At 71.3% G+C, this 112,766-nt stretch carries 107 protein-coding genes and 1 riboswitch (1 of these 108 running past the window's edge); of the genes, 72 read left to right on the forward strand and 35 right to left on the reverse strand.

What is annotated here, in order from left to right:
- Positions 1–56 precede the first annotated feature (56 nt).
- A complete protein-coding gene (locus tag G5B56_RS09950; protein ID WP_164963093.1) occupies positions 57–527 on the reverse strand; it encodes a tRNA (cytidine(34)-2'-O)-methyltransferase in 471 nt (156 codons plus the stop codon).
- 14 nt (positions 528–541) lie between these two features.
- Complete coding sequence (locus G5B56_RS09955) at positions 542–1,228, reverse strand: ComF family protein (protein ID WP_164963094.1); 687 nt, start codon at positions 1,226–1,228, stop codon at positions 542–544.
- Positions 1,229–1,248: 20 nt separating this feature from the next.
- On the opposite strand from G5B56_RS09955, the gene G5B56_RS09960 reads away from it, so the two are divergent.
- Together G5B56_RS09960 and G5B56_RS09965 are read left to right on the forward strand one after the other, a co-directional pair.
- Positions 1,249–2,160, forward strand: coding sequence for a trans-aconitate 2-methyltransferase (locus tag G5B56_RS09960; protein WP_164963095.1), 912 nt, complete (start codon positions 1,249–1,251; stop codon positions 2,158–2,160).
- An 83-nt stretch (positions 2,161–2,243) separates the two neighbouring features.
- The gene (locus G5B56_RS09965) at positions 2,244–2,855 is read left to right on the forward strand and encodes an SCO family protein (protein ID WP_009855262.1); all 612 of its coding nucleotides are present in this window, start codon (positions 2,244–2,246) and stop codon (positions 2,853–2,855) included.
- Positions 2,856–2,912: 57 nt separating this feature from the next.
- On the opposite strand, the gene rpoH is transcribed toward G5B56_RS09965, so the two are convergent.
- The 6 genes from rpoH to G5B56_RS09995 form a co-directional block, all read right to left on the reverse strand.
- Positions 2,913–3,833, reverse strand: a complete 921-nt coding sequence (rpoH, locus tag G5B56_RS09970; RefSeq protein WP_164963096.1) for an RNA polymerase sigma factor RpoH — start codon at positions 3,831–3,833, stop codon at positions 2,913–2,915.
- 109 nt (positions 3,834–3,942) lie between these two features.
- Entirely contained in the window at positions 3,943–4,614 is a 672-nt protein-coding gene (locus tag G5B56_RS09975) for a YiiX/YebB-like N1pC/P60 family cysteine hydrolase (protein WP_164963097.1), read from the reverse strand.
- A complete protein-coding gene (locus G5B56_RS09980; protein ID WP_009855259.1) occupies positions 4,583–4,957 on the reverse strand; it encodes a DUF4878 domain-containing protein in 375 nt (124 codons plus the stop codon). Before G5B56_RS09980 ends, G5B56_RS09975 begins: the two co-directional genes overlap by 32 nt.
- Before the next feature lie 86 nt (positions 4,958–5,043).
- Positions 5,044–8,232 (reverse strand): CHASE domain-containing protein, encoded by a 3,189-nt coding sequence (locus G5B56_RS09985; protein ID WP_164963098.1) that lies wholly within the window; start codon positions 8,230–8,232, stop codon positions 5,044–5,046.
- Positions 8,233–8,293: 61 nt separating this feature from the next.
- On the reverse strand, positions 8,294–9,388 hold the full coding sequence (ychF, locus tag G5B56_RS09990) for a redox-regulated ATPase YchF (protein ID WP_009855257.1): 1,095 nt from the start codon (positions 9,386–9,388) through the stop codon (positions 8,294–8,296).
- A 96-nt stretch (positions 9,389–9,484) separates the two neighbouring features.
- Positions 9,485–10,336 (reverse strand): MOSC domain-containing protein, encoded by an 852-nt coding sequence (locus G5B56_RS09995; protein WP_164963099.1) that lies wholly within the window; start codon positions 10,334–10,336, stop codon positions 9,485–9,487.
- An 81-nt stretch (positions 10,337–10,417) separates the two neighbouring features.
- A riboswitch (TPP riboswitch) is annotated at positions 10,418–10,530 on the forward strand.
- 67 nt (positions 10,531–10,597) lie between these two features.
- Here G5B56_RS09995 and thiM point away from each other — a divergent pair.
- The 9 genes from thiM to G5B56_RS10040 all read left to right on the forward strand — a co-directional run bounded on the left by thiM (position 10,598) and on the right by G5B56_RS10040 (position 19,061).
- Positions 10,598–11,428, forward strand: coding sequence for a hydroxyethylthiazole kinase (gene thiM / locus G5B56_RS10000; protein WP_009855255.1), 831 nt, complete (start codon positions 10,598–10,600; stop codon positions 11,426–11,428).
- Positions 11,421–12,086 (forward strand): thiamine phosphate synthase, encoded by a 666-nt coding sequence (gene thiE, locus G5B56_RS10005; protein ID WP_164963100.1) that lies wholly within the window; start codon positions 11,421–11,423, stop codon positions 12,084–12,086. The genes thiM and thiE overlap by 8 nt, the downstream gene beginning before the upstream one ends.
- The gene (gene thiD / locus G5B56_RS10010; protein ID WP_164963101.1) at positions 12,083–12,925 is read left to right on the forward strand and encodes a bifunctional hydroxymethylpyrimidine kinase/phosphomethylpyrimidine kinase; all 843 of its coding nucleotides are present in this window, start codon (positions 12,083–12,085) and stop codon (positions 12,923–12,925) included. Before thiE ends, thiD begins: the two co-directional genes overlap by 4 nt.
- 63 nt (positions 12,926–12,988) lie before the next feature.
- Positions 12,989–14,131: an FAD-dependent monooxygenase gene (locus G5B56_RS10015; RefSeq protein WP_164963102.1), complete on the forward strand. Its 1,143-nt coding sequence runs from the start codon at positions 12,989–12,991 to the stop codon at positions 14,129–14,131.
- Positions 14,128–14,859 carry a DsbC family protein gene (locus G5B56_RS10020; RefSeq protein ID WP_009855251.1) on the forward strand — a complete coding sequence of 244 codons (732 nt, stop codon included), beginning with the start codon at positions 14,128–14,130 and terminating at the stop codon, positions 14,857–14,859. Before G5B56_RS10015 ends, G5B56_RS10020 begins: the two co-directional genes overlap by 4 nt.
- An 89-nt stretch (positions 14,860–14,948) precedes the next feature.
- On the forward strand, positions 14,949–15,383 hold the full coding sequence (locus G5B56_RS10025) for a DUF3429 domain-containing protein (RefSeq protein ID WP_009855250.1): 435 nt from the start codon (positions 14,949–14,951) through the stop codon (positions 15,381–15,383).
- 1 nt (position 15,384) lies between these two features.
- The gene (locus tag G5B56_RS10030) at positions 15,385–17,100 is read left to right on the forward strand and encodes a M61 family metallopeptidase (RefSeq protein WP_164963103.1); all 1,716 of its coding nucleotides are present in this window, start codon (positions 15,385–15,387) and stop codon (positions 17,098–17,100) included.
- The gene (locus G5B56_RS10035; RefSeq protein WP_164963104.1) at positions 17,100–18,200 is read left to right on the forward strand and encodes a DUF3108 domain-containing protein; all 1,101 of its coding nucleotides are present in this window, start codon (positions 17,100–17,102) and stop codon (positions 18,198–18,200) included. Before G5B56_RS10030 ends, G5B56_RS10035 begins: the two co-directional genes overlap by 1 nt.
- A 66-nt stretch (positions 18,201–18,266) precedes the next feature.
- Positions 18,267–19,061, forward strand: a complete 795-nt coding sequence (locus tag G5B56_RS10040) for an enoyl-CoA hydratase (protein ID WP_009856568.1) — start codon at positions 18,267–18,269, stop codon at positions 19,059–19,061.
- A gap of 160 nt (positions 19,062–19,221) precedes the next feature.
- Here the strand turns inward: G5B56_RS10040 and G5B56_RS10045 are convergent, their stop codons facing one another.
- Both G5B56_RS10045 and lysS read right to left on the reverse strand, forming a co-directional pair.
- Entirely contained in the window at positions 19,222–19,767 is a 546-nt protein-coding gene (locus tag G5B56_RS10045) for a pyridoxamine 5'-phosphate oxidase family protein (RefSeq protein ID WP_009856567.1), read from the reverse strand.
- A gap of 41 nt (positions 19,768–19,808) precedes the next feature.
- The gene (gene lysS / locus G5B56_RS10050; protein WP_009856566.1) at positions 19,809–21,287 is read right to left on the reverse strand and encodes a lysine--tRNA ligase; all 1,479 of its coding nucleotides are present in this window, start codon (positions 21,285–21,287) and stop codon (positions 19,809–19,811) included.
- 54 nt (positions 21,288–21,341) lie between these two features.
- On the opposite strand from lysS, the gene G5B56_RS10055 reads away from it, so the two are divergent.
- The 25 genes from G5B56_RS10055 (at position 21,342) to G5B56_RS10175 (ending at position 47,865) form a co-directional block, all read left to right on the forward strand.
- Entirely contained in the window at positions 21,342–22,406 is a 1,065-nt protein-coding gene (locus G5B56_RS10055) for a Gfo/Idh/MocA family protein (RefSeq protein ID WP_164963105.1), read from the forward strand.
- Between the two features lie 65 nt (positions 22,407–22,471).
- Positions 22,472–23,047 (forward strand): acyltransferase, encoded by a 576-nt coding sequence (locus G5B56_RS10060; RefSeq protein WP_164963106.1) that lies wholly within the window; start codon positions 22,472–22,474, stop codon positions 23,045–23,047.
- A complete protein-coding gene (locus tag G5B56_RS10065; RefSeq protein ID WP_164963107.1) occupies positions 23,029–24,114 on the forward strand; it encodes a DegT/DnrJ/EryC1/StrS aminotransferase family protein in 1,086 nt (361 codons plus the stop codon). Before G5B56_RS10060 ends, G5B56_RS10065 begins: the two co-directional genes overlap by 19 nt.
- A gap of 16 nt (positions 24,115–24,130) precedes the next feature.
- A complete protein-coding gene (locus G5B56_RS10070; RefSeq protein WP_164963108.1) occupies positions 24,131–25,417 on the forward strand; it encodes a polysaccharide biosynthesis C-terminal domain-containing protein in 1,287 nt (428 codons plus the stop codon).
- The gene (locus G5B56_RS10075) at positions 25,414–25,995 is read left to right on the forward strand and encodes an acyltransferase (protein ID WP_164963109.1); all 582 of its coding nucleotides are present in this window, start codon (positions 25,414–25,416) and stop codon (positions 25,993–25,995) included. The genes G5B56_RS10070 and G5B56_RS10075 overlap by 4 nt, the downstream gene beginning before the upstream one ends.
- Positions 25,996–26,039: 44 nt before the next feature.
- On the forward strand, positions 26,040–27,104 hold the full coding sequence (locus tag G5B56_RS10080) for a glycosyltransferase (protein ID WP_164963110.1): 1,065 nt from the start codon (positions 26,040–26,042) through the stop codon (positions 27,102–27,104).
- Positions 27,101–28,327 (forward strand): glycosyltransferase family 4 protein, encoded by a 1,227-nt coding sequence (locus tag G5B56_RS10085; protein WP_164963111.1) that lies wholly within the window; start codon positions 27,101–27,103, stop codon positions 28,325–28,327. Before G5B56_RS10080 ends, G5B56_RS10085 begins: the two co-directional genes overlap by 4 nt.
- Positions 28,328–28,627: 300 nt before the next feature.
- A complete protein-coding gene (locus tag G5B56_RS10090) occupies positions 28,628–29,788 on the forward strand; it encodes a DegT/DnrJ/EryC1/StrS aminotransferase family protein (RefSeq protein WP_164963112.1) in 1,161 nt (386 codons plus the stop codon).
- A 24-nt stretch (positions 29,789–29,812) separates the two neighbouring features.
- A complete protein-coding gene (locus G5B56_RS10095) occupies positions 29,813–30,382 on the forward strand; it encodes a Uma2 family endonuclease (RefSeq protein WP_164963113.1) in 570 nt (189 codons plus the stop codon).
- Positions 30,383–30,386: 4 nt separating this feature from the next.
- Positions 30,387–30,980, forward strand: a complete 594-nt coding sequence (locus tag G5B56_RS10100) for a sugar transferase (RefSeq protein ID WP_164963114.1) — start codon at positions 30,387–30,389, stop codon at positions 30,978–30,980.
- A 75-nt stretch (positions 30,981–31,055) separates the two neighbouring features.
- Positions 31,056–32,942, forward strand: coding sequence for a nucleoside-diphosphate sugar epimerase/dehydratase (locus G5B56_RS10105; protein ID WP_164963115.1), 1,887 nt, complete (start codon positions 31,056–31,058; stop codon positions 32,940–32,942).
- 34 nt (positions 32,943–32,976) lie between these two features.
- Positions 32,977–34,041, forward strand: coding sequence for a dTDP-glucose 4,6-dehydratase (rfbB, locus tag G5B56_RS10110; RefSeq protein WP_164963116.1), 1,065 nt, complete (start codon positions 32,977–32,979; stop codon positions 34,039–34,041).
- Positions 34,038–34,937 (forward strand): dTDP-4-dehydrorhamnose reductase, encoded by a 900-nt coding sequence (gene rfbD / locus G5B56_RS10115; RefSeq protein ID WP_164963117.1) that lies wholly within the window; start codon positions 34,038–34,040, stop codon positions 34,935–34,937. The genes rfbB and rfbD overlap by 4 nt, the downstream gene beginning before the upstream one ends.
- Entirely contained in the window at positions 34,938–35,819 is an 882-nt protein-coding gene (gene rfbA / locus G5B56_RS10120) for a glucose-1-phosphate thymidylyltransferase RfbA (protein WP_164963118.1), read from the forward strand.
- A gap of 2 nt (positions 35,820–35,821) precedes the next feature.
- A complete protein-coding gene (gene rfbC, locus G5B56_RS10125) occupies positions 35,822–36,397 on the forward strand; it encodes a dTDP-4-dehydrorhamnose 3,5-epimerase (RefSeq protein ID WP_009856551.1) in 576 nt (191 codons plus the stop codon).
- Positions 36,390–37,499, forward strand: coding sequence for a glycosyltransferase family 1 protein (locus G5B56_RS10130; protein WP_164963119.1), 1,110 nt, complete (start codon positions 36,390–36,392; stop codon positions 37,497–37,499). The genes rfbC and G5B56_RS10130 overlap by 8 nt, the downstream gene beginning before the upstream one ends.
- A 76-nt stretch (positions 37,500–37,575) precedes the next feature.
- Positions 37,576–38,970 (forward strand): mannose-1-phosphate guanylyltransferase/mannose-6-phosphate isomerase, encoded by a 1,395-nt coding sequence (locus G5B56_RS10135; protein WP_310733805.1) that lies wholly within the window; start codon positions 37,576–37,578, stop codon positions 38,968–38,970.
- Positions 38,971–38,980: 10 nt separating this feature from the next.
- A complete protein-coding gene (locus G5B56_RS10140) occupies positions 38,981–40,114 on the forward strand; it encodes a glycosyltransferase (protein ID WP_164963121.1) in 1,134 nt (377 codons plus the stop codon).
- Positions 40,111–41,226 carry an LPS biosynthesis protein gene (locus G5B56_RS10145; RefSeq protein WP_009856547.1) on the forward strand — a complete coding sequence of 372 codons (1,116 nt, stop codon included), beginning with the start codon at positions 40,111–40,113 and terminating at the stop codon, positions 41,224–41,226. The genes G5B56_RS10140 and G5B56_RS10145 overlap by 4 nt, the downstream gene beginning before the upstream one ends.
- On the forward strand, positions 41,210–42,043 hold the full coding sequence (locus G5B56_RS10150) for an ABC transporter permease (protein WP_375136162.1): 834 nt from the start codon (positions 41,210–41,212) through the stop codon (positions 42,041–42,043). The genes G5B56_RS10145 and G5B56_RS10150 overlap by 17 nt, the downstream gene beginning before the upstream one ends.
- The gene (locus G5B56_RS10155) at positions 42,040–42,717 is read left to right on the forward strand and encodes an ABC transporter ATP-binding protein (protein ID WP_029718521.1); all 678 of its coding nucleotides are present in this window, start codon (positions 42,040–42,042) and stop codon (positions 42,715–42,717) included. Before G5B56_RS10150 ends, G5B56_RS10155 begins: the two co-directional genes overlap by 4 nt.
- Positions 42,718–42,733: 16 nt before the next feature.
- Positions 42,734–44,218, forward strand: coding sequence for a glycosyltransferase family 1 protein (locus tag G5B56_RS10160; RefSeq protein ID WP_164963122.1), 1,485 nt, complete (start codon positions 42,734–42,736; stop codon positions 44,216–44,218).
- On the forward strand, positions 44,215–45,171 hold the full coding sequence (locus tag G5B56_RS10165; RefSeq protein WP_164963123.1) for a bifunctional 2-polyprenyl-6-hydroxyphenol methylase/3-demethylubiquinol 3-O-methyltransferase UbiG: 957 nt from the start codon (positions 44,215–44,217) through the stop codon (positions 45,169–45,171). The genes G5B56_RS10160 and G5B56_RS10165 overlap by 4 nt, the downstream gene beginning before the upstream one ends.
- Before the next feature lie 13 nt (positions 45,172–45,184).
- On the forward strand, positions 45,185–46,909 hold the full coding sequence (locus tag G5B56_RS10170; protein ID WP_164963124.1) for an FkbM family methyltransferase: 1,725 nt from the start codon (positions 45,185–45,187) through the stop codon (positions 46,907–46,909).
- A gap of 200 nt (positions 46,910–47,109) precedes the next feature.
- Complete coding sequence (locus tag G5B56_RS10175; protein ID WP_164963125.1) at positions 47,110–47,865, forward strand: FkbM family methyltransferase; 756 nt, start codon at positions 47,110–47,112, stop codon at positions 47,863–47,865.
- A gap of 321 nt (positions 47,866–48,186) precedes the next feature.
- On the opposite strand, the gene G5B56_RS20020 is transcribed toward G5B56_RS10175, so the two are convergent.
- Genes G5B56_RS20020 through G5B56_RS10190 form a run of 4 tightly spaced genes read right to left on the reverse strand, consistent with a single transcriptional unit; the run spans position 48,187 to position 51,424 of the window.
- Positions 48,187–48,312, reverse strand: coding sequence for a hypothetical protein (locus tag G5B56_RS20020; RefSeq protein WP_009856539.1), 126 nt, complete (start codon positions 48,310–48,312; stop codon positions 48,187–48,189).
- A gap of 25 nt (positions 48,313–48,337) precedes the next feature.
- Entirely contained in the window at positions 48,338–49,135 is a 798-nt protein-coding gene (locus tag G5B56_RS10180; protein WP_009856538.1) for an FkbM family methyltransferase, read from the reverse strand.
- A 31-nt stretch (positions 49,136–49,166) separates the two neighbouring features.
- Positions 49,167–50,744 carry a right-handed parallel beta-helix repeat-containing protein gene (locus tag G5B56_RS10185; protein WP_009856537.1) on the reverse strand — a complete coding sequence of 526 codons (1,578 nt, stop codon included), beginning with the start codon at positions 50,742–50,744 and terminating at the stop codon, positions 49,167–49,169.
- Positions 50,741–51,424, reverse strand: a complete 684-nt coding sequence (locus G5B56_RS10190; RefSeq protein ID WP_164963126.1) for a cytidylyltransferase domain-containing protein — start codon at positions 51,422–51,424, stop codon at positions 50,741–50,743. Before G5B56_RS10190 ends, G5B56_RS10185 begins: the two co-directional genes overlap by 4 nt.
- A 519-nt stretch (positions 51,425–51,943) precedes the next feature.
- On the opposite strand from G5B56_RS10190, the gene G5B56_RS10195 reads away from it, so the two are divergent.
- A complete protein-coding gene (locus G5B56_RS10195) occupies positions 51,944–52,906 on the forward strand; it encodes an IS5 family transposase (RefSeq protein ID WP_164963127.1) in 963 nt (320 codons plus the stop codon).
- 373 nt (positions 52,907–53,279) lie between these two features.
- The gene (locus G5B56_RS10200; protein WP_164963128.1) at positions 53,280–54,419 is read left to right on the forward strand and encodes a bifunctional 2-polyprenyl-6-hydroxyphenol methylase/3-demethylubiquinol 3-O-methyltransferase UbiG; all 1,140 of its coding nucleotides are present in this window, start codon (positions 53,280–53,282) and stop codon (positions 54,417–54,419) included.
- Positions 54,420–54,539: 120 nt separating this feature from the next.
- On the opposite strand, the gene G5B56_RS10205 is transcribed toward G5B56_RS10200, so the two are convergent.
- From G5B56_RS10205 to G5B56_RS10275, 15 genes are all read right to left on the reverse strand, one after another.
- Positions 54,540–55,505, reverse strand: a complete 966-nt coding sequence (locus tag G5B56_RS10205) for a phosphoglycerate dehydrogenase (RefSeq protein ID WP_164963129.1) — start codon at positions 55,503–55,505, stop codon at positions 54,540–54,542.
- A 32-nt stretch (positions 55,506–55,537) separates the two neighbouring features.
- Positions 55,538–56,335: a hypothetical protein gene (locus G5B56_RS10210; RefSeq protein ID WP_009856533.1), complete on the reverse strand. Its 798-nt coding sequence runs from the start codon at positions 56,333–56,335 to the stop codon at positions 55,538–55,540.
- Positions 56,332–61,377, reverse strand: coding sequence for a glycosyltransferase (locus tag G5B56_RS10215; protein ID WP_164963130.1), 5,046 nt, complete (start codon positions 61,375–61,377; stop codon positions 56,332–56,334). Before G5B56_RS10215 ends, G5B56_RS10210 begins: the two co-directional genes overlap by 4 nt.
- Before the next feature lie 39 nt (positions 61,378–61,416).
- Complete coding sequence (locus tag G5B56_RS10220) at positions 61,417–64,005, reverse strand: glycosyltransferase family 4 protein (protein ID WP_164963131.1); 2,589 nt, start codon at positions 64,003–64,005, stop codon at positions 61,417–61,419.
- An 80-nt stretch (positions 64,006–64,085) separates the two neighbouring features.
- Entirely contained in the window at positions 64,086–64,655 is a 570-nt protein-coding gene (locus tag G5B56_RS10225; RefSeq protein ID WP_164963132.1) for an SIS domain-containing protein, read from the reverse strand.
- A gap of 16 nt (positions 64,656–64,671) precedes the next feature.
- Positions 64,672–65,715: a Gfo/Idh/MocA family protein gene (locus G5B56_RS10230; RefSeq protein WP_164963133.1), complete on the reverse strand. Its 1,044-nt coding sequence runs from the start codon at positions 65,713–65,715 to the stop codon at positions 64,672–64,674.
- Between the two features lie 7 nt (positions 65,716–65,722).
- A complete protein-coding gene (locus G5B56_RS10235) occupies positions 65,723–66,484 on the reverse strand; it encodes an inositol monophosphatase (protein ID WP_164963134.1) in 762 nt (253 codons plus the stop codon).
- Between the two features lie 135 nt (positions 66,485–66,619).
- On the reverse strand, positions 66,620–67,414 hold the full coding sequence (locus tag G5B56_RS10240; RefSeq protein WP_029718513.1) for a class I SAM-dependent methyltransferase: 795 nt from the start codon (positions 67,412–67,414) through the stop codon (positions 66,620–66,622).
- 19 nt (positions 67,415–67,433) lie between these two features.
- Entirely contained in the window at positions 67,434–68,327 is an 894-nt protein-coding gene (locus G5B56_RS10245) for an NAD-dependent epimerase/dehydratase family protein (RefSeq protein WP_009856525.1), read from the reverse strand.
- Positions 68,328–68,346: 19 nt separating this feature from the next.
- Positions 68,347–69,381 (reverse strand): GDP-mannose 4,6-dehydratase, encoded by a 1,035-nt coding sequence (gmd, locus tag G5B56_RS10250; protein ID WP_009856524.1) that lies wholly within the window; start codon positions 69,379–69,381, stop codon positions 68,347–68,349.
- A 172-nt stretch (positions 69,382–69,553) separates the two neighbouring features.
- The gene (locus tag G5B56_RS10255) at positions 69,554–70,150 is read right to left on the reverse strand and encodes a DUF4214 domain-containing protein (RefSeq protein ID WP_009856523.1); all 597 of its coding nucleotides are present in this window, start codon (positions 70,148–70,150) and stop codon (positions 69,554–69,556) included.
- Between the two features lie 6 nt (positions 70,151–70,156).
- Entirely contained in the window at positions 70,157–71,923 is a 1,767-nt protein-coding gene (locus G5B56_RS10260; protein WP_237704861.1) for a glycosyltransferase family 1 protein, read from the reverse strand.
- Entirely contained in the window at positions 71,920–73,107 is a 1,188-nt protein-coding gene (locus G5B56_RS10265) for a glycosyltransferase (RefSeq protein WP_009856521.1), read from the reverse strand. Before G5B56_RS10265 ends, G5B56_RS10260 begins: the two co-directional genes overlap by 4 nt.
- Positions 73,108–73,132: 25 nt before the next feature.
- Complete coding sequence (locus G5B56_RS10270; RefSeq protein WP_157998575.1) at positions 73,133–73,948, reverse strand: DUF4214 domain-containing protein; 816 nt, start codon at positions 73,946–73,948, stop codon at positions 73,133–73,135.
- Between the two features lie 162 nt (positions 73,949–74,110).
- Positions 74,111–75,268, reverse strand: a complete 1,158-nt coding sequence (locus G5B56_RS10275) for a polysaccharide biosynthesis/export family protein (protein ID WP_009856519.1) — start codon at positions 75,266–75,268, stop codon at positions 74,111–74,113.
- 109 nt (positions 75,269–75,377) lie between these two features.
- Here G5B56_RS10275 and G5B56_RS10280 point away from each other — a divergent pair, with 109 nt between their 5' ends.
- From G5B56_RS10280 to G5B56_RS10290, 3 genes are read left to right on the forward strand one after another with little or no spacing between them, the layout of a single operon-like run.
- On the forward strand, positions 75,378–76,514 hold the full coding sequence (locus tag G5B56_RS10280) for a glycosyltransferase (protein WP_009856518.1): 1,137 nt from the start codon (positions 75,378–75,380) through the stop codon (positions 76,512–76,514).
- Positions 76,511–77,962: a DEAD/DEAH box helicase gene (locus G5B56_RS10285; protein WP_164963135.1), complete on the forward strand. Its 1,452-nt coding sequence runs from the start codon at positions 76,511–76,513 to the stop codon at positions 77,960–77,962. The genes G5B56_RS10280 and G5B56_RS10285 overlap by 4 nt, the downstream gene beginning before the upstream one ends.
- A 28-nt stretch (positions 77,963–77,990) precedes the next feature.
- On the forward strand, positions 77,991–78,920 hold the full coding sequence (locus G5B56_RS10290) for a carbohydrate kinase (RefSeq protein WP_164963136.1): 930 nt from the start codon (positions 77,991–77,993) through the stop codon (positions 78,918–78,920).
- Here the strand turns inward: G5B56_RS10290 and G5B56_RS10295 are convergent.
- Complete coding sequence (locus tag G5B56_RS10295; protein ID WP_009856515.1) at positions 78,917–79,705, reverse strand: SAM-dependent methyltransferase; 789 nt, start codon at positions 79,703–79,705, stop codon at positions 78,917–78,919. The two genes, G5B56_RS10290 and G5B56_RS10295, sit on opposite strands and share 4 nt — an antisense overlap.
- Entirely contained in the window at positions 79,702–80,364 is a 663-nt protein-coding gene (locus G5B56_RS10300) for a Maf family nucleotide pyrophosphatase (protein WP_164963137.1), read from the reverse strand. The genes G5B56_RS10295 and G5B56_RS10300 overlap by 4 nt, the downstream gene beginning before the upstream one ends.
- 106 nt (positions 80,365–80,470) lie before the next feature.
- Here G5B56_RS10300 and G5B56_RS10305 point away from each other — a divergent pair, with 106 nt between their 5' ends.
- The 22 genes from G5B56_RS10305 to nagZ all read left to right on the forward strand — a co-directional run bounded on the left by G5B56_RS10305 (position 80,471) and on the right by nagZ (position 99,494).
- On the forward strand, positions 80,471–81,022 hold the full coding sequence (locus G5B56_RS10305; RefSeq protein WP_009856513.1) for a DUF177 domain-containing protein: 552 nt from the start codon (positions 80,471–80,473) through the stop codon (positions 81,020–81,022).
- Between the two features lie 160 nt (positions 81,023–81,182).
- A complete protein-coding gene (gene rpmF, locus G5B56_RS10310; RefSeq protein WP_009856512.1) occupies positions 81,183–81,365 on the forward strand; it encodes a 50S ribosomal protein L32 in 183 nt (60 codons plus the stop codon).
- A 112-nt stretch (positions 81,366–81,477) separates the two neighbouring features.
- Positions 81,478–82,530: a phosphate acyltransferase PlsX gene (gene plsX / locus G5B56_RS10315; RefSeq protein ID WP_029718510.1), complete on the forward strand. Its 1,053-nt coding sequence runs from the start codon at positions 81,478–81,480 to the stop codon at positions 82,528–82,530.
- A gap of 4 nt (positions 82,531–82,534) precedes the next feature.
- A complete protein-coding gene (locus tag G5B56_RS10320) occupies positions 82,535–83,518 on the forward strand; it encodes a beta-ketoacyl-ACP synthase III (protein WP_009856510.1) in 984 nt (327 codons plus the stop codon).
- A 36-nt stretch (positions 83,519–83,554) separates the two neighbouring features.
- On the forward strand, positions 83,555–84,493 hold the full coding sequence (gene fabD / locus G5B56_RS10325) for an ACP S-malonyltransferase (RefSeq protein ID WP_164963138.1): 939 nt from the start codon (positions 83,555–83,557) through the stop codon (positions 84,491–84,493).
- A complete protein-coding gene (fabG, locus tag G5B56_RS10330; RefSeq protein WP_009856508.1) occupies positions 84,490–85,221 on the forward strand; it encodes a 3-oxoacyl-ACP reductase FabG in 732 nt (243 codons plus the stop codon). The genes fabD and fabG overlap by 4 nt, the downstream gene beginning before the upstream one ends.
- A gap of 87 nt (positions 85,222–85,308) precedes the next feature.
- Positions 85,309–85,548 carry an acyl carrier protein gene (gene acpP / locus G5B56_RS10335; RefSeq protein ID WP_009856507.1) on the forward strand — a complete coding sequence of 80 codons (240 nt, stop codon included), beginning with the start codon at positions 85,309–85,311 and terminating at the stop codon, positions 85,546–85,548.
- Between the two features lie 7 nt (positions 85,549–85,555).
- On the forward strand, positions 85,556–86,800 hold the full coding sequence (fabF, locus tag G5B56_RS10340) for a beta-ketoacyl-ACP synthase II (RefSeq protein ID WP_164963139.1): 1,245 nt from the start codon (positions 85,556–85,558) through the stop codon (positions 86,798–86,800).
- 7 nt (positions 86,801–86,807) lie between these two features.
- On the forward strand, positions 86,808–87,260 hold the full coding sequence (locus G5B56_RS10345; RefSeq protein ID WP_164963140.1) for a hypothetical protein: 453 nt from the start codon (positions 86,808–86,810) through the stop codon (positions 87,258–87,260).
- A complete protein-coding gene (rpoE, locus tag G5B56_RS10350; protein WP_164963141.1) occupies positions 87,257–87,865 on the forward strand; it encodes an RNA polymerase sigma factor RpoE in 609 nt (202 codons plus the stop codon). Before G5B56_RS10345 ends, rpoE begins: the two co-directional genes overlap by 4 nt.
- 38 nt (positions 87,866–87,903) lie before the next feature.
- Entirely contained in the window at positions 87,904–88,551 is a 648-nt protein-coding gene (locus tag G5B56_RS10355) for a sigma-E factor negative regulatory protein (RefSeq protein WP_009856503.1), read from the forward strand.
- Between the two features lie 8 nt (positions 88,552–88,559).
- Positions 88,560–89,546, forward strand: a complete 987-nt coding sequence (locus G5B56_RS10360; protein WP_009856502.1) for a MucB/RseB C-terminal domain-containing protein — start codon at positions 88,560–88,562, stop codon at positions 89,544–89,546.
- 50 nt (positions 89,547–89,596) lie between these two features.
- Positions 89,597–91,081: a DegQ family serine endoprotease gene (locus G5B56_RS10365; protein WP_164963142.1), complete on the forward strand. Its 1,485-nt coding sequence runs from the start codon at positions 89,597–89,599 to the stop codon at positions 91,079–91,081.
- Positions 91,082–91,550: 469 nt separating this feature from the next.
- Positions 91,551–93,359, forward strand: a complete 1,809-nt coding sequence (gene lepA, locus G5B56_RS10370) for a translation elongation factor 4 (protein WP_164963143.1) — start codon at positions 91,551–91,553, stop codon at positions 93,357–93,359.
- 8 nt (positions 93,360–93,367) lie between these two features.
- On the forward strand, positions 93,368–94,336 hold the full coding sequence (gene lepB, locus G5B56_RS10375; RefSeq protein WP_164963144.1) for a signal peptidase I: 969 nt from the start codon (positions 93,368–93,370) through the stop codon (positions 94,334–94,336).
- Positions 94,337–94,376: 40 nt separating this feature from the next.
- On the forward strand, positions 94,377–94,754 hold the full coding sequence (locus G5B56_RS10380) for a DUF4845 domain-containing protein (RefSeq protein WP_009856436.1): 378 nt from the start codon (positions 94,377–94,379) through the stop codon (positions 94,752–94,754).
- Positions 94,754–95,458, forward strand: a complete 705-nt coding sequence (rnc, locus tag G5B56_RS10385) for a ribonuclease III (RefSeq protein WP_029718508.1) — start codon at positions 94,754–94,756, stop codon at positions 95,456–95,458. The genes G5B56_RS10380 and rnc overlap by 1 nt, the downstream gene beginning before the upstream one ends.
- A 16-nt stretch (positions 95,459–95,474) precedes the next feature.
- On the forward strand, positions 95,475–96,464 hold the full coding sequence (era, locus tag G5B56_RS10390; protein ID WP_164963145.1) for a GTPase Era: 990 nt from the start codon (positions 95,475–95,477) through the stop codon (positions 96,462–96,464).
- Positions 96,465–96,485: 21 nt separating this feature from the next.
- A complete protein-coding gene (recO, locus tag G5B56_RS10395) occupies positions 96,486–97,241 on the forward strand; it encodes a DNA repair protein RecO (protein WP_009856433.1) in 756 nt (251 codons plus the stop codon).
- Positions 97,238–98,029: a pyridoxine 5'-phosphate synthase gene (locus G5B56_RS10400; RefSeq protein WP_164963146.1), complete on the forward strand. Its 792-nt coding sequence runs from the start codon at positions 97,238–97,240 to the stop codon at positions 98,027–98,029. Before recO ends, G5B56_RS10400 begins: the two co-directional genes overlap by 4 nt.
- A complete protein-coding gene (acpS, locus tag G5B56_RS10405; protein ID WP_009856431.1) occupies positions 98,026–98,448 on the forward strand; it encodes a holo-ACP synthase in 423 nt (140 codons plus the stop codon). Before G5B56_RS10400 ends, acpS begins: the two co-directional genes overlap by 4 nt.
- Entirely contained in the window at positions 98,445–99,494 is a 1,050-nt protein-coding gene (gene nagZ, locus G5B56_RS10410; protein ID WP_164963147.1) for a beta-N-acetylhexosaminidase, read from the forward strand. Before acpS ends, nagZ begins: the two co-directional genes overlap by 4 nt.
- 227 nt (positions 99,495–99,721) lie before the next feature.
- On the opposite strand, the gene G5B56_RS10415 is transcribed toward nagZ, so the two are convergent.
- The gene (locus tag G5B56_RS10415; protein WP_009856429.1) at positions 99,722–100,087 is read right to left on the reverse strand and encodes a hypothetical protein; all 366 of its coding nucleotides are present in this window, start codon (positions 100,085–100,087) and stop codon (positions 99,722–99,724) included.
- Between the two features lie 122 nt (positions 100,088–100,209).
- Complete coding sequence (locus G5B56_RS10420) at positions 100,210–103,104, reverse strand: Rne/Rng family ribonuclease (RefSeq protein WP_164963148.1); 2,895 nt, start codon at positions 103,102–103,104, stop codon at positions 100,210–100,212.
- Positions 103,105–103,753: 649 nt separating this feature from the next.
- Here G5B56_RS10420 and G5B56_RS10425 point away from each other — a divergent pair.
- The 9 genes from G5B56_RS10425 (at position 103,754) to G5B56_RS10465 (ending at position 112,518) form a co-directional block, all read left to right on the forward strand.
- Complete coding sequence (locus G5B56_RS10425; RefSeq protein ID WP_164963149.1) at positions 103,754–104,671, forward strand: RluA family pseudouridine synthase; 918 nt, start codon at positions 103,754–103,756, stop codon at positions 104,669–104,671.
- Entirely contained in the window at positions 104,668–105,327 is a 660-nt protein-coding gene (locus tag G5B56_RS10430; protein WP_009856812.1) for an HAD family hydrolase, read from the forward strand. The genes G5B56_RS10425 and G5B56_RS10430 overlap by 4 nt, the downstream gene beginning before the upstream one ends.
- Positions 105,324–105,719 carry a Rieske 2Fe-2S domain-containing protein gene (locus tag G5B56_RS10435; RefSeq protein ID WP_164963150.1) on the forward strand — a complete coding sequence of 132 codons (396 nt, stop codon included), beginning with the start codon at positions 105,324–105,326 and terminating at the stop codon, positions 105,717–105,719. Before G5B56_RS10430 ends, G5B56_RS10435 begins: the two co-directional genes overlap by 4 nt.
- On the forward strand, positions 105,716–106,711 hold the full coding sequence (locus G5B56_RS10440; protein ID WP_164963151.1) for a S49 family peptidase: 996 nt from the start codon (positions 105,716–105,718) through the stop codon (positions 106,709–106,711). The genes G5B56_RS10435 and G5B56_RS10440 overlap by 4 nt, the downstream gene beginning before the upstream one ends.
- Before the next feature lie 45 nt (positions 106,712–106,756).
- A complete protein-coding gene (gene asd / locus G5B56_RS10445; protein ID WP_164963152.1) occupies positions 106,757–107,608 on the forward strand; it encodes an archaetidylserine decarboxylase in 852 nt (283 codons plus the stop codon).
- 129 nt (positions 107,609–107,737) lie between these two features.
- Positions 107,738–108,229: a MarR family winged helix-turn-helix transcriptional regulator gene (locus G5B56_RS10450; protein ID WP_009856808.1), complete on the forward strand. Its 492-nt coding sequence runs from the start codon at positions 107,738–107,740 to the stop codon at positions 108,227–108,229.
- Positions 108,226–109,659, forward strand: a complete 1,434-nt coding sequence (locus tag G5B56_RS10455) for an efflux transporter outer membrane subunit (RefSeq protein WP_164963153.1) — start codon at positions 108,226–108,228, stop codon at positions 109,657–109,659. Before G5B56_RS10450 ends, G5B56_RS10455 begins: the two co-directional genes overlap by 4 nt.
- A 20-nt stretch (positions 109,660–109,679) precedes the next feature.
- Positions 109,680–110,897: an HlyD family efflux transporter periplasmic adaptor subunit gene (locus tag G5B56_RS10460; protein ID WP_009856806.1), complete on the forward strand. Its 1,218-nt coding sequence runs from the start codon at positions 109,680–109,682 to the stop codon at positions 110,895–110,897.
- Between the two features lies 1 nt (position 110,898).
- Positions 110,899–112,518 (forward strand): DHA2 family efflux MFS transporter permease subunit, encoded by a 1,620-nt coding sequence (locus G5B56_RS10465; protein ID WP_164963154.1) that lies wholly within the window; start codon positions 110,899–110,901, stop codon positions 112,516–112,518.
- Positions 112,519–112,531: 13 nt separating this feature from the next.
- Here G5B56_RS10465 and G5B56_RS10470 read toward each other — a convergent pair whose 3' ends face one another.
- Both G5B56_RS10470 and G5B56_RS10475 read right to left on the reverse strand, forming a co-directional pair.
- Positions 112,532–112,741, reverse strand: a complete 210-nt coding sequence (locus tag G5B56_RS10470; RefSeq protein WP_009856804.1) for a cysteine-rich CWC family protein — start codon at positions 112,739–112,741, stop codon at positions 112,532–112,534.
- Positions 112,738–112,766, reverse strand: partial view of a magnesium and cobalt transport protein CorA gene (locus tag G5B56_RS10475; RefSeq protein ID WP_009856803.1) — the end only. It continues 940 nt past the right edge of the window; the window shows 29 of its 969 coding nt (coding positions 941–969); its start codon lies beyond the right edge, outside the window — the gene reads right to left on this strand; its stop codon occupies positions 112,738–112,740. Before G5B56_RS10475 ends, G5B56_RS10470 begins: the two co-directional genes overlap by 4 nt.

The following is a 112,766-nucleotide window of genomic DNA, read 5'->3' on the forward strand; positions in this document are numbered from 1 at the left end:
TGTGTCCCCGGTCCATACAGGAGGGGGCTCGGGGGAGCCGTGCGTAAAGCCGCCTTCTAGGCGGCGCCGGCGTAGCCGGCCTGCCGCCAGGCGTCGAAGACTGCGACCGCCACCGCGTTGCTGAGGTTCAGGCTGCGCTGGCCGGCGCGCATCGGCAGGCGCACACGCTGCGCGTCGGGGAACCGTGCCAGCAGCTCGGCCGGCAGGCCGGCGCTCTCGGCGCCGAAGACCAGCCAGTCGCCTGGCGCCCAGCGCTGCTCGGCCAGCGGGTGCGAGCCGCGGGTCGTGAACGCGAACATGCGCGCCGGATCGGGGCGTTCGGTCTCCAGCAGCGCGTCCCAGGACGCGTGGCGGCGCACCGGCGCGTACTCGTGGTAGTCCAGCCCGGCGCGGCGCAGCTGCTTGTCGTCCATCGAATAACCCAGCGGTTCGACGAGGTGCAGCCGGCAGCCGGTGTTGGCCGCCAGGCGGATGACGTTGCCGGTGTTCGGCGGGATTTCGGGGTGGACGAGCACGATGTCGAACATCGGCCGACCATAACTCAGTCCGGCGTGCGCGCCAGGATCCAGGCGTCGACCGCCGCGGCGCCGGCCTGGCGCAAGGCGGCCGCGGCTTCGCGCAGCGTCGTGCCGGTGGTCGCGACGTCGTCGACCAGTGCGATGCGGCGCCCGGCGAGCACGGCGCGCGCCGCCGGCGGCACGTGGAAGGCGGCGCGCAGATTGGCCAGGCGTTCGGCGCGCCCCAGCTCGGCCTGCGGCGGCGTGTCGATCAGCCGTTCCAGCAAGTCGGTGCGCGCCGGCACGCCGCGTTGCCGGGCGGCGCGGCGCGCGATCTCCCAGGCCTGGTTGTAGCCGCGCTCGGCCAGCCGCCGGGCCGACAGCGGCACCGGCACGACGACCTCCGGCACCGGCAGCGCCGCGGCGGCGTCGGCCACGAGCGGCGCCAGCGCGGCGGCGAGTTCGACGCGGCCGTGGAACTTCAGCGCCGCGACCAGGCCGTCCCAGGGGAAACCGTAGTCGGCGGCACAGGCGGTGTGTTCGAACGGCGGCGGGTGCTGGCGGCATTCGCCGCACAGATCGCCGGCGGCCAGCGGCAGCGCGCAGCGGCGGCAGCGTGGCCGCGGTGCGGCGAAACGTGCGACGCAGTCGGCGCACAGCGCCGCGCGGGTGGCGCTGCGGCAGACCTCGCACTGTCCGGGCAAGCGGGCGAGCCAGGCGGCCGAAGGCATGGTCTCAATATACTGGCCGCATGCCCGAGACCGACGCCGCCGAGCGCAGCACGCGCCGCCCGCTCGACGAGGCGGCGCTGGCCCGCGTGCTGCGCCGCCTGCGCGCCGCCGACGCGCCGCCCTGGCTGCACGGCGAGGTCGCGCGCCGCATGGCCGACCGCTTGGCCGTGATCCGCAAACAGCCGGCGAAAGTGCTCGACTGGTGGGCTGCCACCGGCGCCAGCCGCGGCGTGCTGGCTGCGGCCTATCCGGCCGCCGAGATCGTCGCCGTCGAGTCCGAGGCCGCGCCGGCGCCGGCCGCAGCGCCGTGGTGGTCGCCGCGGCGCTGGGGCGGCGCCCGCCCGCTGCAGGTGCTGGCCGAGGCCGACGTGCCGCCGGGCGGCGCCGAGCTGGTCTGGGCGAACATGATGCTGCACGGTGTCGCCGACCCGCGGGCCGCGATGGCGCGCTGGCACCGGGCGCTGGCCGTCGACGGGTTCCTGATGTTCTCGACACTCGGCCCGGGCACGCTGGAGCGGCTGCGTTCGCTCTACGCCGCGCAGGGCTGGCCGGCGCCGTTCGCGCCCTTCGTCGACATGCACGACCTCGGCGACATGCTGGTCGAGGCCGGTTTCGCCGACCCGGTGATGGACCAGGAGATCGTCACGCTGACCTGGCCCGACGCGGCGGCGGCGATCGCCGAGCTGCGCACCCTGGGCGGCAACGTCGCGGTGTCGCGCCACGCCGGCCTGCGCACGCCGCGCTGGCGTCGGCGGCTCGAGGCGGCGCTCGCCGCCGACGCCGCCGCCGATGGCCGCCCGGCGCTCGCTTTCGAGATCGTCTTCGGCCACGCCTTCCGGCCGCCGCCGCGGCCGCGTGTCGCGGCGCAGACCGCGGTGCCGCTCGACGACTTGCGCAGCATGGTGCGCGCCGGGCGTCCCGGCCGCGGCTGATGCCCCCGCGCCCCGGCGCCGTCAGGGGCAGCCTCGCAACGCTGCTAGGCTTGCCGCTTCCGTCCGTTCGCGCTCCTCAGGCCATGACTGTCCGTTCCCGCCGTCTGATCCTCGCCGCCGCCGCGGCGCTCGCGCTCGCCGCCTGTGACAGTGGCAACAGCCCGCCGCGTGCCGGCTTCGACGGCGTCGACATCACCGGCGCCGACTACGCGAAAGAGCTGAACCTGCCCGACGCCGACGGCCGCCGGCGCAGCCTGCAGGACTTCCGCGGCAAGGTCACGGTGGTCTTCTTCGGCTACACCCAGTGCCCCGACGTCTGCCCGACGACGATGGTCGAGCTCGCCGAGGTCAAGCGCCAGCTGGGGCCCGACGGCGAGCGCATCCAGGGCGTGTTCGTCAGCGTCGACCCCGAGCGCGACACGCCGGAGATGCTGAAGGCCTACGTCGCCAACTTCGACCCCGGCTTCGTCGCGTTGCGCGGCACGCCCGAAGAGACCAAGGCCGCGGCCAAGCAGTTCAAGGTCTTCTACAACAAGGTCGCCGGCCAGACGCCGACCAGCTACACGATCGACCACACCGCCGGCTCCTACGTCTTCGACACCCAGGGCCGGGTGCGCGTGTTCACGCGCTACGGCGCCGGCATCGACAAGCTCCGGCACGACCTGAAGATCCTGCTCGACGAGAAGGCCGCCTGAAAACGACGCGGGCCGCCCGAAGGCGGCCCGGCGGTGGGGCAGGGCGGCGGCGGCGCGTCAGGCGGCGGCCTCGAGCGCCTTGCGCATCTTCTTCATCGCCGCGACCTCGATCTGGCGGATGCGCTCGGCGCTGACGCCGTATTCGGCCGCCAGTTCGTGCAGCGTCATGCCGCCGCTGGAGTCGTCGTTGACCTTCAGCCAGCGCTCCTCGACGATGCGGCGGCTGCGTGCGTCCAGCACCGACAGCGCCTGGGCGATGCCGTCGCCGGACAGCCAGTCGCGGCGCCGGGCCTCGAGCAGGCGCGTCGGCTCGCTGGCCTCGTCGGCCAAGTAGGCGATCGGCGCGAAGCTCTCCTCGCTGTCGTCGGTCTGCGGCTCCAGCGCGACGTCGCCGCCGGCGAGCCGGGTCTCCATCTCGACGACTTCGTCGGGCTTGACGTTCAGCTCGCGCGCGACGGTCTCGACCTCGGCCGGCGTCAGCGTGCTGCGGTGCAGGTCGGCCTCGGCGGCGTCGGCCTTCAGGCCCTGCTTCATCGAGCGCAGGTTGAAGAACAGCTTGCGCTGGGCCTTGGTCGTCGCGACCTTGACCATGCGCCAGTTCTTCAGGATGTATTCGTGGATCTCGGCCTTGATCCAGTGCAGCGCGTAGCTGACCAGGCGCACGCCCTGGTCGGGGTCGAAGCGCTTGACGGCTTTCATCAGGCCGACGTTGCCTTCCTGGATCAGGTCGCCGTGCGGCAGGCCGTAGCCCAGGTACTGGCGCGAGACCGAGACGACGAGGCGCAGGTGCGACAGCACCAGGCGGCCGGCGGCTTCGAGGTCGCCGTGCTCGCGCAGGCGCTTGCCGAGCGCCACTTCTTCTTGTGCGCTGAGCATCGGCAGGCGGTTGACGGCCGTGATGTAGGCGTCGAGATGGCCGATCGAGGGCACCAGGGCCCACGGATCGCGGACGGTCAGGGCGGTGGTGGCAGGGTTCATGGTGGCTTGGGAGTCCTGGAGGAGGTCTCGAGTTCCACAAAATATTAGCACTCGGTCGGGATGAGTGCTAAGGACCGGCGGCGTCGCCGTTGTGAGCGTGTGCCCACATTCATGGCTGGTCTCGAATCTCCGAGAGCAGCGCGTCGCGGCGCAGACCATCCGGCGAATAGGCCGGCTCGCGCAGTGTCGGCGCGCTGACCGTGGCCAGGCGCGGCGCCAGGTCGACGCCGCCGGCGCGCAGGGCTTTCAACACCAGCTCGGTGCAGTACATCGTGGTGTCGTCCGAGTACACGAATCCGAGGTCGAAAGGCTTGCCGACCTGGGCTTCGAGATAACGCCGCAGCGCCGCACCGGCCGCCGGGTCCAGGTTCGGCGGCCGGAAGACGGCGACCTCGGCGGCGAGCTCCGCGGCCGCGAAGGCCTGCAACGACTCGCGCAGCACGCCCGACGGGCCCTGGCCCTCGCCCGGCGTCGCATGCACGACCATCGGCCGGCCGTCGTCGATCAGCAGCATGCCGACGTGGGAGAAACGCGCCCGGTCGTCCTGCGCGAGGACGATGCCGGCCATCAGGTCACGTCCGCGCCGGAAGACGAGATCGCCGTCGCGCAAGACCTGCACGGCCGGCAGCGGTGTCACGGGCCCGGCTTCGACCGGCGGTGGGCGATCGGCGCGCAGCGTCGCCGAGACGGCCGCCGCCGCGGCCAGCGCGACCCCCAGGCCCAGCGCCGTCAGCGGCGCCGCCGGCCGGCTACTTCGCCGCGCCGATCTTCCACTTGCCATCTTCCTGGATGAGCTTGACCGCCTCGGTCTTCGCGGGGCACTGGCCCTTGTAGCTGACGGTGGCGCTGCCCTGGCGGACCTCGCCCTCGCCCGACAGCTTGACCTCGACCGACTTGATGCCGCCGCACTCGCCGACGCGGGTCGACTCCTTGGCCAGCGCCGCGCTGATCTTCTGCGGCCCGAGCAGGGCCACGATCTGCTGCGACAGATAACTCTGGGCCTCGGTGATCTGCCCCTTGCCGACGGCGGTGTAGAAACTCTCGACCGTCGACTCCGGCGACTTGGCGCAACCGGCCACCAGCAGCAGCGGCGCGGCAAGCGCCGCGATCTTGAACGCTCTCATGAACCCTCCCTGGGCATCGGATCTTGTCGCGTCGAGTGTAGCGACGGCCCGCCGAGGCAGCGGCCACGTTCGAGGTGCTCCGCCCGTCACAAGCCCCAGCGTGTCTCGTGCGACGCCAGCGCCTCGTCGACGGTGCGCAGGAAGCGGCGCACGTCCAGCGGCTTGGTGACGTACTGGGCGGCGCCCAGCGTCAGCGCCTCCTGCATGCGCGCCGTCGTCGCGTCGGCGCTGACGACGATCACCGGGATGTCGGCGACGTCGCGGTCCTGCTTCAGGTGGCGCAGCAGCTCCAGGCCGCTGATGTCGGGCAGGTGCATGTCCAGCAGGATCAGGTGCGGCCGGTGCTGGCGCACCGCGGCCAGCCCGTCCAGACCCATCGTCGAGACCTCCAGCACGATCTGCGGCCGCTGCGCGAGCACGCCGCGCATGACCTCGACGTTGGTCTCGTTGTCCTCGATGTAGTGCACGCGCCGCCGGGTGTAGGGCTCCAGCGGCGCGCTGATCGTCGACGGCGGCGCGCCGGCCACCAGCTCGGCGCGCGGCAGCGTCAGCGTGAACACCGAGCCGCTGCCGGCGGTGCTGTCGCCGTCGAGCGTGCCGCCCATCAGCTCGGCCAGCCGGCGGCTGATGACGAGGCCGATGCCGGTGCCCTCGATCGTGCTCTGCTCGCGGCCCAGCCGGTTGTAGGGCTGGAACAGGCCGGCCACCTGCTCCGGCGTCATGCCCAGGCCGGTGTCGCGCACGCGCAGCTGCACGTGTTCGTCGTCGGGCGCCAGCGACTCGACGACGACGGTGCCGCCCGGCCGGTTGTACTTGACCGCGTTGGACAGCAGGTTGGTCAGCACCTGCTTGAGCCGCGTGTCATCGGCCAGCACCGCCAGCGCTTCCGGCGCGAGTTCGGCATCCACCGTGACGCCCATGCGCTCGGCGGCGGTGGCGATCATCTCGATGCTGGCGCCGACGGCCGAACGCAGGTCCAGCGGGCGCAGGTCCAGCTGCACCGCACCGGTCTCCAGCCGCGCCAGGTCCAGCGTGTCGTTGATCATCGCCAGCAGGTGCCAGCCGGCGCGCAGCATCTGCGTCGACCACTCGCGCTGGTGCGGCGCCAGCGGCGGGTCGCGGTCCAGGCCCAGCAGCTGGGCGAAGCCGATCATCGCGTTCAGCGGCGTGCGCAGCTCGTGGCTCATGCGCGACAGGAACTCGGTCTTGGCGCGGTTGGCGGCCTCGGCGCGGTGCAGCGCCCGCTCCGACTCCTCGAGCCGCCGGTGTTCGGTGATGTCCTCGGCGACACCGGCCAGGCGCCAGGGCTGGCCCGAGGCGTCGTGCAGCAGCGTGAACAGCGTGCGCGCGTGCAGCGCCGCGCCGTCGGCACGCAGCAGCCGCGTCTGGCGGCGCACCGTGCTCGCGCCGCCGGCACGCAGCGTGCGCAGCGCCTGGCGGTCGGCCTCGCGTTCGTCGGGGTGGGAGATGTCGTCGAGCGAGCAGCGCACCAGCTCTTCGGCGCTGCGGCCGAGCATCGTGCACAGGCAGGGGTTGGTGTCGAGCAGGCGGCCGTCGAGGTCGGCGAACATCACGCCGATCGGCACGTTGTCGAGGATGCCGCGCAGCCGGTCCTGCACCTCGCGCATCTCCTCCTCGGCGCGACGGCGCTCGCCGATCTCGCGGCGCAGCTCGGCGGTGCGCTCGTCGACGGCCAGGCCGATGCGGTGGGCGCGCCCGGTCACGGTCAGCAGCAGCGCACCGAGCACGGCGGCGGCGGCCAGCCCGGCCACCGAGAACACCCAGGCGTTGGTCTGCTGGCGTTCACGTTCCCAGGCCGGCGTCGAAGTCACGCGCAGTTCCAGCGTGCGTGCGGCCAGTGCGATGCGGTGCTCGGCGCGCAGGCCCTCGGGGCGTTCGTTCTCGCAGCCGGTGGGGCCGGCCAGGCGGACACGTTCGATGCCGGGCTCGGTGTCGACCAGACACCAGTGCAGGCCGGCGGCGTCGTTGCCCGGCAGGCTGGAGAGCAGGCGTTCGGCGCGCACGGTGACGAACAGCACGCCGGTGAAGCGCTCGGCGCGTGTCGCGGCGTCCGCCGGCCGGCCGCCGGCGTAGAGCGGGTAGTACAGGACGAAGCCGTTCTCGTCGTCCTTCGGGTCCGACTGCGACAGCCGGAATGCCGCGGTGGCCGTCGGCTCGCCGCTCTGGCGTGCCAGCTCCAGCGCGGCGCGGGCCGCCGGGACCGTCATGATGTCGACGCCCAGCGCCCGTTCGTTGGACTCGCGCGGCGCGATGAGGTCGATCACCAGCGCATCCGGCGAGCTGGCCGGCCCACGCATGTGCACCGTGAAGTCGGCCGCGCCGGCGCCGCGCTGGCGGGCCTCGAAGGCGGCGATCGCGTGGCGCGGCACGCGGCTGGCGTGGCCCGCGGCGCGCAGCTGCAGCGGCTGCGACAGCCACCAGCGCGCCGCGTCGTCCAGCATGGCGGCATTCATGCCGCCGGCCGCCCGGTAGGCGCCGGCCAGGGCCTGCAGCGCCTGCAACGGCTCGTGCAGCTGGCGGTCGGCGTCGGCGGCCAGCGTCGCGGCGTCGGCCCGGAAGCTGGCGACGAGGCGCTCGCGGTCCCAGCGCCCCACCGCCACCGTCGCGCCGGCCAGCAGCAGCGTCGTGGCCAGCAGCGGCAGCGCCACCGTGCGCCGCCGCGGGCGCCAGGCGGCGGCCGGCCGGCCGACGAGGGTCAGCGCCAGTGGGGCACCGATCATCACGCCGAGCGTGTCGCCGACCCACCAGGTCAGCGCCGTCACCGGCGCCTGGCTGTTGCTCAGCGCCCCGGCGCTCCACAGCGCCGCCGTCGCGACGACCGGGTTGACCAGGCAGGCGACGATGCCGCCCCAGACGCCGGTGGCCGTGATGTCGCGCGCGCTGTCGAGCACCAGCGGCTGCGGCACCAGCCGTCGCACCAGCGCCGCGCCCAGCGCGGCCTGCAGCATCGCGCCAAAGCCGATCGCCACCGGCACGAGCAGGGCGGAGAGCTCGGCCTGCCCGCGAGCCGCGCCGAGCACGAGGTTGACGAGACAGCTGCCGAGGAAGACCCCGGGCAGTGCCGCGCGCCCGTAGACCAGCACCGCGACCAGCGCGATGCCCGACGGCGGATACAGCGGCGAGGCGTAGCCCGGCGGCACGGCCAGCAGCAGGGCCAGCCAGCCGATCGCCGCGTAGGCGAGGGCCGTCGCGACGGCGACCCGCCAGGCGGGTGGAGTGGCGACGGCAGACGGGGCGTCGGCGTTCGGGCGCACGGACCCACTCTACCGCCGCCCGGCGCCGCGTGTCGCGGCGCTCAGGAAATGGTCGTGGGGATCAGACGTTGAACAGGAAGTTCATCACGTCGCCGTCCTTGACGACGTATTCCTTGCCTTCGGCGCGCATCTTGCCGGCGTCCTTGGCACCCTGTTCGCCGCCGAAGGCGACGAAGTCCTCGTAGGCGATGGTCTGGGCGCGGATGAAGCCGCGCTCGAAGTCGGTGTGGATGACGCCGGCGGCCTGCGGCGCGGTGTCGCCGATGTGGATCGTCCAGGCGCGCACTTCCTTCACGCCGGCGGTGAAGTAGGTCTGCAAGCCCAGCAGCGTGAACGCGGCGCGGATCAGGCGGTTCAGGCCCGGCTCGTCCTGGCCCATCTCGGCCAGGAACAGCGTGCGGTCCTCGTCGGACATGTCGGCCAGGTCGGCCTCGGTCTTGGCGCAGATCGCGACCACCGGCGCTTTCTGCGCCGCAGCGTACTCGCGCAGGCGCTCGAGGTAGGCGTTGTTCTCGAAGCCGTCCTCGGCGACGTTGCCGACGAACATCGCCGGCTTGGCGGTGATCAGGCACAGCGGCTTGAGCACGACCAGCTCCTCCTTGCTGAAGTCGATCGAGCGCACCGGCTTCGCCTCGTTCAGCGCCGCCTGGCACTTCTGCAGCACGTCGACCAGGCGCTGGGCCTCCTTGTCGCCGCCGGCACGCGCCTGCTTGGAGTAGCGCACCAGGCTCTTCTCGACGGTGCCCAGGTCGGCCAGGCAGAGCTCGGTCTGGATGACCTCGATGTCGGCGATCGGGTCGACACGGCCGGCGACGTGGATCACGTTCTCGTCGTCGAAGCAGCGCACGACGTTGACGATGGCGTCGGTCTCGCGGATGTGGCTCAGGAACTGGTTGCCCAGGCCTTCGCCCTTGCTGGCGCCGGCCACGAGGCCCGCGATGTCGACGAACTCGACGATCGCCGGCACGACACGCTCGGGCTTGACGATCTCCGAGAGCTTGACGAGGCGCGGATCGGGCAGCTCGACGACGCCGACGTTGGGCTCGATCGTGCAGAACGGGTAGTTCTCGGCGGCGATGCCGGCCTTGGTGAGGGCGTTGAAGAGGGTGGACTTGCCGACGTTGGGCAGGCCCACGATGCCGCACTTGAGGCTCATGGAGGGGCTTTCGCGAAAGGAGGCGTTCGGGGCGCCGGCGGCAGGCGCCGGCGCGAAGGCGGCGATTTTCCTACAGCCGGCGCCCGCCGTGCGGATTCAGAAGGCCCAGCTCGCGTTCGCCGCCTGGCCGCGGCGCAGCGTGCGGCCGAAACCCTCGACGATCACCGCGTTCATGCCGAAGGTGATGCCGCCGTCCATGCGCGCGTCGGCGCGGAAACCGGCCAGCGTCGCGCCGGGCTCGGCGCCGGTCTCGGCCGTCGCCGGGTCGACGTTCGGGATCGAGCAGCGCACGCAGGGTTTGACGAGCTTCAGCCGCACCGGGCCGCCGTCGGCCTCGATGACGATCTCGTCGAGATGGTCCTCGTCGAAGGGCTGCAGGCCGTCGAGCACGAGGTTGGGGCGGAAACGTTCGATGCCCACCGGCGGCTGGCCGCGTGCCGCCAGACGCTCGTTCAGTTCGGCCAGCGACGCGGTGGAGGCGACGAGGATCGGGAAGCCGTCGGAGAACTGGTTCTCGGCCTCGATGTCGCCCGTCCAGCGACGCGAGGACAGCCGGCGCTGCTCGGGGTCGAAACGCAGCAGCCGCGCCGGGCGGCCGAGGAAGTCGCCGAACCATTGCGCGGCCAGCGCGCCCAGGTCCCAGGCCGCGACCTCGTCGTCCCAGACGCGGGCGCGGGTGGCGCGCTCGACCTGGTCGACCGGCAGGTGCAGCGCCAGCATGCCGGGCGCACGCAGCACCAGCTCGTCGCCGCGCAGCGTGGTCGCGACCAGCGCCAAACGCGGCAGCTGGCGCTGGGTGAGCATCGCGCCGGTCTCGTCGACCAGCATCCAGGCGCGGTCCAGGTCGAGGCCGGTCTCGACGACGAGCGCTTCGTCGCATTCGATGCCGGCGCAGGACTTCACGGGGTGGACGAACAACTGCGCGACGCGGCAGTCGAGATCGCTCAAACGAGCCTCCGAACGGCGGGGTGGGACGCCGATTGTGCGCGGCCCGCGCCTTCTAGAATGCGGGTCGCCGCGCACCGTGCGCGGTCTCGCTGGGGGTGCTGGCCCGGCCGTCGTGCGACGGCCAGGCCGGCTGAGAGAGTCCCTTAGAACCTGATTGAGGTAATCCTCGCGCAGGGAAGTCGAGTCCGGAAGCGCCGCCGCCGTGCTGCCGCGCCGCCGCTTCCGGAGCCGGCCGACCTGCCATTTCGTTGCAAGGACGTCATGGCAAGAACCACGCTCCAGGCCCGCGATCTCTGGGCCGACATCCAGACCCTGCGCGAGCGCCGCCCGCTCGTGCACAGCATCACCAACGTGGTGGTGACCAACTTCAACGCCAACGTGCTGCTGGCCGCCGGCGCCTCGCCGGTGATGACCCAGGCGCACGAGGAGCTGGAGGACATGGTCGCCATCGCCCAGGCGCTGGTCATCAACATCGGCACGCTCGACGCCTATGCCGTCGAGGCGATGACGATCGCGCTGCGCGCCGCCAACGCGCGCGGCGTGCCGGTGGCGCTGGACCCGGTGGGCGCCGGCGCCACGGCCTACCGCAACCGCACGTTGGCGGCGCTGCTGGCCGCCGGCCGGCCGACGGCGATCCGCGGCAACGCCTCGGAAATCATGAGCCTGGCCGGCGAGGCCGTCGCCACGCGCGGCGTCGACAGCAGCGCCGGCACCGAGGCGGCGCTGGCGCCGGCGCTGGCGCTGGCGGCCAACCACGGCGCCGTCGTTTGCGTCAGCGGCGCCGTCGACCACGTCGTCGCGCCCGACGGCCGGGTGCTGCGCCTGGACAACGGCCACGAGTGGATGACACGCATCACCGGCGTCGGCTGCTCGCTGACGGCGCTGGTCGGCGCCTTCTGCGCCGTGCAGCCCGACGCCTGGCGCGCCACCGCCGCGGCCACGGCGCTGATGGGCGTGGCCGGCGAGATCGCCGCCGAGCAGGCGCGCGCCCGTGGCGCCGGCGTCGGCACGATGGCCGCGCTGCTGGTCGACGCGCTGCAGCTCGTCGACGAAGCCGGTTTCCTGGCCCGCGCGAGGATCGTCGATGACTGAGCGCCGCACGCCGATGCAGGGCTGGGGCGTCGAGGCGCTGCGGCTGATGCTGGTCACCGACGAGGCGCTGTGCGCCGGCCGGCCGCTGGAGCAGGTCGTCGCCGCCGCCGTGCGCGGCGGCGTGCGCTGCGTTCAGCTGCGCGAGAAGCAGCTCGGCACACGCGCCTTCGTCGAACGCGCCCGGGCGCTGAAATCGCTGCTGGCGCCGTTGCGGGTGCCGCTGGTCGTCAACGACCGTGTCGACGTCGCGCTGGCCTGCGGTGCCGACGGCGTGCACCTTGGACAGAGCGACATGCCGGTCGAGGACGCGCGCCGGCTGCTGCCGCCCGAAGTCTTCATCGGCTGGTCGGTCGAGAGCTTCGACGACCTGCGCCGCGCCGCATCGCTGCCGCTGGACTACCTGGGCACCAGCCCGGTGTTCGCGACGGCGACCAAGAGCGACGCCGCGCCGCCCTGGGGGCTGGAGGGCCTGCGCGCGGCGCGCGACGCGACGGCGCTGCCGCTGGTCGCGATCGGCGGCCTGCACGCCGGCAATGCCGCGCTGGCCATTGCGCACGGCGCCGACAGCGTTGCCGTCGTCAGCGCGATCTGCGCCGCCGCCGACCCCGAGGCCGCGGCGCGCGAGCTGGCCCGTGCGGTCGGGGAGGGCGCACGATGATGCCGCCGCCCTTCACCCACCGCTACGCGCGGGTGCTGATCATCGCCGGCTCGGACAGCGGCGGCGGCGCCGGCATCCAGGCCGACCTGAAGGCCGTCGCCGCTCTCGGCGCCTACGGCATGACGGCGATCACCGCGCTGACGGCGCAGAACACGCTGGGCGTGCGCGCGATCCACGGCGTGCCGCCGGCGATGCTGCGCGCCCAGATCGACGCCGTCGCCGAGGACATCGGCGCCGACGCGGTGAAGATCGGCATGCTGCACGCGCCGGACATCGTGCACGCCGTCGCAGACGCGCTCGACGCCCACCGCCTGGCGCCGGTGGTGCTGGACCCGGTGATGATCTCGACCAGCGGCTCGCGCCTGCTGCAGGACGACGCCGTGCAGGCGCTGGTCGCCGAGCTTTTCCCGCGTGCCGCGCTGGTCACGCCCAACCTCGACGAAGCCGGGTTCCTGACCGGCCGCCGGCTGGACGACGAAGCCGGCATGGCGGCGGCCGCCGACGAGCTGCTGGCGCGCGGCGCGCCGGCGGTGCTGCTCAAGGGCGGCCATCTGCCGGGCGACGAGGTCGCCGACCTGCTGGCCACGCGCGCCGGCGGCCGGCGCTGGCTGCGCGCGCCGCGCATCGCCAGCGCCAACACGCATGGCACCGGCTGCACGCTGTCGTCGGCGATCGCCGCACGGCTGGCCTTGGGCGACACGCTGGACGCCGCGGTGCAGGCCGCGCACGCCTACGTGCGCCGGGCGCTGGCCGCCGGCGCGGCGGTGCGCACCGGCGCCGGCAGCGGGCCGCTGAACCACGGCGCGGCGCCCGAGCGGATGCGGCTGATCGCGCTGTGACGCCGTCGCGGGCTTGCGCGGCGTCGACCCGGCGCGCGCGGCCCGCTCCCTACAATCCGCCGCATGGCCTCCTGCGACGTCCTCGTCCGTGGCGCCGGCGCCGTGGGGCTGGCCGGTGCCTTGTCTCTTGCCCGCCAGGGCCTGCGTGTCGCGCTGCTCGGCAGCTCGCCGCCGGTCGCGCCGGCCGGCCGCGCCGACATCCGCACCTATGCGCTGAACGCCGCCTCGGTCGCGCTGCTGCAGTCGCTGCGGGTCTGGGATGCGCTGCCGCCCGACGCGCGCACGCCGGTGCACGACATGCGCATCGAAGGCGACGTGGCGGGCAATGCACTCGATTTCTCCGCCTGGTCGCAAGGCGCCGACGCGCTGGCCTGGATCGTCGACGCCGCCGAACTCGAACACGCGCTGGGCACCGCCGCACGCTTCGCGCCGCACCTGGAGCGTGTGACCAGCGAGGTGCCGGCCGAACTCGTCGTGCTCGCCGAAGGCAAGGCCTCGCCGACACGCGAGCGCCTGGGCGTGAAGATGGCGCTGCATCCCTACGGCCAGCGCGCGGTCTGCGCCCGGCTGGAGGCCGATCAGGCGCACGCCGGCCTGGCGCGCCAGTGGTTCCGTTCGCCCGACATCCTGGCGCTGCTGCCGTTCGACCGGCCGCGCGCCGGCCACGGTTACGGCCTGGTCTGGTCGGTGCCCGAAGCGCGCGCCGCCGAGCTGATGGCACTCGACGACGCCGGTTTCGAGGCCGCGCTGGCCGAAGCCACCGGCGGCACCGCTGGCCGCTTGCGCCTCGCCGGTGCGCGCGCCGACTTCCCGCTCGCTTTCGGCCGCGCCGAACGGCTGTGCGGCCCGGGCTGGGTGCTGGTCGGCGACGCCGCCCACGTCGTGCATCCGCTGGCCGGCCAGGGGCTCAACCTCGGCCTGGCCGACGTCGCCGCGCTGTCGGCGGCGGTTGCCGGGCGCGAACCCTGGCGGGCGCTCGGCGACGAGAAGCTGCTGCGCCGCTACGCGCGTGAACGCGAGCTGCCGACGCGCGCGATGGGCCAGCTCACCGACGCGCTGCTGCATTTGTTCGCGAGCGAGGAGCCGCTGCTCAGGGAACTTCGCAACCGGGGTCTGGATCTGGTGAACCGTCTGCCGCCGCTCAAGCGTTTCCTGACCGAGCGTGCGCTGGACCGTCCCCCCGCCGTTTCGAAGGAACCCCGATGAAGACGACGACCGCGCGGCTGGCCCTGGCTGCCGCCGCCGTGCTCGCCTGCGGCAGCGCCGCGGCGCAGGAAGCCGCGATCCGCAAGGCGCTCGCCGAGCGCCTGCCCAGCATGCCCAGGATCGACGAGGTGCGCCCGGCGCCGATCGCCGGCCTCTACGAGGTGCGCTACGGCGGCAGCGAGATCCTGTACGTCGACGCCAAGGCCGAGTTCATCGTCCAGGGCTCGATCCTCGACACCAAGACGCTGACCAACCTCACCGAGGCCCGGCTGGACCAGCTGACGGCGATCGACTTCGCCAAGCTGCCGTTCAAGGACGCGATCACGCTGCGCCAGGGCAGCGGCAAGCGCCAGGTCGCGGTCTTCGTCGACCCGAACTGCGGCTACTGCAAACGTTTCGAGCGTGACCTCGCCGGCGTGAAGGACCTGACGATCCACGCCTTCCTGATGCCGATCCTGGGGCCGGACTCCAGCGCCAAGTCGCGCGACATCTGGTGCAACAAGGATCCGGCCAAGACCTGGCGCGCCTGGATGCTCGACGGTGTCGTGCCGCCCAAGGCGATGGGCGCCTGCGACGCCGGTGCGCTGGCGCGCAACGTCGCGCTCGGCCAGCGCCACCGCATCAACGGCACGCCGGCGGTCGTCTTCGAGGACGGCACGCGCAAGCCGGGGGCGATCCCGATCGACCAGGTCGAGAAGCTGCTGGCCGCCGCGTCGAAGAAGGTCTGAGGCCGCACGCCGGCCGGCCGCTGCCCGCGAAGGGCCTGGCGGCTGGCGCGGCCAGAGCAGGGCTGAACGGCCGCGGCGACAATCGCCGCATGACTCCCACGCTGTCTCCTGCCGCGCTGCGGCTCGGTTATGCCGGGCTGCTGCCGTTCGTGCTCGGCGCCGCCCTGGTCTGGCTGGTGCATCCCGACGTGCTGCCCTACGCGACGCTGGCGCTGGCCGCGTACGCCGCCACCGTCGTGTCCTTCCTCGGCGGCATCCACTGGGGCATCGGTTTCCGCGAAGCCCAGCCCGAGGGCCGGCTGTTCGTCAACGGCGTCGTGCCGCCGCTGGTCGCCTGGGCCGGCGTGATGATGCCGGCCAACGCCGGCCTCGTCGTGCTCGGCGTGATGCTCGTCGTCTGCTACCTCGTCGACCGCGGCGTCTACCCGCGCCACGGCATGGGCCACTGGCTGACGCTGCGCTTCCGGCTGAGCGCCGTCGCGTCGCTCAGCTGCTTCCTCGGCGCCGCCGGAGCCGGGAGCTGAAATGCCGCGTTACCGCATCGAGTTCGCCGACCTCCACGCCCACCTGTTCCGCGTCACGCTGACGCTGCCGCGGCCGGCGGCGGCGCAGCGGCTGGCGCTGCCGGCGTGGATCCCGGGCAGCTACATGATCCGCGACTTCGCGCGCCACCTGGTCGGGCTGGAGGCGAAGCAGGGCGACTGTGCCGTCGCACTGGAAGCGCTGGACAAGACGAGCTGGCTGGCGCGCTGCGACGGCGCCGAGGCGCTGGTCGTCACCGCCACCGTCTACGCCAACGACCCGTCGGTGCGCGGCGCCTTCCTCGACGGCACACGCGGCTTCTTCAACGGCACCAGCGGGCTGCTGCGCGCCGAGGGCCGCGAGCACGAGCCGCACGTCATCGAACTGGGCCCGCTGCCCGCCGGCTGGGAGGTCGCCACCGCGATGCCCGCCGCCGGCCGGCGCCGCTGGCAGGCGGCGGACTACGACGAGGCCATCGACCACCCGTTCGCCTTCGGCCGCTTCTGGCGCGGGCGCTTCGAGGTCGCCGGTGCCGAGCACGAGATCGCCGTCGACGGCGCCTGGCCCAGCTTCGACGGCGAGCGCCTGCTGGCCGACGTCGAGCGCATCTGCCGCTGGCAGATCCGCTTCTGGCACGGCCCACGCGGCAAGCCGCCGTTCTCGCGTTACCTGTTCCTGCTGCACGCCGCCGAGGACGCCTACGGCGGCCTGGAGCACCGCGCCAGCACGGCGCTGATCGCGTCGCGCCGCGACCTGCCGCGCCGCGGCGAGGCCGAGCCGGGCGAGGCCTACGTCGGCCTGCTGGGCCTGTTCAGCCACGAGTACTTCCACACCTGGAACGTCAAGCGGCTGCGCCCGCGCTCGCTGGTCGGCGCCGACCTCGGGCGCGAGGCACCGACCTCGCTGCTGTGGTTCTTCGAGGGCTTCACGTCCTACTACGACGACCTGTCGCTGCTGCGCACCGGGCTCGTGACGCGCGAGCGTTACCTGGCGCTGCTCGGCAAGCAGCTCGCCGGCGTGCTGGCCACGCCGGGCCGGCGCGTGCAGAGCGTCGCCCAGGCCGCGGCCGACGCCTGGACGCGTTACTACCGCGCCGACGAGAACACGCCCAACGCCACCGTCAGCTACTACGCCAAGGGCGCGCTGGTCGCGCTGCTCGTCGATCTGCGCCGGCGCGCCGCCGGCGGCTCGCTGGACGAGGCGATGCGCCGGCTGTGGAAGCGCCACGCCGAGCGCCCGGTCGACGAAGCCGACCTGGTGGCTGCGCTGGCCGACGGCGTGCCCGGCCTTGCCGAGGAACTGGCCGAGTGGGTGCACGGCACCGGCGAGCTGCCGGTGTCCGAGGCGCTGGCCGGCTTCGGCGTCACGACACAACTCGGTGCCGGCTCGCTGGCGCAGCGCCTGGGCCTGCGGCTGAGCGAAGGCGCAGCGGGTTCGGTGGTGCGCCAGGTGCTGCGTGGCAGTGCGGCCGAAGCCGCCGGCGTCGCGCCCGGCGACGAACTGCTGGCCGTCGACGGCTGGCGGCTGCGCCGGCTCGAGGACGCGCTGCAGTGGCTGCCGGCCGGCGCGCCGTTCGAGCTGCTGGTCGCGCGCGACCAGCGCCTGCAGCCGCTGGTGGTCCGCCCCGGCGCCGCCGCCTCGCCGGCGGTGGGCCTGGCCGTCGAGGGCGCCGCGTCGGCGCTGGCGCAGTCCCGCCGCAAGGACTGGCTGGGCCGCTGATGGAGCGTCGCACGCGGCGACGGGCGGCGCTGGCGGTGCTGGCGCTGGCGCTCGTCGCCGTGCACCTGGGGCTGGCCGATGCGCTGCTGCAGGCCGGGCTCGGCGACGCCGGCGCCGGCGTGCCGCGGCGCCTGGACGTCGCCTTCGTGCGCACGCTGCAGCCGGCCCCGCCGCCGGAGGCGCCCGCCACCCGGCCGGCGCCGGCCCGTCGCGCGCCGACGGCCGTGGCGCAGGCGGCCGCGCCGGCGGCTTCCGAACCCGCTTCGGCGCCGGAGCCGACGGCCGTCGCCGAGACGCAAGCGCCCCCGGAGACCCCCGTCGCCGTCGGCGACGAGACCCTGGGGCCGCCGCCCGAACCGCCGGTGCCGCTGCCGGGCATGCCGCAACCCGTGGCCAGCGCCGACGCGGCCGCCGGCGCGCCGCCGTTCGAATGGCCGCCGTCGACGCAGCTGAGCTACACGCTGACCGGCCACTATCGCGGGCCGGTGCAGGGCGAGGCCACGGTCGAGTGGCTGCGTGTGGGCTGGCAGTACCAGGTCATCGTCGAGGTGAAGATCGGCCCGTCGTTCGCGCCGCTGGTCACGCGCCGGCTGTCCAGCGATGGCGAGGTCACCGAGCACGGCCTGCGCCCGCGCCGCTACGACGAGCTGACGCGGGCCGCGTTCCGCGACGCGCGCCAGCTCACGGTGCATTTCGACGACCACGTGATCCGCCTGGCCAACGGCCGCGAGCTGCCGATGATCGACGGCGTGCAGGACAGCGCCAGCCAGTTCGTGCAGATGACCTGGCTGTTCATCACCCAGCCGGCGCTGCTGGAGCCCGGCCGCTCGGTGCAGCTGCCGCTGGCGCTGCCGCGCCGTGCCGACACCTGGACCTACGACGTCATCGGCCGCGAGACCGTGCACGCGCCGTTCGGCGATCTCGACACCGTGCACGTCAAGCCGCGCGGCAGCGCGCGGCCGGGCAAGGACCTGACGGCCGAGATGTGGGTCGCGCCGACGGTGCAGTACCTGCCGGTGCGCATCGTCATCCGCCAGGACGACGACACCTGGGTCGACCTGCTGATCCGCCAGCTGCCGCGCCAGGCCACGCCGAGCTGAACGCGCTTGCGGCATAGTCGGCGCCGAGCCCGCACGGGCGCTTCACCGACGACAGGAGACCGCCGCATGACGACCCCCGAGCCCCTGGTGCTGACCGAACTGCGAGGCGACGGCGAACGCCGCACCGCGCTCGTCACGCTGAACCGGCCCAAGCAGCTGAACGCGCTGAACGACGCGCTGATGGACCAGCTCGGCGACGCGCTGGCCGCCTTCGACGCCGACGACACGGTCGGCTGCATCGTCATCACCGGCAGCGAGAAGGCTTTCGCCGCCGGCGCCGACATCACCGCGATGGCCGGCTTCAGCTTCATGGACGCCTACAAGGGCGACTTCATCACGCGCAACTGGGAGCGCATCCTGCGCGTGAGGAAACCCGTCATCGCCGCGGTCTCGGGCTTCGCGCTCGGTGGCGGCTGCGAGCTGGCGATGATGTGCGACTTCATCATCGCCGCCGACACGGCGAAGTTCGGCCAGCCCGAGATCAAGCTCGGCATCATCCCCGGCGCCGGCGGCACGCAACGGATGCCGCGTGCGGTGGGCAAGGCCAAGGCGATGGACATGATCCTGACGGCCCGCATGATGGACGCCGCCGAGGCCGAGCGCGCCGGGCTGGTGTCGCGCGTCGTGCCGGCGGCAGCGCTGCTCGACGAGGCGCTGGCCGCCGCCGAGCTCATCAACGCCCAGAGCGGCCCGAGCGTGATGATGGCCAAGGAGTGCGTCAACCGCGCCTTCGAGTCCGGCCTGGCCGACGGCCTGGGCTACGAACGCAGGCTGTTCCACGCGCTGTTCGCCACCGAGGACCAGAAGGAAGGCATGGCGGCCTTCGTCGCCAAGCGCAAGCCGGTGTTCAGGCAGCGCTGAGGAAGTGCGGGGGTCGAAGTGCGAGAAGTCCGGGGTCAGAAGTCCGGGGTCAGGTCCCGTGGGACCTGACCCCCTCCCCCGCGGAAGTGCGGGGTCAGGTCTCGTGAGACCTGACCCCGTCCCATCCCCGTCCCCCGCGGCCCGCGGCCCGCGGCCCGCGTCACGGCGCCAGCCAGTGCCCGCCGTCGGCGTCGAACAGCGCGCGGCGCTGGCCTTCGGGGTGCAGTTCCAGCCAGTCGAGCGCGTCGACGCGCATCGTCATCATCGCGAAGTGGGCGCGGGTGCCGCGTTCGGGCACCGGCTTGACGATGCGGCTGCCGGGCGGCAGCGGCGACAGGTAGTCCTGCGCCGCGGGCGTCATCATCAGCTTGGCCCAGCGCGACCAGACGGCCAGGCCGGAGGTCTCCACCGTCACGTGCACGTGCGCCCGCAGCTGCCAGCCGCGGGACGCCGACCACAGCACCAGCACGCCTTCGGGATGGGTCTCGACGTGCGCGACCTTGGGGCTGCGCGCGTCGGTGTAGACGATCAGCGAATGCGCCGCCGGCTCGACCTCGCGCAGCACGACGCTGCGGGCGTCGGCGCGCTGGCCGTCGGTGGTGGCGAGCACGCCGACGTGCCAGTCATGGGCCGAGTCGGTCGCGCGGCCCAGTTCGTGCCAGACGGCGTCCTCGATGGCGGCGAGGTCGTGCAGGCGTTCGTTCATTCTTTTTCGTCTCCCGCTGCCGACTCGCCGCTTTCCTCGCGTCAGGCCTCCCGGCGCAGCGCTGGGAACAGGATCACGTCGCGGATGCTGGGGCTGTCGGTCAGCAGCATGATGAGCCGGTCGATGCCGATGCCGCAACCACCGGCCGGGGGCATGCCGTACTCCAGCGCGCGGATGAAGTCGGCGTCGTAGTACATCGCCTCCTCGTCGCCGGCGTCCTTGTTCGCCACCTGGGCCTGGAAACGTGCCGCCTGGTCCTCGGCGTCGTTGAGCTCGGAGAAGCCGTTGGCGTACTCGCGCCCGGTGATGAAGAGCTCGAAACGTTCGGTGATCGACGGGTTGCTGTCCGAGGCGCGCGCCAGCGGCGAGACCTCGACGGGGTAGTCGATGATGAAGGTCGGCTGCCAGAGCTTGTCTTCGACCGCGGCCTCGAACAGGCCGAACTGCAGCTCGGCCAGCGTCCAGTGCGCCGGCGGCTCCTCGCCCAGCGCCTTCAGCCTGGCGTGCAGCGCCGCGGCGTCGTCGGCCTCGCTCTCGCTGACGCCGGCGTGAACGACCAGCGAGTTGCGCACCGACAGCCGCGCGAACGGCTGGGCCAGGTCGACCTCGCGGCCGGCGTAGCTCAGCGTGGCGCTGCCGGTGGCGGCGCGCGCGGCGTGGCGCAGGACCTGTTCGGTGAAGTCCATCAGGTCGTGGTGCGTCCAGTACGCCGCGTAGAACTCCATCATCGTGAACTCGGGGTTGTGCCGGACGCTGATCCCCTCGTTGCGGAAGTTGCGGTTGATCTCGAACACACGCTCGAAGCCGCCGACCAGCAGCCGCTTCAGGTAGAGCTCGGGCGCGATGCGCAGGAACATCTCCTGGTCCAGCGCGTTGTGGTGCGTGACGAAAGGCTTGGCGTTCGCGCCACCCGGGATCGGGTGCAGCATCGGCGTCTCGACCTCGAGGAAACCGTGCTCGACCATGTACTGGCGGATCGAGCTGACGGCCTTGCTGCGCGCGACGAAACGCGAGCGCGCGGCGTCGTCGGTCATCAGGTCGACGTAGCGCTGGCGGTACTTCTGCTCCTGGTCGGTCATGCCGTGGAACTTGTCCGGCAGCGGGCGCAGGCTCTTGGTCAGCAGGCGCACGTTCGTCGCCTTGATCGACAGCTCGCCGGTCTTGGTGCGGAACAGCGTGCCTTCGCAGCCGAGGATGTCGCCCAGGTCCCAGCGCTTGAACGCGGCCAGCGTCTCAGGCCCGACGGCGTCCTGCGTGACGTAGAGCTGGATGCGGCCGGTGGCGTCCTGCAGCGTCGCGAAGCAGGCCTTGCCCATCACGCGCTTCAACATCATGCGGCCGGCGACCGAGACCGTGACGGCCTTCGGCTCGAGCTCCTCGTTGGGCACCTGGCCGTGCTGGTGGTGCAGGTCCGCGGCGTGGTGGCGGGGCTTGAAGTCGTTCGGGAAAGCGACGCCGGCGGCGCGGATGGCTTGCAGCTTCTCGCGGCGTTCGGCGATCAGTTGGTTGTCGTCGGTCATGGGGGGCCCGGTGATGTGCCGCAATTTTAGGCGCAGCCTAGAATGATCGGTTCGATGAAAGTCAGCCCCAGCCTGCCGATCGTGCAGCGCCCGATCCGGTTCGCCGTGGTCGGATGCGGCCGCATCTCGGCCAATCACGTCGAGGCGCTGCGCCAGCACGCCGAACGCGCCCAACTCGTCGCCGTCTGCGACAACCGCCCCGAAGCGCTCGCCGCCGCGGTCGCCAGGACCGGTGCCGCCGGCTACGCCAGCCTCGACGAACTGCTCGAAGCCAGCGACTGCGACATCGTCACGCTGGCCACGCCCAGCGGCCTGCACCCGCGCCAGGCGATGAAGGCCGCGCGCGCCGGCCGCCACGTGCTCACCGAGAAGCCGATGGCGACCAAGTGGGACGAAGGCATGGAGATGGTGCGCGTCTGCCGCGACGCCGGCGTCAAGCTCTTCGTCGTCAAGCAGAACCGGCTCAACCCGACGATGCAGCTGCTCAAGCACGCGGTCGACGCCGGGCGCTTCGGCCGCATCCACTGCGTCGTCGTCAACGTCTTCTGGACGCGCCCGCAGAGCTACTACGACGACGCGCCCTGGCGCGGCCGCTGGGATCTGGACGGCGGCGCCTTCCTGAACCAGGCCAGCCACTACGTCGACATGGTCGACTGGCTGGTCGGCCCGGTCGACAACGTGCACGCCTACACCGCGACACTCGCCCGCGACATCGAGGCCGAGGACACCGGCGTGATGTCGCTGCGCCTGCGCAAGGGCGGGCTGGCGTCGATCAACGTGACGATGCTGACCCACGGCAAGAACTTCGAGGGCAGCATCACGATCCTCGGCGAGCGCGGCACGGTGCGCATTGGCGGCGTCGCCGTCAACCAGATCCAGCACTGGGAGTTCGACACCCCGGCGCCCGAGGACGAGGCGGTGAAGAACGCCAGCTACGCCGCGCCCTCGGTCTACGGCCCCGGCCACCCGCTGTACTACGACAACGTCATTGGCACGTTGCGCGGCGAGAAGAGCGCCGAGGTCGACGGCTACGAAGGCCTGCGCTCGCTCGAAGTCATCATCGCCGCCTACCGCAGCGCGCGCGACGGCGTTCGCGTCGGCCTGCCGCTGGTGTTCTGATGCAAGCGCCGGCCGACTCTCGCGGTCAGGCCCCCTCTCCCGCGAGCGGGAGAGGGGGCGAGGCGGTGCACCCCAGCGCCATCGTCGACGACGGCGCGACGCTGGGCGAGGGCACCCGCGTCTGGCACTTCGCCCACGTCTGTGGCGGCGCGACGATAGGCGCCGGCTGCTCGCTGGGGCAGGGCGTCTACGTCGGCAACGACGTCGTCATCGGCGACAACGTCAAGATCCAGAACAACGTCTCGGTCTACGACGCCGTCACGCTCGAGGACGACGTGTTCTGCGGCCCGAGCATGGTCTTCACCAACGTCTTCAACCCGCGTTCGGCGGTGCCGCGCAAGCACGAGTACCGGCGCACGCTGGTGCGCCGCGGCGCGACGCTGGGCGCCAACTGCACCATCGTCTGCGGCACGACGATCGGCGAGTACGCCTTCGTCGGCGCCGGCGCCGTGGTCAGCCGCGACGTGCCGCCGTACGCGCTGGTCGTCGGCGTGCCGGCACGCCGCATCGGCTGGATGAGCCGCCACGGCGAGCGCCTCGCGCTGCCGCCCAGCGGCCACGGCGAGGCCGAGTGCCCGGCCACCGGCGAACGCTACCGCCTCGACGGCGACACCCTGATTCCATGCAGTTCACCGACCTGAAGTCGCAGTACGCGGCGCTGAAGGGCTCGATCGACGCGCGCATCCAGCGTGTGCTCGACCACGGCCAGTACATCATGGGCCCCGAGGTCGCCGAGCTCGAGACCGCGCTCGCTGGCTTCGCCGGCACGAAACACTGCATCACGGTCGCCAGCGGCACCGAGGCGCTGCTGATCGCCTTGATGGCGCTGGACCTGCAGCCCGGCGACGAGGTGCTGACGACGCCGTTCAGCTTCGCCGCGACCGCCGAGACCATCGTGCTCGCCGGCGCGCGCCCGGTCTTCGTCGACGTCGAGCCCGACACCGCCAACCTCGACGTCGCGCTGCTGGAAGCGGCGATCGGCCCGCGCACCAAGGCCATCGTGCCGGTGAGCCTGTACGGCCAGGTCGCCGACCTCGACGAGATCAACGCCGTCGCCTCCCGCCACGGGCTGGCGGTCATCGAGGACGCGGCGCAGAGCTTCGGCGCCGTCTACCGCGGCCGGCGCTCGTGCGCGCTGTCGACCTTCGGCGCCACCAGCTTCTTCCCGAGCAAACCGCTGGGCTGCTACGGCGACGGCGGTGCGCTGTTCACCAGCGACGACCGCCTGGCGCAGGCGGCGCGCGAGATCCGCGTGCACGGCCAGAGCGCCCGCTACCGCCACACCCGCCTGGGCGTCGGCGGCCGCATGGACACGCTGCAGTGCGCCGTCGTGCTCGCCAAGCTCGAACGTTTCGACTGGGAGCTGCAGCGCCGCGCGGCGATCGGCGCGCGTTACCGCGAGCTGCTGGCCGGCGTCGAGCAGGTCACGGTGCGGCCCGACCGCAGCTCGGTCTACGCCCAGTACACGGTGATGGTCGACGGACGTGAAGCCGTGCAGGCCGCGCTGAAAGCCGCCGGCGTGCCGACCGCCGTGCACTACCCGGTGCCGCTGCACCACCAGCCGGCCTACGCCGCCTACGCCACGCCCGACGCCTGCCCGGTGGCCGCGCGCCTGGCGCAGCGGGTGCTGAGCCTGCCGATGAGCGCCGACCTGTCCGAGGCCGACCAGGACACCGTCGCCGCGGCGCTGCGCCGCGCGCTGGCCTGAGGGCGCGCCGGCCGCGATGAGCCGCGCCGTCGCCCGCGGCACCGCGATCAACCTCGCGGCCCGGCTGGCCGCCGTCGGCCTGGTGCTGGCGCTGACGACGGTCGCCGCGCGCCTGGGCACCGAGCAGCAGGGCGTGTTCGCGCTCTTCACCAGCGTCGAAGGCCTGCTGCTGGCGCTGATGTCCGGGTTCGGTATCGCGCTGGCGCGGCGCGTCTCGCACCACGGCGAATCCTCGCCGGCGCTGCTGGGCGCGGTGGTCCTGGCCTGCGTCGCCGCTGGCGCCGTGGCCGGGCTCGGGCTGTGGCTGTTCTCGCGCGTCGGCCCGCCGGCCTACGCCTCGCTGTGGATGCTGGCGCTGGCCGCGCCGCTGCTGCTGCTGGCGCCCAACGTCGCCGGGCTCTGGCTGGGCCAGGGGCGCATGGCGCCGATGGCGCTGGTCTCGGTGGCGCCACCGGCGCTGGCGCTGGCCGCGCTGGGCGCCGTCGCGCTGGCCCAGGCGCTGGCGCTGCCGGCGCTGCTGGCCTGCTGGGTGGCGGCCAAGGTCGCGGTGGGGATCACGCTGCTGGTGCTGCTGGCGCGCGGCGGCCGGCTGGCCTCGCCGGACCTCGGCGCCTTGCGCGCCGAGCTGCCCTTCGTCGCGACGATCGCGCTGACGAACCTCGTCTCGCTGGCCAACTACCGCGTCGGCCTGTTCGTCGTCGAGCGCGTGCTGGGGCTCTCGGCCACCGGCGTCTATTCGATCGCGGTGATGGTCGCCGAGCTGCTGTGGTTCGTCTCGGGCTCGCTGACGCAGGCCGTCTACGGCCGCATCGGCACGCCCGACCGCGAGCGCGCGGCCCAGACGACGCTGCGTGCGCTGCACCTCAGCTGGCTGGCGCTGCTGGTGGCGGCGCCGCTGCTCTGGGGGGCGGCGGCGCTGATCCTGCCGCGGGCGCTGGGGCCGGCCTATGCCGCGAGCCTGCTGCCGCTGGCGCTGCTGCTGCCCGGCGTGCTGGCCTTCGGCGGCGCGTCGGCGATGTCGGCCTTCTTCACCAACCACGCCGGCCAGCCGCAGGTGCCGGCGCGCATCGCCGCCGGCTCGCTCGCGGCGAACGCGGCGCTGTCCGTGCTGCTGGTGCCGCACTGGGGCGCGGCGGGGGCGGCGCTGGCGGCCTCGCTCGCCTACGGCGTGTCGGTGCTGCTGCTGGCGCGGCGTTTCGCCACCGCCGCAGGCTGGCCGCTGGCGACGGTGCTGCGCCCTGGCCGTCACTGGGCCGACGGCCTGCGGGCGCTAGCATCCCGCACCGGAGGTCCAGGGCGATGAAGGAGACGCTGCAGCGCTGGTGGCGCACGCTGTTCGGCCCGCGCATGTTCTACGGCTGGCGGCGCGGCGACGGCGTCTGGCTGGCCCACACGCGCATCAGCGGCGCGTCGCGGCTGGAGGCGCCCGAGCGGCTGCAGATCGAGGACCACGTCTACATCGGCCCGTTCAACTTCATCGACGCCTCGGGCGGGCTGACGATCGGCGAGGGCTGCCAGATCTCCACCCACTGCGTCGTGCTCAGCCATTCCAGCCACCAGGCCGTGCGCCTGGCCGGGCGCCGCTACTGGGGCGAAGCCGACCCGCCCGGCTACCGGCGTGCGCCGACGGTGATCGGCGCCTACAGCTTCATCGGCGCGCACAGCGTCGTCGCGCCGGGCAGCCGCATCGGCCGCGGCGTGCTGGTGCGCGCCTTCAGTTATGTCAGCGGCGAGGTGCCCGACTTCGCGATCGTCGCCGGCCAGCCGGCGCGCGTGATCGGCGACACGCGCGAAGCCGACGAAGCCTGGTTCGCGGCGCACCCCGACGCCCGGGCCGACTACGACGAGTGGGTGCGGCGCACCGGCGTGGGCGGCTCCTGAGGGCGCGCGGTCGTCCTGACGCGCGCCCGAGCGTTCAATCTTCGATGACATCTCCCATCCGTTACGCGCTGATCGGCGACGCCGAGAGCCCGCACCTGCTGAAGTGGGCGCGTGCGCTGGCGGCGCTGCCCGAGCTGGAGCTCTGGGTCGCGTCCAGCCGTGGTTTCCTCTCCGGTTTCGACACCATCGTGCCGCCCGCGCGGCGGCTGGCGCTGGCCACGCGGCCCGACGCCGGCGGCGGCAACATCGGCCTGCTGAAGCAACTGCCACGGCTGGCGCGCTGGCTGCACCGCGTGCACCCCGCGTGGCTGCACGCGCACTACCTCACCTCGCACGGCACGCTGGCCTGGCTGGCGCAGCGGCTGTACGGCGTGCGCGGCCGGCTCGTCGGCTCGGCCTGGGGCAGCGACATCCTCGTTGCACCGCAGAAGAGCACGGCGCTGCGCGCGCTGACACGCCGCGTGCTGCGCGCCTGCGTGCTGACGACCAGCGACTCGCAGGCGATGGCCGAGAAGATGCGGGCGCTCGGCGCCTTCGACATCATGGTCTTCCCGTTCGGGCTGGAGACCATGCCGCCGGCGCCGCCGGCCAAGGACAGCACGCTGTTCTTCGCCAACCGCGGGCTGGAGCCGATCTACGCCCCCGAGCGTGTGCTGCAGGCCTTCGCCGCGCTGCCGGGTGACGAGCTGCGCCTGGTCGTCGCCAACGACGGCTCGCTGCGCGCCGAGCTGCAGGCGATGGCGGATGCACGCACCACCTTCGTCGGCCGGCTCGACGCCGACACCCAGGCCGGCTGGTATGCCCGCGCGCTCTGGTACCTGAGCCTGCCGACCAGCGACTCGGTCTCGGTCTCGGTGCTGGAGGCGATGGCCCACGGCTGCATCCCCATCGTCTCGGACCTGCCGGCCAACCGCGAGCTGGTGCGCGACGGCGACAACGGCATCGTGCTCGCCGCCGGCGAGCGCCTGACACCCGACCGCCTGGCGCCGCTGGCCGCCCGTGCCGAGGCCATCGCCGCCGCCAACCGCGCGTGGGTCGAACGCGAGACCTTGTTCGCGCCGCGCGTGCGCGCCTTCGTCGACCGCCTGCTGGCGCTGGAGCCGCGATGAAGCTGCTGGTGCTGAACCACTACGTCGGCTCGCCGGCACTGGGCATGGAGTACCGGCCGTATTACCTGGCGCGCGAATGGGTGCGTGCCGGGCACGAAGTGCTGCTGCTCGGGGCCGACTTCTCGCACGTGCGCACCCACCAGCCGCCCGCCGGGGACCAGCGTGTCGATGGCATCGGCTACCGCTTCTACAAGACGCCGCCGTACCAGGGCAACGGCCTGGGGCGGGTGAAGAACATCGGGGCCTATCTGCGTGCCGTCTGGGCCGACACGCCGCGCCTGGTGCGCGAGTTCCGCCCCGACGTCGTCGTCGCCTCCAGCACCTACCCGATGGACATCTGGGTGGCGCAGCGGCTGGCGCGCCGTGCCGGCGCGAAGCTCGTCTACGAGGTGCACGACCTCTGGCCGCTGAGCCCGATCGAGCTGTCGGGCATGTCGCGCCGGCACCCGTTCATCATGCTGTGCCAGGCCGCCGAGGACCACGCCTACCGCCACGCCGACCGCGTGATCTCGATGCTGCCCAAGGTGCATGGCTACATGGCGTCGCGCGGGCTGGATCTGGCCCGGCTGCACGTCGTGCCCAACGGCATCACTCTCGACGAGTGGGAGACCGAGCCGCCGCCGCTGCGCGAGGACGTCGCCGCGGCGCTGGACGCCGCGGCCGCCGCCGGCACCGTGGTCGGCTATGCCGGCTCGATGGGGCTGCCGAACGCGCTGGACACGCTGCTCGACGCGGCGAAGCTCGTGCGGCACGAGCCGCTGCGTTTCGTGCTCGTCGGCAGCGGCCACGAGCAGGCGCGGCTGGCGCGGCGCGTGGCCGACGAAGGCCTGGCCAACGTGACGATGCTGCCGACTATCCCGAAGGCCCAGGTGCCGGCCTTTCTGGCGCGCTGCGACATCGCCTACATCGGCTGGCAGCGCGTGCCGATCTACCGCTTTGGCATCGCGCCGAACAAGCTGATGGACTACATGATGGCGCGCCGCGCCGTGCTGCATTCGGTCGATGCCGGCAACGACCCGGTGGCCGAGGCCGGCTGCGGCCTGACCGTCGCGCCGCAGGACCCGGCGGCCGTCGCCGACGGCCTGCGCCGGCTGGCCGCGCTGCCGGCCGACGAACGCCGCGCGATGGGCGAACGCGGCCGCGCCTTCGTGCTCGCGCATCACACCTACCCGGTGCTGGCGCGGCGCTTTCTCGACGCGGTGGGGCCAGCCGCGGTACGGTGAGCGGCGGAGGGGGCAGCGGCGGTGGGGTCAGGTCCTCACGGGACCTGACCCCAGACTTCCCAGGTTCCCCGCGCCACCGCGACGGTCCGGGGTCAGGTCCTCTCGGGACCTGACCCCAGGCTTCCGCGGGACCTGACCCCTGGCTTCCGCGCCACCGAGGCGGTCCGGGGTCAGGCGGTCCGGGGTCAGGTCCTCACGGGACCTGACCCCAGCCTTCCCAGCCTTCCTGACCCCAGCCTTCCAGGCTTGCCACAGCCGCCCTTGCGACAATCCCGTCTTCGCTCCCCACGGAACCGCCGCGTGACCCAGCCTTTCCTCCCCTTTGCCCTGCCGGAAATCGGCGAGGACGAGATCGCCGAAGTCGTCGACACGCTGCGTTCCGGCTGGGTGACCACCGGCCCCAAGGCGCGCCGCTTCGAGCAGGACTTCGCCGCTTTCCTGGGCGGCGAGCAGTACCACTGCATCGCCGTCAACTCGGCCACCGCCGGCCTGCACCTGGCGCTGGAGGCCGCCGGCGTCGGCCCCGGCGACGAGGTCGTCACGACGACCTGGACCTTCACCGCCACCGCCGAGGTCGTGCGCTACCTGGGCGCCGACGTGAAGCTCGTCGACCACGATCCGGCGACGCTGAACATCGACCCCGCCGCCATCGAGGCGGCGATCGGCCCGCGCACCAAGGCCATCCTGCCGGTGCACTACGGCGGCCTGGCGGCCGACATGCCGGCGATCCTGGACATCGCGCGCCGCCACGGCCTGAAGGTCGTCGAGGACGCGGCGCATGCGCTGCCCACCACCTGCGGCGGCGCGCTGGTCGGCACGCTGGCCAGCGACGCCACGGTGTTCAGCTTCTACGCCAACAAGACCATCACCACCGGCGAAGGCGGCATGCTGGTCACGCGCGACGCCGAACTGGCCAAACGCGCCCGCGTGATGCGCCTGCACGGCATGAGCCGCGACGCCTTCGACCGCTTCACCGCCAAGGTGCCGAGCTGGTACTACGAGATCGTCGCGCCCGGCTTCAAGTACAACCTGACCGACATCGCCGCGGCGCTGGGCATCCATCAGCTCAAGCGCGCCCACGCCTTCCAGCAGCGCCGCGCGGCGATCGCGGCGCGCTACGACGAGCTGCTGGCCGGCCTGCCGCTGCTGCTGCCGCCCCAGCCTGCCGCCGGCGACCTGCACGCCTGGCACCTGTACCCGGTGCGGCTGACCGACGAGGCCGGCGTCACCCGCGATCGTTTCATCGAGCGCATGTTCGAGCAGGGCATCGGCTGCAGCGTGCACTACATCCCGCTGCACCTGCACCCGTACTGGCGCGAGCGCTACGGCCTGGACCCGGCGCAGTTCCCGCGTGCCCAGCACACCTACGAACGCATCGCCAGCCTGCCGATCTACACCCGCATGGACGACGCCGATGTCGAGCGTGTCGCCGCGGCGGTGCGCGTCGCGCTGGGGCGCTAGGATGGCGCCACGGAGGTGCCTGCGATGAACGTGCTCGCCAAGCCTGTCCTCGGTCTGGAAGCCTTTCTCGCCTGGGAGAACGAACAGCCCGAGCGCCACGAGTTCCACCGCGGCGAGGTGTTTGCGATGGTCGGGGCGCGGCGTGTGCATGCCGTCGTCGTCGACAACCTGCGAGCCGGGCTGCGGCAGCACGTCAAGGGCTCGGGCTGCCGCGTCTTCGGCGAGTCCGCCAAGCTCCAGATCGGCGACGACACCGTCCTGTATCCCGACGTCTTCGTCACCTGCGACCAGGCCGACCTGGCCACCGACATTGTCTTCCGCTCTCCGCTGCTCGTCGTCGAGGTGTTGTCGCCGTCGACCGTCGCCTACGACCGCGGGCTGAAGTTCGCGCTCTACCGCCGCATCCCGTCGCTGCGCGAGTACCTCGTCGTCGATCCGGACTCGCGCCGTGTCGAAGCCTTCCGCCGCGACGCCGCCGGCCAGTGGTTCATCCACGACATGAGCGAGTCCGACACGCTGGAAGTCGCCTGCCTGGACGGCCGCATTCCGATGAGCGAGCTCTTCGACGGCGTCGACGCGCCGCCTGCCGTCTGATCCTTTGACCAAACGCCTGTTCGATCTCGTCGGCGCCGCCGTCGCGCTGCTGCTGCTGTCGCCGCTGCTGCTGGCTGCGGCGCTGGCCGTCAAGCTCGATTCGCCGGGGCCGGTGTTCTTCCGCCAGCAGCGTGTGGGCCGCGGCGGGGTGCCGTTTCGCATCCACAAGTTCCGCACGATGCGCGAGGGCGCGCCGGGGCTGCAGATCACCGTCGGCGACGACCCGCGCATCACGCGTGTCGGCCGCTGGCTGCGGCGCACGCGCATCGACGAGCTGCCGCAGTTCATCGACGTGCTGCAGGGCACGATGAGCCTCGTCGGCCCGCGCCCCGAGGTGCCGCGCTACGTGGCGTTCTACCCGCCCGAACTGCGCGAGCGTGTGCTGTCGGTGCGCCCGGGCATCACCGACCCGGTGTCGCTGGCCTACGCCGACGAGAGCGAGCGGCTGGCGCAAGCCGCCGACCCCGAGCGTGAATACGTCGAGGTGCTGCTGCCGCGCAAGCTGCAGGCCGCCGCCGCGTATGCCGAGCGCGCGACGCTGTGGACCGACCTGGGCGTGCTGCTGCGCAGCGTCGGCGTGCTGCTGGGGCGCTCATAAAATGACCGGCTTGCCTTCTGCCTGGCCTTGCGCGTGCCGCCCGTGTCGAACCCCGATCGCTCCTCCGACGCGCGCGTGAGCCCCGCCGGCACTCCGCCCACCCTCTGGCACCGCCTGGACCTCGCGCTGGCGCGCATCCGCCCGCACCGCGAGCCGCTGTCGCTGCTGGTGGACGCGCTGGTCATCGCGTTCTGCTGGAACGTCACCTACCTGTTCCGCCTCGGCTTCGAGCGCTGGATCGAGGCCCGGCCGAGTTACGACCCCTGGGTGATGCTGGGCGTCGTCTGCGCCTACCTCGCGGCCTTCGCGGCGCTGCGCGTGCCGCAGGCGATGTGGCGCTTCTCCGGCTTCGGCGAGGTCCAGCGGCTGACGCTGGCCTGCGTGCTGGCCGGCAGCGTCTCGGCGGCCGTCGTCATGGGCCTGGGGCTGGCCAAGGTGCCGCGTGCGGTGCTGGCGCTGCACCCCTTCGTCGCGCTGATGGGCGTGTGCGTCGTGCGCGTGGCCTACCGCATGCTCTACGAGCACGCGCGCCAGCGCATCACCGGCAGCGATCGCGAGATCCGCCGCGCCGTCGTGATGGGCGCCGGGGCCGCGGCGCGGCTGCTGCTGGCCGGCATCCGCGAGCAGGGCTGGATCGTGCTGGGCCTGCTCGACGACGATCCGGCCAAACACGGCGCACGCATCGGCGGCGTGCCGGTGCTCGGGCCGCTGGACGCCATCGCCGACAAGGCCGTGCGCGGCGCGGCCACCCACGTCGTCGTCGCGCTGCCGTCGGCCACGCGGGCCCAGCGCCGGCGGGCGCTGGACCTGGCCGCCGGCACCGGGCTGCCGGTGGTCACGGTGCCCAGCGTCGACGAGCTGCGCACCGGCCAGAGCCGCATCGAGCGGCTGCGCGAGATCGAACCCGAGGACCTGCTGGGCCGCGAGCCGGTGCGGCTGGACGACCGCGGCGTGGCCGCGGTGATCGCCGGGCGCACGGTGCTGATCACCGGCGCCGGCGGCAGCATCGGCAGCGAGCTGTGCCGCCAGGTGGCGCGTTTCGCGCCGGCGCGCGTGGTGCTGTACGAGCTCAGCGAGTTCAACCTCTACACCATCGAGCAGGAGCTGTCGCAGGCCTTCCCGAACGTCGTGCTGGTGCGCCTGATCGGCGACGTCAAGGACCTCGCGCACCTGCGGGCGGCCTGCGCTGCCTGGCGGCCCGACGTCGTGTTCCACGCCGCCGCGTTCAAGCACGTGCCGCTGATGGAGGAGGAGCACAACGCGCTGGCCGCGCTGCGCAACAACACGCTGGGCACCTACCACGCGGCGCTGGCCGCGGCCGAGGCCGGCTGCGCGCGTTTCGTGCTGATCAGCACCGACAAGGCCGTCAACCCGACCAACGTGATGGGCGCCACCAAACGCGCCGCCGAGATGGTGGTCAGCATGATGGCGGCGTCGCACCCGGGCACGCGCTTCATGGCCGTGCGTTTCGGCAACGTGCTCGGCTCCAGCGGCAGCGTGATCCCGAAGTTCAAGGAGCAGATCGCGCGCGGCGGCCCGGTGACGGTGACGCACCCGGACATCATCCGCTACTTCATGACCATCCCCGAGGCCGCGCGCCTGGTGCTGCAGGCCGCGGCGGTGGGCGAGAGCGGCCAGGTGCTGGTGCTGGACATGGGCGAGCCGGTGCGCATCGTCGACCTGGCGCGCGACCTGATCCGCCTGGCCGGCCACACGCCGCAGGAGATCCCGATCGTCTTCAGCGGCCTGCGCCCCGGCGAGAAGCTCTACGAGGAACTGCTGGCCGACGCCGACGACACGCTGCCGACGGCGGTGCCGCGGCTGCGCATCGCGCGGCTGGCCGAGGGGCCGGGCGAGATCGGCGCGCTGCTGCGCTGGGCGGCGGCAACCGGGCAGGCACGGGACGTCGAAGTGAGGGAGACTCTGCGCCAGGTGGTGTCCGAGTACCGGCCCGCGGCGTGAAAGAATGGCCGCTGGCCCCAACCAGCGACCGAACATGACGATCCTCGTGACTGGCGGCGCCGGCTTCATCGGCAGCAACTTCGTGCTCGACTGGCTGCGTGGCAGCGACGAGCCCGTCGTCAACCTCGACGCGCTGACCTACGCCGGCAACCTGGAGAACCTGGCCAGCCTGGACGGCGACGCGCGCCACGTCTTCGTGCGCGGCGACATCGGCGACCGGGCGCTGGTCGACACGCTGCTGGCCGAGCATCGCCCGCGTGCCGTCGTGCACTTCGCCGCCGAGAGCCACGTCGACCGCTCGATCCACGGCCCCGGCGAGTTCATCCGCACCAACGTCAACGGCACCTACACGCTGCTGGAGGCCGCGCGCGGCTTCTGGAGCACGCTGCCCGAGGCCGAACGGGCGCAGTTCCGCTTCCACCACGTCAGCACCGACGAGGTCTACGGCAGCCTGGCGCCCGACGCGCCGGCCTTCACCGAGACCCACCCCTACGAGCCCAACAGCCCGTACAGCGCCAGCAAGGCCGCCAGCGACCACCTGGTGCGGGCCTGGCACCACACCTACGGCCTGCCGGTGGTCACGACCAACTGCAGCAACAACTACGGGCCCTTCCACTTCCCCGAGAAGCTGATCCCGCTGCTGATCGTCAACGCGCTCGCCGGCAAGCCGCTGCCGGTCTACGGCGACGGCCGCCAGGTGCGCGACTGGCTCTACGTCGGCGACCACTGCAGCGCCATCCGCACCGTGCTCGAGCGCGGCCGGCCGGGCGAGACCTACAACGTCGGCGGCTGGAACGAGAAGCCCAACATCGAGATCGTGCACACCGTCTGCGCGCTGCTCGACGAACTGCGGCCCGACCCGGCCGGCCCCCACGCGCGCCTGATCACGCACGTGAAAGACCGCCCCGGCCACGACCGCCGCTACGCGATCGACGCGCGCAAGATCGAGCGTGAACTCGGCTGGCGCCCGGCCGAGACCTTCGAGACCGGCATCCGCAAGACGGTGGCCTGGTACCTGGACCATGCGGACTGGGTCGCGCGCGTGCAGAGCGGCGCCTACCGCGACTGGCTGCAGCGCCACTACGGGGAGACGGCATGAAGCTGATGCTGCTGGGCTGCGGCGGCCAACTCGGCTGGGAGCTGCAGCGTGCGCTGGCGCCGCTGGGCACGCTGGTGGCCCTGGACCGCGACACCGGCGCCGACTTCTCGCGCCCCGAGACGCTGCCGGCGCTGCTGGACACGCACCGCCCCGACGCCATCGTCAACGCCGCCGCGCACACCGCCGTCGACCGCGCCGAGAGCGAGCCCGAGCTGGCGCGCACGATCAACGCCGAGGCCCCGGGCCTGCTGGCGCGCGAGGCCGCGGCGCGTGGCGCCTGGCTCGTGCACTACTCGACCGACTACGTCTTCGACGGCAGTGGCACGCATGCCCGCGCCGAGGACGCACCCACCGGCCCGCTGTCGGTCTACGGCCGCACCAAGCTCGAAGGCGAGGAGCAGGTGCGTGCCAGCGGCTGCCGCCACCTGATCCTGCGCACCAGCTGGGTCTACGCGGCACGCGGCGCCAACTTCGCCAAGACGATGCTGAAGCTGGCCGCCGAGCGCGACAAGCTGCGTGTGGTGGCCGACCAGATCGGCGCCCCGACCGGCGCCGACCTGCTGGCCGACGTCAGCGCGCACGTGTTGCGCCAGGCGATGGTCACGCCGTCGCTGGCCGGCACCTACCACTGCGTGGCCGGCGGCGAAACGAGCTGGCACGGTTATGCCCGTCTCGTCGTCGAGCACGCGCGTGCCGCCGGGCACACGCTGCGCATCACGCCCGACGCGATCGAGCCGGTGCCGACGAGCGACTACCCGACGCCGGCCCGCCGGCCGCTGAACTCGCGGCTGGACACGAGCGCGCTGCGCGAGCGTTTCGGCCTGCACCTGCCGCCCTGGCAGGACGGCGTGCGGCGCATGCTCGACGAGATCCTGACTCCCGCTGGAGACCGTTAAATGGCGCGACGCGGCATCATCCTCGCCGGGGGCTCCGGCACCCGGCTGCACCCGGCCACGCTGGCGGTCAGCAAGCAGCTGCTGCCGGTGTACGACAAGCCGATGGTGTACTACCCGCTGACGGCGCTGATGCTGGCCGGCGTCCGCGAGATCCTCGTCATCAGCACCCCGCAGGACCTGCCGCGCTTCGAGGCGCTGCTGGGCGACGGCAGCCGCTGGGGCGTGTCGTTCTCGTACTGCGTGCAGCCCAGCCCCGACGGCCTGGCGCAGGCCTTCATCCTCGGGCGCGACTTCATCGGCGGCCGGCCGAGCGCGCTGGTGCTGGGCGACAACATCTTCTACGGCCACGACTTCAACGCGCTGCTCAAGCGTGCCGACGAGCGCGAGCACGGCGCCACCGTCTTCGCCTACCACGTGCAGGACCCGGAGCGTTACGGCGTCGTCGAGTTCGACGACAACCGGCATGCGCTGTCGATCGAGGAGAAGCCCAAGGCGCCGAAGAGCAACTACGCCGTCACCGGGCTGTACTTCTACGACGAGCAGGTCTGCGACATCGCCGCCAGCATCCGCCCCAGCGCGCGCGGCGAGCTGGAGATCACCGACGTCAACGCGCGCTACCTGCAGCAAGGCGAGCTGGAGGTCGAGATCATGGGCCGCGGCTACGCCTGGCTGGACACCGGCACCCACGACAGCCTGCTCGAGGCCGGCCAGTTCATCGCCACGCTGGAGAAGCGCCAGGGGCTGAAGGTGGCCTGCCCCGAGGAGATCGCCTACCGCGCCGGCTGGATCGACGCCGCGCAGCTCGAGCAGCTGGCGCAGCCGATGCTGAAGAACGGCTACGGGCGCTACCTGATGCAGTTGCTGGACCAGAAGGCGTTCTGACGATGAAGCTCGTGAAGACCCCGCTGCCGGGCGTGCTGATCGTCGAGCCCGCCGTGTACGGCGACGAGCGCGGCTGGTTCATGGAGACCTTCAACGAGCCGCGCTGGCGCCGTGCGCTCGACGAGCTGGGCGAGCCCCAGCCGCGGCCCTTCGTGCAGGACAACCATTCGTGCAGCCATGCCGGCGTGCTGCGCGGGCTGCACTACCAGCTGCCGCCGCACGCCCAGGGCAAGCTGGTGCGGGTGGTCAAGGGCCGGGCGTTCGACGTCGCGGTCGACATCCGGCGCGGGTCGGCGCACTTCGGCCAGTGGTTCGGGGTCGAGCTGGACGCCGTGAACCGGCGGCAGATCTGGATCCCCGAGGGCTTCGCGCACGGGTTCCTGGCGCTGGAGGACGACACCCAGGTGCTCTACAAGACGACCGACGTCTATGCCGCGCCCTGCGAAGGCGGCATCCGCTGGGACGACCCCGATCTCGCCATCCGCTGGCCCTCGCTGCCCAACGGCGCACCGCCGCGCCTGAGCGAGCGTGACGCGCGGGCCGCCGCGCTGAAGGACGCCGTCGGCAGTGGTGTCTGAGCCCGGCGCGGACAGGGAAGCGCGCGTCGTCTACGTCAACGGCAAGTTCGTCGCCCAGCGCACGACTGGCGTGCAGCGCGTGGCGACGGCGCTGCTGCAGGCGCTCGACACCCGCGTGCCGGCGGGGCGCTTCGTGCTGCTGTGTCCTCCCGGCGGTGACGCGCCCGTGCTGCACAACATCGCCGTGCGCCGCGTCGGGCCACGCGGGCTGGCGCTGCACCTGTGGGAGCAGGCCGTGCTGCCCTGGGCGGCGCGCGACGGCTGGCTGCTCAGCCTGGCCGGCGCCGCGCCGGCGTTCGCGCGCCGACACCTCGCGATGCTGCACGACGCCGCGGTCTTCGACTGCCCCTGGGCCTACCGCCCCGCGTTCGTGCGCTGGTACCGCTGGCTGTTCCGCCGCCTCGGCCGCCGGGCGGTGGCGCTGCTGACGGTGTCGGAGTTCTCGCGCCAGCGGCTGCAGGCGGTGCTGCAGCCGGCAGCGCCGATCTTCGTCGTGCGCAACGGCGCCGACCATCTGCAGGATGTCGTGCCCGACGCCTCGGTGCTCGCGCGGCTCGGCGTCGCCGGCCGCCCCTTCGTGCTGGCGGTCGGCAGCAGCAATCCGTCGAAGAACCTCCCGGCCCTGGCCCGGGCCCATGCGCTGCTGGGCCCGGACGCGCCGCCGCTGGTCGTGGCCGGCGGCCGGCGCGACCGGGTCTTCGGCGACATGCACTGGCCCGACACCCCGGGCCTCGTGCTGGCCGGGCCGATGAACGACGCCGAGCTCGTCGCGCTCTACCGCGCAGCCACCCTGATGGCCTTCCCGTCGCTGTACGAAGGTTTCGGCCTGCCGCCGCTGGAGGCGATGCAGCACGGCTGCCCGGTGATCGTGGCGCCGATCCCGGCGCTGCTGGAGACCTGCGGCAGCGCGGCGGCCTGTTTCGACGGCACCGATCCGCAGGCGATCGCCCGCGGCCTGCGCACGCTGCTGGACGATCCCGCGCGCCGCCGGGTGCTGGCGCAGCAGGGCCGCGAGCACGCCGCCACGCGCCGCTGGGATGCCGCCGCGGGCGAGTTGCTGGACGTCCTCCTGGTCACGGGCGCCGTTCCGGAGCTGTCATGAACGGCGGGGCACAATGCCCGGTTTGATCCATCTCTCAGGGAGTTCAATGCGGGGAGGCGTTGTGCAACCGGTGATCATGGCCGGTGGCTCGGGAACACGGCTCTGGCCGCTGTCGCGGGCCGGATTCCCGAAGCAGTTCCTGGTGCTCGGCGGCCACGACAGCCTGTTGCAGCAGACCGCCCGGAGGCTGGCGGCGCTGGCCGGGCCAGGCCTCGGGGGCGCGCCGGCGCTGGTCGTCGGCAACGAGGAGCACCGTTTCCTGATCCTGGACCAGCTGCGCGAAGCCGGCCTCGAGCCCGGGACCGTGCTGCTGGAGCCCGCCGGGCGCAACACCGCGCCGGCCGTCACGCTGGCGGCGCTGCAGGCGCTGGAGCAGGGCGGTGACCCGGTGCTCGTGGTCACGCCCGCCGATGCGTCGATCGCCGACGAGACGGCCTATCGCGCGGCGCTGCAGCAGGCCGTGCGGCGAGCCGGCGACGGCGAGATCGTGATCCTCGGCATCCGCCCCGACCGGCCCGAGACCGGGTACGGCTACATCCGCGCCGACGGCCCGCGCGTGACACGCTTCGTCGAGAAGCCCGACGCGGCCACGGCGCAGCGCTATCTGCTCGAAGGCGGCTACTTCTGGAACGCCGGCATCTTCGTGTTGCGGGCGTCGGTGTGGCTGCAGGCGCTGCAGCGTTTTCGCGGCGACATCGCCCAGGCCGTGCACGTCGCCTGGGGCGCGCGCCGTGCCGACGCGCTGTTCGTGCGGCCGGGCCGCGACGAGTTCAGCGCCGTACCCGCCGAGTCGGTCGACTACGCCGTGCTCGAGCGCTGCCCCGGCGTGCTGCCGATCGGCATGGAGATCCTGGACGCCGGCTGGAACGACCTGGGGGCCTGGGATGCCGTGTGGCAGACGCTGCCGCGCGACGCGGCCGGCAACGCCACCGTCGGCGACGCCGTCGTCGAGGACTGCCGCAACACGCTGGTGCACGCCAGCGACCGCCTGGTGGCGGCCGTCGGGCTCGAGAACGTCGTGGTCGTCGAGACGCCCGATGCCGTGCTGGTGTCGGACCTGGGGCGCAGCCAGGACGTCAAGCGGATCGTCACCCGGCTCGGCCGCGAGCAGCGCGGCGAGCACACGCTGCACCGCAAGGTCCACCGCCCCTGGGGCTGGTACGACAGCGTCGACTTCGGCGAGCGTTTCCAGGTCAAGCGCATCATGGTCAAGCCGGGCGCGAGCCTGAGCCTGCAGATGCACCACCACCGCGCCGAGCACTGGATCGTCGTCAGCGGCACGGCCGAGGTCACGATCGGCGGCCGGGTGAGCCTGCTCGCCGAGAACCAGGGCACCCACATCCCCGTCGGCGAGCTCCATCGCCTGTCCAATCCGGGCAAGGTGCCGCTGGAGATCATCGAGGTGCAGTCCGGCAGCTATCTCGGCGAGGACGACATCGTCAGGGTCGAAGACAGCTACGGCCGCGTCTGAGGCAGGCTCGATGCGGGTGCTGCAGCTCAGCAAGTTCTATCCGCCGGTGGCCGGCGGCATCGAGTCCGTCGCGTGGGAGCTCACCGAGGGCCTGCGCCGCCACGGCGTGGCGGTCGACGTCCTGTGCTCGCACTCGCGCTACCCGGGGGTCGCGGAGCGTTTGCCCGGCGGCGGCGAGATCCGCAGGGCCGGCAAGCTGGGCACCGTGATGTCGACCTCGATCGCGCCGTCGATGCCCTGGCACCTGGCCCGCATGGCCCGGCACAGCGACATCGTGCACCTGCACATGCCCGACCCGATGGCCGCGGCGGCGTTCTGGCTGGCGCGGCCGGCGTGCCGCCTGGTCGTGCACTGGCACAGCGACGTGATCCGCCAGCGCCGTGCCCTCTGGGCCTACGAGCCGCTGCAGGACTGGCTGCTCGGCCGCGCCGACGCCGTGGTGGCGACGAGCCCCCCCTACGCGCAGGCCTCGCGCCCGCTGGCCCGCTGGCGAGACAAGGTCGAGGTCGTGCCGATCGGCATCAGCGACAATCGCGGCGAGGCCTGCAGCCTGCAGGCTGCGGCGCTGCGCCGCCGCTTCCGCGACCGACGGCTGGTCTTCGCCCTCGGCCGGATGACCTACTACAAGGGGTTCGACGTGCTGATCGAAGCGGCCGCCGCGCTCCCCGACGATTGCGCAGTCCTGATCGGGGGCGACGGTGAACTGTTGGAACGCTTCAGGTCGATGGTCAACCACCTCGGCCTGGCGGGAAAGGTGCACCTGCTGGGGCACATCCCCGACCACGAGCTGGCCAGCCACTTCGAGGCCTGCGACGTCTTCTGCATGTCCTCCACGGTGCGCGCGGAGGCCTACGGCGTCGCGATGCTCGAGGCGATGGTCATGGGCAAGCCCATCGTCGCCACCGATCTCCCGGGCTCCGGCGTTCCGTGGGTCAACCGCGACGGCGAGACCGGCTACAACGTCCCGGCCGGAGACCGTGCGGCGCTCGCCGGGGCGCTGGCCCGCCTCCTGACGGACGACGCGCTGCGCGCCCGCTGCGGCGCCGCGGCACGGCGCCGCTACGAGCAAGAGTTCGGCGGCGCGCTGATGAGCACGCGCATGTTGCATCTGTACCAGCGGCTCGCGCCGCCATTGAACGCATGACGATTTCCTCCCGCCTGCAGCGCCTTCGGCGCCGTTTCGATGCCCTCTTCATCGTCACGGTGCTGATCCCCACCGCCTTGGCGGTCGTCTATTACGGCGTCGTCGCCTCCGACGTCTACGTCTCCGAGTCGCGCTTCGTCGTGCGCAGCCCGCAGCGGTCCAACCAGACCGGGCTCGGCGCCTTGCTGCAGGGCACCGGCTTCTCGCGCAGCCAGGACGACACCTACTCCGTGCACGACTTCATCCAGAGCCGCGACGCGCTGCGCGAGCTCGACGAGCGGCTGCAGCTGCGCCAGGCGTTCTCGGCGCCGGCCATCGACCGCGTCAACCGCTTCCCCACCGAACCCTGGGACGACAGCTTCGAGGCGCTGCACCGCCACTACCTGAAGCACGTCGCGATCGAGTACGACACGGTGTCGTCGATCAGCGTGCTGAAGGTCCGTGCCTACACCGCCGCCGACGCCAAGCGCATCAACGAGCAATTGCTCGAGATGGGCGAGCGCCTGGTCAACACGATGAACATCCGCAGCCGGCAGGACCTGATCCAGGTGGCCGAGAGCGAGGTGCGGCTGGCCGAGGAGCGTTCCAAGGAGGCGGCGGCGGCGCTGTCGTCGTTCCGCAGCGACCGCGGCGTCTTCGACCCGGACCGCCAGAGCGCGCTGCAGCTGCAGGGCGTGGCCAAGGTCCGCGAGGAACTTCTGGCGGCCGAGACCCAGCTCGACCAGGTGCGGCGCGTGTCGCCGCGCAACCCGCAGGTCTCGGTGCTGCAGGCGCGGGTGGACTCGCTGCGCAAGGCCGTCGCCGAGGAGAACTCGCGCGTGCTGGGCCGCAGCGGCGGCCTGAGCGCCAAGTCGCCGCAGTACGACCGCCTGCTGCTGGAGAAGACCTTCGCCGACCGCCAGCTCGCCGCGTCGCTCACCGCGCTGGACACGGCGCGCAACGAGGCGGCGCGCAAGCAGCTCTACCTGGAGCGGCTGGTGCAGCCGAACGAGCCGGACCGGGCGGTGGAGCCGCGGCGGATGCGCAGTGTGCTGACGGTGTTCTTCGTCGGCCTTCTGCTGTGGGGCATCGTGAGCATGGTGGTGGCGAGCATCCGTGAACACCAGAACTGAGGAACTCGCCGGCGTGGCCGAGCCGCCGCCGGTGCGCACGACGCTTCTGCAGTCCCTGCAGATCCAGAGAAGGGTGATCTGGGCGCTACTGATGCGCGAGGTGATCACGCGCTATGGGCGCGAGAACATCGGCGTGCTGTGGCTGGTCGGAGAGCCCATGCTGTTCACGCTGGGCGTGGCGACGCTGTGGTCGGCCGCGGGCATGAACCATGGTTCCAGCATGCCCATCGTCGCCTTCGCCATCACCGGGTACTCGTCGGTACTGATGTGGCGCAACACCGTGACCCGCTGCGCCAGCGGTATCGCCCAGAACCTGACGCTGCTCTACCACCGCAATGTCTGCATCATCGACGTGATGATCACCCGCATCATCCTAGAGATGGGTGGGGCGACGGCCTCGTTCATCGTGCTGGCCTGTATCTTCACCTGGGGCGAATGGATTCAGTTGCCGCACGACCCGCTGACGGTTCTTGGCGGCTGGGTCATGCTGGCCTGGTTCGGCGCTGGCCTGTCGATGCTGATCGGTGCTGCGACGGCCTACAGCGAGATCGTCGACCGGCTATGGCACCCGGTGTCCTACCTGCTGTTCCCCCTCTCCGGCGCCGCCTTCATGGTCGACTGGCTGCCCAGCAACATGGCCGAAGTGGTGCTGCTGCTGCCCATGGTCCACGGCGTCGAGATCATTCGCGAGGGCTATTTCGGCCAGGTGGTCCGCACCCACTACGACGTGGCCTACATGGCTGGCTGCAACCTGGTGCTGACCGCCGTCAGCCTGGCGCTGCTGCGGGACGCCGCACAGCGCGTGGGACAGCGATGATCCGGCTCGAGAATGTGTGCAAGTACTACGGCACCCGCGGCGGCCGGAGGCTGGTGCTGGACCACGTGAGCTTCGAACTGGCCCGTGGACGGCATATCGGCATCCTGGGGCGCAACGGTGCCGGCAAGAGCACGCTGGTGCGCCTGCTCAGCGGCGCCGAGAACCCGACCTCGGGGCGCATCGACCGCCGCATGAGCGTGAGCTGGCCGCTGGCCTTCACGGGCGCCTTCCAGGCGCACCTGACGGGGCTGGACAACCTCAAGTTCGTCTGCCGGGTCTATGGCGTTGACTGGCGGCCCCTGGTGCCATTCGTCGAGGAGTTCACCGAACTCGGCATCTATCTGAACGAGCCGGTGCTGCACTATTCGGCCGGCATGTCGATGCGCCTCGCGTTCGCGCTGTCCATGGCCATCGAGTTCGACTGCTTCCTGATCGACGAGGGCATGGCCGTGGGCGATTCGCGCTTCGGCGACCGCTGCCACCACGAACTCTTCGTCAAGCGCCGCGACCGCGCCTTCATCCTGGTGTCCCACGATCCGAACATCATCCGCTCCTACTGCGAACGCGCGGCCGTGCTGCACCTGGGCCGACTCTACGAGTTCGACCACGTCGATCAGGCCTACGAGTTCTACGAACAGGCCGTGGTGCCGCCTCCCGGCCCCCGATTCGATTGAGGCGGTGCGGACAATGATGAAGGTGCTGCTCGAGATGCGGCCGGCGCTGGACGGGCACAGCGGGATCCCGCAGGAGACGCGGCTGCTCTATCGCGGCCTGGCTGGCCTGCCGGGGGTGGAGGTGGTGGGCCTGCTGCAGAGCGGCAACCTGGTGATCGAGTCTGGCCTGCCGACGCGCCGCGGCGCCCCGGACCCCGCGCGCGATGCCAGTCGCGACATCGACAGGCTGTCCGCCGTGGTCGTCTCGCTGCAGCAGGGGCCGGCATCGCACCGCTTTGAGCACCTGAGGCGGCGCTTGCTGCAGCTCGGGGGGCCGATGGCGGCGATCGCGGCTTCGCTCGTCGGGCGGCACGAACCGCTGACGGCCTTCGACCCGACCCACTTCAAGGACTTCGTCTGGCGGGGCCTGTTCGCCAAGTCGCTGCCCGCCGAGGACTTCGAGGCCGTGACCGCGGGCCAGTTCAGGATCATGCGCTGGCCCTGGTCCGCGCTGAATGCGCTGGGCGTGGCGTCGAGCTGGTTCGGCCGTGCGATGTACCCGCGCCTGGACACGGCGGGCATGGACGTGATGATCGCCGAGACCCCTTATCCCGGCCGCGTGCGCCGGGGCACGCGGCTCGTGGTCCGTTACCACGATGCGATCCCGCTGACGATGCCGCACACCGTCAAAGACCGCGGGTACCACCGCAGCATGCACTTGCAGGCGCTGCGCCGCAACGCAGCCGACGGGGCCTGGTTCGCCTGCGTTTCCGACGCCACTCGCAGCGACTTGCTGTCGGTGCTGCCCGAGGTGGAGAAACGGTCGGTCACGATCCCGAACATGGTTTCGCACCACTTCGTGCCCGAGACTGAATCGGCCGCCCGCGTGCCCGAGGTCATTTGGTCCCGCAAGAACCGCCGCGCACCGCATGGCGGAGGGGCGCCGGTGGCACCGCAGGACATCGTCAATGGCCGGCTGAACTACCTGCTGATGGTGTCGACCATCGAGCCGCGCAAGAACCACCTGGCGCTGCTGGATGCCTGGGAACACCTGCGCACGCAGGACCATCCGCACCTCAACCTCGTGCTCGTCGGCGGAATCGGATGGGACAACGATGCCATCCTGCGCCGCTTCTCGCCCTGGCTCGAGCGAGGAGGGCTGCATCTGCTCGAGGGCGTGCCGGCCGACGACCTGCGGCTGCTGTACCGCCACGCGAGCGTCACGGTGGCGCCGAGCTTCGGCGAGGGCTTCGACTTCGCAGGCGTCGAGGCGATGCGCAGCCGCGGGGTGGTCGCTGCGTCCGACATCCGCGTGCACCGGGACGTCTATGCCGATGCCGCCGCCTACTTCAGCCCCTATGCGCCCCAGGAGCTGGCCCAATTGCTGCGTGAACTGATGGCGGATGAGGGCCGGCCGCGCATCGAAGCCCTGCGGCGCTCTGGTGACGAGGTTGCTGCACGCTACCTGCCCGAGCGGGTGATGCCCCAGTGGGGCGAGTTCCTGAGGCGGGTGGTCTCGTGACCGCGCTGCGCAAGATCTGGCGCCGGGTGGGACGGTGCCCAACGCCCGGGCACGAATCACCCGCCTGGTTCGAGCTGGCGGACATCGACGAGGTCAAGCGCGCCTACGAGAACCCCGAAGGCGTGCTGGGCGCCGCCTGGGTGCCGTATGCGCATGCCCACATGCGCCTGCCCTCGTGGTTCGTCCCGGGCCTGGATCCCTGGTCCGAGGCCTACGCCGCACAGCAGCATCGCCTGTGGGCCGAGATCGCCGGGGTGGCCGACCGGGCCTACGACGCCAGCGTCGACGAGGCGGACCTCGGGTGGGACGGCGCGGACCCGATCCGCCACCCCGGGTTCTACATGCGGCGGGACGCCGCCGCGGTCTCGAGCGCGGGCGACCATGTCCTCGCCACCGGCATGCTGCTGAAGCACTCGGGCCTGCGGCCGGGCGACTGGGCGCTGGAGTACGGCGCAGGCTTCGCGCAGTCGGCCCTGGCGCTGGCCCGCCTGGGCGTGCACGTCGACACCGTGGACGTCTCAGCCCGGCTGTGCGAGTTCGTCAACCGCCAGGCCGAGCATTTCCAGGTGCCGCTGCAGGGCTTCCACGGCCAGTTCGGCCATGCGCCGCGCGAAGGGCAGCGCTACAAGCTGATTTGGTTCTACGAGAGCTTTCACCACTGCGTCGATTTCCGGCGCGTCGTGCCCCGTCTGAACGAACTGCTGGAGCCGGGCGGACGCATCATTCTCGGAGGCGAACCCATCGTGGAACGCGAATACGCCGCCGTGCCCTACCCCTGGGGCGTGCGCCTGCACAGCGAGGTGGCCGTGGTGATGCGGCAGACCCGCTGGTTCGAGCTCGGCTTCTCCGAGGCTTTCCTGTACGAGCTCTTCCGCCGTGCCGGTTTCGCCGGGTGGCGGATCGAGTGCGAGCCCTCGCTCTTCGGGCGGCTGTATGTCTTCGAGCGGGCCTGACGCGGCCGACCTGATGCACGTCGAGCCGGGGCCCGGCCTGCTCGGCCTGGAGATCGACCGCATGAAGGGGCGCGTGATCGCCCGCGGGATCGGGCCATCCGTCGGGCCGGCCCTGCAGCTGCGGCTGGCTTACGGCGAGCGTGAGACCCTGGCGACGGTGCCGACCTCCTCGGCCGGACCGATCCCGTGGGGGATGGTCCTGGAGCTCGGTCCGCCCGCGTCGGGCGAAACCGCGCTGCGCCTGCAATGGGATGGCGGCCCTGGACGCGCCGGCCAATGTGCGATTCCCCTGGCCGGCCTGCGCGACGCCACGCCGATGCAGACCAACATCAGCGCTGCGATCGTATGCCGCGTCAGTGGCCGCTACGAGGTGCACGGCTGGGGGTTTCCGGCGCCGGGCGCGCTGGCCCTGCTGATCAATCACCGGCTGGTGGCGCACACCGCGCGCCGCTACCGGCGCGGCGACGTGGCCGAGCGCTTTCCCTGGACCGCCGACCTTGATCTGGGCTGGACGCTGAGCGGGCAGTGCGACCAACTGCTCAGCGGCGCGGTCTCGTTCAGCGTCTGCAGCAGCCAGGGCGTGACCGGCATCGATCTGGCGCCGGGCCATGAACGCTTCCGCGTGCACAACGACCGCGGGCGCTGGAACAGGGTCCGCATTCCCATCGAACATGGCCTGTGGCGACTGGTGCCGGTGGCGCTGCGCAGATCACCGCTAGCCTGGCACCGTGCGCTGCTGGCGTCGCAGGCCTTCTGGCGGCGCTGGCACGCCCACCCCGACGGCCTGGCCGCATTGCTGCGCCGGGCGGTGGTGAACAGCCTGATCGACCGCAACGGCCTCGGCGAGCCGATGTGGCTGCGCCTGTCCTCCGGCGATCTGGTGCTGTCGGCCCCGGGCACCGATGCCGTGATCTCGCGCCGCTTCCTGCTCGACGGCCACTACGAGGGCGGATTCCTTCAATGGGTGGCCGGCCTGCTGGGCCCTGGCGAGACCGTCATCGACGGCGGTGCCGCCTTCGGCAGCTTCAGCCTCGCGGCGGCGCGCGCCGTCGGCCCGCAGGGCCGGGTGCTGGCCATCGAGGCCAACCCGGCGACGCGGGAACACCTGACTCGCACACTGGCACGGAACCCGCACGGGCGCTGCGTGACGGTCGCGCCCGTGGCCATCGGCTGCCACGCCGAGCGCCGCGCCTTCGCCGACGTGTCGCTCAGCAACGCAGGCGGCAGCCGCCTGCTTGAGGCAGGGGAGGCCGCCGCCGACGTGGCGACCGACCTCGACCGCCTGACCGTCGTCTCGCTCGCGCGAGACACCCGGGGCCAGCCGGTGCCCCCGGGCGAGCGGCGGACCCGGGTTCGCATCTCGGAGGTCGAGGTCACGACGCTCGATGCGCTGTGCCGGCAGCACGCGCTGCGGGACGTGGCCCTGCTCAAGCTCGACATCGAGGGCCACGAGCTCAACGCCGTCCGCGGTGCCCAGGGGCTGCTGGACGGGGCCTTCGGCGTGCCGCCCGTCGTCGCGCTCGAGTTCTCGCGGCTGGTGCACACGGCCGGCGGCACGCCGGACGACCTGTTCGCGCAGTTTGCCCGCCGGGGCTGGACCGCCTGGCGCCTGTCGGGCAGCAAGTCCACGGGCGGTCGCCTGGTGCGCGTGCCGGACGCCGCCTCGGCGCCGGAGCACGACAACCTGGTCTTCGTGCCGCCCGGGCGCGACTCGCGCGTGGGGGCAGACCGTCTCTAGGGCTTCCCGCGATGCTTTCACGCCAAGACGCGCCGGGAGTGCCTTCGCACAGACCTCCTCCGAACATTCAGCCGCCAGCCCGTCAACCCTAGAATCCGGCGCTGCTCCGGAATGCCGGCGCCCCCGGCTCGGCAAACCGATCAGTCCGAACGCCCGCCCGGGCGGCGGTGACCAGACCACTTCACAGGCGCCGTATGCCCATGCTCAACACGAGAGAACAGCCCGTATCCAAGCGCGTCCAGGTGATGGGGGTGGACAGAACTGTCTACGGGTATGAATCCGACGGGTTTTTTGGCGACATCGACTCTCACATTGCCAACAACCAGGGCCTGATCACGGAGATCTGCGGTCTGCCCTCCGGATCGGTGTTCGTCGATGTCGGGGCGAACATCGGAGGAACGACGCTACTGGCCGCAGCGGCGGGTGCGCGGATTCTGGCGATCGAGGCGTCACCCAGGAATGCAGACCTCTTCGAACTGAACATGCGTGCCAACGCCGTGTCGGCTCAGTTGTTTCGCTGCGCAGCCGGTTCTGCCGTGGGTGAGGTCTACTTCAGCGAGGTCGCTTACGGCGCCGGTAACCATGTCGAACCTTCGGGTGCGCTCGTCGTTCCCGTTCGCACGATCGACAGCATCGTTGCCGAAGCAGGCATAGATCGCCTCGATCTTCTGAAGATCGATGTTGAGGGCTATGAATCGGAAGTCCTGCGCGGTGCACGGGAGACACTTCGGACCTTCCGCCCGACCGTGGTGATGGAGTTCAATGCCTACGCCATCTCGATGCACACCAACGAGAGCCCGAGACTTCTGGCTGAGATGGTTCTCGATATCGCAGGGCAGTTCGAGGTGGACTCGAGGGGCGGGATGAAGGTGTCCGATCGCGGCAGCCTGGGGACGTTCATGTACCAGCACATGGTCCATGGCTGCGTCAACGATCTCATCTGGCGCCCAAAGTAGCGCCTGCCCCTTCCGCGGCCAATCGTCTCGGATCGAACCTCGCGCGAGGCGACCGCGTCATGCGCGGGGCGGATCCCGACCCGCCGCCTGCGGCCCGAACCGCTGGTCGAGCACTGCGCCCTGGTCGCGCACGGCCGCGAGATCACGGCTGCGGGACGACAGGGCCTCGGCCCAGGAAACGGCGTGGAGGCGCGCTCGCCCCGGGTGCGGACGACACCACCGCCCTGAGTACCGAGACATGGCCTGACACTCCGCCCTGTCGCAGTTCGCCTGCATGCGGTCAGCGATGTACTGGATGCGCTCCTCCACCTGCACATGCTCCTAGTGACTGACGATCGCGGCGAACGGGGGCACGTGACGATCGACATGCGCGCCGATGTCGATCACCTTCGGGCCTGCGAGGTCCAGCCGCTCGTAGAAGACCTGCCGCTTTTTTTCGAGATCCATCGGGCCTACTTTCGGGTTCTGGGTCTCAGGTGCCTGATCTCAGCCGTTCTAGCAGTACCGCAAAGCTCGCGTACTGGACTAGGTCGCGAACGTCAGCGACTGCCTCACGCGGCGCGGCGAAGAAGTTCCAAGGACCGGCATGCCGGCCGTGCTCGATGCCCACCGGGAGTCCGAAGAGGTCGAGCACTACATAGTCCATCGCGTCGAAGAAGCGGTAGTAGGTCTCGAGCGCATACTGGAAATGTTGCGCCGCATTGGCTCGCCCGTCCTCGAAGGCAAGCACCGGTCTTGCGGTACGCAGCAGACCTGCCGCCCCCTTCATCGCATCGAACTCTGCGCCTTCGACGTCGAGCTTTACGAAGCGCAGCGGCAGCGCGCCGAAACGCTGATCGATCGTGACAACCTCGACATCTATCTCGTGGAGTTCGCCCTGGTCGCGAGCGGCAGCCATGTCGCGGCTGAGTGACGACAGGGCCTCGGCCCCAGCAACGACATGGAAGCGCGCCTGCCCTGGCGCGTGCGACGCGGCCGCCCGCAGTACGGATACCCGGCCGGCGACACCTGCCTTTTCCAGGTTGGCTTGCATGCGATCGGCGATGTACGGTATCGGTTCCACGACGTGCACGTGGCCTTCGGGCCCGACTGCCTCGGCCATCGGGATCGCGTGGCGGCCGACGTTTCCGCCCACGTCCAGCGCTAGGTCCCCGGGCCGCAGGTGCGCGCGGTAGAACGTTTCGATGATGGCCTCTGACAGCCGTCCCCACTCGGCGGGGCGGGCAATCGCAGCGGACCATAGGCTCACCTGTAGTTTCAGTTCGAGCATGTCGTCTCTCCTTCGCGGCCGGGCGGATGTGTCATTGCAACTCCTGGATTCGTGCGGTGAACTGCCAGCGCAACTCGACGCCATCGAGTCCCGTCACGGTCACCTGCAAGGCGCCGAGCGCCCGGTCGACACTCAGCGCCGGCGGGGGCAGGCCGGCGAGTCCGGGTGTACTGGCGACGGCAACCGGCCGAGCTGCAGCACCGACGAGCGTCACCGACCCGGGGCCTTCGCCGCGCACGAGCACCACGGTGGGTAGCGACCACGTGGCCACTTCGGCAGTTGCGGGGTTCGAGGCCGTGATCGCAACGTCGCGCAGCACCAGCTTGCGGAAGTCGCGTGTCGGGGTGAGGGCCTCGTCCGGCCGCGCTGTGCCGCTGCCAGCGGTCATGCGCACGGGGGTGCGCCCGTCGCGGGTCTGCGCCACCAGCAGCTCCAGCGTATTGGCGCCGGCGTCGCCTGCCGAGCCGAGGCCGCCGCCGAACATCGTGATGGCCGGGTCGTTCGACACCGCCGTGGCGAACGATTGCGTTCGGGGGCCCGCGACCGACCAGGCGTTGTTGGCGACGATCGCCGGACCCGCCGGCGAGCGGATCTCGATCAGGTATTTCGGCACCGAGGCGGCCCCGCGCTGGAAGACGTTGCCGGTGATGATGGTTCCGGCATTGCGCGACAGCAGGATGTCGGCGTGCAGGTTGTCGCCCTGCATGCTGTTCATCGTGAACCGCGTGCCGCTGACCACCACCGACTGCAGCAGGCCGCCGCTGTCGACGCGCAGGCCGTTCTCGGCATTGTTCGACAGGTCGCCGCCGATCCAGGTCAGCGGCGTGGAAAGCGATGCGTACTCGGTGGCCACGCCCACCCGGTTGTAGTACGCGCGGCAGTGCACGAAGGTGTTGTTGGCGCCGGCCACGATGCGCACGCCATAGTCGGCGAAGGCCCCAGGCGCGTAGTTGCCGGAGAAGTTGCTGGCCTGGCAGTTCCAGTCCGAGCTCTCCAGGTGCAGCCCCGTGCCCTTGTAGTGGTACAGGTAGGTGTTCTGCAGCAGGCCGGCCCCGCGGTTGCGCTCCACGTGCACCGCGTCCTCCGCGGCCCGGTCGACGTAGACGTTCACCAGGTCCACGCCCGTGCCGTAGCCGTTCCTCGTGTCGGCCGGCAGATGGATGCAGTGGCCGCGCTCGTTGGCGTAGTTGGCGCAGTTGATGGACAGGTCGCGCAGCATCGGCCGCATGCCGGTGGCGGGTGCCACCGCGACGGTGATGAAGTGTCGGTTGCAGCCCCTGGTGGCCGTCAGCTTCACGCCACCCATGCCCGGCCCCTGCAGCACCAGGTTCTGGCCCGGGACCACGATGCCGCAGGCCAGCAGCGCGCCTTTGGCCGCCGGCGCCAGCCGGCAGGTGGCACCCGTCGCATGGCAGTGGGCCAGCCAGCGGTTGATCGCCTCGGTGTTGTCGGCCTTGTCGGTGCCGATGCCGAAGTCGGTGGACAGCACCTCGCCCGTCAACACCTGCGAGGGCGGCAGGTCCGGCTGCGGGGGGGCCAGCGCCAGGCTGGGCGTCGTGCACAGGCTGGCGCACAGCGCAGCGATCGCCGCGCGCCAGCGGGCCTTCATGCCGAGGCCACACCGCCGTTGCGCCGCGCCGCCTGCACGGCGGCGGCGAGGTCGAGATCCTCCTGCGTCTTGATCACGTGCCCGGCCATCCGCCCCACCGGGTAGTAGCCGATGCGGCCGGCGTAGGTGGCGCAGGCGCCGTCTCGCACGGCCGCCAGGTAACGGTCGCGCCGCCAAGCGGTCACGGCCCAGACGATGCGTTGCACTGGCGTCAGGTCCTGGCTGTTGGTCTTCTCGGAGAAGGTGAAGTTGACGGGTTCGCCCCGGAAGACGCACTCCAAGTTCTCCTCCACCACGCTCATCAGCGCGTCGTGGCGCCCGCTGCGCATCTCGGCGACGAAGCCGCGCAGCTCGTCGGCCGTCAGCAACGGGGCGATCGAGTGCACCTGGTACACCACCTCGCAGGGGTGGGTCTCGAGGAACTCGGCCACGAACTGCTCGGAGGTGGCGTTGTTGTCGCCCAGATGCTCCGGGCGGCGGTGGAAGCGGGCGCCCTCGGCCTCGGCGATCGGGCCGAAGTCGGGGTGCTCGGAATTGACCCAGACCTCGTCGAACAGCCCGGCCGCGTGGCACTTGCGGATGGCGTGCACGATCAGCGGCACACCGTCGAGCAGGGCCAGGTTCTTCTTCGGCAGGCGCTGGCTGCCCATGCGGGCGGGGATCATCGCGATGTGGCTCATAACGTGCTCCTGGGATGCGCTGTGGCGAACGATTGCAGGTCGGAGTTTGCCTCACGTACGGCAGCCGCTTTGCCTGACCGGTACCTCACAGGTTTAGCAAACTGCAGGCAACGTGATCGACCCAACCCGGCCGAATGGGCGCGTCCCGCATCTGCGGTCGATCATTGGCTCCGCTCTGTTAGATGCTTGACCTACGTTCACTGAAAATTCGGTCGGAGGGCATTTCACACGCCACGGTCGGCACGAGAACGTAACGACTCCGCGACAACTCGAAATCTGACACGACAGGAGAGGACTTGTGAGCCGATCAAGAGACTGATTCCTAGAGCCGCCTTAGATCAGAAGTGCGATACGAAGTGAAAGACAAGCAGGCCATTAATCTATCATGCTTCACTCCGTTGGAGTCAGCGACAGTCCGCTGTTATAAATCGATTCTGGGTCGGGGTTTTAGGAAGGTCTGCAGATGTCCGTCGCCGATGTGCTTGGCCGCAGGGTGGCGTGCCGGAGAGACTTGCCGACATGAAGCAGCAGAGCCTGGGTCTCGGGATGTCGACGAAGCGCACACGTCGGCGCGAGTTCCTCAAGGAGATGGACCGCGTGGTGCCGTGGCGCGAACTGGCCGAGCTGGTGTCGTCGTACCAGATCGACAAGGGTCGAGGCCGCCCGCCGTTTGCGGTGGAGGTGATGCTGCGCATCCACTTCATGCAGCAGTGGTTCAACCTGAGCGACCCGGCAATGGAAGAAGCGCTGCACGACGTGCCGCTGTTTCGCGAGTTCGCGGGACTGGGCGGCTGGTTTGATGCGCTGCCCGACGAGACGACGACCCTGCGGTTCCGCCACCTGCTGGAGAAGCACAAGCTGGCGCCCAAGATCCTGGCGACGGTCAACGACGTTCTGGCGGCCAAGGGCCTGATGCTTCGCCGCGGCACCGTGGTCGACGCGACGCTGATCGCCGCGCCGAGTTCGACGAAGAACGCCAGCGGCGAGCGCGACTCGGATATGAAGCAGAGCCGCAAGGGCCAGCAGTGGTACTTCGGCATGAAGGCACACATCGGCGTGGATGCCGACTCCGGGCTGGTGCACACGGTGCGCGGCACCGCTGGCAGCGTCAACGACGTCGTCGAAGCCAACCAGTTGCTGCACGGCCAGGAACTCCAGGTGTTTGCCGATGCGGGCTACCAGGGGGCGGACAAGCGAGCAGACGCCCGGGCGGGCGTCGAGTGGCTGGTCGCGCTGCGCCCTGGTAAGCGCCGCACGCTGTATCCGAGCGACGCGCAGGACCGGCTGACCGAGCAGATCGAGCGCTTGAAGGCCAGCGTGCGGGCCAAGGTCGAGCACCCGTTTCGCGTCATCAAGCGCCAGTTCGGGCACGTGAAGGTGCGCTACCGCGGGCTCCGAAAGAACACCGCGCAGTTGCACACGCTGTTCGCGCTGGCCAACCTCTGCCTGGTGCGCGGGGAACTGCTCGGAGCCACGGCATGAGTGCGTCCGCAGCGGCGGAAAAGGTCGGGCTCCAGGTCCGAAACGGTCGAAAACCGTCGCCCGAAGCCTGAATCGGCGTTGATAACGCGCCTAGGCGCTCGGCACCGCGATATGTCACAGCCGCGGGTGCTTAAAGCAGAGATCCTTAAGGATTGCTGATTAAGGCGAAAATTGTTACTTGCAAGTGAAGGTTTGTCGACAAATTGAGTGCGGTGCCGTGGGTGGCCTAAACCGATGGGCCCCTAGTGGCTCGGTCATCCGGTCACTAAAGCGGAAGGGGTCGCTATACTTGTACGAAGTCTTGATTTCTCGGCTCACTGTTCACGGTCAGACTTGGCGCTCAATGAACGTCTTTTCCGGGCAATAGCATCACATGAGTAATCTTTCTGAAGTTTCTGAACTGCTCCTCTTGGCGCCTGATCTCGTCTCAGACGACATGCTTGGCAAGGCTCTGGGGGACGATGCCATCTTCGCAATGGCATTGGCTTGCTGTGAAAATCGTGTTATTGCAAGGTTGGCGGCGACAATGCGCCTGCCTGAAGACTTCATTGGTCTATTGCTTAGGGAAGACAAGAAGGGAATGAGTTGGAAGTATAGGACCGACCGACACCGGCGCAAGTCTCTGCGGGGAGAGGTATTCAACCGCTTTGGAAACGCAAACCACCTTGCTGGCGCATTGGATAGCCTCATGCATCTTGGCATTCGACCAGCGGGGAGGTGCTTTGATGTAGGTTGCGGCTTGGGTTTTGGCATGTTGCACGCCGCGCGCGTGGGATATGCTGAGATTTCTGGGTGTGAACTTCCAATGCCGTACTATCGGCCGTTTGTTGATTATTTTGATGGAAAATCTGGGTTCTCTTACCAGCCTGTAGACTTCTTCTCGCAGGACTTCGGTGGCGGTTACTCGTTGGTAGTTTGTCAGGACGTCTTGGAGCACATATCGGATCCAAGCCTGGCTATACGCAAGATGATTTCCATGCTTGATTCAGAGGGTGTGCTGCTGATTCTGCAAGGAAATCACCAAAGCGCATCATTCGTCTTGAGCGAGCCTCACTATGGAGTGGCGTTTCTGTCGCTTCTTGACCGAATGCTAGGGGCGCAGCTTTGTCGGGATCTGAATCTGATTCCGTCGGAAGAAGATTATGTTGTGAACCGCTGGCCGACTATTGAAGAGATTGCAGAGGCGGCGGCGCCATTCAACGTGCAAGTGCTGCGGCAATTCACGCCGATCGGGCGGTCGTTGAGCACAAGTTCAGAGCATAGAGCGATGATCCGATCGAAACTTGAGAGCGCGTTGCCAAATCTTCGGCAGAGGATTTGTACGGAGCAGATCCAGCGCGCTGTTGACCTCGTCGCAGACCGATACATGAAAGTTCTGGATCAGAGGCCAGGTGTCGCTTGGCCGCCGAACTCGGAGTCGGTCTCTCGCGTCGACATTCCAGGGTGGGTGCTGGTCATTAGCAAGCGGCGGTTCGACTCTGCAACGTTGATCGATAGCCACTTGATCGACTGACTGCCGTGAGGATCGCGTTGAAACGCTTGTCATGCACGGAGAATCAAGCAGCAACTTAGTCGGTACAGAACACTGACGTAGGTGACCTTGATTTCGGGAGACACGTGGGTTGCCGGACGCTCAGCCTTCGTTGCGCGCATACGGAGGCAGGTGGCTAAGCGCGTCAATAGCGTTGAATAGTCCTTCGATCGCCGCCCTTCCCATCGCCAGCACCGCCTCGGCCGAGCTGCCGCCGATGTGGCCGGTGGCGATGAAGTTGGGCAGGTCGACCAGGCTGCGGTCCACCGGCGGCTCGGGCAGGAAGACGTCGAACGCGGCAGCGCCCAGCCGGCCTTCGGCCAGCGCCACCGCCAGCGCCGGCTCGTCGACGATGCCACCGCGCGCGGTGTTGACCAGCACCGCGCCGGGCCGCATGCGGGCCAGGCGCGTGCCGTCGAACAGCAGCCGCGTGGCGGGGGTCAGCGGCAGGTGCAGGGTGACGACGTCGCTCGCGGCCAGCAGTGGATCGAGCGCGCTGGGCTCGGCGCCGGTCTCAGCGCAGAAGGCCGGATCGGGCGCCAGGTCGTGCACGAGCACGCGGCAATCGAAGGCGCGCAGCAGGCGCACGACCTCCTTGCCGACGTGGCCGCAGCCGACCACGCCGACGGTGCGCCCCGAGAGCTGCCGGCCCTGGATCTGCCGGAACTGACCGGCCAGGATCTCGCGGTTGCTCCGCACCACGTGGCGCAGCGCGTCGATCATGAACGCGATCGTCAGCTCTGCCACCGAGCGCCGGTTGACACCACCGGTCCAGCCGACCCGGATGCCTTGCCGCTGGCAGGCGGCCAGGTCCACGTTGTCCAGGCCGACGCCGTACTTGCCGATGGTTTGCAGGTCGGGCAGGCGCGCTAGGGTCGGCGCGTCCAGCTTCTCCAGCGCCACCACGGCCGCGTCGGCTCCGGCCAGGAACCGCACCAGATCGTCGCCGGCCAGGGTGCGGCCACTGTCGTTGAAGCGTGCCCCGGGGCATCGGGCCAGCAGTTCGCTGCGCAGCTGGGGGTGGGCCGAGAAAGAGCGCGACAGGACGGCGACGTGACGAGGCGGCATGGTGATCAGGGGCGGAAGGCGGTGGTGGCGGTTCAGCAGAAATCCAGTTCGACGCCGGGCAGACCTTCGAACCGGGCCTGCACCCGGCACGGTCCCGGCAGGGCATGGTACGGGGTCACGCTGCCCAGCAGCACCGTGGTGGCGTGCTCCGGCAGCAGGCCACGCGCCTCGGCCTGGTGCAGGAACTGCTGGAGCAGGCGCAGCGGGTCCATCGCGAAGGCACGGTCGTCGCCCTCGGCCACCAGGGTGCCGTCCACGTGAAGCCGCCCGATGCACGGCTTCTGGAGCAGGCCCGGGTCGCCGGCGGCGCCGACGATGGTCCAGCCCGCGGCGCCGTTGTCCGCCACCAGCGCCAGCGGGCCGGCGGCGCCCAGCGCACGGAATCGGGTCTGCGGGATCTCGATGGCCGAGTGGCAGGACTGCACCAGGCTCTCGGCCAGCCGGAGGCTGGCGGGCGAGGGGGCCTCGCGCAGCAGCGCGCGTTCCGCCGGCGTCGGCGGGCGCAGTGCGGCCGCCAGTTCGCACTCGACTCCGTGCTGGCGCAGCGCCGACCAGGGCAGCTTGGAGGGCCCCTGCAGGCTGCGGTATGCCGGCAGCGGCGCGAGGAAGGCGCGGGGCAGGCCCAGGGCACGCTGCGCGCCATAGGTGCTGGCGCCCAGCTTGAACGACGCGGCCACCATGCCGAGGGCGCCCAGCACCGCGTCCTGCACCTGCTCCGCGTCGGCCAGCCCGGTGAGTTGGCCCGCGCCCGGCAGTTCGGCCGGCACCTGCGTGCCTTCGACCTCGGCGCGGGCGAGTCGCGCGGCCAGGTCCTGCAGTGCCGGCCTCACGGCGCCGCCTCCTGGGCCGTGTCCACCCGCAGGCTGTGCAGGGCCAGCCCCAGCAGGCGTGGGTCGGGGCTCAGGCCCAACTCGGAGGGGCTCATCGCGTCCGGTAGGTCGAGGTGGATCTTCAGCACGCGGCCGGCCGCAGCCAGGGCGCGCGGGCACCGGAACGACCAGGCGTGGTCCGTCATCGAGGGCTCGAACTCGATCTCGGCGAGCAGATGGCCCAGCACGCTGGCCATCACGCGACACCGGGGCCTGACCATAGGCGTGAAGGCGTGGGCCTGCAGCGTGATCCAGAGGTCGCCTGTTACCGGCGTCTCCAGCTCGAGCACCAGCGCGGCCGTGGCGCCCTCGGTCCAGGCGCCCCAGGCCTCGGGGGCCGACCAGCCGGTCCCGAGGCGGCAACGTCCGGGGCTGCCCTGGCCCACCGACACCGCTTCTCCCAGCCGCAGAGGCGGCGCGGCGCAGCGCAGCGCCCAGGCCTCGAGCGTGGGGTCGGCCAGCCGTTCGGCGATGCGCTGCAGCAGCCCGTGGAGGGACGGGCGGGCGGGGGCGATGGCCAGGGCCTGCAGCGCGGCATCCCGCGCGTGCGGCAGGCGGTCCAGGGCCAGCAGCGCCTCGGCCATCAGCGCATAGCCGTCGGCGCGCACGCCGTTGGGACCGGCCACCAGATGTGCGGCGTGCACCAAGGCCGGCCAGGCCTGGCCGGCGTCGATGGCCGTGCGCGCCGCGAACGCCACACGCTCTGGCGAGCGCGGCGATGCCGCGGCCACGCCGGCCGTGAGCGCGTGGGCCAGCTGCGGTTCGCCGGCCGCGGCCAACTGGCGCGCGAGCGCCATCCGGACGTCCGCGTCTTCCGGGCGGTCGCGGCGCAGCGCGAACAGGGAGCCCGGGTCGGCCATCAGCCTGGCCTGCGCCGATCCGGCCGGCACGCCGTCCAGTGGCGTCTCGTCGATGCCGCCGACGTCGGGCTGGCGCCGCCAGCCCATGGCCGCGTCGACCTCGCGGTACACGCGTTCATGGGAGAAGCGTTCGCGGGCCATCGAGAGGCCACCCTGGTGCAGGGCCTGCCACCGGCGGGCATCGGTGAGCAGCGCCACGCAGCCGGTGACGAAGCCGGCCGCGTCGGTGGCCGTCACGGCGAAGTGCGGCGCCACGTCCGCCAGCCCGTCCACGGCCGCCGGCAGGCACACGCCCGGCAGGCCGAGGCAGGCCGCCTCGACGGTCTTGATCTTCAGGCCGGTACCCGCCACGCAGGGGTTGATGGCGATGCTGGAGCGGCGCATCAGGCCCAGCAGCGCGTCGCGCTCGACGTTGCCGGCTAGCGTGACCCCCGGGAGGTGTGCCGGCAGCACGTCGCAGATCGGGCCGGTCACGACCAGGCGGGCCTCGGGCACGCGCTCGAGGATGTCGGCCCAGCACTCGTCCAGGAACCAGCCCAGGGCGGCCCGATTGAGGGGGTTTGCGCTGGCTGAGTAGATCAGCGTGCGGGCCTCGAAGGCGGTGTCGTCGACCGTGCCGTGCTCGAACTCGCCCGCCGCGTCGTACTCGCACAGCAGCACCGGCAGGTGCACGCCGATGTCGCGGAAGTAGGCTTGTTCCTCGGCGGAGATGGCCACCGCTACGCCGCCCGGCACCGCATTGAGCGCCTCGCGCTCGACGGCGGGCGAACAGGCTCGGTAAGTCGTGTCCAGCGCCGTGTGGCCGAGGCGCCGCGTGAGGTTCGACAACGCATCGTGGGTCACGACGCAGACCTTGGGCAGGTCGAACTCGTCCTCCAGCTCCTTCACCACCCGTGCCATGTGCAGGTAGTTGCACACGATCGAGTCGTAGCGGGCGCTGGCCAGCAGCGCACGCGCGAGATCCACCGTCTCGTCGCGCACGATGAAGAAGGGGTGGAACTCGTCGACCGACTCGGCGAGCCGGGCGTGCAGGTCGGTCAGGGCCGGGACGAGGTCCTGGCGCGCCCGTTGCCGAGCACGGACCTCGTCGGTCGCCTCCCACTGCGGCGACGCGCAGTGGTACAGCCGTGCGCGGTCACCGAACTCGTCGACAAAGGCCGGCACGTCGATCCAGCCCTGCATCACCACGTCGACGTCGTAGCCGAGGTCTACCAGATGCCGGATGAGGTTCCGCGTGACGACTCGATTGCCCTGGTTGGCGGGCGCCGGCGGCACGAGCGTCAGGAAGAGCACGCGTGGGCGCCGCGGCGGCGCCGCTGCCGTGGGCGGCGCCTCGGTCACGCGGCCCGGATCGCAGCGTGCGGCCAGGGCCCGGTGGTAGGGGTCGGGCGCCTTGAAGTCCGGCACCGGGATGGCCGGCTGCCGGCGCACGGCCCGCAGGTCGTGCGTGGGCCCGAGCAGGTGCACGCGACGCGGCGCACCGTCGAGTGCGGGGTCCAGCGTCCCGCCCACCGTAACGTTCAACGCTGCGCCTGCGGGCTCGACGGCCAGCACCGGCAGCCTCCCGGCCGCCGCGAACTGCAGCACTGCGCCCGGCACCAGGGCCTCGCTGGGCTCGAGCAGCACCTGGGCCCGCCGCGGCGCCGTGCCGACGATGCCGCCCTCGGCGCCGGCTGCCGGCACGATGCGCAGGCAGCGGTCCCCGGGTTGCGGCAGGCGGATCAGGCGCACCGGGTTCGGCGCCCCGTCCCGGACCGGGCCGACCGTCGCATCCAGCCAAACCACGAGCGCGCCGTCCGTCTCCTGCACCTCGAGCGCCGTGCACGGTCCGGCGTCGGCGAAGTGCAGCACGGCGCCCGGCACCAGGGCTGCGGCCGCGGCCCCAACGGAAGCCAGCCGGACCCTCGTGCGGCTGCCGTCGCCGGGCGCCGCGCCCACGCCGTTCAGCCACGCGCCGTCGGCGTCCTCGTCCGCCGCGAACGCGAGTGCGGCGTCGTCGGGCACGGCGGCCCTGGGGAGGGCCTCGACCATCGCGGGGAACCCATCGGCGTCGGGCTGCAGCAGGGTGTCGACGGCCACGTTCCAGAGGTGGCCCTTCTTCTGGACGCGGACCACCCGCGCCACCGTGCCGCTGGCGAACCGCAGCGGCGTGCCGACCGAAAGTTCGCCCGCCGCCGGGGCGGCCGTGGTCAGCACCGATGGTTCACGCGGATCGCCGAACAGCGAGATGCCGCGCCGCCAGTGCGCGTTGCTCAGGTCTTCCGGCTGCCAGACGGCCACCGGTTCCGCCGAGGGCGCGCTGCGGAACGTGCCCCGCGTGCCGCCAGCGCGGGTGCCGTGCGGCCAGGCCGCCAGCACGCCCAGCGTTCGGCCTTGGCCCAGCAGCAGCAGGTCGAGCCCACCACGGGGGAACTCGGCCAGCGGCAGCGCCATCGCGAACCCGGTGGCGCGACCGGCCGATTCGGGATGGGCCTCGGCCAGCTCCGGGCGCTGTTCCGACACCGTGGCGGAGGCCAGCACGCTGCCTCCGTGGATCGCCACGACCTGCTCCACCGGCTCCGATGCCAGGCACCAGGCATGCAAGTAGACCTGGCCGCCCACTTGCTGCTCGGCGATCAGACCGCCCGCGGGCGCTGGTTGGCCGGCCGGCGGCAAGGGGGGACGCAGCCGGAACCACGCCTCGGCCACCTGCTGCGCACCCTGCCACGACGTGATGGTGAGCTCGGCGTCGGCGGCGATATCCGCCGGCACCGCCAGATGCATCCGGTAGGCCGCGCCGTGGGGCACGGGCAGTTCTTCCGCCAGCACGGCCGCGGCCCAGCACCGGTCGCCGGCCTGGACCTGCACGCGGTCAGGCATCTGCAGGGCCGAGCCCCGCGCCGTGACCAGCAGGCCACCGCCGGACTGCTCGCGCGCGTCGATCAGGTGGAACGGGAGGGGCGGCAGCGGCGGCCGGTCCTGCGTTTCCGCGGCCCGCGGGCGCGTGCCGGCAAAGGGGCCGATGGTGGCGGCGAAGGCGCGAGGCCGCCGGACGGGAACGCCGTCCCGGTGGCGCAGCAGCAGGTCGTGCAGCGCGAGGGCGCGGGTGCCGAAGTTCGCCAGCCGCCGCACCCCTTCACGCAGGGCGGCGGGGTCGGCCGGCCGTGCCAGTTCCGCAGCCACGGCCTCGGCCAGCGCCGCGTTGTCGCCCACCGGCACCAGGCGGGCGACGCCGCCGACGGTCTCGCGCAGCACCGGTAGGTCGTAGCAGACCGCGGGCGTGCCGCAGTACAGTGCCTCGATCGGCGGGTAGCCGTAGCCCTCGAAGTAGGACGGGAAGACCAGCAGCCGGGCCTCGGACAGCAGCTGCAGCTTGGCCTCATCGCTGATCCGGGTGTGCACGGTGATGCGGCAGCCCGCGGCGGCCGCGAAGTGCTTCTGCACCGACGCCAGGAAGGCCGGGTCGATGTCGCGCCCCGCCACCAGGGCCAGTTCGTGGCCGGCCAGCAGCGCCGGCGGCAGGGCCAGCAGGTCCAGCCCCCCCTTGTGCGGGTCGCTGGGGCGCACGAAGCTGACGACCAGCGGGCGCCGTGGGCGGCCGTCGAAGCGCTCCGCCAGCGGCGAGTTGATCGGCGGCTGCCAGACGTCGAGCCGGATAGCGGCCTGCGTGGGGATGTAGAAGTCGCGGGCGTGGAGGTCACCCTCGCGCGCGATCGACAGCACCAGGGCGCCGTCCAGCGCGCTGCGGCGCCAGGCGTCCCACAGCCGCGCGTCGCGCGGGTGAGGCGACACCGCGTTGTACCAGTTGGCCGACTCGAAGTTCACCAGCGCCAGACGCGCGCCGCAGGCGGCCGCGTGGTCGGTCACCGCGTCATAAAAGTCCGGCAGGAAGATGCCGGTGGGGACCAGCACGACCCAGTCCAGCGGCGCGGCCTCCACGCCGGCGCGGAAGTCGGGCGTGATCACGAACCTCACCTGGCCAGGCGCCAGCGGCGCGAGATCGGCGTCGAAGGACGGCAGGTGGTCGGTGTACACCGTCACCCGGCAGCCGACCGACGCCAGTGCATAGGCCATCACGAGCGATAGGTAGCGCCCGCCGGAGTAGTTTCTGGGGTCGTTGGTGGCGAAGATGGCGACGGACAGCGGAGCGTCGTGGGTGGTCATGGGCGGGGCATCGGAAGGGGCCGGGAGCTGCGGATCGACTCAGCCGTCGGCGAGGGCTTGCTCGAAGTCGCCACGTTCGAACATCTCGAGCAGGCCGCCGCGCGTGACGTTGCGGATCCATCCGCCTTCGCTCTCCACCATCGTGCGCGCGGTGTGGAACGCCGGGCAGATGTTGATGAAGCTCGGCGGGCACCAGGGCTGGTTGTTGCGGTAGTTCTTGATGAAGTGGTTGCCGTCGCCCGACGCGACCCGGAACGGGTCGGCGTGCCGCTCGCGCCGGTAGACGAACTTGAAGTCGGCGCCATAGACATAGAAGCGGCGGATGCCCATGAACCAGGCCAACTGCAGCGCGATGTACAGCGACGATCCGCCCGGGCTGACCCAGCGGTCCGGCCGCATCGAGAACAGCGGCGGCCACAGGGCCAGCTGGCGCAGCCAGACGTAGTCCCCGACGACGGCAGGGCAGCGGTCGTCGGCCAGGAACACGGTGCCGCCGGAACGGTCGGCGATCTCCTGCCCGAAGTCCTCGATCATCTGGCGGTCGCCGGAGACCGTGTACGTGGGCCGCAGGCGGGTCTGGTCGTGGGCGAGGTAGAAGCGGTTGAAGGCAAAACACAGCCGGCCCTGGAGCCGGTCGAGGTCCTCGGTCCGCACGCTGGGGCCGTTGCCGATGATCCAGGCGGTCTGCCCGGCGTGTGCGCCGCGCAGCGCGGCCAGGCGTGCCGAGGTGGTTTCGTGCCGGCCCTTGAACGCGTCGATCAGCCAGAAGGTCTGGCCGGTCTCCGGTGCCGCACCGGCGCTGCGCACGTCCAGGCGCCGGACCCTGGGGTCGCCGCGGTCGGCTGCGTCCAGCACGAAGGTCGCGACCGCCACGCCGGGGCGCGCCGGCAGCGGCGTGGCCACGCCGACCGCGGCCTGGGCCTGCCGCTCGAAGACGATCTCCGGGGCGCGATCGGCACGGGTCCAGACCAGGCCGGCCAGACGGCCGTCGTCCTGCCAGTCGGCGGCCAGCAGGCCCGTCGTGGCTTCGGTCACCGAGCGGCCGTCGCCCCGGACCTCGAGCACCTGCTCGCCGTAGGCGAAGGCGCGGATGACCAGATCCTCGATGGCCACCGAAGAGGGCAGCACGGCCACGATGTCGACGAACTGCAGCGGGCGCCCGGGCCCGTTGCACCACCCGACCGAGACCGAGGAGTTGTACAGGGCCCGGTCCTCGCCGGTGGCCAGTTCCACCTCGGCGTCCTCCAGCGGATGGGCGGCGCGCACCTGTACGCGCCATTGCAGCATCCGCGTCGTCGGGTCGAACCGGCCTCCCTGGGCGACGGCGCTGGCCTGCGGCGGTGGGCGGCGGGCATCGCCGGCCTCCAGCGCCAGTCCCAGCGCCGACAGGTGCTCCGCCACCAGCCGCGTGACGGCCACGTGGGAGTAGCGGGCCTGGGCCAGCGCGTGCCCGTTGAGGCCGATGCGCTGCGCCTCCTGCGGGTCGTCGAGCAGGCGCTCGACGGCTGATTCGAGCGCGGCATCGTCGTCGACGATGAGGCAGTCCTCGCCCGACCGGGCCTCGATGCCCTCGATGCCGATCGCCGTGCTGACCACCGGGCGGGCGGCGGCCATGGCCTCCACGATCTTGATGCGCGTGCCGCCGCCGACCCGCAGCGTGACCGGCACCACCGCCGCCATCGCCAGGAAGGGTGCGGTGCTGGGCACGACGCCGTGCACGCGCACGTTGGGCAGGCCCTCGGCCGCGCGCTTGATCGCCTCCGTCGGCCGACCCACCAGGTGCAGCGTGTGGGTTACCCGGCGGGCATCGAAGCGGCGCGACAGGTCGATCAGGCGCAGCGCCGCATCCTCGTTCGGCCGGTAGCCCATCTGCGCCACGTAGACCAGGTCTCGCGTGCCGGACGGTGGCGGGGGCGGCAGCACGTCGATCGCATTGGGCACGACGCGCACGTCGCGCAGCGTGAAGGCCCGGCGGAAGCGCTCGGCATCGATGCCGGAGCAGGCCCAGACCTGGTCGGCCAGCGGCAGGTAGGTGCGCTCCATGAACTCGAAGCCGCGCGCCACGAGGCCGGCCCAGCGCCGGTAGTCCGGGTCGCCCGCGTTGGCCGCGATATCCAGCCAGAGCTGGGAGTCGAGGTTCTCCGGACTGACGATCACGGGGATGCCCAGAGCCTTCAGCGCAGGCACCAGGGGCGAGAGGCCGGTGTCGTCGATCACGGCGGCGTCGGCCCCGAACCGCCGCACCTCGTCCACGATGCGCGCGATGCGGCGTTCGTTGAGGTGGTGCCGGTGGAAGGCATCGGGGCGGGTCAGCCCATGCCAGAACCGGTCGCTCGCGCCCCAGGCATGCAGCATGTGGGCCGACTCCCAGAGCCCGGGCGGGTCGATGCCCTCCCGGAACTCGCCGGCGCGGCCGAAGCGCGCGGTCTTCATCAGCCGACGCGGCAGCAGCCGGGCGCCGCCGGCGAAGAGCAGTTCGCGGTCCTGCCGGGAGGGCTTGTCACCCAGCACGAACATCCTGACCTCGGCCTTCGCGCACAGCGCCCGCCAGAGGTGGTGCGACCGGACCCGCCCTCCGCGGTCGGCCGGCAGGGGGGCGTTGGGGGTTAAGTACGCGATGCGGTTCATTCGCCGATCAGTGGCGGTTCAACGGCCGTGTGGCGGCGGGTGGCAGGTGAGGTGCCAGTTCGCCAGGGTTTACCTTGGAGTCAGTTCACCGAATACTCGGCGCGGCCCACCACCATGTCGATCACGGTGGTCAGCCAGAGCATGTGGATCGCCTCGACGACGTTGTACGCGGCCGACCCGATCCAGAAGTTGACGTCGCCCAGCGCCCGCAGCGGGTTGTCGGCATGCTTGCCGGTGAAGGTGACGACCTTCAGCCCGAGTTCGCGCGCGTGCCGGGCGGCTCGCACGATGTTTGGCGAAGCGCCACTGACCGAGATCAGCACCACGACGTCGCCCGGATCGGCGTAGCAGTCCAGCGCGCGTGCCACCCAGTGTTCGTAGCCGTAGTCGTTGGCGAAGGCCGTGATGAGGTTGGGCTCGTTGAAGTCGACCGCCCGCACCTTGGCCTGCTTGGTGAAGTCGACCGCGCCATGCGATGAGATCGAGGCGCTGGCGCCGTTCCCCGCGAAGATCAGCTTGCCGCCGCGAGAACGCACCTCCACGGCCAGGTCCCTGAAGCGGACCAGCGTGGCATACACGGCGGGGTCGAAGGCCGGCCTGAAACGGGCGAAGTAGTCGTCCAGCCAGAGGTTCCAATCGGGAGGCGTCATGGGCAGGGCCGGGCGTTCAGGAGCCGACGGTCCGGATGTCTTCGAACAGTTCGGGCGCTTCGTGGCGTTCACTGGCATAGATGCGATCGATCAGTTCCATGACCTCCAGGGCCTGCAGCGACGAGCCGTCGACGACCGGCGCCCCGCGTTCGACGCAGTCGAGAAACTGGTTGACCTCCCGCTCCCAGGAGACGTCGACCTGGAAGTGCATGCGTTCCTCGTCGTCCCAGGTCGCCGCGGGCGCCGTGGATCGGTTCTTCGCGATGCTCAGCACCTCTTCGCCATAGGTGCCGGAGGACGTCTTCAGGCCGTTGACGACCATGTAGCCGCGCTCGAGGAAGACCTCGAGAGAGAACAGATGGCGCCACTGCGTCATCGTGGAGTGCAGCGAGGCGCACAGGCCGCTCTCCCGGTTGCGCATGATCGCGAAGACGTTGTCCTCGATGCCCGGGGTCTTCCAGTACAGGTTGGACACCATGGCATGGACCTCGTCGAAGGGCTGGGCGCCAATGTGCAGCATCAGGTCGAGCATGTGGATGCCCTGGTCCAGCAGGATCCCGCCACCCGCTAGCTCGGGCGACGCACGCCAGCCGGTCAGGTAGCCAGCATCGACGCTCTTGCCGTAGCGCCCCCTCATCCACAGCACCCGACCGTACTGCCCGCTGCGGACCAGATCGTGCATCGTCACGATCGCGGCATGCTGCCGGTGGTTGAAGCCATACATCAGCACCTTACCGGTCTCGGCCTCCACGGCGCGGATCTCGCGCATTTGTCCGGCGTTGAAGGCCGGCGGTTTTTCGCAGAAGACGTGCTTGCCGGCGCGCAGGGCCGCGATGGTCGTCGGCATGTTGAGGAAGTTGGGCAGGCAGACGAACACCGCATCGATGTCGGGGTCGTTCACGATCCCGTCCACCGAGGCGGCCGTTGGCCGGCCCACGGTCAGGGATGCCTGGGTGTCGAAGACCCGGGTGACACGGCAGCGGTCCGGGTGCCGGGTCAGGGCCTCGGCGCGGATCTGGCCCATCTTCCCGAAGCCGCAGATGCCAATGCGCAATGTCATGCCAACCTTAATAAGAAGAGATGCCCGTAGCGGGTGCCGACCAGGCCCGGACGTGCAGCGGATCAACCGGGTCGAGCCCGTCGCTGGCGTCACGGCCGGCAGCCGGCCCGACCTCGAAGCGGCCGCCTGCGCCGGCCACCAGGGCCAGGCCCCCGGCCACGTCCCACCAGCGGATGCCCGACTCCTCGTACCCACCCAGTCGGCCCTGCGCCACCCAGGCCAGCGATAGTGCCGCCGTGCCGAGCATGCGGACCTTGCGCCAGTGCGCCAGGGCCTGGGCGAGCGAGGGGGGGCGGTCACCGGCCGCAGCCGGGATGCCCGTTCCCAGAATGCCGCCCCGGTGCGCGTCTGCAGCGGCCGCCTGGCCGTTGACGCGCAGGCCCAGGCCCGGCCCGCCGGCGCAGGTCTCCCCGTGGATGAAATCGTGCACGCAGCCCAGCACCGGCTGCAGCCCGCGGCATAGCGCGACCGATACCGCACACAGCGGGATGCCGTGTAGGAAGTTGAAGCTTCCGTCCAGGGGGTCGACGACCCAATACGCCGCGTCGCCCCGCGCTGGCTCGCCGATCCAGCCAGCCTCCTCGGTCAGGATGGGATGGCGGGAGTGCCGGGTCAGGTGCCCGACGATCAGGGCCTCAGCCTGCGCATCCTCGGCGAGCTTGACGTCCCGTTCGACCCAGCGCGTCAAATTAGCCTTGCCTAGCCGGCTGGTCAGATACTCGCCGCCGGTGCGTGCTGCGGCGGTTGCCAATGCGATGTCGTCGATCAAGTCGCGAATTGCGTCGTTCGGGTTTGTCGTGCCGCTCCAGAGCGTCGGATTGGGCCGTAGGGCAACTTGCCCATTATCAGGTCAAAACAGCGTGCTGGCCTGGTGCCACTCTCGCTCTTGCAGGGGCGGTGCGCGTCAGCGCCGGAAGTAGAGGAACAGACCGAGCGCGCCGCCATGGTCGGTCAGCTCACTGTAGACGGCGCCGACGCCGGCGCGCTGCAGGATGAACAGGAGCTGGCTTGCGTTGTAGAAGTTCATCTGCATCTCCGGGTCGGTATCGACCTGCTGCGAGGCCCCTGCCAGCTTCGTGCGTTTTCCATGCACCAACTCGTGCAGCCAGCGCCGTACCCGGACCAGGCGGGATGGCGCCTGCGGCGCCGGCAGCGCAGGCGGCACGCCCAGCGTCGCCGCATGGGCGTCCCAGCCGAAGGTGATGTGGATCGCCCCCATGCCGCCCGGCCGCACGCGGCGCACGAGCTGCTCGAAGATGACGAGACCGCGCGGGATTTCGATGTGCTGAAGCACGATGCACGAGTGCACGAGATCGAAGTCGCCGGCGACGGCGGACAGCGCGTCGTCGGATGGGAGCAGCACGACGTTGCTCAGTCCCGCCTGATCGCAGTTGCGCCGCGCCTCGGCCAGCATCGACGGCGAGATGTCGACGCCCACGACCTCGCCGCCCAGGCGGGCGAACGGCATCACCAGCCGTCCCACGCCACAACCGAAATCCAGCGTCCGGGTCGGCGCGAAGGCGCCGTCCAGATGGCAGCGGATCACGTGCAGCACATGGTCGACATGCATGCGGCCGAGCGCGAAGAAATCCTCCCGCGCCTGCGCCGTCATCGCGTTGACGCGGAAACGCGGGTCGGTCAGGACGCTGAAGTAGGGATCGCGGGCGCCCCACTTCTCCCATTCGATGTCGGTGCTCATCGGCGGTGCCGTGCTCGGTTCATTGCAGCATCCAGGCCAGGGTCTCGCGCAGCGCCGGGCCGTGCACCGGGCCGATGGCGGCCTCGAGCGCAGCCTTGCTACCCAGCAAGCGCCGCACCTCGTTGGCGCGCACGAAGGCCGGGTTGACGCGTATCTCGGGCTCATGGCCCGTCAGGTCGCGGGCCATCTCAAGTACTTCGCGCAGGCTGTGGCCGACACCAGAGCAGACGTTGAAGACCTGTCCGGGCTGGGGGCTGGCCAGCAGGCGGACGTAGCAGTCGACGACCGTCCGGACGTCGGAGAAGTCGCGCTCCACGTCGAGGTTGCCGAGCTCGAGCACCGGCGCGCGCCGGTGGAAGTGATCGACGATTTTCGGGATCAGGAACTGCGTAGACTGGCCCCGGCCCGTGTAGTTGAACGGGCGTACGAGCGTAATCGGCAGGCGTTCGCGCCAGATCCCGGCCATGTGTTCCATGGCTAGCTTGCTGACGGCGTAGTCGTTGGCGGGGCTCGGGGGCGTCCGCTCGTCCATCACGCCCTCGGTGGCCGTGCCGTAGACGTTGGCACTGCTGGCCATCAGGACCGCGCGCGGGCGCACGGGCAGGTCGGCCAGCGCAGCCAGCAGGTGACGCGACCCTACGATGTTGGTCCGGTAGATGGAATCGACGTCGCCATGGGCAACGAAGGCGATCGCGGCCAGATGCACCACGGTGTCCGGTCTCACGTCCTGCACCGTGCGCTGCAGCGACTCCGGGTCGAGCAGGTTGCCAAGGTGCCAGCGGTGCACGCCGTCGACCGGCGGGTCTGGCACGCGGCTAGCCAGGCCGTGCACCTCGGCGCCCAGGCGCGCCAGGGCCGGGGTCAGGTGGCGGCCCGTGAAGCCGTCGGCGCCGGTGACGAGGATGCGCGTCATCGCGTTCCCGCCTGGCCGATCACAGCGAGGTGCCGGCCCGGTTCCGGCGCAGGTCGGCCTCCACCATCATCTGGCAGAGGCTCTCCAGTGAGGTCTGGGGTGTCCAACCCAGCCGCTGGCGAGCCTTCTCGGGGTTGCCGATCAGCAGGTCGACCTCGGCCGGCCGGTAGTACCGAGGGTTGACGCGCACCACGGTCCTGCCGGACTGGCGGTCGATCGCAGTCTCCTGCTCGGCGGCGCCGCTGAACACCAGGTCGAAGCCCGCGGCCTTGCCCGCCATGGACACGAAGTTGCGTACCGACTCGGTCCGGTTCGTCGCCAGGACGTAGGTGTCGGGCTCGTCGACCTGGAGCATGCGCCACATGCCCTCGACATACTCCTTCGCGAAGCCCCAGTCGCGCTTGGCGTCGAGATTGCCTAGTTCCAGCACGTCGAGCTGGCCGAGTCGGATCTTGGCCATCGCGTCGGTGATCTTGCGAGTGACGAACTCGCGCCCGCGCAGTGGCGACTCGTGATTGAAGAGGATGCCGCTGCAGCCGAAGATGCCGTAGCTCTCGCGGTAGTTCACGGTCATCCAGTGGGCGTAGAGCTTGGCCACGCCGTAGGGGCTGCGGGGGTAGAACGGCGTGTCCTCGTCCTGCGGGATGGCCTGAACCTTGCCGAACATCTCCGAGGTGCTGGCCTGGTAAAAGCGCACCTTCGGGTTGACGATGCGGATGGCCTCCAGCAGGTTGACGGCGCCGACGCCGGTGATCTCCGCGGTGGTGATCGGTTGCTCGAAGGACACGCCGACGAAGCTCTGCGCTGCGAGGTTGTAGACCTCGGTGGCCTCCGAGGTCTGCAGCAGCCGGATGCAGGTGCTGAGGTCGGTGAGGTCGAACTCGACGAGGCGCAGATTGGGGTGGCGCGTGACGTCCAGCTCGTCGAGGCGCCAGAAATTGACCGAACTCGTTCGGCGGTACGTGCCGTAGACGGTGTAGCCCTTCTCGAGCAGCAACTGCGCCAGGTAGGCGCCGTCCTGGCCGGTGATGCCGGTGACGATGGCGGTGGTCATGTGTCGGTGGGTTGTTTCGTCGGTGGAGGAAGCCCGCCCTGCGAGGTGGAGGTGTCCGGGGCGGTGTCGGGGACGGCTGCGCGTCCCGCGCGCGATGTTGGCCCCAGGGCCCTGCCGGCGCGATCCGGCCCGCGCCGGATGGCTCGTCATTATCGCCGCGCACGCGGCGCCATCAGGGGGCCGGATCGTCCCGGGGTGGGCTCGGGCTCGTGCCGGGTGCCCAGAGCCCCGGCAGCAGCCGTTCGAGGCGTTGCATCTGGTCACCGAATGCATCCAGTCGGCCTTCCAGCCGCGTCACAGCCTGCGTCAGCACCACGATGCGCCGGTACAGCTCGTCGGGATCGGGTGCCGTGGCCACTGCCTGTGCGACGGCGTTGTCCTGGTTCGCGTCGGCGTCCGCTGGCGACAGCAGCCGACCGAGTCGGTTCTCGAGCGCATTGAGTTCGCTGGCCGTGGCCATGCCCGAGGCCTGCAGTTGGCGACGCAGCCATCCACCCAGCCGCGAGGGATCGGGGCCGGGCACGGGTGCCGCTCGGGCATCCAGGCCTTCGACACGCGCGCCATGCCGTTTCCCTTCGGCGCTGTCCAGGAAATGCGCGATGAGCGCAGTCTTGGGGTATCCCAGTCGAATCTGCTCGAGGTGGCTCTGCCGCCCGGCCGGATCCGGCTCACGGCCGAGCAGCCGCCGATAGAGCGCGTCCACGAAGGCCTCGTCGAAGAGCGACAGCAGTTCGTCGGCGGCGATGGAGGGGGTGGGGGAGGTGTTCATCGGCGGTCAGCGGGCGCTCAGGGCCTGAGGCCGGGGCCCGGGCGTCGCGGCCCGTCCGGGCGTCGTCCCGGCCGGTGCGGCATCGATCTCTGGGGTGAACTCCACCGTGTCGATGCACAGCCAGGAACCGTCTTCGACGACGATTCGCAGTTCGATGTCGTCGACATCGCGCTCGATGCGAAACACGGCCTGCGCCAGTTCGCCCGCGACGTCGGACGCGGTCACGGCCTGCGTCCACTGGTGGTGGCGTGTCGTCCCGGCGTCGGACGCGATCTCCAGGCGGAGGGTCTCGCTCCCGGGCCGGACGCGCCGGCCGTGCACCCGCGCGCGATAGCTGCCGGCCCGCAACGGCCAGTGCGGGCCGAAGAGCAGCAGACCCGCGGTGCCGGTGGCTTCGATGCGGGCGCCCGCATGAACGCCGGCGTGCGTGCTCATGTCGTAGCCGGGCACGGGGCGCAGAGTCTGCAGTTCCGGTCGCGCGGGCAGGCTGTCGATCAACGCCACGACGGCCTCGGCTGTCTTGGCCCAGGTGCGGCTGACATACTGGCGGCGCACGGCGCGCTCGGCGCTGCGGACCTGCTCGGGATCGGACACCCACTGCCAGATCGCCTCGGCCCAGCCGGCGACGTCCCAGGCGTCGACATACCTCACCAGCGGCCCACCCACCTCGGGCAGGGAGCCCTCGCTGGACGAGATCACGGCCTTGCCCATCGCCAGCGCCTCACCCACCGGCAGGCCCCAGCCCTCGTACAGCGACGGATAGACGCAGAACGCGGCGCGTTGGTATAGCTCGTTCAGCTCGCTGTCGGTGACGTGGTGAAGCTGGGTGATCTTGCCCCGGGTGAGCGGATCGAGTTCGATGTCCTTCAGCAGGTCGCCGGTGCCCCAGCCGGGCATGCCGACGAACACCAGCTGCGGCAGGTCGGCCGCGCGGCCCTGTCGCGCCAGGCGATGGTAGGCCCGGTACAGCACCTCGTGGTTCTTGCGGCGCTCGATCGTCGAGACGAACAGGATGAAGGGCTGCTTGCACACCGCCTTCACGGCATCGCTCGTTTCGCCGCCTGCCATGGGCACGTTGTCTCCCAACGGGATCACGGCGGTGACGCGGTCCGGAGCGCCCAGCTTCCTGCAGAGCTGGGAGAAGTCGCGCTGAGTCTGCTGCGAGATGCAGAGCACGGCCTCTGAACCCCAGCACAGGCCGATGAAGTACTCCGTGAAGCGCTTGGCGACTTCACCGACGCAGTATTGCGGGAACAGCACCGGGATCAGGTCGTAGCAGCAGCTGACGATCCGCAGCCCACGCTCGCGCGCCATCTCGTGGAATCGCTGCGAATACTCGTAGTCCCAGTCGAGTCCTGCGGAGATGACGACGTCTCCCCGTTCCGGCTCGAGCGACTCGCCGCCGCTCGCCGGGATCTTCAGGTGGATCGCGTCATGGCTCGGTGCCGTCCCGCTCGATACGGCAAACTTTCGCAGCGCGCGCAGAACGAACGGGCGCGCGATGTCGAACGACGCGACACGGGGCAGCAACAGATCCACCGCGGCGTCGACTTCGCGAGCGTCCGACGTCCCTGCCTCCTCCAGCCACTGCACGAATCGACCGTCGCGCCAGACGCACAGCCTGAACCGGTCCGGCCCGAGAAGTGCCGCGAGTTCCCGGGCCAGGGCACGCTCCACACGGACGATGCCAACCGCAGGGCGGGTCCAGTTCACGCTGGACGTGACGTTCAACCAGATCTTCGGCGCTCCTGCCTTGCCGCTGCCGACGTTCATGCGCCGATCCCTCCGACATGTTGGACCCAGGGTCGCAGGCATTCTTCCCAGAGCACGGCGCGGCGGCGCTTTTGCTCGTGCGCTTCGAGTTGCAGAGGTGGTGCGGTCATGGCCTCACGTACCGCCGTGCGGAAGCGACTGGTTTCGTCCTCCACGGACACGCCCGGCGCGTCAGCGAAGGCCTCGAAGCCTCGCATCGCCACCGACGTTGCCACCACGTGGCAGCCGCTCCAGAGAGCTTCTGCAGTCTTCAGGTTGGTGCCCCCTCCTTGCGTGATGGGCAGGATGATGGCGTGCGCATGCCCCAGGAGGGCGGCCAGCACGGTCTCGCTGACGAGGCCCGCCGCGATGAGGTGACGCTGCAGGCCGGGCGTGAACCGAGTGCGTGGGTCCTCGAGGATGGCCGGGCCGGCCCCGCCGGCGACGACCAAGCGGTCCGTAGGCGCTAGGCAGCCGAGACCCTCGCCGAAGAGGTCGTAGAAGCCGACGACGTTGGGCGGATGCCCGCTCGCACAGTAGAGCGCGTACTTGTGGTGCCCCGTGTGCTGGTTCGCCGCCTTCACGTCCTCGAACGAGAAGCTGCGCTCGGCGACGCCGTTCGGTGCCAGGATCAATGGGCCTCGGCTGTATGTCCGCGACCATTCCGCGTCGGCTTCCGACACCGCGCAGACGGCGTCGGCGGCACGCAACGCGTTGACTTCGCAGTCCAGAACCAGCTCGGCGCAGCGCTTGGCATGCTCTGCACCGAGGATGGGCGTCAGGATCTCCTGCTTCAGCCGGTGCTCGACGTTCGCCGAGCCATAGATCAGATGAATCCTTCGCCGCGCGTGCTCGCGGAGCCGCTGCGCGAACGCAAACAGCCACGGTTGTTCGATGTGGATGACATCGACGTCCGGCGGCACGATGGCGGACAGCGCTGCAAAGCCGCCGAAATCGTCGGCAGCCCAGCGCCCGAGGGCCCAGTCCTCCATGAGCCAGGCGTTCTCGATGTACTGCCCGAGCACGGCGCGGGACGGAAAGGGCAGGAATCCCTCCTCCGGTGGCATGCCCTCGCCGCCGACGATGCCCATGCAGTGCACCTCGTGCCCGGCGCGCCGGAACTCCCGTGCGATGTTGGCCAGCCGATGCTGCCCGCCGTGGCGGGGCTCGGAGACGGGGTAGGTACTCAGTGTGACGATCTTCATGGTCCGAGTCACCGTCGTCTCGCGACTATCGCGAGAGCGACCGGAGCCGCTCGAGATTGGCCTCCTGCAGCGCCTGGGCTTCCTCTGCGATGCGTATCACGTGGTTCTCGAGCACGCGAAAGTCGCGGAGATGCCCGTTGACGTTGGCCAGGAACAGCAGTGCTGCGATCCAGCGCCCCACCAGCGGCAGCTCGCACAGGCGCAGCACGCGCAGGTGCGTGTCTAGGCCACGGATGGTGGTTTCGTGGCGCCGGCCCTCGTCGGAGCGCAGGAACTCACCGAGCAGACGCGCCTTGTGTTCGCCGGCGCGCAGCAAGGTTACGTAATTCTCCGCCCCCGCCGGGTCGGGCTCGCGGCGCAAGATCGCCAAGTACGCTGCACGCACGAAGCCCCTGTCGTGCAGCGCCAGGAACTCCGTGATGTCGTATTCACCACGGGTATTGGGCTTGAAACTCGGCTGGTAGTTGGTGCGGGCGAACAGTGGCGTGTCCATGGCGAACTCCGACGAGAGGGAATCGTTAGTGGCTATGCTTAGGGAGTCGTCCACCAAGGGGTTAGGTCGATGCAGGGCGAAGGCATGATCGACTGTGCCGGTGATCGCCCTCGTGCTGCGATCTTTGGCGCCGATCTGGCGCAGGTCGTCGATCTGCTGCCGCAATCTCTCGATTTCGGCGATGTGACGACGCAGTTGCAGTTCAAGTCGGGCGACCTTTGATGTATGGCGGGCATTGAGTGCCGACAGAGCCTGCGTCGCCGAAAGCAGTTTGCGTTCCAGTTCGTCGATCGCCTCGGCCTCGCTGTCGCGGATACTTTTGGATGCCGGAACGCTTTCCGGTGCCATTGAGTAACGCGTATCAGGTGCAGGTTCTGAGGCCGGGGCTGCCTGACGGCCTGCCCACCGTGCCGCCAGGGCTTGAGCACGAAGACGGAGCCGGCGATGCCCGCCGGGTGCCGGGCGCATGGAGTCGCTCTCGATGGGGGGCATGATTGGCGAACTGGAGCGTCACCGCGTCACGCTGATCGTGTTCAACACCGGATACACCACCGAGAACACGAGATTCAGGAACTTCTGCAGCTCGGCCGCCGGTGCGTTGCTGACGAAGACCACGTCCTTGTTGGCGACCGGGAAGCTCTGCATGACGAAGAAGCTCGCCGGGTCGCTCATGTCCAGGCGGTAGACCACCGGCACCAAGCCGTCGGGGGTGGTGCCGACCGGCTGGCGCGGCCATGCGAGCGCGTCCTCGCGCTCGAAGCGGAAGACGAAGACCCCTTGCGCGTTGGCGCGCGAGTCGACCAGGCCGCCGGCACGCGCCAGCGCCTGCGCCAGCGTGATGCCCTGGGCCTCGAAGGCGACTTCCTCGTTCTTGCCGGTCGCCCCCAGCGCCGTGAACGACAGCGGCTGGAACATCGCCGTGACGACGTCGCCCGGCTGCAGCGGCACGTTCTGCGCCGGGTCGCGGATGATCTGGTCCAGCGGCAGCGCGGCCACGGTCTTGCCGCGCGTCACCTGCAGCGTCATCTTGTGGACGGGCTGGCGAACGCCGCCGGCCATCGCCAGCGCGTCCAGCACGCGCTCGCCGCCGGCCGTCAGCGGCATGCGGGTGCTGGTGTTCACCTCGCCGACCACGGTCACCGTCGACGAGACGTTGCGCACCACGCGCACCAGCACCTCGGGCTGGTTGGCCTTGCCCTTCAGGCGCGACACGATCGTGGCCTCCACGGCCTGCGGTGTCAGGCCGGCGGCGGGGATCCGGCCCGCGAAGGGCACGCTGATCTGGCCGTCGCGGTCGACCACCTGGTCGGGCAGCGTCGTCGCGCGCACCGTCGAGGGGTTTCGCGGGTCCACCGCGCCGCCGCCGAACAGCGTCGCCGGCGGGGCCTCCCAGACACTGACCTCGAGCATGTCGCCCAGGCCGATCGTCGTGGCCACGCGCTGGCCGCCCAGCACCTCGGAGAACAGCGAATGGCGGCGCTGGTCGAGCAGGCGCCGGGCGACCTTCGCGTCGATGTCCACGACCTGCACGGCGCGGCTCGCGACCTCGGCGGTGGTGTTCTCGATCGCGCTGCGGCTCGGGCCGGAGGTCGGCAGCTGGTGCGAGCAGGCGCCGAGCAGGGCCGTCGACAGGATCAGGGGCAGGAGCGGTCTCGAGGAAGCCGACATGGTTCTCGTGCAGGAGGTGCAGGCGCCCTATCGTATCCGAGCCATCTTGACGTTTCGCATACACGCCGGCGTCGGCATTGCGTCATGGCCCCATGCCTAGAATCTTCCGGTGCTGCCGATGCTCGTCGCTTTCGCCGTGTCCGTGGTGTTCACCTTGTTGCTGGTGCGCTCGGCCAAGGTTCACGCCCATCGTTCGGGAGACCGCGACTTCTCCAAGCCGCAGAAATTCCACGCGGTGGCAGTGCCGCGAATCGGCGGCCTGAGCATCGTGCTCGCGCTGATTTGCGCCTGCCTCGTCATCGGCTACGAACACGGCGCGCCGTCCGGCCGCCTCGGCCTGCTGCTGATGCTGTGCGCGGCGCCGGCCTTCCTCGCCGGCTTCGTGCAGGACCTCACCGAGGCGGTCACGCCGCGGGGCCGGCTGGTCGCGACGGCGGTGTCGGCGGCGCTGGCCTTCCATTTCATGGACGCGGCCATCCGTTACACCGCGATACCCGGGCTGGACTGGTTGGTCGGCTTCTGGTTCGGGTCGTTGGTGCTGACGGTCTTTGCCGTCGCCGGCATCGCCAATGCGCTGAACATCATCGACGGATTCAACGGCCTGGCGTCGATGTGCGCGATGCTGATGCTGGCGGCCATCGCCTACGTCGGCTTTCAAGTCGACGATTCGCTGATCGCGCTGCTTTCGCTGGCCGGCATCGGGGCCGTGCTCGGTTTCTTCCTGTGGAATTTCCCGTCCGGGCTCATCTTTCTGGGTGATGGCGGCGCCTATTTCCTCGGGTTTTTCGTCGCCGAGGTTTCGATCCTGCTGCTCGTGCGCAATCCGGAGGTTTCGCCGATCTTCCCGCTGCTGGTCTGCATCTATCCGGTGTTCGAGACGCTGTTCTCGATCTATCGGCGCTGGTTCCTGCGCCAGCAGCCGGCGCACATGCCGGACGGCATCCACCTGCACTCTCTGGTCTACCGCCGGGTCATGCGCTGGGCCGTCGGCGACCGCAGCGTGCAGGCGCTCACCAAGCGCAACTCCCGTACCTCGCCGGTGCTCTGGGCGCTGTGCATGTGCTCGATCGTGCCGGCGATGGCGTTCTGGGACAGCACGGTCACGCTGGGGGCATTCCTGCTGGTCTTCGCGCTGCTCTACCTCGGGCTGTACTGGGGGATCGTGCGATTCCGCTCGCCACGGCTGCTGCTGATGCTCGGGCCCCGGCGCGCAAAGCCCGATGCCTGCGATAATCGGCGGAAATGACCGATTCCACTGCGGACAGCGCGGCTGCCACGAGCGCCCCGGCGCCGCTCTTCGACACCCTCGCCCTCGACCCCAAGCTCCTGCGCGCCGTCGCCGACGCCGGCTACCGGGCCATGACCCCGATCCAGGCCAAGGCGATCCCCATCGTCCTGGAAGGCCGTGACGTGATGGGCGCGGCGCAGACCGGCACCGGCAAGACCGCCGCCTTCACGATCCCGCTGCTGCAGAAGATGCTGCGGCACGAGAACACCAGCATGTCCCCGGCGCGCCACCCGGTGCGAGCGCTGGTGCTGGCACCGACGCGCGAGCTGGCCGACCAGGTGGCCGCCAACGTCAAGACCTACGCCAAGCACACCCGGCTGCGTTCGGCGGTGGTCTTCGGCGGCGTCGACATGAAGCCGCAGACCGCCGAGCTGAAGGCCGGCGTCGAGGTGCTGATCGCCACGCCGGGCCGGCTGCTCGACCACATCGAGGCCCGCAACGCGGTGCTCAACCAGGTCGAGTACGTCGTGCTCGACGAAGCCGACCGCATGCTCGACATCGGCTTCCTGCCCGACCTGCAGCGCATCCTGTCGTTCCTGCCCAAGACGCGGCAGACGCTGCTGTTCTCGGCCACCTTCTCGCCCGAGATCAAGCGCCTGGCCGGCAGCTACCTGCAGGACCCGGTGACGGTCGAGGTCGCGCGGCCCAACGCCACCGCCTCCACCGTCGAGCAGCGCTTCTACGGCGTCGGCGACGACGACAAGCGCGCCACCGTGCGCCAGATCCTGCGCCAGCGCGAGCTGTCGCAGGCCATCGTCTTCGTCAACAGCAAGCTCGGCGCGGCGCGCCTGGCGCGCTCGTTCGAGCGCGACGGTCTGAAGACCCAGGCGCTGCACGGCGACAAGAGCCAGGACGAGCGCCTGAAGGCGCTGGCCGCGTTCAAGGCCGGCGAGGTCGACCTGCTCGTGGCCACCGACGTCGCCGCGCGCGGCCTGGACATCGCCGACCTGCCGGCGGTCTTCAACTTCGACGTGCCGTTCAACGCCGAGGACTACGTGCACCGCATCGGCCGCACCGGGCGCGCCGGCGCGTCGGGCCTGGCGGTGACGCTGGTCACGCGCGACGACACGCGGCTCATCGGCGACATCGAGAAGCTGATCAAGAAGAAGATCGAGATCGAGCCCTTCGAGATCGAGGACGACCGTGCGCGCCGCCCGCGCCGCCGTTTCGACGAGGAGCGCGAGCTGGCGCCGCGTGCCGAATCGGTCGAGCGCGCCCCGCGCCGCGCCGCGCAGCCGCCGGCCGACCCGATCTTCGACCGGCCCTACGAGCCGTCGCCGTCGGCGGCGCCCGCCGCCTCCGACGCCGCGCCGGCCGCCCCGGCGGCGGCCCCGGCACGTGCGGCGGCCTCGCCCAACATCCGCCCCAAGCGCAAGGTCGCCGCGCTGCTCGGCGGCGGCCGCTGACGCTGCGCGGCCGGCGTCCCCGCACGCCGTGATCGTCGTCTGCGGCGAGGCCCTGATGGACGTCTTCGCCGCCGGCGAGACGCCCGCCGGGCTGCTGCTCGACGCCCGCTGCGGCGGGTCGCCCTTCAACGTCGCGATCGGCCTGGCCCGGCTGGGCCGTCCTGTGGCCTACCTCGGCGGGCTGTCGGCCGACGCCGCCGGGCGCCGGCTGCGCGCCGCGCTCGCGGCCGAGGGCGTCGACACGCGCCTGGCACCCGAGCTCGACGCGCCGACGACGCTGGTGATGGTCGACGTCGCGGCCGACGGCCGGCCCGGCTACCGTTTCCTCGGCACCGGCGCCGCCGACCGGCTGCTGCCGGCGTCGGCGGCGGCCGCCTTGCCCGAGGCCGCGCGGGTGCTGCAGCTCGGTTCCTACGCGCTCGTCGTCGAGCCGGTCGCCTCGGTGCTGCGCGCGCTGGTCGAGCGCGAGCACAGTCGCCTCGTCGTGGCCTGCGATCCCAACGTGCGCCCGGGTGTCGAGCCCGACGTGGCGCGCTGGCGCGAGGCGCTCGAATGGATGGCGCCGCGCTGCCGGCTGCTGAAGGCCAGCGACGAGGACCTGGCCTGGCTGTACCCGGGGGCCGACCCGGCCGACGTCGCGCGCGGCTGGCTGGCTGCGGGTGTCGAGCTCGCCGTCGTCACGCGCGGCGAACGTGGCGCCAGCGCCTGGACGGCCACGGCCGAGGCCCACCGGCCGGCGCCACCGGTGGCGCTGGCCGACACCGTCGGTGCCGGCGACACGGTGCAGGCGGCGCTGCTGGCCTGGCTGGCCGAACGCGACCGGCTGCAGCCGGGCGGCCTGTCGCTGGAGGCGGCGGAGCTGGACGCGGCGCTCGGTTTTGCGCTCGGCGCGGCGGCCCTGACCTGCTCGCGCCGCGGCGCCGACCTGCCGCGCCGCGCCGAGCTGCCGCCGGCTTAGCTGCCGAGCAGCGAGAAGACCGCCGGCAGCCGGTCGGGCATGTCCTGCGGCCGGGCTCGCCAGTCGGCCACCGGCCCGCTGCGTGTCCAGCCGCCGGGCAGCGTCAGCCCGCAGGCCACGGCCAGTCGCGTCGTCGGGGCCAGTGTCGCGGTCAGCGCCGCCAGCATCGCGGCATTGCGGTACGGCGTCTCGATCAGGATCTGCGACTGGCCCAGGCGGCGCGACGCGGCCTCGAGCTCGCGGATGCGCGCCGCGCGTGCGCCGGCGTCCTGCGGCAGGTAGCCGACGAAGGCGAAGTTCTGGCCTTCCAGGCCGCTGGCGGCCAGCGCCAGCATCAGCGAGCTCGGGCCGGTCAGCGGCAGCACCGGCACGCCGGCGCGGTGGGCGGCGGCCACCAGCGCCGAGCCGGGGTCGGCGACGGCCGGCAGCCCGGCCTCGGACACCAGGCCCAGGTCGTGGCCGGCCAGCGCCGGCGCCAGCAGCGCCTGCCAGGCGGCCGCCGGCACCGGCTCGCGGCTGCCCTTGCGCGGGCGCGGCAGCTCGGTGATCGTGATCTCCTGCAGCGGCCGGGCCAGCGGCACGACGGCGCCGACGCGCTTGAGCAGCGCGCGCGCGCTGCGGGCGTCCTCGGCGGCCCAGTGCGTCAGCGCCGCGGCGCGGCGCAGCACGCCCAGCGGCAGCACTTCCTGCAGGTCGATGGTCTCGGCGCCGAGGTCCAGCGTGTTGGGCACCAGCAGCAGCGTGCCGGGGCGGGGTGCCGCCGCGCTCGTGTCGGCGGCGCTCACTGGGGCTCCCGTCGGTCTGCGGCCGCTGCCGCCGGGCCGGAACGAGCCCCGGACAAGTTCTGAGGGCTCGTGGCGGCCAGCGGGTCCAGTCCGGCCTCGCGCAGCAGCGTGCAGGTGCGGATCAGCGGCAGGCCGACGAGCGCCGTCGGGTCGTCGGACTCGATGGCCTCGAGCAGCGCGATGCCCAGCGCCTCGCTCTTGGCGCTGCCGGCGCAGTCGTAGGGGCGCTCGGCTTGCAGGTAGCGCTCGATCTCGGCGTCGCCCAGGGTGCGAAAGCGCACGCGCACCGGCGCCAGCAGCACGCGGGCGAAGCCGGTGTCGGCGCGCGCGACGGCCACCGCGGTCTGGAACACGACCTCGCGCCCGCTCATGCGCTGCAGCTGCTCGCGGGCGCGTTCGTGCGTGCCGGGCTTGCCGATCGGCTCGCCGTCCAGGTCGGCCACCTGGTCCGAGCCGATGACGACGGCCTGCGGGTGCAGCGCGGCCACCGCCCGGGCCTTGGCCAGCGCCAGCCGCAGTGCCAGCGCGGCGGGGGCTTCGCCGGCGGCGGGGGTCTCGTCGACCTGGGGCGCGACGACGGTGAACGGCAGGCGCAGGCGCTCGAGCAGCTCGCGCCGGTAGCGCGAGGTCGAGCCGAGGATCAGCGGCGGAGTGTCCATGTCCCGGATTGTCCCATCCGCCTGCGGCCCGGCCGGCGGCTACACTCGGCGCCCCCGGACCGACATGCGACTGTCACATGGCGCGCGGCCCGGCAACCCCCGAGACATGGCCCGCGAGAAGAATCACGACCCCCGACGCCTCGACGTGCGCGCTTTTGCCGCGGCCGGCGCCACGCTGTCCGACGCCTGGCCTCAGGCCGGGTTCGAGCGCCTGGGCGCCTCGCTGATGCCGGCGGCCGCCGATGCGCCCGCGCCGGTCGAATGGCGGGCCGACGGCGAGCTTCGTCCGGTCGTCGGCGGCGCGCCCGAGACCTGGCTGCGCCTGGCCGCCACGACCACCGTGCGCCTGCAGTGCCAGCGCTGCCTGCAGCCGGTGGCCGAGCCGCTGGCCGTCGATCGCTGGTTCCGCTTCGTCGACAGCGAGGAAGAGGCCGCCCGGCTCGACGAGGAGCTCGAGGACGACGTGCTCGTCGCCGCGCGCGGCTTCGACCTGCACGGCCTGCTCGAGGACGAGCTGATCCTCGCGCTGCCGCTGGTGCCGCGGCACGAGGTCTGCCCCGATCCGCTGCCGATGTCCGCCGGCGACGAGCCGCTGGCCGACGAGCCGGCGGCCAACCCGTTCGCGGCGCTCGCCGCGCTCAAGCAGCGTCCGGATTGATCCGGCATGGATTTCACCTTGCGCGGCGTGCTACACTGGCGGGCTTTGCGACGGTTGCGACATGGCTTCCGGCGCAGTCACAGCTTTTTTGCCGGCCGAATCGAGCGTGTCGCTCGGCTCGCGAGGACCGTAGTTCCGGCGCCGATCCCAGGAGATTGTCATGGCCGTCCAGCAGAACAAGAAGTCGCCGTCCAAGCGCGGCATGCATCGCTCGCACAACGCGATCGCCGCCCCCGGCACGGCCGTCGAGCCGACGACCGGCGAGGTGCACCTGCGTCACCACATCAGCCCGACCGGCTTCTATCGCGGCCGCAAGGTCCTGAAGACCAAGGCCGACGCCTGACGTCCGGCCGGGTGCCTCGGCACCCGCTGATCCTCGTGTCCACGCCGTCCGCGGCGTGAGTCCAGGGTTTAGCTCTCCCGTGTCTTCGCATCCCGCCCTGGAGCCGCTGCCGCTGGTCCGCATCGCCGTGGACTGCATGGGCGGTGACCACGGTCCTTCGGTCACCCTGCCGGCCTGCCGCGCGTTCCTGGAGCGGCATCCCGCGGCCGAGCTCGTGCTCGTCGGCACCGCCGAGGCGCTGGCCGCCGCGGCCGGCCTGCCGCGCACGCGCTGCGTCACGGCCACCGAAGTCGTGTCGATGGACGACCCCGTCGAAGTCGCGCTGCGCAAGAAGCGCGACTCGTCGATGCGCGTGGCCATCGGCCAGATCAAGCTCGCCGACCCGGCGCTGGCGGCGCACGCCTGCGTCAGTGCCGGCAACACCGGCGCGCTGATGGCGGTGTCGCGCTACCTGCTGAAGACCTTCGACGGCATCGACCGCCCGGCGATCGCCGCGCTGCTGCCCAACGCCCGCGGCCGCTTCACCAAGGTGCTCGATCTGGGTGCCAACGTCGACTGCTCGGCCGAGCACCTGCTGCAGTTCGCGGTGATGGGCAGTGCGCTCGTCTCGGCGCTGGATGGCATCGACGAGCCCAAGGTCGGCCTGCTCAACATCGGCGAAGAGACGATCAAGGGCAGCGAGACGATCAAGCGTGCCGGCGAGCTGCTGCGTGCGGCGCACGCCGGCGGCCACATCAACTTCCACGGCAACGTGGAAGGCAACGACATCTTCAAGGGCACCACCGACCTCGTCGTCTGCGACGGCTTCGTCGGCAACGTCGCGCTGAAGACCTCCGAAGGTCTGGCGGGCATGCTCTCGCAGATGATCAAGGAGGAGTTCACGCGCAGCGCGTGGACCAAGCTGGCCGCGCTCGTCGCGATGCCGGTGCTCAACCGCTTCAAGGCCCGCGTGGACCATCGCCGCTACAGCGGCGGCGCGCTGCTGGGCCTGCGCGGACTCGTCTTCAAGGCGCACGGTTCCTCGGACGCGCTGGCGTTCGAGACGGCGCTGGCGCGGGCCTACGACGCCGCGCGCAACCGCCTGCTCGACCGCGTGCACGACCGCATCGCGGAGACCCTGCAGGCCATGCCCTCCGGCGACACCGCGGCCCCGCAGGCCGCCTGAACGCGTGACCGCAGTACCGTACTCCCGCATCACCGGCACCGGCGGCTTCCTGCCGTCGCGCCGCATCACGAACGACGACTTCGTGCACATGCTCGCCGCGCGCGGCATCGAGACCAGCGACGCCTGGATCGTCGAGCGCACCGGCATCCGTGCCCGCCACTTCGCCGACGACGGCGTCAACTCGAGCGACCTCGCGCTGGAGGCCTCGCGCCGCGCGCTCGAGGCCGCCGGCCGCTCGGCCGCCGACGTCGACCTGATCATCGTCGCGACCTCGACGCCGGACATGGTGTTCCCGTCGACGGCGACGATCCTGCAGGCCAAGCTCGGCGTGCACGGCTGCCCGGCCTTCGACGTGCAGGCGGTGTGCTCGGGCTTCGTCTACGCGCTGACCGTCGCCGACGCGATGATCCGCGCCGGCAGCGCGCGCTGCGCGCTCGTCGTCGGCGCCGAGGTCTTCTCGCGCCTGCTCGACTTCAACGACCGCACGACCTGCGTGCTCTTCGGCGACGGCGCCGGCGCCGTGGTGCTGGAAGCCAGCGACGTGCCCGGCATCCTGGCCACCGAGTTGCACGCCGACGGCCGCCACGCCGGCATCCTCTGCGTGCCCGGCACGGTGTCCGGCGGCCAGGTGTCCGGCCTGCCGCTGCTGCGCATGGACGGCCAGGCGGTCTTCAAGCTCGCCGTCGGCGTGCTGGAGAATGCCGCCCGCGCGGTGCTGGCCAAGGCCGGCCGCAGCGAGGCCGACATCGACTGGCTGATCCCGCACCAGGCCAACATCCGCATCATGAACGGCACCGCGCGCAAGCTGAAGCTGGCGCCCGAGCGTCTCGTCGTCACCGTCGACGAGCACGGCAACACGTCGGCGGCCTCGGTGCCGCTGGCGCTGGACGCCGCGGTGCGAAGCGGCCGCGTGCAGCGCGGCGAGACCGTGCTGCTCGAGGGTGTCGGCGGCGGCTTCACCTGGGGCGCGGTGCTGCTCGACTTCTGAGCCGCCGAACCCGTCCGACGACAGGAGACACACAAGATGGCTGAGTTCGCATTCGTCTTTCCCGGCCAGGGATCGCAATCGGTCGGCATGCTCGACGCCTGGGGCGATCACCCCGCCGTGCGCGCGACGCTCGAAGAGGCGTCGGCCGCCGCCGGCCTGGACGTCGCCGCGCTGATCCACGGTGGTCCCAAGGAAGCACTGGACCTCACGGTCAACACGCAGATGGTGATGCTGGTCGCCGGCGTCGCCAACTACCGTGCCTGGCTGGCCGAAGGCGGCGCCGCTCCGTCGGCCGTCGCCGGCCACTCGCTGGGCGAGTACGCGGCGCTGGTCGCCGCCGGTGCGCTGACGCTGGCCGACGCGGTGCCGCTGGTGCGCTTCCGCGCCCAGGCGATGCAGGAAGCGGTGCCGGTCGGCGCCGGCGCGATGGTCGCCGTGCTCGGCCTGGACGGCGACGTCGTGCGCGCCTGCTGCGAGCAGGCCGCGCGTGATGCCGGCGAGTGTGTCGCCGCCGCCAACTTCAACGACCCCAAGCAGACCGTCATCGCCGGCACCAAGGCCGCCGTCGAGCTGGCCGCCCAGGCGCTGAAGGCCGCCGGCGCCAAGCGCACGCTGCCGCTGCCGGTGTCGGCGCCGTTCCATTCGGCGCTGATGCAGCCGGCCGCCGAGCGCCTGAAGGAAAAGCTGGCGACGACCCCGGTTGCCGCGCCGACCATCGCCGTCGTCAACAACATCGACGTCGCCGTCGAGACCGACCCCGAGCGCATCCGCGACGCGCTGTACCGCCAGGCCTTCGGCCCGGTGCGCTGGGTCGAGGTGGTGCAGGCGCTGCGTGCGCGCGGCTGCACGGCCGTGATCGAATGCGGCCCGGGCAAGGTGCTGTCGGGCCTGGTGCGCCGCATCGACGCCGAGATCGCGTCGACGACCATCCTCGACCCGCAATCGCTGGCTGCCGCCAAGGAACTCCTGCAATGAGCGACACGCAACGCATCGCCCTCGTCACCGGCGCCTCGCGCGGCATCGGCCGCGCCATCGCCGCCGCGCTGGCGGCCGACGGCTTCCGGGTCGTCGGCACCGCCACCAGCGAAGCCGGCGCCGCCGCGATCGAGGCCGCGCTGCCCGGCGTGCAGGGCAGGGTGCTGAACGTCACCGACGCCGCCGCGTCGGATGCGCTGATCGACGCCCTGGTCAAGGAACACGGCGCGCTGCACGTGCTCGTCAACAACGCCGGCATCACCCGCGACACGCTGGCGATGCGCATGAAGGACGAGGACTGGGACGCGGTGCTGGACACCAACCTGAAGGCCGTCTTCCGCCTCAGCCGCGCCGTGATGCGGCCGATGATGAAGCAGCGCTGGGGCCGCATCGTCAACATCACCTCGGTCGTCGGTGCCTCGGGCAACGCCGGCCAGGCCAACTACGCCGCCGCCAAGGCCGGTGTCGCCGGCATGACGCGTGCGCTGGCGCGCGAGCTCGGCAGCCGCAACATCACCGTCAACTGCGTCGCGCCCGGCTTCATCGCCACCGACATGACCGAAACCCTGCCCGAGGCGCAGAAGGCCGCGCTGCTGGCGCAGATCCCGCTGGGCCGCCTGGGTGCGGCCGACGAGGTCGCGCACGCGGTCGCCTTCCTGTGCAGCGAGAAGGCCGCCTACGTGACCGGCACCGAGCTGCACGTCAACGGCGGCATGTACATGGCCTGACAAAGGCCGCCGTTCGTCAAAAATCCGGCCCCTGCCCCACCGGTAGAATCGTGGGCTGTTTACCGATACACCCCTCCTGGAGGAGTCATGAGCGATATTGAAGCCCGTGTCAAGAAGATCATCGCCGAACAGCTCGGCGTGCCCGAGTCGGACGTCACCAACGAGAAGGCCTTCGTGGCCGACCTGGGTGCCGACTCGCTCGACACGGTGGAACTCGTGATGGCGCTCGAAGACGAGTTCGGCATCGAGATCCCGGACGAGGAAGCCGAGAAGATCACCACGGTGCAGCTCGCGATCGACTACGCGGTCGCGCACCAGAAGGCCTGATCTGCGCATGAGCAGGCGCAGAGTCGTCGTCACCGGCCTCGGGCTCGTCAGCTCGGTCGGCAACTCGGTGGCCGAAGGCTGGGCGAACATCGTCGCCGGCAGGAGCGGCATCGGACCGATCACGAAGTTCGATGCTTCCGCGTTCGCCTGCCGCATCGCCGGCGAGGTGAAGGGTTTCAACGTCGAGGACTACATCCCGGCGAAGGAAGCCCGCCACATGGACACGTTCATCCACTACGGGATGGCGGCCTCGATCCAGGCGGTCCAGGACGCGGGTCTGCCGCAGGGCAGCGAGCTCGACGAAGCCGCGGCCGAGCGCATCGGCGTGATGGTCGGCTCGGGCATCGGCGGTCTGCCGATGATCGAGCAGACCCAGGCCGAGTACGGCGCCCGTGGCCCGCGGCGGATCTCGCCGTTCTTCGTGCCGTCGTCGATCATCAACATGATCTCGGGGCACGTGTCGATCCGTTTCGGCTACACCGGCCCGAACCTGTCGATCGTCACCGCCTGCACGACCGGCCTGCATTGCATCGGTGAAGCCGGCCGCATGATCGAGTACGGCGATGCCGACGTGATGATCGCCGGCGGTGCCGAGTCGACCGTCTCGCCGCTGGGTATCGGCGGTTTTGCTTCCGCGCGTGCGCTGTCGACCCGCAACGACGACCCGCAGGCCGCGTCCCGCCCCTGGGACAAGGACCGCGACGGTTTCGTGCTGGGCGAAGGTGCCGGCGTGCTCGTGCTCGAGGAGTACGAACACGCGAAGAAGCGCGGCGCCAAGATCTACGCGGAGCTCGCCGGTTTCGGCATGGGTGCCGATGCGTACCACATGACCGCGCCGAACGTCGACGGCCCCAAGCGCTCGATGAAGGCGGCGCTGCGCAACGCCGGCATCAACGCCGACGAGGTGCAGTACCTCAACGCGCACGGCACCTCGACGCCGCTGGGCGACGCCAACGAGACCAACGCGATCAAGCTCGCGTTCGGCGACCACGCCCACAAGCTGGTCGTCAACTCGACCAAGTCGATGACCGGCCACCTGCTGGGTGGTGCCGGCGGCGTCGAGTCGCTGTTCTCGGTGCTGGCGCTGCATCACCAGGTCTCGCCGCCGACGATCAACCTCGTCAACCCGGATCCGGACTGCGATCTCGACTACTGCGCCAACGAGGCGCGGGAGATGAAGATCGACATCGCCGTGAAGAACAACTTCGGGTTCGGCGGCACCAACGGCACGCTGGTGTTCCGCCGCGTGTGACGAGCGCGTGCGCCATCCGCCGCCGGTCGCCGTGACCTGCTCGGGTGGCGTGCCCTGGCGCGCCGCCCAGGCGCTGCTCGCGGCGGCTGCCGCGGGCTGCGCCTGCGCCTGGCTGCAGGCGCATCTCGGTGACGGCCACCCGTCGCCGGCGCTCGCGCTGGCGGCGGCGCTGCTGGCCGCTGCGACGGCCTGGGCCGGGGCGTCGCCTCGGCCGCTGGCGCTGCGCTGGGACGGCAGCGCCTGGATGGCCGCCGACACACCCTGCCGCCCCGAGGTCGCCATCGACCTCGGCGGCTGGATGCTGCTGCGCCTGCGTCCGGCGCGCGGCCCGGCGCGCTGGGCCGCGGTCGCCGCCGGCGACGCCGGTGGCCGATGGCACGGGCTGCGCACCGCGCTGCATGCCCGGTCCGCCGTCCCCGACACCGACCCGCCGCGCGCGAGCGCGCGCGCTGCGCCATGAGCGACGCCGACGCCGACGTCCTGCTGGTCGAGCGCGCCCGGCGCGGCGACGTGCGTGCCTTCGAGATGCTGGTCGTCAAGTACCAGCGGCGCATCGAGCGCCTCATCGCGCGCATGGTGCGCGACGACGCGCTGGTGCAGGACATCGCGCAGGAGACCTTCATCCGCGCCTACCGCGCGATCGCCCAGTTCCGCGGCGAGAGCGCGTTCTACACCTGGCTCTACCGCATCGCCGTCAACACGGCGAAGAAGTCGCTGGTCGAGTTGCGCCGCGACCCCCTCGTCTCGGAGGGCTCGCTGGCGTCTCGTGACGACGGCGATGAAACTTCTCGTGTCGAAAACGAACTAAGCGATGGCGCGACCCCCGAATCCTTGCTCGCAAGCCGGGAGATCGCGTCTGCCGTGAACGCGGCGATCGAGGCCTTGTCGGAGGATCTCCGTCAGGCCATCACGCTGCGCGAGATCGAAGGTCTGAGTTACGAAGAGATCGCCGACGTGATGAACTGCCCCATCGGAACCGTGCGTTCGCGCATCTTCCGGGCGCGTGAGGCGATCGCCACGCGGCTGCGGCCGCTGCTCGACACCCGCGAGGGCGAACGCTGGTGAACCCGGCCGTCCTCGCGAAGCAACCACCGATTGACCCGATGAACCAGAACCGCTCCAGCGCCATGCCTCCCGCGGATTCCACAGCGTCCCTGCTGTCGGCCCTGGCCGACGGCGACCCGGATGCGCTGGACGAGAGTTGCGCGCGCTGGCGTGACGACCCCGAGGCCCGCCGCACCTGGCATGCCTACCAACTCATCGGCGACGTGATGCGGTCGGAGGACCTGGCGAGCACCGCGTCGCGCGACGCCGCCTTCCTCGCCGGCTTGCGCGCGCGCCTGGCCGAGGAGCCGGTGGTGCTGGCGCCCGAGCCGATCGAGCGGCCCCCGGTCGCGGTGCCTCCCGCCGTCGCGGTCACGCGTCGGCGCCACGGCTGGCTGGCGCCGGCGGCGGTGGCCGCGGGTTTTGTCGCCGTGGCCGGTGTCGTCGTCGTCACCCGCATGTCCTCGGTGCCTCCCGGCGGCGCCGTGCTGGCCGACGCTCCGGCGACGCCGGGTCTGAGCCTGGCGACGACCGGCGCCGCCGCGCCGCGCGCGCTGGTCGTCGAGGGCCGGCTGATCCGCGACGCGCGCCTCGACGCCTACCTGCGCGCGCACCGCGACGCGATGGCCGGCGGTGCGGCGGCGTTGCCCGGCGGCGTGCCGCGCAACGTCGAGGTCATGGCACCCGAGACCGCAGCCTCGCGCTGAGCCCGCCGATGCGTTCCGTCGTCCGGCGCTGGTTGCCGATCGCCTCGCTCGCTTCGTTCTTCGCTCCCTTCGCCCTGGTCTCCGCCGTCGCGGCGCCGCCGGATGCGCGCGCCTGGCTGACGCGCATCCATGCCGCGGCCTACGAGCGCAACTACCAGGGCACGCTCGTCGTCAGCGCCAACGGCGTGGTGTCGAGCTCGCGCATCGCCCACTTCGCTGTCGGCTCGCAGTCCTTCGAGCGGGTCGAGGCGCTGGACGGGCGCCAGCAGCGCGTCTACCGCGTCAACGACTCGGTGCACACGATCTGGCCGCAGGCCGGCGTCGCCGTCGTCGAGGAGCGCCCCGCGGTGACCCGGCTGCCCGGTTCGCGGCGCAGCGTCGACCCGCGGGCGCTGGACTACTACGACGCCAAGCTCGAGGGTGTCGAACGTGTCGCCGGCCGTGCCGCCCAGGTGCTGCTGCTGCAGCCGCGCGACGCCTGGCGCTACGGCCAGCGGCTGTGGGCCGACCGGGCGACCGGGCTGATGCTGCGCGCCGACATCGTCGGCCCCGACCGCACGGTGCTCGAGTCGACCGCGTTCTCGGCCGTCGAGCTGGGCATCCGGCCGCAGCCCGAGACGGTGACCCAGCCGCTGCGCAAGCTCGACGGCTACCGCGTCGTGCGCACGCAGCAGCAGCCGACGCAGCTCGAGGCCGAGGGCTGGACGCTGGAGCATCCGGTGACCGGCTTCCGCCTCGCCGGCGTCGTCAAGCGCCCGCTCGATGCCTCCAGCCGCGAGGAGGTCGTGCAGGCCGTCTACACCGACGGTTTGACGCACGTCTCGGTCTTCATCGAGCCGTCCGACGCCCGCCGCGACTACGCCGACCTGTCCGGCCACGTCGGCGCCACCGGCACGCTGCGCCAGCGTCGCGGCCTGCACTGGATCACCGTGATGGGCGACGTGCCCGCCGCGACGCTGAAGGTCTTCGCCGAGGCGCTGCAGCGCCGGCGTTGAACGCCGGCCGTCGCGCCCCCCGTTTTCCTGGCAACCCTCGCAACCGTCCCATGACCGACCGAACGATCCCTGCCGTTTCCGCCGCCGGCCGCGTCGCGCCGGTGCTGGCCACGCTCGCGCTCGCCGCGGCCGTCGCCTGGCCCGGGGTGGCCGGCGCGCAGCCCGCCGCCGCGCCGGCGGCCGCCCCGATCGCCGCGCTGCCGGATTTCAGCGAACTCGCCGAGCGTGTCGGCCCGGCCGTCGTCAACATCCGCACCACCGAGCGGGTGCGTTCCTCCGGGGCGCGCGAGCTCGATCCCGGCTTCGAGGAGTTCCTGCGCCGCTTCGGCATCCCGCTGCCGCGCTCGGGCCCGCGCGGTGGCGACGGCGACGACGAGGCATCGGGCGGGCAGACCCAGCCGCGCGGCGTCGGCTCGGGCTTCGTCATCAGTGCCGACGGCTACGTGATGACCAACGCCCACGTCGTCGACGGCGCCGAGGAGGTCATCGTCACGCTGACCGACAAGCGCGAGCTGAAGGCGCGCATCGTCGGCGCCGACACGCGCACCGACGTCGCGGTCGTCAAGATCGACGCCACCGGGCTGCCGACGGTGAAGATCGGCGACGTCGGCCGGCTCAAGGTCGGTGAATGGGTGCTCGCGATCGGCTCGCCCTTCGGCCTGGACAACACCGTCACCGCCGGCATCGTCAGCGCCAAGCAGCGCGACACCGGCGACTACCTGAACTTCATCCAGACCGACGTCGCGATCAACCCCGGCAACTCCGGCGGGCCGCTGCTGAACCTGCGCGGCGAGGTCGTCGGCATCAACTCTCAGATCTACAGCCGCTCCGGCGGCTTCATGGGCATCAGCTTCGCGATCCCGATCGACGACGCGATCCGCGTCGCCGACCAACTGCGTGCCACCGGGCGTGTCGTGCGCGGCCGCATCGGCGTGCAGATCGCGCCGGTGACCCAGGAGGTCGCCGAGGCGATCGGCCTGGGCAAGCCCGCCGGCGCGCTGGTGCGCAACGTCGAGAAGGGCGGCCCGGCGGACAAGGCCGGCGTCGAGGCCGGCGACATCATCACGCGCGTCGACGGCAAGCCGGTCGAGCGGTCGGGCGAGTTGCCGCGCATCGTCGGCGCCATCAAGCCGGGCTCGCAGACCACGCTGACCGTCTTCCGCCGCGGCGCCCCGCGCGACCTGAAGGTGACGGTGGCCGAGTTCGAGGACGACCGTCCGGCGCGCGCCGGCGCGGCGCCGGGCAGCGCCCCGGCCGCCAAGAGCGTGCTCGGCCTGACCGTGACCGAACTCGGCGAAGCGCAGAAGCGCCAGCTCGGCGTGCGCGGCGGCGTGCGTGTCGACACGGTGGAGGGCGCCGCGGCACGTGCCGGCCTGCGCCCCGGCGACGTCATCCTGGCGCTGGACAACACCGACATCAGCGACGCCCGCCAGTTCCAGGCCCTGGCCGCCAAGGCCGAGAAGTCGCGGGTCGTCAGCGTCCTGGTGCGCCGCGGCGACGCGGTGAACTACTTCGTCATCCGCCCGTCGCGCTGAACCGGCGCCGCCCTGCGACCGCAGGGCGGCCGTCGCCTGCCTCTCGCCGGACGGCGAAACGTGAGTGCATCCTCACATTCAATCTCCGTCTTCCGGCACCGCGCGGCGCGCGCACTAGAATCGCGCCCGTTCCGCGTCGTGTCGAGGCGCCGGCCGCCCGCGGCGGGCGGCGCCTGCGGCCCGGTGCGGGGTGGCGTCGCAGCGTGTGGACAACGTGTGGACATGTCGATCCGATGACCGGGCCCGAAGCCCCGGGAAACGGTCGGCGGAGGGCTTGCCGGCGGTGCCTTTTGGCTACAATGGACGCCCAACAAGCAGTTGCCATACGTTCTGTTGGAAGGCGCGTCACCTCTTGGACGTGCCTTTTTTTTGTTTCCGGCGCGGCATGCACGAGGGCGGTTTGCGCCCCAGCGATGCCGGGTCCGGCCCTGGTGACAACCCGCGCCGCGACCGCCGGCTGGTGAGCCGCATGAACCACATCCGCAACTTCTCGATCATCGCCCACATCGACCACGGCAAGAGCACGCTGGCCGACCGCATCATCCAGCGCTGCGGCGGGCTCTCCGACCGGGAGATGGAAGCCCAGGTGCTCGACTCGATGGACATCGAGCGCGAGCGCGGCATCACGATCAAGGCCCAGACGGCGGCGCTCGAATACAAGGCGCGCGACGGCAAGGTCTACAACCTGAACCTGATCGACACCCCCGGGCACGTCGACTTCTCGTACGAGGTCAGCCGCTCGCTGTCGGCCTGCGAAGGCGCGCTGCTCGTCGTCGACGCCAGCCAGGGCGTCGAGGCGCAGACGGTGGCCAACTGCTACACCGCGCTGGACCTGGGCGTCGAGGTCATCCCGGTCCTCAACAAGATGGACCTGCCGCAGGCCGACCCCGACAACGCCAAGGCCGAGATCGAGGACGTCATCGGCATCGATGCCACCGACGCCATTCCCTGCTCGGCCAAGACCGGCCTGGGCATCGACGACATCCTCGAAGCGGTGGTGCACCGCATGCCCGCGCCGCGCGGCAACCCCGACGGCGCGCCGCGCGCGATGATCATCGACAGCTGGTTCGACAACTACGTCGGCGTCGTGATGCTGGTGCGGGTTGTCGACGGCGTGCTGAAGAAGGGCGACCGCATCCGCATGATGGCGACCAACGCCGTCTACCCGCTCGAGCAGATCGGCGTCTTCACGCCCAAGTCGATGCCGCGCGAGGCGCTCAACGCCGGCGAGGTCGGTTTCCTGATCGCCGGCATCAAGGAGCTGCAGGCGGCCAAGGTCGGCGACACGATCACGCTGGAAAAGAAGCTGCCGAACAACGCCGGCCCGGCCAGCGAGCCGCTGCCCGGCTTCAAGGAGATCCAGCCGCAGGTCTTCGCCGGCCTGTACCCGACCGAGGCCAGCGAGTACGACCAGCTGCGCGACGCGCTGGAGAAGTTGAAGCTCAACGACAGCTCGCTGCGCTACGAGCCCGAGGTCAGCCAGGCGCTGGGCTTCGGCTTCCGCTGCGGCTTCCTCGGCCTGCTGCACATGGAGATCGTGCAGGAGCGGCTGGAGCGCGAGTTCGACCAGGACCTGGTGACGACGGCGCCCAGCGTGGTCTACGAGGTCGAGTTGAACGACGGCACCGTGCTGCAGGTCGAGAACCCCAGCAAGATGCCCGACATGGGCCGCATCCGCGAGATCCGCGAGCCCATCGTCACGGTGCACCTGTACATGCCGCAGGACGCGGTCGGCCCGGTGATGACGCTGGCCAACCAGAAGCGCGGCATCCAGCTGAACATGGCCTATCACGGCAAGCAGGTCATGCTGACCTACGAGCTGCCGCTGGCCGAGATCGTGCTGGACTTCTTCGACAAGCTGAAGTCGGTGAGCCGCGGCTACGCCTCGATGGACTACGAGTTCAAGGAGTACCGCGCGGCCGACGTCGTGAAGGTCGACATCCTGATCAACGGCGACCGCGTCGACCCGCTGGCGATGATCGTGCACCGCGCGCAGAGCCAGTTCCGCGGCCGCGCCGTGGCGGCCAAGATGCGCGAGCAGATCCCGCGCCAGATGTACGACGTCGCGATCCAGGCGGCGATCGGCGCGAACATCATCGCCCGCGAGAACATCAAGGCGCTGCGCAAGAACGTGCTGGCAAAATGCTACGGCGGCGACATCACGCGCAAGCGGAAGCTGCTCGAGAAGCAGAAGGCGGGCAAGAAGCGCATGAAGCAGATCGGCTCGGTCGAGGTGCCTCAGGAAGCCTTCCTCGCGATCCTCCAAGTGGACGACTAAACACCTTGATGAGCACTCTGACCGCCGTCCTGTACGGCGCCCTGGTCGTCTATCTGGGCGGCTGGTTCCTCGGGCAGTGGACGGGCAACTTCTCGCTGCTGCTGTTCCTCCTCAGCGCCGTCACCCTCTGCTACTGGCTGGCCGAGCGCTTCCACTTCCGCCCGGCGCGCGAAGCCGCCGCCGCGGAGCTGGAGCGCCAGGACGCGGCGCGCCGCGAGGACCTCGCGCGCCAGGGCATCGCCAAGGTCGACGGCGACGTCGGCGCGGCCAAGGAGAAGATCCTCGAGCAGCCCTGGTGGCTGGACTGGACCGCCGGGCTGTTCCCGGTGATCGTCGTGATCTTCCTGCTGCGCTCGTTCATGTTCGAGCCGTTCAAGATCCCGTCGGGCTCGATGATCCCGACGCTGCTCGTCGGCGACCTCATCCTCGTCAACAAGTACCACTACGGCATCCGGCTGCCGGTGATCAACAAGAAGATCATCGCCAACCACGACCCCGAGCGCGGCGACGTCGTCGTCTTCCGCTACCCGGTGGACCCGCGTGTCGACTACATCAAGCGCATCGTCGGCGTGCCCGGCGACGAGATCCGCTACGCCGACCAGAAGCTCTACGTCAACGGCCAGCCGGTGCCGGTGACGCCGCTGGGCGAGTTCTACAACGAGGACCGTCTGCTCTACGCGCCGATGTTCTCGGAGAAGCTCGGCGCGGTGGAGCACCGCATCCTCGTCGACCCCAAGCGCCCGGCCTTCTACGGCCCGGAGCCCAAGTCGTTCCCGATGCACGAGAATTGCCAGTACACGGCCGAAGGCGTGACCTGCAAGGTGCCGCCGGGACACTATTTCGCGATGGGCGACAACCGCGACGACTCGCAGGATTCGCGCTTCTGGGGATTCGTTCCGGACGAGAACATCGTCGGCAAGGCATTCTTCGTCTGGATGAACCTGGGCGACCTGGGCCGCATCGGAGCCTTCCACTGAGCGGCCCGGCCCTCGACACGGCGTACAACGAGAGGCGAACATGACTCCGGTCCCGCGCGCGCCGCGCGCCAGCCAACGCGGCATCACCTTGTTCGGGCTGCTGTTCTGGGCCTTGACCATCGGCTTCACCGGCTACGTGCTGGTGCGCGCGGTGCCGACGGTCAACGAGTACCTGACGATCAAGCGTGCCATCGAGAAGGTCGCCGCCGGCCAGCCCGCCACGGTCAGCGACGCCCGCACCGCGTTCGACCGCCAGAAGGAAGTCGAGTACTCGATCACCTCGATCGACAGCAAGGACCTCGAGATCACGAAGGAGAACGACAAGGTCGTCATCGCCTTCGCGTACGACAAGGAAGTGCCGCTGATGGGCCCCGTGTACCTGCTGATCAAGTACGAGGGCCGGGCCAAGGCACCTTGATGGACGCCCGTCACGACGCCCTTCAGCAGCGCCTCGGTCACCGCTTCACGCGGACCGCGCTGATGACGCGCGCGCTGACGCACCGCAGCTGGGGCGCGGAGCACAACGAGCGCCTCGAGTTCCTCGGCGACTCGGTGCTCAACTGCGCCGTCTCGGCGCTGCTGTACGAACGTTTCTCCGGCAGCGACGAAGGCGACCTGACGCGCGTGCGCGCCCACCTCGTGCGCGAGGACAGCCTGCACCGCGTCGCGCTGACGCTCGGCCTGTCCGAGGTGCTGCGCATGTCCGAAGGCGAGATGCGCGGCGGCGGCGCCCAGCGGCCGTCGATCCTCGCCGACGCCGTCGAGGCGCTGATCGGCGCGATCTTCCTCGATGGCGGCTTCGATCCGGCGCTGGCCACCGTGCGCCGCCTCTTCGGCGAGGTCATCGCCGCCACCGAGGCCGACGCCTGGAGCAAGGACGCCAAGACCGAGCTGCAGGAATGGCTGCAGGCGCGGCGCCTGCCGGTGCCGGCCTACCGCATCGTCGCCACGCGCGGCGAGAAGCACGCCCAGACCTTCGAGGTCGAGTGCGCCGTCGCCACGCTGGGCCTCGCCGAACGCGGCGAAGGCCGCTCCCGCCGCACCGCCGAGCAGGAGGCCGCGCGCCGCCTGCTCGAAGGTCTCAAGGCCGACGACAAACCCGGCGGTCCTTTGCGCTCCTGAAGCGCCCGCCCACGCGATGAACACCACACCCCCCCCGGGCGACGAAGCGCCGGACGATCCGTCGTCCCAGGCTTACGAACTGCCCCCGATCCCGTCCGCGCCGGCTGCCGTCGAGGGCCAGCGCTGCGGCCTGATCGCCATCGTCGGCCGGCCCAACGTCGGCAAGTCGACGCTGCTGAACGCGCTCGTCGGCCAGAAGATCAGCATCACCTCGCGCAAGGCGCAGACCACGCGCCACCGCATCACCGGCATCCGCACGGTCGGCGCGACGCAGTTCGTCTTCGTCGACACGCCGGGCTTCCAGACCACGCACCTGAAGCGCCACAGCGGCGCGATGAACAAGACGCTCAACCGCACCGTCACCGCCTCGGTGGCCGACGTCGACGCGGTGCTGTTCATGGTCGAGGCCGGGCGCTTCGGCCTCGACGACGCCAAGGTGCTGGCGCTGCTGCCGCCGGACAAGCCGGTGATCCTGGTCGCCAACAAGCTCGACGCCGTGCGCCGCCGCACCGACATCCTGCCCTGGCTGAAGAGCATGCAGGAGCGCCACGCCTTCGCCGAGTACGTGCCGATGTCGGCCACCACCGCGGCCGACGTCGAGCGCCTGTTCGCCATCGTCGAGCCGCACCTGCCCGAGCAGCCCTGGTTCTACGAGGAAGACGCGCTGACCGACCGCAGCGACCGTTTCCTGGCCAGCGAGATCGTGCGCGAGAAGCTGTTCCGCCTGACCGGCGACGAGCTGCCGTACTCGTCGACGGTGGTCATCGAGAAGTTCGAGGAAGAGGGCAACCTGCGCCGCATCGCCGCGACCATCGTCGTCGAGCGCGACGCGCACAAGGGCATGGTCATCGGCGAGGGTGGCGAGCGCCTGAAGCGCATCGGCACCGAGTCGCGCCAGGAGCTCGAGCGCCTGCTCGACGCCAAGGTCTTCCTCGAGCTCTGGGTCAAGGTGCGTTCGGGCTGGGCCGACGACGAGGCGCACCTGCGCAGCTACGGCTACGAGTGACGTGAGCCGGGAGGCGCGCCGATGAGCCGGGCGGCGGCCGCGCCGCTCGCGGCCTACGTGCTGCACAGCTGGGACTGGAGCGAGACCAGCCTGATCGTCGAGCTGTTCACGCGCGAGCGTGGCCGCGTCGTCGTCGCCGCCAAGGGCGCCAAGCGCCCGACCTCGCAGCTGCGCCCGGTGCTGCTGCCGTTCCAGCGCATCGCCGTGCAACTCGGCCGCACGCCGGCCGACGAGGCCGCCGAGATCCACACGCTGCGCACCGCCGAGTGGGGCGGCGGCGTGCCGCCGGTGCCGGCCGCGGCAATGTTCTCGGCCTTCTACTGCAACGAGCTGCTGATGAAGCTGCTGGCGCGCCAGGACGCGTACCCGCAGCTCTTCGACGCCTACGCCGAGACGCTGGCCGCGCTGGCCGCCGACGAGGCCTCGGCGCTGCGCGCCTTCGAGCTCGTGCTGCTGCGCGAGACCGGTCTGCTGCCCGAGCTGGGCAGCGAGACGCTGACGCTCGCGCCGCTGGCGGCCGCGCGCCGCTACGCCCTGCACCCCGAGGCCGGCCTCGTCGCCGACGCCGACGGCCTGCCGGGTGCCGACTGGGTGCGCCTCGAGGCCGCCCTGCTCGCCCACCATGGCGGCGCGCTGCGCGCCGCCTGTGCCCCGGTGAGCACCCCGCTGCGCGCCGCGCTGCGCGGGGTGCTTCACTATCATCTCGGCCATGCCCGGCTGCGCTCGCGCCAGGTCTTCCAGGACGTGCAGAAGCTCGTCGACACCGCTTCCCGATGAATCCTCTCGTCGCTCCCGAGGCCGCCGCCGGCGGCCTGACCAAGCTCTCGGTCAACGTCAACAAGGTCGCGCTGCTGCGCAACACCCGCCACCTCGGCATCCCGAGCGTGGTGCGCGCCGCGACGCTGTGCCTGCAGGCCGGTGCCGACGGCATCACCGTGCACCCGCGCCCCGACGAGCGCCACATCCGCGGCCATGACGTGCACGACCTGGCCGCGCTGCTGCGCGACTGGCCGCAGGCCGAATACAACATCGAGGGCAACCCGTTCCACAACCTGATGGCCTACGTGCGCGAGCTGCGCCCGCAGCAGGTGACCTTCGTGCCCGACAGCGAGGCCCAGTTCACCTCCGACCACGGCTGGAACCTGCCCGAGGACGCCGAGCGCCTGCGCCCGGTGATCGCCGAGGCGCACTCGTTCGGCGTGCGCGTGAGCCTGTTCATGGACCCGATCCCCGAGGTCATGGCCATCGCGCGCGAGATCGGTGCCGACCGCGTCGAGCTCTACACCGAGCCCTACGCCGCCGCCTGGGGCACGCCCCGGCAGGCCGAGGTTCTCGAGCGTTTCGCCGCCGCCGGCCGTGCGGCGCTGGCCGCCGGGCTGCAGCTCAACGCCGGCCACGACCTGAACTGCGACAACCTGCCCGACTTCCTGCGCGCCGTGCCGGGCGTGCAGGAGGTGTCGATCGGCCACGCGCTGATCGCCGACGCGCTGGAGCTGGGCCTGCCGGAGACGGTGCGGGCCTACCAGCGCGCGATCCGCTCGGCGAGCCACGGCGTGCCGGCGTGATCTACGGCATCGGCACCGACATCTGCGACATCCGCCGCATCGAGGCGACGCTGGCGCGCCGCGGCGAGCGTTTCGCCGAGAAGGTGCTGGGCGACGACGAGCTGCGCATCTTCCGCGCCCGGCGCGCGCGTGCCGAGGTGCGCGGCATCGCCTTCCTGGCGACGCGCTTCTCGGCCAAGGAGGCCTTCTCCAAGGCCGTCGGCCTGGGCATCCGCATGCCGATGACCTGGCGTGCCTGCCAGATCCTCAACGAACCCAGCGGCAAGCCTTTCGTGCGGCTGTCCGGTGAACTGGCCGCGTGGTTCGCCGCGCGCGGCCTGGTCGCCCACGTCACCGTCACCGACGAGAGCGACTACGCCGCGTCCTTCGTCGTCGTCGAGCGCGCCGCGGCCCCCACCGAACCCGAGGAGCTTCCGTGAGCCTTCATGCTCCCGTCGTGCTGGACATCGCCGGCACCACGCTCAACGACGACGACCGCCGCCGCATCCGCCACCCGCTGGCCGGCGGCCTGATCCTCTTCGCGCGCAACTGGGCCGACCGGCGCCAGCTCGTCGAGCTGACCGCCGAGATCAAGTCGCTGCGCGAGGACCTGCTGATCTGCGTCGACCACGAAGGCGGGCGCGTGCAGCGCTTCCGCAGCGACGGCTTCACCCACCTGCCGCCGATGCGCGCCTTCGGCGAGCTGTGGATGCAGGATGCGATGCGCGCCACCGCGGCGGCCACCGCTGCCGGCTACGTGCTGGCCAGCGAGCTGCGCGCCTGCGGCGTCGACTTCAGCTTCACGCCGGTGCTCGACCTGGACCACGGCCCCAGCCAGGTCATCGGCGACCGCGCCTTCCACCGCGACGCGCGGGTCGCGGCGCTGCTGGCCAAGAGCCTGATGCACGGCCTGCTGCAGGCCGGCATGGCGTCCTGCGGCAAACACTTCCCCGGCCACGGTTTCGTCAAGGCCGACTCGCACCTGGCGCTGCCGGTGGACCGGCGTTCGCTGAAAGCCATCCTGGCCGACGACGCCCAGCCTTACGACTGGCTGGCCGGCAGCCTGCAGGCGGTGATGCCGGCGCACGTGGTCTACCCCAAGGTCGACGCGCTGCCGGCGGGTTTCTCGCGGCGCTGGCTGCAGGAGATCCTGCGCGAGCGGCTGGGCTTCGACGGCGCCGTCTTCAGCGACGACCTCAGCATGGAAGGCGCCAAGGGCGTCGGCTCGACGCTGGACGCGGCGCTGCTGGCGCTGGGCGCCGGCTGCGACCTGGTGCTGCTGTGCAACCAGTCGACGGTCGACGGCGGCGCGCCGGTCGACGCGCTGCTCGAAGGGCTGGATCGGGCGGCCGCGGCCGGGCTGTGGACGCCGTCGGCAGACTCCGAACGCCGCCGCCAGGCGCTGCTGCCGCAGCAACTGCCGCTGGGCTGGGACGATCTGATGCACGCGCCGGCCTACCGCCGGGCGCTCGAACAGCTGCCCTGAAACGGCGACGGCCGCGTCGTGCGGCCGGAAGTCCGGAAATCCGGGGTCAGGTCTCGCGAGACCTGACCCCGTCGAGCAGCGGCTCGCCCGCCGAAGCGGGAAGTCCGGGGAAGTCCGGGGTCAGGTCTCGGGAGACCTGACCCCGTCGAGCACGCGGGAGACCTGACCCCGTCGAGCGGTGGCTCGCCCGCCGAAGCGGGGCAGGTGCCGTGCCGCCCCGGTCCGGATCAGCCCGCGGCGGTGCCGGCCTCGCGGCGCTTGATCGCCGCGCCCAGGCGCTCGGCCTGGGCCATCGCGCTCAGGCCGAGCAGCAGGTGCAGCAGCTGCATCGTCCAGTGGTACTCGCCTGGCACCAGCCGCAGCTGGAAGATGCCGAAGGCGACGACGACCACACCCCAGTTGAAGGCCAGCACGGCCAGCTTGGGCGCGGCACGGAAGCCGGTGAACACCAGCGCCCACAGCGCGAGCACGAACACCGTGCCGCCGATCATGTGCAGCTGCAGCACCGGGCCGAGGCCGAAGGCATGGGCGGCGCCGAGCACCAGCGTCAGGGCACCCGCGAGGCGGGCGAGCATCAGGGCGATCTTGGTCATCTGAGGGGAAGCGGACAGAACGGGAAGTCGAGGACGGCGGTGGCCGGCACGCCCGGCGCGGCCCCGCCACGAAAGAGGGCCGCAGGCCTCACGGCCGGCGGCCCTCGTCCGAGGCCGGCGGGTCAGGCGCCGTGCTCGAACGGCAGCTTCAGCTGCGACAGGTCCTTGCGCGTCTCGACGAGCACCAGCGGGCCTTCGTCGACGACGACGACCGGCTTCGGTTCACGCGGCACGTGCACCGGCTTCGGCTCGGCGGCAATCGCCTCCTGCGCGGCGCGCACCTTGTCGGCGTCGGACTGCACCCACTGCAGGCCGGCGTCGGCGGCCAGCGCGCTCAGCGCCTCGGTCGGCAGCGCATAGGGTTCGATGCGCGGCGCAGCCGGCGGCTGCGGTGCCGGCACGGCTTCGGCGACCGGGATCTCCGGCAGCTCGGCGACGGCTTCGGCCGGGGCCGGCGGCGTCACCACGGCGTCGTCGCCGATGGCGGCGTCGGCTGCGGTCGCCTCGGGCGCCACGGCCTCGCCTTCGCGGCGCTCGCGGCGATAACGGTCGCGGCCGCGACCACGGCGGCGGCCGCCTTCACGTTCACCTTCGGGCTCGCCTTCGCGCTCGTGGGCTTCGGGGAACACGCCTTCGGGCGCCGAGGCTTCGTCGACGACGGCCGGCGCGGCTTCGGCGGCCACCGGGGCGGCCTCGTCGGCCGGCGCGGCGCTGCCGTCGGCCAGCACGGTCTCCTCGATCCGGCCTTCGCCGTTGCCACGGCCGCCACGGCGGCGGCGGCGGCGGCCGCCTTCACGCGTCTCGGCGTTCTCGGCGACCGGCGCACCGTCGGCCGGCGTCAGCGCCTCGGCGGTGGCCGGCACCAGCGCGGCGGCTGCGATGCTCTCTTCGGCACGCGGGGCGCGTTCGGCACGCGGGCCGCGGTTGCCGCGTTCACCGCGCTCGCTGCGTTCACCGCGTTCGGCACGCGGCTCGCGCGTCTCGGCGCCGGCGTCCTGGGCATCGCGACGGCCGTCACGGCGGTTCTCGCCGCGGCCTTCACGTCCTTCGCGAGCCTCCTGGCGGCCTTCGGGGCGGCCGTTGCGGTTGCGCTCGCCACGTTCGCCGCGTTCGCTGCGTTCACCACGCTCGCCGCGTTCGCCGCGTTCGCCGCGGCCACCGCGGCGGCCGCCTTCACGCTTGTCCGGCGTCGCGGGCGACGCCTCGGCGGCCGGAGCCGGCGCGGCCGGTGCCGCGGCCGGCGTCGGCTCGGGCATCGTGAACATGCGCTTGATCCAGCCGAAGAAGCCGCCGCTGGCGGGCGCCGCGGCCGGGGCCGCCGGTGCCGGGGCAGGCGCCGGGGCCTGCGGTGCGGGCGTCGGCACGGCCGGCTTCACCGGCGCGGGGGCCGGCGCCGGCGGTGCCGGCTGGTCGGGCAGCACGCCCTTGATCACCGGTTCCTGCTTGCTGCGGCCCTTGTCGTTGGCGTCGCGACGGCGCGTGATGCCGACTTCCTCGTCCGGCTCCTCGACCATCGTGTAGCTGGCCTGCAGGTTCTCCAGGCGCGGGTCGTCGTGGCGCAGGCGCTCGAGCTTGTAGTTCGGCGTCTCCAGGTGCTTGTTCGGCACCAGGATGACCGTGACGCGCTGCTTGAGCTCGATCTTCGTGATCTCGGTGCGCTTCTCGTTGAGCAGGAAGGAGGTCACTTCCACCGGCACCTGCACGTGCACGGCGGCGGTGTTCTCCTTCATCGCCTCTTCCTGGACCATGCGCAGGATCTGCAGCGCCGAGCTCTCGGTGTCGCGGATGTGGCCGGTGCCGTTGCAGCGCGGGCAGGTGATGTGGTTGCCCTCGGACAGCGCCGGGCGCAGCCGCTGGCGGGAGAGCTCCAGCAGGCCGAACTTGCTGATCGAGCTGAACTGCACGCGGGCGCGGTCGGTGCGCAGCGCGTCGCGCAGGCGCTGTTCGACCTCGCGGCGGTTCTTGCTCTCCTCCATGTCGATGAAGTCGACGACGATCAGCCCGCCCAGGTCACGCAGCCGCATCTGGCGCGCGATCTCGTCGGCGGCCTCGAGGTTGGTGCGGAACGCGGTTTCCTCGATGTCGCTGCCGCGCGTCGAACGCGCCGAGTTCACGTCCACCGAGACCAGGGCCTCGGTGTGGTCGATGACGATCGCGCCGCCGGAAGGCAGGTTCACCGTGCGGCTGAACGCGGTCTCGATCTGGTGCTCGATCTGGAAGCGGCTGAACAGCGGCGCGTCGTCACGGTAGCGCTTCACACGCGAGGCCGACTCCGGCATCACGTGGTTCATGAACTGCTGCGCCTGATCGTAGATGTCGTCGGTGTCGATCAGGATCTCGCCGATGTCCGCGGTGAAGTAGTCGCGGATCGCGCGGATGACGAGCGAGCTCTCCTGGTAGATCAGGAAGGCGCCCTTGCCGGCCTTGGAGGCGCCGTCGATGGCGTCCCAGAGCTTGAGCATGTAGTTCAGGTCCCACTGCAGCTCGGCGGCCGAGCGGCCGATGCCGGCGGTGCGCGCGATCAGGCTCATGCCCTTGGGGTACTGCAGCTGCTCGAGGTTCTCCTTAAGCTCCTCGCGGTCCTCGCCCTCGATGCGCCGGCTGACGCCGCCGCCCTTCGGGTTGTTGGGCATCAGCACCAGGTAGCGGCCGGCGAGGCTGACGAAGGTCGTCAGCGCGGCGCCCTTGTTGCCGCGTTCTTCCTTCTCGACCTGGACCAGCAGCTCCTGGCCTTCCTTGACGACGTCCTGGATGCGCGCGTTCTTGAGCTCGACGCCGTCCTTGAAGTAGTTGCGCGAGATTTCCTTGAACGGCAGGAAGCCGTGGCGGTCCTCGCCGTAGTCGACGAAGCAGGCTTCGAGCGACGGTTCGACGCGGGTGATCACCGCCTTGTAGATGTTGCCCTTGCGCTGTTCGCGGCCTTCGAGTTCGGTCTCGAAGTCGAGCAGTTTCTGCCCGTCGACGATCGCCAGGCGCCGCTCTTCCGGCTGCGTGGCGTTGATCAGCATGCGTTTCATCGATTCTCCCGGCGCACGCCCCGCGGGGGCGGGACGCACGCGACTTCCGCGTGCCGCTCGAGCGGCACGCGCTGCCTCGTTCGATGCAGGAGAAACGCGGAAGAACCGACTGGCGCGAAGTGCCCTGGACTGCGTTCGAACCGCGCTGAGAGAAACAGCGACGGATCAGCGGCGCAGCGTTGGCGCGTGCGTTCCGAAGGCGGCTGCCCGGGCCGGCGACGCTCCGTCGCACCGCATGTGGCGCGGCGACGCCATCGCGCCGGCCGCGCCGGCGTCTTGCCGGGGCCTCGGGGCGATAGCGAGGAGGATTGTCATGAACGGCACGTCAGCGCTGGGGTCCTGTCGGACGCGGGGTCGAGCTGGAGTGTCTCCGGGTCTCGACCCTCGGGATTTCGGGTGCCTCCAAACGAGGCGGGTTCTTCTTCGAATCTCGGTTCGCCCGCCGCCACGCGCCGCCGGCGCGCTCTGGCGGCCGGCCCGCGCACCCGCGGCCGGGCGCTGCATCACCTGTGCTGCAGCGACCTCGGCCGCCGCAGCGCTCCCGCCGTGTTTCTGTAAGCGCCGGGTAAACTCCGGAAAATCAATCACTTACCGCACGAACGTGGAGCGCCGGATTATAGGGGCCAAAGCCGGCGATGCGCCGCTGGCGGTGCAGAGAATCACCGTCGACGAGGAATCGGCCGGCCAGCGCCTGGACAATTTCCTGCTGCGCCACCTCAAGGGCGTGCCGAAAACCCACGTCTACCGCGTGATCCGCTCCGGCGAGGTGCGTGTCAACAAGGGCCGCGCCAGCGCCGACACGCGCGTTGCTGCCGGTGACGAGATCCGCGTTCCGCCGATGCGCATCGCCGAGAAGCCGGCCGCCGCCGCGGTGCCGGCGCGCGAGTTCCCGGTCCTGTTCGAGGACGAGCACCTGCTGGCGATCGCCAAACCCGCCGGCGTCGCGGTGCACGGCGGCAGCGGCGTCAGCTCGGGTGTCATCGAGCAACTGCGCCGCGCCCGGCCCGACGCGCGTTTCCTGGAGCTGGTGCACCGCCTCGACAAGGAGACCTCGGGCGTGCTGCTGCTGGCCAAGAAACGCAGCGCGCTGACCGCGCTGCAGGACCAGTTCCGCGCCCGCGACACCGGCAAGAACTATCTGGCGCTGGTCGTCGGCGCCTGGCCGAAGAAGCTGAAGGTGCTCGACCTGGCGCTGCACAAGGGCACCGACGCCGCCGGCGAGCGCCACGTGCGGGTCGTTGCCGCCGACGCGCCGGACGCACGGCGCTCGATCACCGTCGTGCGCTCGGTGCGCGCCGTCGGCCCGTACTCGCTGCTGGAGATCGGCCTGAAGACCGGGCGCACGCACCAGATCCGCGTGCACCTGGCGCACTCGGGCCACCCGATCGTCGGCGACCCGAAGTACGGCGACTTCACGCTGAACAAGACCGTCGCGCGCGAGAAACGTTTCGCGCGCATGTTCCTGCACGCCGTCGAGCTGGCCTTCGACCATCCGGCCAGCGGCGAGCGCATCACCTTGCACGCACCGCTGCCGCCGGAGTGCGAGACACTGCTGGCCGCACCATGAGCACACGCCGCTTCGACCTCATCGTCTTCGACTGGGACGGCACCCTGTTCGATTCCACCGCGCTGATCGTGCGCTGCATCCAGGACGCCTGCCGCGACGTCGGCGCCGCGGTGCCCAGCGACACCGACGCCGCCTACGTCATCGGCCTGGGCCTGGCCGACGCGCTGCAGCACGCCGCGCCCGGCCTGCCGCCCGAGCGTTACCCCGAGCTCGCCAACCGCTACCGCCACCACTGGTTCGCGCGCCAGGACGCGGTCGTGCTGTTCCCCGGCACGCTGGAGATGCTGCTGGACCTGCGCTCGCGCAACCACTGGATCGCCGTGGCCACCGGCAAGAGCCGCCGCGGCCTCGACGAGGCGCTGCGCACGTCCGACCTGAAGGCCATGTTCGACGGCACGCGCACCGCCGACGAGACGGCCAGCAAACCCAACCCGCTGATGCTGGAGCAACTGATGCGCGAGTTCGGCACCGAGCCCGAGCGCACGCTGATGATCGGCGACACGACGCACGACCTGCTGATGGCGCAGAACGCGCGTGTGCCCGGCCTGGGCGTCAGCTACGGCGCGCACGAACCCGAGGCCTTCGCGCAGTACGCGCCGCTGCACGTGGCGCACAGCACGCGCGAGCTGCACGACTGGCTGCTGGAGAACGCGTGAGCGGCGCTGCCGGCGTGCCGCTGTGCCCGTCGGCCGCGCTCGCCGAACGCGGCGAGGCCCACGTCTGGGACGTGCTCGACGAACGCGGCCAGCCGGCGCGTGCCTTCGCGCTGCGTTTCGACGGCCGCGTCGTCGCCTACCTGAACCGCTGCGCCCATCTGCCGGCCGAGCTCGACTGGCAGCCCGGGCGTTTCCTCGACGCCGACGGCCGCTTCGTCGTCTGCGCGATGCACGGCGCGCTCTACGAGCCCGAGGACGGTCGCTGCGTGGCCGGCCCCTGCGCCGGCGGGCGGCTCGTGCCGCTGGACGTCGCCGAGGCCGACGGCACGGTGACTTGGTATCCTTCGCGCGAGATCCGCCCGGCCCCGCCGGCCGACGAAAGCGCGACATGACCCCCACCGACGACACCCCGACGCCGGCGCAGCCGTCCGGCGCAGTTCCCCCTGCGCCCGCTCCCGCCCTCGCCGGCCTGGAGACCAGCCTCGAGAAGATCGCCCGCGAGCTGATGATCCAGCAGCGCGCCGACCGCCGCTGGCGCCTGTTCTTCCGTTTCATCTGGCTGGCGCTGGCCGTCGCGCTCGCCTGGGGCCTGATGTCCGAGCGCTTCACGCCGACGGCGCCGAGCCGGCCGCACACCGCGCTCGTCGAGGTGCGCGGCGAGATCGCCCCGGGCAGCGAAGCCAGCGCCGAGCTGCTGGTGTCGGCGCTGCGCAGCGCCTTCGAGGACCAGGGTGCGCAGGCCGTGGTGCTGCGCATCAACTCGCCCGGCGGCAGCCCGGTGCAGGCCGGCATCGTCAACGACGAGATCCGCCGCCTGAAGGTGCTGCACCAGAAGAAGGTCTACGCCGTCGTCGAGGAGATGTGCGCCTCCGGCGCGTACTACATCGCGGTGGCCGCCGACGAGATCTACGTCGACAAGGCCAGCCTGGTCGGCAGCATCGGCGTGCTGATGGACGGCTTCGGCTTCACCGGGCTGATGGACAAGCTGGGCATCGAGCGCCGCCTGCTCACCGCCGGCGAGAACAAGGGCATGCTCGACCCGTACAGCCCGCAGAACGAGCAGCAGACCGCCTACGCCAAGGCGATGATCGACCAGATCCACCAGCAGTTCATCGCCGTCGTGCGCCAGGGCCGCGGCAAGCGGCTGCAGGAGACGCCGGAAACCTTCTCCGGCCTGTTCTGGAACGGCGAGGAAGCGGTGCGCCTGGGCCTGGCCGACAAGATGGGCAACCTGGACTACGTCGCGCGCGAGGTCGTCAAGGCCGAGGACGTCGTCGACTACACGCCGCGCGAGAACGTTGCCGAGCGCCTGGCCAAACGTTTCGGCGCCGCGATGGGCGAGGGTGCCGTCAAGGCGATGCGCCAGGTGTCGCCGATCCACTGATCCCCGTTCCCCCGCTTCCCCGTTTCCTGTTCCCCGAGGTTGCCGATGTCCGACCGGCTTGCGGTCCTGCCCCAGTACGTCCTGCCCAAGCAGGCGCTCACCCGCCTGGCCGGCGCCTTCGCCGCGTCGCGCGGCGGCGCCGTCACCACGGCCGCGATCCGCTGGTTCGTGCGCCGCTACGGCGTCGACCTGTCCGAGGCCGCGAATCCCGACCCGGCGAGCTACGCCAGCTTCAACGAGTTCTTCACCCGGCCGCTGAAGGCCGGGGCGCGGCCGCTGGCCGGCGCGCCGCTGCTGTGCCCGGTCGACGGCTCGATCAGCCAGTTCGGCGCGATCGAGCAGGGGCGCATCTTCCAGGCCAAGGGCCACGACTACAGCGCCACCGCGCTGCTCGGCGGTGACGCCGAACTGGCCGAGCGTTTCGCCGACGGCACGTTCGCGACGATCTATCTGAGCCCCAAGGACTATCACCGCATCCACATGCCCTGCGAAGGCCGCCTGCTGCGCATGGTGCACGTGCCGGGCGAGCTGTTCTCGGTGAACCCGCTGACGGCGCGCGGCGTGCCGGGGCTGTTCGCGCGCAACGAGCGCGTGGTCTGCGTCTTCGACGGCGGCCCGTTCGCCGGGCCCTGGGTGCTGGTGCTGGTCGGCGCGACCATCGTCGGCAGCATGGCCACCACCTGGCACGGCGTCGTCAACCCGCCACGGTCGGGCGTCGTGCGCAGCTGGAACTACGACGGCCAGGACATCCGCCTCGAACGCGGCGCCGAGATGGGCCGTTTCCTGCTCGGCTCCACCGTCGTGCTGCTGTTCCCGAAGGCGCCGCTGCGCTTCGACCCGGGCTGGGCCCCGGGCCGCCCGGTGCGCATGGGCCAGGGCATGGCCGAGCTCGGCTGACGCGGCGCGGCCGCGCCGTCCTTCCCGCCCGAACCCGGGTCGGCGTCAGGGTCGGCGCCGCTGGCCGACGTGCGCGCTGATCCGTGTTGTGGCAAACTTTGCCCAAGCAACTATTGCAAGGGCATTGGATTGACTGCCAAACCAGCCAAGGCGTCGTTCTACAGCGGCGACAGCTACGACCCCGGCACCAGCGTCGGTTACCAGATCCTGCAGCTGGGCACGCTGATCCGGCGCGAGGTCGACCTGCGCATGGCCGAACACGGCCTGACCGATGCGCAGTGGAAGCCGCTGTTCATGCTGAGCATCGGCCGCGCCGAGACCGCGCACGAGCTGGCGCGTGTGCTCGACTGCGACGCCGGCGCGGTGACGCGCATGCTCGACCGGCTCGAGGCCAAGGGCCTGATCGAGCGTGTGCGCTCCGAGACCGACCGCCGCGTCGTGCACCTGCGCCTGACCGATGCCGGCCGGGCCGCGGCGGACATCGTCCCGCACGTGCTCGCCGACGCCCACAACGACCTGTTCGCCGGCTTCAGCCGCGACGAATGGATGCAGCTGCGCGAGCTCATCTCGCGCCTGATCGCCAACGCCAACCAGTTCGCCCCGGGGAGACCGGCCGCATGATCCGCTTCAAACCCGCCGCGGCCGCACTCGCCGCGGCGCTCGTCGCCGCCGGCTGCGCCAGCCCCGGCGAGCTGCCCGCCGCCCGCACCGTGTCCACCGCCGCCGCGGCCGGCGCCACCGGCACCGCGACGCCCTGGCCCGCCGAACGCTGGTGGGCCGGTTTCGGCGACACGACGCTCGACACCCTCGTCGAGCGTGCACTCGCCGGCCAGCCCAGCCTGCAGGTCGCCGCCGCCCGGCTGCGCCAGGCCGACGCCGCGGTCGGTGTCGCCTCGGCCGGCCGCCTGCCGCAGGTGCAGGGCACGCTCGACATGACGCGCCAGCGCTTCACCGAAAACGGCCCGTACCCGCCGCCGCTGGCCGGCTCGTACGAGTGGAACAACGGCGCGCAGATCGGTGCCAGCTGGGAGCTCGACCTGTTCGGCCGCCAGCGCGCGACGATCGCCGCCGCGCTCGGCCAGCGCCGCGCCGCCGAGGCCGAACTGCAGGCCGCGCGTGTGCTGCTCGCCGCCAACGTCGTCGCCGGCTACGTCAACCTCGGCCGTCTGGTCGAGAACCGCGAGGTCGCGCGCCAGTCGCTGGCCCAGCGCGAGCAGATCCTGGCGCTGGTGCGCCAGCGCATCGCCGCCGGCCTGGACACCACGGTCGAGCTGCGCCAGGCCGAGGGCCTGATCGCCCAGTCGCGTGTCGATCTGGAGGCGCTCGACGAATCGACCGCACGCGCCCGCCACGCGCTGGCCGAACTGACCGGCCAGGGCCCGAACGCGCTCGACGGGCTGTCGCCGGCGCTGGCGCCGCTGCGTTCGACGCCGCTGCCCGCCGGGCTGCCGGCCGACCTGCTGGGCCGTCGCGCCGACCTCGTCGCGCAGCGCTGGCGTGTCGAGTCGGCGATGCGCGAGGTCGACGTCGCCCGTGCGGCCTTCTACCCCAACGTCAGCCTGACCGCCTTCGCCGGCTTCTCCAGCCTCGGTCTGGACGACTTCCTGAAGGCCAGCTCGCGCAACCTGGGCATCGGCCCGGCGCTGTCGCTGCCGATCTTCGAGGGCGGCCGCCTGCGCGCCAACCTCGGCGCCAGGGCGGCCGAGGTCGACGCCGCGGTCGAGGGCTACAACGGCGCGCTGCTGCGCGCGCTGCGCGAGGTCGCCGACGAGGTCGCCGGGCTGCAGTCGCTGGAGCGCCAGCAGCGTGCCCAGGCCGAGGCCGGCGCCGCCGCCGACGCCGCCTACGCGCTGGCGATCCAGCGTTACCAGGCCGGGCTCGGCAACTTCCTCACCGTGCTCAACGCCCAGACCAACGTGCTCGCGCAGTCGCGCGCCGCCACCGACCTTAAGGCCCGCCACCTGGCCAGCGAAGTGGCGCTGACGCGTGCGCTCGGCGGCGGCTGGTCCGCCACCGCCGACACGCTGCCCGCGCCCGTCGCCTCCCGCTGAACCCCGAATCCGACCTCATCATGAGCGAACCGACTTCCACTCCCGCCGCCGCCGATCCGGGGGCCAAGCGCAAGCCTGCCCTGCTGGCCGCCACCGGCATCACGCTGGCCGCCGCCATCCTGTACGGCGGTTGGTGGCTGCTGACGCAGCGCCACCACGAGAGCACCGACAACGCCTACGTCCAGGGCCAGGTGGTGCAGATCACGCCGCAGGTCGCCGGCACCGTGCTCGCCGTGCTCGCCGACGACACCGACCTCGTCAAGGCCGGCCAGCCGCTGGTCCAGCTCGATCCCGCCGATGCCCGCCTGGCGCTGGCGCGTGCCGAGGCCCAGCTCGCGCAGACCGTGCGCGAGGTGCGCACGGTCTACGCGAACGACGCCACCTACGCTGCCAACGTGCGCCTGCGCGAGGCCGAGGTCGCGCGTGCCGAGGCCGAGGCCCGGCGTGCCGCCGACGACCTCGAGCGCCGCCGCCCCCTGCTGGCCAGCGGCGCCGTCGGTGGCGAGGAGATCAAACACGCCGAAACCACGCTGGCCTCGGCCAACAGTGCGCTGGCCGCCGCCCGCTCGGCGCTGGCTGCGGCGCAGGAGCAGGCCACCGCGAACCGCGCGCTGACCGAGGGCACGACGCCCGAGCAGCACCCGAACGTCGAACGTGCCGCCGCCGCGGTGCGCGAGGCCTGGCTGGCGTTGCAGCGCACCGAGCTGCCGGCGCCGATCACCGGCCAGGTGGCCCGGCGCTCGGTGCAGGTCGGCCAGCGGGTCGCGCCGGGCACGGCGCTGATGTCGGTGGTGCCGCTGGAGCAGGTCTGGGTCGAGGCCAACTTCAAGGAAGGCCAGCTGCGCGACATGCGCATCGGCCAGCCGGTGAAGCTGAGCGCCGACCTCTACGGCAGCCGCGTCGAGTACGAGGGCCGTGTCGCCGGCGTCGGTGCCGGCACCGGGGCCGCCTTCGCGCTGCTGCCGGCGCAGAACGCGACCGGCAACTGGATCAAGGTCGTGCAGCGTGTGCCGGTGCGCATCGAGCTCGACGCCCGGCAGTTGTCGGAGCACCCGCTGCGTGTCGGCCTGTCGATGGAGGCCAGCGTCGACACCGCCGACACGAACGGCGAGCCGGTGCTCGCCGCGGTGAAGCGCCCGACCAACCGCACCGCGGTCTTCGACGCCGCCGGCGAGGCCGCCGAGCGCCGCGTGCACGAGATCATCGCGCGCAACCTGGGTCGCCCGGCCAAGGGCTGAGATGAGCGCCACCACCGCTTCCGCGCCGGACGAAGGCCAGGCGCCGCGGCCGGCCGCACCGCCGCGGGCGCCGGCCTTTCCGCCGCTGCAGGGCGGCGCACGCATCGCCGGCACGCTGGCGCTGTCGCTGGCGACCTTCATGACGGTGCTCGACACCTCGATCGCCAACGTCTCGATCCCGGCGATCTCGGGTGACCTGGGCGTCAGCCCGCAGCAGGGCACCTGGGTCATCACCTCGTTCGGCGTCGCCAACGCGATCGCCGTGCCGCTGACCGGCTGGCTGACGCAGCGTTTCGGCCAGGTGCGGCTGTTCACCGCCAGCGTGCTGCTGTTCGTCATCGCGTCCTGGCTCTGCGGCCTGGCGCCGAACATCGAGTCGCTGATCGCCTTCCGCGTCTTCCAGGGGCTGGTGTCGGGGCCGATGATCCCGCTGTCGCAGACCCTGCTGCTGGCCAGCTACCCGCCGGCCAAGGCCGGCATGGCGATGGCCTTGTGGGCGATGACGACGATGGTCGCGCCGGTCGTCGGGCCGCTGCTTGGCGGCTGGCTCACCGACAACCTGTCCTGGCCCTGGATCTTCTACATCAACGTGCCGGTGGGGCTGTTCGCCGCGGCGCTGACCTGGTCGATCTACCGCACGCGCGACCCCGGGCCGCGCAAGGTGCCGGTCGACGCCATCGGCCTGGGGCTGCTGGTGCTGTGGGTCGGCGCGATGCAGATCATGGTCGACAAGGGCAAGGAGCTGGACTGGTTCGCGTCGACGGAGATCGTCGTGCTGGCGGTCGTGGCGGTGGTCGGTTTCCTGTTCTTCCTGGCCTGGGAGCTCACCGACCGGCACCCGATCGTCGACCTGCGGCTGTTCGGCCGGCGCAACTTCCTGTTCGGCACGACGGCGCTGTCGGTGGCCTACGGCGTGTTCTTCGGCAACGTCGTGCTGCTGCCGCTGTGGCTGCAGCAGTGGATGGGCTACACGGCGACCTGGGCCGGCATCGTGACGGCGCCGGTCGGCATCCTGGCGATCGCGCTGTCGCCGTGGGTCGGCAAGAACGTCGGCCGCATGGACCCGCGCAAGCTGGCCACCGTCGCCTTCCTCGGCTTCGGCCTGGTGCTGTGGATGCGCTCGTGGTTCAGCACCGAGGTCACGCCGGGCGTGATCCTGCTGCCGATCGTGCTGCAGGGCGCGGCGATGGCCTTCTTCTTCGTGCCGCTGCAGGCCATCATCTTCAGCGGCCTGAAGCCCGAGCAGATGCCGGCGGCTTCAGGCTTGTCGAACTTCGTGCGCATCACCGCGGGCGCGGTCGGCACCTCGCTGTTCACGACGCTGTGGGACCACCGCGCCTCGATGCACCATGCCCACCTCGTCGAGGCGATCAGCAGCGGCGCGCGCGACGCGACGACACAGCAGGTGCTGGCGCAGCTGGCCGCCGCCGGCCAGAGCGCCGAGCAGGCCGGCGCGACGCTGAACCGGCTCATCGACCAGCAGGCCTACACGATGGCCGTGACCGACGTGTTCTACCTGTCGGGGCTGCTGTTCGTGGCGCTGGTCGCGCTGATCTGGATGACCTCGCCGCGGCGCACGGCCGCGGGCGCCACCCCGGCCGACGCCGGGGGCGCGCACTGAACGCGGCGCGGACTCAGGTCCGCGCCGGCGCCTGCACCGGCGCGCCGGCAGCGATCGCGCGCAGGCAGTCCGGGCACAGGCAGCTCGGGTACAGCGACATCATCGTGCGCAGCGGCCGGGTGTCGAGCTTGACCTCGGTGCAGGCGCAGGGCCCGGGGCCGGCGATGCCGCAGTGGAAGGACGCACCACAGCGCGGGCAGGTGTCGGTCTTGTCCTGGTTCATAACCATCCCAGTTTCTTGAAGCGCC

Origin of the sequence: Rubrivivax sp. JA1026 (assembly GCF_011065555.1) — a bacterium.
In the GTDB taxonomy this organism is placed as follows: domain Bacteria; phylum Pseudomonadota; class Gammaproteobacteria; order Burkholderiales; family Burkholderiaceae_C; genus Rubrivivax; species Rubrivivax benzoatilyticus.

What these genes read in the sequence shown, in the direction of transcription:
- rfbB (WP_164963116.1), top strand. Translation starts at nt 32,977, where the DNA reads ATGACGATCCTCGTGACTGGCGGCGCCGGCTTCATCGGCAGCAACTTC.
- G5B56_RS09965 (WP_009855262.1), top strand. Translation starts at nt 2,244, where the DNA reads ATGACTGTCCGTTCCCGCCGTCTGATCCTCGCCGCCGCCGCGGCGCTC.
- G5B56_RS10300 (WP_164963137.1), bottom strand. Translation starts at nt 80,364, where the DNA reads ATGGACACTCCGCCGCTGATCCTCGGCTCGACCTCGCGCTACCGGCGC.
- G5B56_RS10460 (WP_009856806.1), top strand. Translation starts at nt 109,680, where the DNA reads ATGAGCGAACCGACTTCCACTCCCGCCGCCGCCGATCCGGGGGCCAAG.
- G5B56_RS10020 (WP_009855251.1), top strand. Translation starts at nt 14,128, where the DNA reads ATGAAGACGACGACCGCGCGGCTGGCCCTGGCTGCCGCCGCCGTGCTC.
- G5B56_RS10275 (WP_009856519.1), bottom strand. Translation starts at nt 75,268, where the DNA reads ATGTCGGCTTCCTCGAGACCGCTCCTGCCCCTGATCCTGTCGACGGCC.
- thiM (WP_009855255.1), top strand. Translation starts at nt 10,598, where the DNA reads ATGGCAAGAACCACGCTCCAGGCCCGCGATCTCTGGGCCGACATCCAG.
- rfbA (WP_164963118.1), top strand. Translation starts at nt 34,938, where the DNA reads ATGGCGCGACGCGGCATCATCCTCGCCGGGGGCTCCGGCACCCGGCTG.
- G5B56_RS09960 (WP_164963095.1), top strand. Translation starts at nt 1,249, where the DNA reads ATGCCCGAGACCGACGCCGCCGAGCGCAGCACGCGCCGCCCGCTCGAC.
- G5B56_RS10415 (WP_009856429.1), bottom strand. Translation starts at nt 100,087, where the DNA reads ATGACCAAGATCGCCCTGATGCTCGCCCGCCTCGCGGGTGCCCTGACG.
- G5B56_RS10360 (WP_009856502.1), top strand. Translation starts at nt 88,560, where the DNA reads ATGCGTTCCGTCGTCCGGCGCTGGTTGCCGATCGCCTCGCTCGCTTCG.
- G5B56_RS10195 (WP_164963127.1), top strand. Translation starts at nt 51,944, where the DNA reads ATGAAGCAGCAGAGCCTGGGTCTCGGGATGTCGACGAAGCGCACACGT.
- rnc (WP_029718508.1), top strand. Translation starts at nt 94,754, where the DNA reads ATGGACGCCCGTCACGACGCCCTTCAGCAGCGCCTCGGTCACCGCTTC.
- G5B56_RS10070 (WP_164963108.1), top strand. Translation starts at nt 24,131, where the DNA reads ATGAGCCGCGCCGTCGCCCGCGGCACCGCGATCAACCTCGCGGCCCGG.
- G5B56_RS20020 (WP_009856539.1), bottom strand. Translation starts at nt 48,312, where the DNA reads ATGGATCTCGAAAAAAAGCGGCAGGTCTTCTACGAGCGGCTGGACCTC.
- G5B56_RS10245 (WP_009856525.1), bottom strand. Translation starts at nt 68,327, where the DNA reads ATGACGCGCATCCTCGTCACCGGCGCCGACGGCTTCACGGGCCGCCAC.
- G5B56_RS10240 (WP_029718513.1), bottom strand. Translation starts at nt 67,414, where the DNA reads ATGAGCACCGACATCGAATGGGAGAAGTGGGGCGCCCGCGATCCCTAC.
- G5B56_RS10075 (WP_164963109.1), top strand. Translation starts at nt 25,414, where the DNA reads ATGAAGGAGACGCTGCAGCGCTGGTGGCGCACGCTGTTCGGCCCGCGC.
- G5B56_RS10035 (WP_164963104.1), top strand. Translation starts at nt 17,100, where the DNA reads ATGGAGCGTCGCACGCGGCGACGGGCGGCGCTGGCGGTGCTGGCGCTG.
- G5B56_RS09950 (WP_164963093.1), bottom strand. Translation starts at nt 527, where the DNA reads ATGTTCGACATCGTGCTCGTCCACCCCGAAATCCCGCCGAACACCGGC.
- G5B56_RS10180 (WP_009856538.1), bottom strand. Translation starts at nt 49,135, where the DNA reads ATGCTCGAACTGAAACTACAGGTGAGCCTATGGTCCGCTGCGATTGCC.
- acpP (WP_009856507.1), top strand. Translation starts at nt 85,309, where the DNA reads ATGAGCGATATTGAAGCCCGTGTCAAGAAGATCATCGCCGAACAGCTC.
- lepB (WP_164963144.1), top strand. Translation starts at nt 93,368, where the DNA reads ATGAGCACTCTGACCGCCGTCCTGTACGGCGCCCTGGTCGTCTATCTG.
- G5B56_RS10030 (WP_164963103.1), top strand. Translation starts at nt 15,385, where the DNA reads ATGCCGCGTTACCGCATCGAGTTCGCCGACCTCCACGCCCACCTGTTC.
- G5B56_RS10215 (WP_164963130.1), bottom strand. Translation starts at nt 61,377, where the DNA reads ATGACCACCCACGACGCTCCGCTGTCCGTCGCCATCTTCGCCACCAAC.
- G5B56_RS10055 (WP_164963105.1), top strand. Translation starts at nt 21,342, where the DNA reads ATGAAAGTCAGCCCCAGCCTGCCGATCGTGCAGCGCCCGATCCGGTTC.
- gmd (WP_009856524.1), bottom strand. Translation starts at nt 69,381, where the DNA reads ATGACCACCGCCATCGTCACCGGCATCACCGGCCAGGACGGCGCCTAC.
- rfbC (WP_009856551.1), top strand. Translation starts at nt 35,822, where the DNA reads ATGAAGCTCGTGAAGACCCCGCTGCCGGGCGTGCTGATCGTCGAGCCC.
- G5B56_RS10285 (WP_164963135.1), top strand. Translation starts at nt 76,511, where the DNA reads ATGACCGATTCCACTGCGGACAGCGCGGCTGCCACGAGCGCCCCGGCG.
- G5B56_RS10065 (WP_164963107.1), top strand. Translation starts at nt 23,029, where the DNA reads ATGCAGTTCACCGACCTGAAGTCGCAGTACGCGGCGCTGAAGGGCTCG.
- recO (WP_009856433.1), top strand. Translation starts at nt 96,486, where the DNA reads ATGAGCCGGGCGGCGGCCGCGCCGCTCGCGGCCTACGTGCTGCACAGC.
- G5B56_RS10085 (WP_164963111.1), top strand. Translation starts at nt 27,101, where the DNA reads ATGAAGCTGCTGGTGCTGAACCACTACGTCGGCTCGCCGGCACTGGGC.
- G5B56_RS10230 (WP_164963133.1), bottom strand. Translation starts at nt 65,715, where the DNA reads ATGACATTGCGCATTGGCATCTGCGGCTTCGGGAAGATGGGCCAGATC.
- lysS (WP_009856566.1), bottom strand. Translation starts at nt 21,287, where the DNA reads ATGACCGACGACAACCAACTGATCGCCGAACGCCGCGAGAAGCTGCAA.
- G5B56_RS10155 (WP_029718521.1), top strand. Translation starts at nt 42,040, where the DNA reads ATGATCCGGCTCGAGAATGTGTGCAAGTACTACGGCACCCGCGGCGGC.
- G5B56_RS10170 (WP_164963124.1), top strand. Translation starts at nt 45,185, where the DNA reads ATGCACGTCGAGCCGGGGCCCGGCCTGCTCGGCCTGGAGATCGACCGC.
- G5B56_RS10190 (WP_164963126.1), bottom strand. Translation starts at nt 51,424, where the DNA reads ATGAGCCACATCGCGATGATCCCCGCCCGCATGGGCAGCCAGCGCCTG.
- G5B56_RS10175 (WP_164963125.1), top strand. Translation starts at nt 47,110, where the DNA reads ATGCTCAACACGAGAGAACAGCCCGTATCCAAGCGCGTCCAGGTGATG.
- G5B56_RS10080 (WP_164963110.1), top strand. Translation starts at nt 26,040, where the DNA reads ATGACATCTCCCATCCGTTACGCGCTGATCGGCGACGCCGAGAGCCCG.
- fabD (WP_164963138.1), top strand. Translation starts at nt 83,555, where the DNA reads ATGGCTGAGTTCGCATTCGTCTTTCCCGGCCAGGGATCGCAATCGGTC.
- fabG (WP_009856508.1), top strand. Translation starts at nt 84,490, where the DNA reads ATGAGCGACACGCAACGCATCGCCCTCGTCACCGGCGCCTCGCGCGGC.
- G5B56_RS10430 (WP_009856812.1), top strand. Translation starts at nt 104,668, where the DNA reads ATGAGCACACGCCGCTTCGACCTCATCGTCTTCGACTGGGACGGCACC.
- G5B56_RS09955 (WP_164963094.1), bottom strand. Translation starts at nt 1,228, where the DNA reads ATGCCTTCGGCCGCCTGGCTCGCCCGCTTGCCCGGACAGTGCGAGGTC.
- rfbD (WP_164963117.1), top strand. Translation starts at nt 34,038, where the DNA reads ATGAAGCTGATGCTGCTGGGCTGCGGCGGCCAACTCGGCTGGGAGCTG.
- G5B56_RS10420 (WP_164963148.1), bottom strand. Translation starts at nt 103,104, where the DNA reads ATGAAACGCATGCTGATCAACGCCACGCAGCCGGAAGAGCGGCGCCTG.
- G5B56_RS10225 (WP_164963132.1), bottom strand. Translation starts at nt 64,655, where the DNA reads ATGACGCCTCCCGATTGGAACCTCTGGCTGGACGACTACTTCGCCCGT.
- G5B56_RS10025 (WP_009855250.1), top strand. Translation starts at nt 14,949, where the DNA reads ATGACTCCCACGCTGTCTCCTGCCGCGCTGCGGCTCGGTTATGCCGGG.
- G5B56_RS10355 (WP_009856503.1), top strand. Translation starts at nt 87,904, where the DNA reads ATGAACCAGAACCGCTCCAGCGCCATGCCTCCCGCGGATTCCACAGCG.
- G5B56_RS10205 (WP_164963129.1), bottom strand. Translation starts at nt 55,505, where the DNA reads ATGCCGCCTCGTCACGTCGCCGTCCTGTCGCGCTCTTTCTCGGCCCAC.
- G5B56_RS10455 (WP_164963153.1), top strand. Translation starts at nt 108,226, where the DNA reads ATGATCCGCTTCAAACCCGCCGCGGCCGCACTCGCCGCGGCGCTCGTC.
- thiD (WP_164963101.1), top strand. Translation starts at nt 12,083, where the DNA reads ATGATGCCGCCGCCCTTCACCCACCGCTACGCGCGGGTGCTGATCATC.
- G5B56_RS10255 (WP_009856523.1), bottom strand. Translation starts at nt 70,150, where the DNA reads ATGAACACCTCCCCCACCCCCTCCATCGCCGCCGACGAACTGCTGTCG.
- G5B56_RS10305 (WP_009856513.1), top strand. Translation starts at nt 80,471, where the DNA reads ATGGCCCGCGAGAAGAATCACGACCCCCGACGCCTCGACGTGCGCGCT.
- rpoE (WP_164963141.1), top strand. Translation starts at nt 87,257, where the DNA reads ATGAGCGACGCCGACGCCGACGTCCTGCTGGTCGAGCGCGCCCGGCGC.
- G5B56_RS10270 (WP_157998575.1), bottom strand. Translation starts at nt 73,948, where the DNA reads ATGGCACCGGAAAGCGTTCCGGCATCCAAAAGTATCCGCGACAGCGAG.
- fabF (WP_164963139.1), top strand. Translation starts at nt 85,556, where the DNA reads ATGAGCAGGCGCAGAGTCGTCGTCACCGGCCTCGGGCTCGTCAGCTCG.
- G5B56_RS10470 (WP_009856804.1), bottom strand. Translation starts at nt 112,741, where the DNA reads ATGAACCAGGACAAGACCGACACCTGCCCGCGCTGTGGTGCGTCCTTC.
- G5B56_RS10185 (WP_009856537.1), bottom strand. Translation starts at nt 50,744, where the DNA reads ATGAAGGCCCGCTGGCGCGCGGCGATCGCTGCGCTGTGCGCCAGCCTG.
- G5B56_RS10040 (WP_009856568.1), top strand. Translation starts at nt 18,267, where the DNA reads ATGACGACCCCCGAGCCCCTGGTGCTGACCGAACTGCGAGGCGACGGC.
- G5B56_RS10380 (WP_009856436.1), top strand. Translation starts at nt 94,377, where the DNA reads ATGACTCCGGTCCCGCGCGCGCCGCGCGCCAGCCAACGCGGCATCACC.
- era (WP_164963145.1), top strand. Translation starts at nt 95,475, where the DNA reads ATGAACACCACACCCCCCCCGGGCGACGAAGCGCCGGACGATCCGTCG.
- G5B56_RS09980 (WP_009855259.1), bottom strand. Translation starts at nt 4,957, where the DNA reads ATGAGAGCGTTCAAGATCGCGGCGCTTGCCGCGCCGCTGCTGCTGGTG.
- G5B56_RS09975 (WP_164963097.1), bottom strand. Translation starts at nt 4,614, where the DNA reads ATGGCAAGTGGAAGATCGGCGCGGCGAAGTAGCCGGCCGGCGGCGCCG.
- G5B56_RS10220 (WP_164963131.1), bottom strand. Translation starts at nt 64,005, where the DNA reads ATGAACCGCATCGCGTACTTAACCCCCAACGCCCCCCTGCCGGCCGAC.
- G5B56_RS10135 (WP_310733805.1), top strand. Translation starts at nt 37,576, where the DNA reads ATGGCCGGTGGCTCGGGAACACGGCTCTGGCCGCTGTCGCGGGCCGGA.
- G5B56_RS10045 (WP_009856567.1), bottom strand. Translation starts at nt 19,767, where the DNA reads ATGAACGAACGCCTGCACGACCTCGCCGCCATCGAGGACGCCGTCTGG.
- G5B56_RS10440 (WP_164963151.1), top strand. Translation starts at nt 105,716, where the DNA reads ATGACCCCCACCGACGACACCCCGACGCCGGCGCAGCCGTCCGGCGCA.
- G5B56_RS10015 (WP_164963102.1), top strand. Translation starts at nt 12,989, where the DNA reads ATGGCCTCCTGCGACGTCCTCGTCCGTGGCGCCGGCGCCGTGGGGCTG.
- G5B56_RS10365 (WP_164963142.1), top strand. Translation starts at nt 89,597, where the DNA reads ATGACCGACCGAACGATCCCTGCCGTTTCCGCCGCCGGCCGCGTCGCG.
- G5B56_RS10260 (WP_237704861.1), bottom strand. Translation starts at nt 71,923, where the DNA reads ATGAACGTCGGCAGCGGCAAGGCAGGAGCGCCGAAGATCTGGTTGAAC.
- rpmF (WP_009856512.1), top strand. Translation starts at nt 81,183, where the DNA reads ATGGCCGTCCAGCAGAACAAGAAGTCGCCGTCCAAGCGCGGCATGCAT.
- G5B56_RS10465 (WP_164963154.1), top strand. Translation starts at nt 110,899, where the DNA reads ATGAGCGCCACCACCGCTTCCGCGCCGGACGAAGGCCAGGCGCCGCGG.
- thiE (WP_164963100.1), top strand. Translation starts at nt 11,421, where the DNA reads ATGACTGAGCGCCGCACGCCGATGCAGGGCTGGGGCGTCGAGGCGCTG.
- G5B56_RS10160 (WP_164963122.1), top strand. Translation starts at nt 42,734, where the DNA reads ATGAAGGTGCTGCTCGAGATGCGGCCGGCGCTGGACGGGCACAGCGGG.
- G5B56_RS10095 (WP_164963113.1), top strand. Translation starts at nt 29,813, where the DNA reads ATGAACGTGCTCGCCAAGCCTGTCCTCGGTCTGGAAGCCTTTCTCGCC.
- G5B56_RS10200 (WP_164963128.1), top strand. Translation starts at nt 53,280, where the DNA reads ATGAGTAATCTTTCTGAAGTTTCTGAACTGCTCCTCTTGGCGCCTGAT.
- lepA (WP_164963143.1), top strand. Translation starts at nt 91,551, where the DNA reads ATGAACCACATCCGCAACTTCTCGATCATCGCCCACATCGACCACGGC.
- G5B56_RS10265 (WP_009856521.1), bottom strand. Translation starts at nt 73,107, where the DNA reads ATGAAGATCGTCACACTGAGTACCTACCCCGTCTCCGAGCCCCGCCAC.
- G5B56_RS10145 (WP_009856547.1), top strand. Translation starts at nt 40,111, where the DNA reads ATGACGATTTCCTCCCGCCTGCAGCGCCTTCGGCGCCGTTTCGATGCC.
- G5B56_RS10140 (WP_164963121.1), top strand. Translation starts at nt 38,981, where the DNA reads ATGCGGGTGCTGCAGCTCAGCAAGTTCTATCCGCCGGTGGCCGGCGGC.
- ychF (WP_009855257.1), bottom strand. Translation starts at nt 9,388, where the DNA reads ATGAGCCTCAAGTGCGGCATCGTGGGCCTGCCCAACGTCGGCAAGTCC.
- G5B56_RS10400 (WP_164963146.1), top strand. Translation starts at nt 97,238, where the DNA reads ATGAATCCTCTCGTCGCTCCCGAGGCCGCCGCCGGCGGCCTGACCAAG.
- asd (WP_164963152.1), top strand. Translation starts at nt 106,757, where the DNA reads ATGTCCGACCGGCTTGCGGTCCTGCCCCAGTACGTCCTGCCCAAGCAG.
- rpoH (WP_164963096.1), bottom strand. Translation starts at nt 3,833, where the DNA reads ATGAACCCTGCCACCACCGCCCTGACCGTCCGCGATCCGTGGGCCCTG.